Raw genomic sequence first — 115,343 nt, 5'->3', positions numbered from 1 at the left:
AGCCGAACAGGGTGGGTCGCAATCAACTCCCAAGCCATCAAACAACAGTGGCTTTGGAAATGTGTTTGCCCCCAACTCTCTGGGCGGAGACGAAAGCGAAAGCAACGATGGTTCGTCCGAGGCCGACCCGACCCCATCGAACAACAGTGGGTTCGGAAACGTTTTCGATCCCAACAGCCTGCAAAGCGACGACTAGCGTCGCAGGTTGATAGCCAAGGCATCCGCCCGGATCAGGATTAACCCTGTCCGGGCTAAGTGCGTTTCAGGATGGCGACATCGCAGCCTTGAACAGTTTGCCCCTTCCAGATCACCGGGCTTGCGTTGTAGTTGATCAGGAACACATGATCAGCTGTCTCGCGCATCCGCAGGCCTTGTGGCATGGCCTGCACGCTCAATCCTGTTTGCTTTGCCGCCATCGCAATGACCCGATCCCAAAGCGTTTCGTCAGGAAATCCCGCCAGATACCAAACTCCGTTTTCCCCTTTGAGCGCGGCTGCCCCATCTTCGAAATTCAGCAAGTCGGTGGCGGAGCCTGACAATCGATCAACCCAATGATGGGCTGCGCCACCGCCATTAACGGGTCTCTCAACCGTCGGAGGTAGCGTTTCGACCAGATCGACGACACAGTCCAATGCACTCAATCCGGGGCGGCCATTCTCGGGAATTTGGAAATTGCGCGTTATGGCACCACTTCGGGGGCCAAGGATGGCGAGTTTACATGCCGATTGCAGACGGCTTTCCAAATCCTGGTCAAGCGTCGCCAGACCCGGCGCAAGGATCAGATCGTATTTTCCTGAGAGGTCATGAGTAGATACGAAATCCACCGACATCCCCGCGCGGCGCAGCGCGCGATAGGCCGAAAAGACCAATCGAAAGTAATCAAACCCGGCCCCCTGCGGCTGAGTGGCCCATGCCCAGTCCGATGCATAGTCGAACACGATAGCCACCTTGGCTTGCTCTTGCCGCACTTCACCCAATTCTGACAGTGTATCTGCGGTTTGGCGGGCTTCGGTCAAAGCAGGCGCGGGGCGGTTATTCGGCGTCAACAAGCCTGCATGCATTTGTTCTTGTGCGAAGGGGGCTTGTCGCCAACGGAAGTAGCTGACCACCTCAGCCCCGTGGGCCACAGCTTCCAGCGACCACAGACGCACCATTCCCGTCAGAGGGGCCGGATTGAACGGTGCCCAATTCACGGGACCGGGTTGCTGTTCCATCACCCACCAACGTCCGCGCCCGACGGCCCGGTACAGGTCGTGATGAAACGCCTGCATATCCGGGTCGCCTTGTTGCAGAAAGGCGATCTTTTGCGCATCGTCATCTTCCAGCCGATCCGACAAAAATCCAATTGGATAACTGTCCCAGGTGGCAATATCCAAATCTGCGCCGACCTCGAAGTGATCGAAATCCAGAACCCGGCCCATGTAATTGTGCAGCAGTGGCGCGTCGGTCAGCTGCCGCAAAACCTCAACCTGAGCTTTGTTGAAAGCCACAACCTGATCTGAGCTGAACCGTCGGAACGCCAACACATGAGCCGGGTTCGGTTCGGTTACGGTTTGATTGGGTAGGTCAATCTCGTCAAAACTGGCATATTCCATTGACCAGAACACATTGCCCCATGCTGTATTCAGCGCTTCGACGGTGCCATATTGAACTGCCAACCACTGTTGGAAGGCGCGGAGGGCAGGGGCACTGTAGCTGACCGTTGTGTCATGACACCCGTATTCGTTGTCGATCTGCCATGCTGCCACCTGCGGATTACGACCATACCGTTCGCCCATGATGCGGGCGATGCGTGAACATTCGTCGATATAGCCTTGGTGACTAAAGCAATAATGTCGCCGCGACCCAAACTTGCGCGGGGCCCCGAGTTCATCCACTGCAAGCATATCCGGGTGTTTGTCGATCATCCAGCGGGGCGGTGTCGCCGTTGGCGTACCCAGCACAACCTTCAACCCGGCGGACCCAAGTGTTTCGATCGCACGGTCCAGCCAATCGAGTTGCAGATTACCCGGCTGAGGTTCCATACGGCTCCAGGCAAACTCACCGATCCGAACCCAGGTCAGACCGGTGGTGATCATGCGCGCTGCGTCCTCCGCCCACATCGCCTCGGGCCAGTGTTCGGGATAGTAGCAAACGCCAAGTTCCGGCTTCATAAAATGACCCTGTGTTCTGCCTGACCCCGCCCGACATTTAGCGCGGCAAAGGTCTTTCCGTTGTTTGGTTGCGCTTCGATTTCGTCGGCACTTAACCCCTGACGCGCTGTTGTGCAGAAAAGGGTGCTCAGATCACTGCCGCCAAAGGCCGGGCAGGATGTATGCGCCGCGTCGTAAGAAACGGCACGCAGGAATTGTCCCTCAGATGTATAACAGGCAACCCGGCTCGCACCCCATTGGGCAATCCAGATGTTTCCAGCTGCATCAACCACAGCGCCGTCGGGGTTCAACCCTTCCGCCCGAAGATCCAGAAAGACCGAATGATCCCCTTCAGGCCACCCGGTTTCCGCGTCCAGCTTCCAACGCCGAACCTGCCCTGTCACGGTATCGCAAAAATAGGCAACCGACCGATCCGGAGCAAAACAGATCGCGTTTGAGATTGTCACATCCGCAACCAGACGCCTCAACGCGCCTTTCCAGAACCGATAGATCGATCCGGCTGCTGGTTCCGCATGCTTTCCCATCGTTCCGATCCAGAAGCCACCCCAAGGGTCGGCCCGACCGTCGTTAGAGCGGGTGACTGAGTTATCTGCCTCCAACGGTGTGATCAGGCTGCAGTCCGCAGTGGTCAAGTCAAAACGCCAAAGCCCGGTTTCCGACGCCAGCAGCAGCGTATCGTGGTCCACCCATCCTGCAGCAGAGACATATTCTTCAAATGCCCAGCTCTGCGGCCCTTGTGCGCTACGGGTCATCAGGCGTTTGCCGATGATGTCGAACCAATACAACTGTTGCCGTTCGGGATGCCACAAAGGCCCTTCACCCAATTCACAGGGGCGATCATCGAAAACAGTGCTCATCCCACCGCCTTGTCATAGGCGGCAACGATCTGGCGGGCGCGGTCTGATATCTCGGTCACGTCCATGCCAGGTTTATATAGCGCCGATCCGATCCCGAACCCATCTGCCCCGGCCTTGATCCACTGATCAAAATTCTCAGGGCCCGCACCACCCACGGCAAACACCAGCGCACCGTCAGGCAAAACCGGGCGCAAAGCTGCCAGTCCGGCAGGTCCTGCCATCACACCGGGAAACAGCTTTAGCCCTGTGGCGCCGGCCTTTAGTGCCCCGAACGCTTCGGTTGGGGTATAAACACCCGGCCAGCTTTGCATCCCCAAAGCGACCGTGCGCCCAATGACCTCGGCATCATAGTTTGGCGATACGATCAGTTTACCCCCGGCATCCGAAACAGCATTGACCTGATCGATGGTTAAAACCGTGCCTGCTCCGATCAGTGCCTGATGCCCGAATACCCTGGCAAGAATAGCGATACTATTTAACGGGTCGGGTGAGTTGAGCGGCACTTCGATACGGTCGATTCCCGCGTCAAGTATCACGCGCCCAACGGCTTCGGCGTCGGACGGATTAAGCCCACGAAGAATGGCGATGATGGGACGGCTCATGAATTCACCTTGTCTTTTGCCAGAGCAAGCCCTGCCAGTGTCGCCGCAGTGGCATTTTCAGTTTCGACAAACGCACCTTGTTGCTTCAGCGCAGTTGCATAAATCTGCGAAACACCGTCGGCACCAATCACGGCCAACTGTTGTCCCAACCAATAGGGTCGGGTGGCGGCCAGCTCGGCACCGATCAGCAACCCCGAAAGCTGCGCCCGAGCGGTGCCTTTGTCCTGACCGTGTAGCAGATCTGCTGCGCGCAGACCGAATAGGCGTGCAGCCAGTTGTTCGGGCTTGGACAGGGTATCTGCAACGGCGTCCACAAATGCGTTATCATCCCAACCTTCGCAAACCGAGTGTCGCAGCACCGATTGCCCAGACAACAGATCGAACATCTCTCCCGTCATGAATGTCCGAAAGCTGACAACTTCGCCCGCGCTGACCTGAACCCACTTTGTATGCGTTCCGGGCAAACAGATCACCCCATCCCAATTCTGCCGCGCGGCAAGAAATCCTGCGATCTGCGTTTCTTCGCCCCGCATAACGTCCGGCGGTGCCATCTGTTTCAGACCGGGCACGACAAAGGCACAGATGCGTGGATCGGTGTCGGGAACGCGGATCGGCGCGTCGGACAGTGGTTGGCTTGGAACTGCACCATAAGGTGCCTCGACCCAGCCCTGCCGCGCACCAACCATACCGCACGCGATTACGTCCACCGGGGTATCCGCCAGCCATGTTTCAACAAGCGCAAGCAACGCCGCCTGAAACCCATCCTTGCCAACTCGGGCCATTCCTGCGTCACACCGTGCCTGATCCAGCACGGTGCGCCCCTGCATGGCCCACGCGCGCAGATGGGATGTACCCCAATCAACAGCGATCCATTCAGTATTCATCACGTCACCCCGTAACCACAACGCCACCGTCAACAACCATGCATTGGCCGGTCATCGCGCGGCTGGCCTTAGACGCCAGAAACAGGGTGGGCGCAATCATGTCTTCAGGTGTCAGATGCTCTTTCAGGCACTGCCGGTCCAGATGTGCAGCCAAATCCTCGGGCGTGGCCCACATGTCCAGCTGTTTCTGCGTCAGAACCCAGCCGGGCGCCAGGGCGTTGACCCGGATGTTCTGTGGCCCAAGCTCTCGCGCCAAAGAGCGTGTCATGCCCGTGATCCCGGCATTTGACGTCGTGTAGATCGGATAGCCCGCGTTGCCCATCATATAGCTGATTGAACTGAAATTGATGATCGCACCCCCGTCTTTCATCTGCCGGGCGGCTTCCTGACAGGCGAAGTAATAGGCTTTCAAGTTGACTTCGATCATCCAGTCCCAGAACTCTGGCGTTGTTTCGTCCAAGGCGTGCCGCTGATCGTTGGCCGCGTTATTGACCAGTACATGCAAAGGCCCATGTACGCCGGCGGCCTTGCGCATGGTTGCGTGCAGCAATTCGGTATCGGTCATGTCACCCTGCATGAAAAGCGGCGCGCGGCCATGCTTGTCGCGCATCTCGTCAACAAACCCGCTGGCGTCCGAGCGACCGATGAACGCAACGTTGGCCCCCTGAGCCATAAAACCATCGGTCAGCGCCGCGCCGACGCCCGAGCCTCCGCCCGTGATATAGACAGACGCCCCTTTCAGGTCATGAAATGTTGCTAGTTGGGGCATCAGTGGCTCTCTCTGGTTACAAGGCGGGTGTCTTTGCCCACAAGGAAATCAAGATCAGCGCCCTGATCTGCCTGAAGCACGTGGTCGATGTAAAGTTTCGCGTAACCACGGGAGTAATACGGCTCATCCGGCTGCCACGCGGCGCGACGGGCGTCCAGTTCCGCTTCATCAACCAGTAATTCCATCTCACCCTTGCTGGCCGAGATACGAATGCGGTCACCGGTTTTCACCAGTGCCAGTGTACCACCGGCTTGCGCTTCGGGGCTGACATGCAGAATGACAGTGCCATAAGCGGTACCGGACATGCGCGCGTCTGAGATGCGGATCATGTCACGCACACCTTCTTTCACCAGCTTGGCCGGGATCGGCATGTTGCCCACCTCGGGCATGCCGGGATATCCCTTGGGGCCGCAGCCTTTCAGGACCAGAATAGTATCAGGTGTGACCGGCAGATCATCTCGGTCGATATTGGCTTTCAGGTCTTCGATGTTTTCAAAAACGTAAGCCTCGGACTCGGTTTCCAGAAATTCATCCGTCGCCGCCGATGGTTTCACGATCGCCCCGTTCGGCGCAAGATTGCCGCGCAGCACGCGCAGTCCAGCGGCAGGTTTCACCGGATCGTCGAAGGAACGGATGACGTCCGTGTTGAAGCATTCAGCACCTTCATAATAAGTTGAAATGTCCTTGTTCAACACCGTCTTGGCCGGGCGAAGGAATGATTTAAGCTCATTCAGCACGACCGGCACGCCGCCAGCGTAGCAGAAATCCTCCATCAGGTATTTGCCCGAGGGCATACAGTTCACCAGTAGAGGAATCTCAGACCCAATCTCAAAGTCCTTGAGCGTTAGATCAACTCCTACACGGCCTGCCAGAGCCAACAGGTGGACCACAGCATTGGTTGACCCACCAACAGCAGCATTCGCCAAAATGGCGTTCTCGAACGCTTCCTTGGTCAGAATGTCCGAGGGCTTCAGGTCTTCGTCCACCATCTCGACGATCCGTTTGCCGGTCAGATGTGCCAGCGCCATACGGCGGGCATCCACTGCGGGCAGGGCAGCATTGGTAGGCAGGGACATACCCGTCGCTTCAACCAGCGAGGCCATGGTGCTGGCAGTCCCCATGGTCATACAAACCCCCGCGCTGCGAGACATGCCGGATTCGGCGTTCATGAAATCCTGCAGCGTCATTTCCCCAGCGCGGACAGCCTCGGAGAATTTCCAAACGTCGGTGCCCGAACCGATATCCTGCCCGCGATATTTGCCGTTCAGCATCGGGCCGGAGCTGACCACGATTGACGGCAAATCGACCGAGGCTGCGCCCATCAGCTGCCCAGGCGTTGTCTTGTCACACCCGCCCAGCAGGACAACGCCATCAATTCCGTATGCACGGATGCTTTCTTCGACATCCATCGCCAGCAGATTGCGGAACAGCATGGCTGTCGGCTTCATCTGCGTCTCGCCCAGCGACATGACAGGGAATTCGACCGGAAAGCCACCTGCCTCCCACACACCGCGTTTGACGCCTTCGGCCAGATCGCGCAGGCCCGAGTTACAAGGCGTCAGTTCGGACCATGTGTTGCAGATGCCGATGATAGGGCGCCCATCAAAAGCGTGGTCAGGAAACCCTTGGTTCTTCATCCACGAACGATGGATGAACCCGTCCTTGTCGAGTTTTCCATACCAATGTGATGAGCGGCGCTTTTTTGTCATTTTTGTTAGCCTTCTAGTCTCGCGGTCAGGCGGCTTTGGCGGGTTTGCACCAATCCGGCAACCAGTCTGCATGTGCGTCCAGTAGATCGCTCACCAGGCTGCGGATTTGACGAAGGTCCAATTCGGCAGCGGTGTGTGGATCCATCATCGCGGCGTGATAAATGTATTCGGGGTTCTGATCGACCAATGCGCGGACCGTCAGTTCCTGCACATTGATTTGGCTGCGCATCAACGCGATCAATTGGGGCGGGATGTCCGTGACAACCGAAGGCTGGACACCATTACTGTCAACCAGGCAAGGCGTTTCGACAGCGGCACCCAGTGGAAGTTGGGGAATTTGACCGGTGTTGGGCAAGTTGCCGTAGGCTGTATAGGGCGTATCCGTGACGATGGCGTTCATCAGGTCGGCCGCGAATTCGTGGCTTCGAATGACTTCAATGTCGCGGCCGTCGGTCAACGTCTTGGCCTGTTCTTTCCAATTAGCGACCTGTTCGACACAACGGGTTGGGTACTCGTCCAGCGGGATCGAAAACTGTTCGATCAGATCCTGGCGTCCTTCCTTGATGAACCACGGGACGTATTCCGCCAGATGTTCCGAGCTTTCAGTGCAGAAATAGCCCAGGTGGTCCATTACTTCGTAACGCACTTTGTTGGGGCAGCGCGGCATCAGCAGGGGTGGTTTTGGGATTTGGCCATTGGCATACCCCTGCCTCAAAGCGGGGTAGAGATCGCTGTTTTGATGTTCAAGTTTCAGGAAGAAGGCAACATGATTGACGCCCGCAACCTTGTAGCGGATGTCCTCTTTGCGCAGGTCCAGATCATGAGCTAGTTCCTCGACCGTGTTCTGAACCGAATGGCACAAACCAACATGTTTTAGGCTGGGGAATTGCTCGGCCAAGGCCCAGGTGTTGATCGCCATCGGGTTTACGTATTGTAGCAGTGTTGCGTTGGGACAGAGCTGCATCATGTCCCGGGCTACGTCCCATAACACAGGAACCGTGCGCAGCCCGCGCATGATGCCACCGACGCCCAGCGTGTCGGCAATGGTCTGGCGCAGGCCATATTGCTTGGGGATTTCGAAATCGGTGACAGTGCAGGGCTCATACCCCCCGACCTGAAAGGCGGTAATGACAAAATCTGCGCCATCCAACGCAGCGCGGCGGTCAGTATGGGTTGTAACCGTCGCCCCTGTACCGACCGACTGGATCATAGCGCGAGCTACAGCTTCGCTTTCGGCAAGCCGCTCGGGGTCTATGTCCATCAGTGCAAATTGGCTGTTGGCCAATGCAGGGGTCAGCAGGGCGTCACCTACGATGTTCTGCATGAAGATCGTGGAACCAGCCCCGATAAAGGTGATCTTTGTCATCTTACAAACTCTTGGTTTGACGTTATTTTACGGCACCGAGGGTCAGGCCCGCGATAAAGTGTTTCTGCATCAGGAAGAACATGGCAACCGGCGGTAAAGCTGCGACGATCGAGCCTGCACTCATTAACTGATAGGCTGCCCTGAACTGCGCGTTAAAGCTGGTGATGCCTGCGGTGACAGGCTGGCTTTCAGCGCCTTGGGTCAGCACGACGGCCCAAAAATAGTCGTTCCAGATAAAGGTAAAAATCAGCACGCTAAGCGCTGCAATTGCCGGTTTCATCAATGGCAGCACGACGTACCAGAAAATACGCCATTCGCTAATGCCTTCCACCCGAGCAGCCTCGATCAGCTCGAAGGGCAGGGCGCGAATGAAGTTCCGCATGAAGAGGGTGCAGAACCCGGTCTGAAAAGCAATGTGGAACAGGACAAGACCGGTTTTGGTATTGTATAGACCGAGTTCAAGGGTGAGGTCGCGTACGGGTACCATCAGAATCTGGAAGGGTACGAAGTTGCCCGCGACAAACATGAAAAAGATCCATAGGTTCGATTTGAACTTGTAGATCCCCAACGCGAAGCCGGTCATGCAGCTAAGAGCGACGGCTCCGATTACAGTTGGGATGGTGATCATGAACGAGTTCAACAGATAGCGCGGCATGTCCGAGTTGAAGAACACCTGCCCATAGTTAAACGCGCCTTCAAAGCTTGATGGCAATCCCCAGTAATTGGCGTTTGTGAAATCCGCGGCGGGCTTGACCGAAAACAGGGCAACCGCCAGCAGTGGACCCAGCCATAGCAACAAGGCCAGCGGCAGCATGGCCTGATAGGTGATCTGCGCCGCCCGGGGTTGTTTTTCGATGGGTTTGGGAAACATCTCAGTGCCCCTTTTCTTCGCGGTACATCGACCACAGGAAGTAGGCGATGAAGCAGAGCATGATGAGGAAGAGGATCACTGCGATTGCAGCGCCATATCCCATGCGGAAGCCGTATTCGGACAGGGCAACCTCGAACATGTAGTAAGCCAGCACCCGAGATGATCCGAAGGGTCCGCCTTGGGTCATGATCGAGATCAGGTCGAAGCTGCGCAAAGCGCCGATGATTGTAACAACAAATGCGATGAAGGTGGCGGGGCGCAGTTGTGGCAGGATGATGTGCCACAGCATTTTCCAGCCTTTTGCCCCGTCCAGACGTCCGGCCTCGATCTGTTCCGGATCCACAGCGTTTAGGCCGGTGAGGTACAGGATCATGCAATATGCGGTTTGCGGCCAAAGACCGGCGAAGATGATGCCATAGGTGACGAACCGTTCGTCGCCCAGCACATTCAGCGGGCCAAGGCCGAAGAAACCAAGGAATTCGTTCAAGAGCCCGAAGGTCGGGTCATAAAACCACGTAAATACAAGGCCCACGACCACCTGAGAGATTACGAACGGGAAGAAGAACAGGGATTTGTACAGGCGGATGCCCCAAACCGTCTGGTTCAGGAATAATGCGATGAACAGGCCCGCCGGAATCGCCAGAAGATAAAGGATCAGCCAGATCAGGTTGTTTTTCAACGAGATGAAAAAAGCATCCCGATCCACCCATTCCCAATACAGGTCTTCGTAATTCCGGAACCCGACATATTCGGCTGCGCCCAAACCGTCCCATTCGTAAAGGGACAGGTTGAAGGATTGGAATACCGGGATGATCACATAGACCATGAAGAACAGCAGACCCGGCGCAAGGAACAACCACGGCGCAATTCGCTGCTGGTTGCGGTGAAACCAGCTTTCTTGTTCTGGGATGTCGGCGGCAACGGTCATGACGGTGTTCCGGGTGATAAAGGGTGGCGGGCTGAAGTCCGTCCTACATTTCAGGGGATAGGTAGGCCGGGCAATTAGCCCGGCCCGATCCGCTTAGTTGTCGTAGATGCGCTGACGGGCGCGTTCCAGTTTCGCCAGAATACGATCAGCATTGTCCGGCTTGACCATAAATTCCTGGAAACCTTCCATCGAAACTTTGGCCATTTCAGCCGGAGCATCGCGGTCCCAGAATTGAGCGACACCGCCGGGGCTGTTTGATGACAGCATTTGGAAGCCCTGCTGCAGGAACTTGTCGTCATCCACCGAAGACTGCGCGTTCACAGGCAGCTGACCTAGGTTTGCACCATTGTTGATCTCGGTCTGCTCGTCTGCCGAAACCACAAAGCGCAGGAACTCACGCGCGGCTTCTTTGTTAGACGCATTGGCCGGGATGTGGAAAGTATCTGTCGGTGCGTCTTCGGCCAATTCGACGTCGGGATTGATCGAAACGAACTGGTAGAAGTCCAGCTGATCATCCGTCAGACCGGCATCACGCAACGGCGCAACGGCGAAGTTGCCCATCAGGTACGCAGCGGCTTCACCGTTGACCATAAAGGGCAGGGCCTCTTGCCAGCTATAGGTCTGATGGTTGTCGATGAACGCACCCATGTCGATCAGCTGTTTCCAGTTGGCGAAGGTCTGTTTGACTCGATCATCTTCCCAGCTGATTTCGCCATTGGCGAGCTGGTTGTGGAAGTCAAATCCGTTGGTGCGCATGTTCAGGTAGTCGAACCAGCCACCGGCGGTCCACAGGAACTTGGTGCCGATGGTATAGCAGGCGCGACCTGAATCGACGATCTTCTGGCAGTTGGACAGTTCTTCTTCCCAAGTCGTCGGTTCGCTCAGACCCAGCTCATCAAAGATGTCTTTGCGATAGTAAACGCCCCACTGATAGTAGGTGTACGGCACACCCCACTGCTTGCCATCGATTGTCATCGCGCCTTTGGTCGAAGCCAGGTTCTCGGCAATTTCAGGCTCGGCCCACAGGTCTGATACGTCTTCGAACAGGCCAGCCTCAACATACGGCTTCATGCGATTGGCCGCGTACCATGTGGCAACGTCCGGGGTGTCGGCCGTCAGGAAGTTTCGGATCTGAGTCTTGTAGGCTTCTCGGTCGATCACGGTGGTTTCGATCTCCAGTCCTGGGTGCTGTTCCCCAAACCGTTCGATCATCGCCTCCATTGTTGCGCGTGGCGCCGGGTTTGACGTGTCCAGAAAAATGCGCAGCTCTCCGGTCAGTTCCGCAGCTGCTGGTGCCGCCATTGCGACGCCAAGCGCCAGCGCAGCCGTTGTGCGCTTGAAAGTGGAATACATGGTCTCCTCCCTGTTGCTCCCATGTGAGGTTCCAAATATTGAAACCTAGTTTTATATATTGAAAACTACACATCGACTCGGTTAGTCTTGTCAAGACCCATCGAGAGGAAGCGATGGAAAACGGAGGAGAACGCAAGCCCGTGTCAGGTGATGGAACCATAGGCAAAGCATGTGACGTGCTGGATCACGTCGCAGCATTTCAACGCCCTGTGCGGTTTTCTGAATTGCTGGACAGCAGTGCCTTTCCCAAGGCAACGCTCTACCGGTTCCTTCAATCCCTGACGAATCAGGGAATGTTGTCTTACGACCCGGACAGACAAACCTATGCGCCTGGAATGAGGTTGGTTCGCCTTGCCCATGCCGCGTGGACTCAAAGCTCTCTGGCCCCAATAGCACGCCCATTCCTTGACGCGTTGAGCCGGGAAACAGGTGAAACTGTACATTTGGCGCAGCTCGACTCAGGCCAGGTTCTGTACGTCGACAAACGCAACGCAGCGCAGCCCATTGAGATGTATTCGCAAGCCGGCAAAGTCGGGCCCGCCTACTGCACCGGGGTTGGCAAGGCGATGATGGCGTTTTTGGGGGAAGAGGCGCTGAACAGGGTCCTTTCCCAACAAAGCTATCATCGCTTTACTGACAAGACCCTCACCTCGGAACAGGCGCTGCGCGACGACCTCAAACAGATACGCAACCGCGGGTTCGCTGTTGATGATGAAGAACACGAACCCGGTATCATCTGTATCGCCTGCCCGGTTCTGACGTCCAACAGTCGAATGCTGGGCGCGATTTCCGTGACAGGCTCGACGGAACGGATGGATTTCAAACAACTCGAAGCCTGGGTGCCGCGCGTACGCCGCGTGGCCGAACAGGTCGGGGCCGAGGCGCAGGCATGGCGCTTTCCCGAAACGGGCCGAAACCACAGCAATGACAGGATGCAAGTGACATGACAGGAGTAACACTGAACCAGGCGATCAAGCGATATGGTCAGACACAGGTCATTCACGGGATCGACCTGCAGATCGACGACGGTGAATTCTGCGTCTTTGTTGGCCCTTCTGGATGCGGCAAGTCCACCTTGCTGCGCATGATCGCCGGGCTTGAAGAAACGTCAGAAGGTCAGATTCACATAGGTGCGCGAGACGTCACGCATATGGACCCTGCAAAACGTGGGGTCGCGATGGTGTTTCAAACCTACGCGCTTTATCCGCACATGACGGTCGCCGAAAACATGGGGTTCGGCCTGCGCATGAACGGTGTTGCAAAACCCGAGATTGAAAAGAAGGTTCAGGAAGCATCGAACATTCTGAAGCTGGATCAATACCTCAAGCGCAAACCCAAGGCTCTGTCAGGGGGCCAACGGCAGAGGGTTGCAATCGGTCGGGCCATTGTTCGCGGGCCCGAGGTTTTTCTGTTCGATGAACCTTTGTCGAATCTCGACGCCGAATTGCGGGTCGAGATGCGGGTCGAAATCGCGCGTCTGCATCAGGAAATCGGCGCGACCATGATCTATGTGACCCACGATCAGGTCGAAGCAATGACCATGGCCGACAAGATCGTTGTTCTGCGCGATGGTCGAATCGAACAGGTGGGCGCCCCGATGGATCTGTACCGCGATCCCGACAACCGATTTGTGGCCGGTTTCATTGGCTCACCCGCGATGAACTTTTTAGACTGCGACTATGCCGATGGGCACGTCACACATCCCGCACTGGCGCAACCGCTGCCGATTTCGGCAAAGATTCCGGCCGGACAGGTAAAAGTTACTTTGGGGATGCGCCCGGAACATATTCAGATTGATCGCGCGGCAGACACTTGCACCGTGGACCTGACCGAAGCGCTTGGGGGCGTTTCATACTCCTATCTCCTCACCCCAAATGGCGACAAGCTGATTGTCGAGGAACGGGATGATCAACGCAGCAAAACAGGCGAACGGATTGGTATCTCGATTCAACCTGACCGCGCTATGGTGTTCGACCCCAAAACAGGGCAGAGGTTTCGGTAATCCGCTGGACCTGGACCGAGAGTTTGGTTGCGCCTGCGCAAAGTACCACTGAATGGTGTTGCGTGCTTCACAGCAGAGCAACTAATGGCGAACGTTGGAAACGTTTTGCCGTGCGAAACTCACGACACTCAAATCTGACCCGTGGCAAAACGCGCGCCTGTAGGCGATTGATTCCAAGCCAAACCTGATTTATGGGAAGCCTTGTCAAAACAGAGTCACCCAGGGGCGGTATCGTGATCGCGCCCCTCCCGCGCCGCGCTTTTGCGGCCCTTAACTCTTAGATCGCACGCCCCGAAAGGCTTAAAAAGGTAAAAGAATATGGCAGATAAATCGAACTTCGACATATTGTATACCATTGTAGACGAAGCGCCCGAGCTGGCCAGCGCCTCGTTCCTGCCCATCATCCGCAAGTTCGCATCTGCTGCGGGCGTCAGCGTTGGCACCAAGGACATTTCACTGGCTGGGCGCATTCTGGCAACTTTCCCTGAGAAGCTGACAGATGCGCAGCGCATTACCGATGATCTCGCCGCGTTGGGTGATCTGGTGAAAACACCGGATGCCAATGTCATCAAGCTGCCGAATATCTCGGCCTCGGTTCCGCAGCTGGTTGCCGCCATCGAAGAGCTTCAGTCGCAAGGCTATGACATTCCTGCCTATCCTGAAGAACCGGCCACAGAAGAAGAAAAAGCAATCCGCGCGCGGTATGACGCGATCAAGGGCTCGGCCGTGAACCCGGTTCTGCGAGAGGGCAACAGCGACCGTCGAGCGGCGCGTGCGGTTAAGAACTATGCCCAGAAGAACCCCCATTCGATGGGTGAATGGGCTTCGGACAGCAAAACCAAAGTGTCGTCCATGACCGGCAACGACTTTTATGCCAACGAAAAGTCTGCGACCATTTCCGCTGCTCAGGCCGGCAACGCAAATATCGAGTTTGTCGGCAAAGACGACAGCATCACCGTTCTGAAAGACGCCTGGCCGCTGGAAGAAGGCACTGTGGCCGACGCGACCTTCATGTCGGTCAAGGCTTTGTCTTCTTTCCTTGCCGACGCTATCGAGGACACCAAGAAAGACGGCACCATGTTCTCGCTGCACATGAAGGCGACGATGATGAAGGTCAGCGACCCGATCATCTTCGGATATGCCGTCAAAGCGTGGCTGGCCCCTGTATTTGAGAAATTTGGTGCCGAGTTGGACGCATTGGGTGTGAACCCGAATTCGGGCCTGGGCGACCTGTTGGATCGTGCGAAAGACAACGCCGATATCATGGCCGCCATCGATGCAATCAAAGGTGATCGTCCGTCGATGTACATGGTCGACTCGGATCGTGGTATCACCAACCTGCACGTGCCCTCAGACGTGATCATCGACGCCTCTATGCCTGCCGTGATCCGTGCAGGCGGCAAGGGTTGGGATGAAACAGGCGCCAAGGGTGACACCAATTGTGTAATTCCTGACCGCTGCTACGCGCCGGTGTATGACGAAACCATAAAGTTCTTCAAAGCCAACGGCGCCTTGAACCCAGCCACCGCAGGTGCAGTTGCCAATGTGGGTCTGATGGCACAGAAGGCCGAAGAGTACGGCTCGCACCCGACCACCTTCCAAGCCCCTGCCGATGGTACGATCCGCATCGTTCTTGCGAATGGTGAAACGTTGCATAGCCACGAAGTCGAGGCCGGTGATATCTGGCGGTCTTGCACCGTCAAGAAAGCACCTATCGAAAACTGGATCCAACTGGCGATGGACCGTCAGCGCTTGACCGGGTCCGAGGCGATTTTCTGGCTGGACGCAAACCGCGCCCATGATGCGGAACTGATCAAATACGTGAAACCCGCGCTCGAGGCTGCAGGTGTTGCCGACAAGTTCCTGATCATGGCCCCGCGCGAAGCGACCCGCCAATCCTTGGAAACTATCACAGCGGGCAACGACTCGATTGCGATCACTGGCAATGTGTTGCGCGACTATCTGACCGACCTGTTCCCGATCCTCGAACTGGGCACCTCGGCCAAGATGCTGTCGATTGTCAAACTGATGAATGGTGGCGGTCTGTTTGAAACCGGGGCGGGGGGTTCGGCCCCGAAACACGTGCAGCAGTTGGTTGAGGAAAGCCACCTACGTTGGGACTCGATGGGTGAGTTCTGTGCACTTGGTGAATCTCTGAACTTCCTGGCGGACAGCAAAGGCAACGCCAAAGCAGGTGTTCTGGGCGCTGCAGCCGAAGCAGCAACACAGGGCATTCTGGACAACAACCGCTCGCCCAGCCGCAAAGTAGGCCAGCCGGACAACCGTGACAGCCACTATTGGTTCGCGCGCTACTGGGCAGAAGCTCTGGCAGCGCAATCCGATGATGCTGATCTGGCGGCGGAGTTTGTGCCCCTGGCCAAAGACCTAGCCGATAAGGAAGAACAAATCTTGTCGGAACTGGCTGCGGCTCAGGGTGTTGCTGCGGATCTGGGCGGATACTACCACACCGATCCCGCCAAAACGGCTGCTGTAATGCGTCCAAGTGCGACACTGAACGAGATCATCGGGTAATCGGTACCGACAGAGCAGATGCACGTGCATCTACTCTGTAAGCTAAGAAAAGGGGCCAGCACAGAGTGCGGCCCCTTAATTTTTGTGACGACAGGCCATCGCTAAACGTGCCGATTTAAGCAGAGGATCAACGAATTCACCTACGGTGCTGGACCGAATACGAAACTGCATTACAGAACTCCTGTATTAGATTTTAAGTACATTATTACAGATAGTTACAAGAATACCTCATCTACCTACGGGATTCCCCCAATAGAAACTGAAATGAGCCTAAGTTACACGTGTGACAACAAAGAATTTCACTGGTGAGGCCCCTTGGGCTCTATCACTCACTCAGAAGATGACCAGCATTTGGGGTGCTGGTCATTTTGCTTTTCAAAGCCCAAAATCTCGAGATTAACCCTGACCAAGCCAATCCTGGCAGATTCGCGTCAGCTGCGGCTGTGCGCGGTCGGTTGAGCAAGGGAATGTTTTGGAGTGCGCTGTAATTCAGCCGAAACGGCGTGCCTGAGGCTGTACAAGGTAAGACTGCATCCTGTTCGCACCTGATGCGGCCACACCTTCATATTGCAAGTAGGACATACGCCGCGCCTCTCGCCGTGCAAGAGCAAGAGACTGCAGGATCAGGGCGCAAACAATGAACAACATCGATGCGACAAATCCGGACACGGCAACAACCAGCGACGGTATCCGGTCAACAAGACCGGTATCCAGAAACTCGCGGAAAACCGAAATAAAGACAAACAGCGAGGGTAAAAATGCCAACAAGGCCAAAGACAGGAAAAACGAGATTGGTTTTTCGTCTTTGATCAGCAGGCCAATCATTTTGAGTATGCGCCACCCGTCCGAAAAAGTTGCCAGTTTGGAATTCGAGTCCGGCAACCGTGAGAAATACTGTGTTTCAACTTCACCAATCGGCATCCGCATCTGCATCGCATGCACGGTGAGTTCGGTTTCAATCTCGAAGCCATTCGAAACTGCAGGAAAACTTTTCACAAACCGTCTGCTGAATACCCGGTAGCCGGACAGCAGATCGTTAATTTTGCTTTTGAAGAAAAACTTCACGAGCCCACTGAACACGGCGTTTCCAAATTTGTGGCCCGGGCGGTATGCGTCCGTCTCGTCGTTCACCCGCGCGCCGTTAACCATGTCCAGGTTCTTTGACACCAAAAGGTTGATCAGTTCTGGTGCAGCCGAGCTGTCGTAAGTCGCATCGCCATCCGCCATGACATAGACGTCGGCGTCAACATCAGCAAACATTCTGCGCACAACGTTGCCTTTGCCCTGATACGGTTCTGAAAAGACCAGTGCACCAGCTTCTTCTGCAATCCTGACAGAGTCGTCCGTAGAATTGTTGTCAAAGACATAGATAACTGCATCCGGTAGGGCTGCGCGAAACTGCTTGACGGTTTCGCCGATGGCAATCGCCTCGTTATAGCATGGCAAGATCACGGCAATTTCCAAGTCCGGTCTGTTCACCGGTGTCACCGATCTTTTCCTGAGATCCAAGGCACCTTGTATCATGCGTGACCCATGCTCTTGCTATCCCATCAAGGGATTGATGATTGCGCTTCAGCTTTAGACTGAAGTGCTGATGAGGCGATTATGCAGCAGATAAACGGCCAAAATTTGTCCTCCTACAAAATCATGTACGCTCAGGCAAGAAAAAAGGGCCGGTGCGTAGACCGGCCCATAGTTTCAGCTGAACCGAGGGATCAGTTCGAAGCTGCGTTCAGTTTTGCATTTTGTTCACGCAGCGAGTCCGAAATAATCGCGTACCATTCACCGGACTCACGCATTTCGTTTAGGCCTTTGTTCATCATCGCAATATACTCGCGCGCGAACGGGTTTGTACGATGCGCCAGGAAACTCATCGACGACAGTGTCGAAACATATGGGTTTTCAATGATATCAGACGAGGTCAAGCCCATATCGTTCATTGTGGATGCGAATAGATCAACCTCGAACGCGGCCACATCAGCCGTGCCGGTCAAAACCGCATCCAGGCATTCACGCGCGGAATTCGGCTGGACGACAGTTGTATTCTCACGGTTCAAACCGACTTCTTCCAGAACAACCATGCTCCAACCTGCCATCCGGCAGATGGTGGAACCTTCAAGATCGCTGAAATCCGTAGCGCTTGCATACTGGCTTTCCGGCAGAGTGAAGAAGCCGCCGACAACGTCGTAGACTGGCACCGACGCAACAAACTGGGTACAACGCGCGGTTGTTTCGGCTGACCATTCGTATGTGCGGTTTGTGCAATCCGGGACAGTCCAAGCGATAGAGATGTCAAACGCACCAAGTGGCAACAGGGTATCAAGGTGCGAGCTCCAGTCATCAACAAAACTGACCGAATAATCGCGTTGGTTACCCGCGCGTTGGAGGCTAGTGGTAGCCAGACGAGTCATGATGCCGCCACCGCTAAGATTCTCTGTCGTAAACGGTTCCCAGCCGTTACCGGCAACCATCTTTATCGGCGGAGCGTAGACGTTCGAACGCTTGACGCTGGCCGCCCGCTGTTCTTCTGCTGCGATGATTTCCTGCGCGGATTGGCCGTTTGGCAGGCTGCCATCTTCACAAGGCAATGCCAAAACCAAACCGGGCTCAAGTGCGTTCGGGTTGTTGATGATGTTGCGGTTCGCGTTGAAGATCGGCTGATAGTTCGAGGTGCCATAGGCTGCAATTGCAATGGTCGCCATCGTGTCACCATCTGCAACGGTGTAATTTGTACAGGCTTCTTGCGCCGCTGCTGCACCCGCACTCAGAGCCGTGACGGCACTCGCCGACATCGCCACTTTCTTAAGGTTGAATTCAAACATGTCCACGTCCTCCAGACTTAGTTTTGCCAGGCCAGTTGGGGCCTTATCCGTTTTCCATTTGATGCCGCAGAGCGGTCGACACGATGTCGCGCCATTCTCCGGATTGCTGCATGATTGCCAGACCCTGATTCAGCGTCTCAAGGATCGCTTCCCCGTCAGGATTATCTTTGTGGGTCATGACGTTAAGTGACTTGATTGCCGCCAGGTTCGGGTTTTCGATTATCCGGTGTTCGTATCCCAGCCGCGAGATCGCCTCGACCGCCAGATGCGCTTCGATTGCAACGATGTCCGCGCGACCTTCTATTACTGCGTGAAAGCAATCATCGGGCGAAACAGGGCGCAAAAGCTTGATGATCGGTTCATATAGGCTGACAGAATCCATGTGGGATGTTGACCAGCCTTCCGGGCGGCAAATCGTTGTACCTGCAAAGTCCGCATAGCTGAACGCTTGTTCATAGCCCGATCCGTCAAGCGCAAAGAATGTGTCCACAACTTCATAAAACGGGTTCGAGAAATTGTAGGTTTCACACCGTGTGCGATCGCTTTCGGACAAGGCTTCTGCCTCTTCGCAGTTTGGGCGCGACCAGGGGAAAGTGCCGTCGAAAGCCAGCGTGGGCATCAACAGGTCCAAATGTGATGACCAGTCGTTCACAAACTGGATCTTGTAGGATTGTTCCGGTGCGGCACGCAGCATGGCTGTTTCCACCAGGCTGGTGTAAAGACCCCGGTTGGGCAGCGCTTCATCGGTGAACGGTGCATAGTTCCCGCCCGTGATCAGCAAAAGCTGCCGGTCTCGGATTTCCGGACGCTCGCCGGTGTCGGCATTCCGGATCAAAGCGGCTGCCTCAGAACGGGCGGCCTCAATCTCTTCTTTGGCCGCGGCCCGTGCTGCAACAACTGCTTCTTCACTGGTTTTCTTTGCTTCCGCTTCAGCTGCTGCCACGCGGGCTTCTGCTTCGGCCACGGCTTTTTCGGCGCGCTCTTCGGCGGCCTTTACCAGTTCTGCAGCCATTTCCGCGGCTAGGCGTTCTGCCTCGGTATCGGCAAGGACAGGTGCACGACCTATATCCTCAAGACACGGTAGCTCAAGTACGTCGCCCACCCGGATGATGTTTGGGTTCGAGCCAATGACATCCCGGTTCGCATCGAAAATGATCCGAAAATCTTCGGTCGAATAAACTTCAATGGCTAACTCGCGCAGGCTGTCCCCGCGTTGGATTTCATAGCTGGTACAAGCCTCTTGCGCCGACGCTGCGCCGGTGGCGGCAGCAAGAGCAAGGCTGGATATGATGAGGTGTTTTTTCATGAGTCCTGTTGCTTTGCCTGTTTATGTTCTTGTGAGTTTCGCGACTGCGATGGACAGATTGTCCTGATCCGGGTCACCCTTGGCCTGAACGGCCAACTGCAACGCCTCGGCGATTTCCTGCGCCAGCGATTGTTTGTGCTTGCTCAGAACCGATTGAATTTCGGCATCGCTTAGATATTGCAAACCGTCACTGCCAAGGATCAGGATATCGTCCGGTGTCACGAGAATGGGTTGCTCGGGGCAATCCACTTTGGGAATGGCGCCCCCCATTATGACCGAGGTCAGCTGGTTGCGATCCATATCCTGTGCCTCTGATTCAGTGATCTCTCCCGCAGCGAGTTTCGCGTCGATCACGGGCGCCATAGAGTGGTCTTCATTTACCTGAGACAAAGCGCCTTCGCGGAACAGATAAAGAGGGCTGTCCCCGATGGAGATCCAGAACACGCGACGCCCCAAAAGAAGAACACCCAACATGGTCGAACCCATGTTGAAACCCTGTTCTTGCGCTTCGTTATGATTAGCAATAGCAGCGTTTGCTTGCATGGCTGCCAAAGGAAGGGCATCAACTATGGATCCCTCATTCAGGGTTTCCGCTTCAAGTTCGGGGTCCAGGGCTTCACGCCAAGCCGAAATCACCAGCTCAGAAGCGACTTCGCCTGCATCGTGACCACCCATACCGTCTGCAATCACGACATAGCCCGCATCCGACGCGTCGAACATGCGCGCAGCAATGGCGTCTTCCTGCGTCTCTCGCTGACCCTGGTGCAGGATCAGCGCCACATCATATGCCGGAGTCGCCAGCATCTATCAGGAATCCCGCCAATCAAAACCTTCGTCGCAGAAGGCCGTAAACCGGATGGTTGTTTCACTAATTCGGATCAGATCCCCGCTGGACAATGCCACGGTGCTGAGTACGGGCTTGCCGTTCAAGCGCACAAGGTTGGCCTTGCCGCCGTGACCCAAGTAGCACTTACGATCTTCCGGATCATAGGCAATAACCGCATGGTTTGAACGCGAGATGCCCGTGTCGCCGAAATCCAGCTGAATAGCCTGATCATCGTTACGACCGATCTGCATCAGGCCTTCTGTCAAAGTGATGCTGGCACCCCGACCTGGCCCCGCGGTGACAACCAGCCAGCCGACTGGGAATGTCTCTTGCGCTGCCTCAGTTTTGGCGACGGGTTCTGCGGTTTCGATCAACTCTTGCACATGGGTGTCTGCACGTTCGAAACCCAGGAAAGTTGTTTTGACACGCGAGCGGCGATCTTCCGCTGGTGCAGGGGCAGGTGCGGGCTCGGCAACCGGTTCAATCGCTGGTTCAACCTTTTCCGCTTCCTGAACCGGAGCCTCTGCAACCTCAACCAAAGCCTCTGAAACTTCGGCCGGGGCCTCCTCGACTTCGGCTGGATCATCTTGCGCAGCTTCGGCAACTGGCGATTCAACCGCTTCGGGTGCGACGTTTTCCGAAACCTCTTCCACCGGTGTCGGTGCTGGGTCCTCGGCAACATGCAAAGTGATGATGTGTTCGTCTTCGAGGGCTGCCTCTTCTTCCAAACGCTCAGCCGTCAGCAACTCTTCCGGCGCGTCGTGTTCGATTGCGGTATCTTCGACGAAAATGGAGTCCTCGACAGTCTCTTCGGTCGCGACCTCGTCGAATTCAGGCATCTTCTCTTCGGGGATCAGCTCATCCGTTTCCTCGTAAGACTCGGATGTCATGTTGCCGCCAGCCAGCGCCGCACGCAGAGCATCAAAGTCTGCAATCGGCTCTTGCTTTTCTTCTTCGACCGCAGGGGTTTCAACCGCGTCCGAGTTTTCTGCAACGTCTTCTTCTTTGGATTTGCCGGCACCTTCTAGAAGCCGGCTCAGAGGGCTTTTGTATTTGAACATGGTGTCGACACCTTCGATTTGGCGGCACGAATATCTTGTGCCGTAAGCTGCTACTTATCCCGCGCGCAAAAGCGCAGAGACACTCATTGGATACTCAAGGAAACTGGTACATTCTGCGGCGGGCCGGTTCCCGCCGGGGTGACAAACTGGATGCCACCCTCAGCAAACACACGCTGGCAGATCACAAACGAACCGGTCAGATTACTCCTGTGCAAGCTGCATGGTTGCAGCGGCTTCAGCACCGTTACGCAGGACGGTCAATTTCGCTTCGGGTCGGCCCTCAGAGACGAGTTCTGCAAGCATGGCATCCAGGCTTTCCGACCCGCCCAAGGCAATCCCCGACTGGCTTTCGCTCAGAAGCACATCGCCACGCTGCAGACCGCCTGCGTCACTGAATGGGGTCGCGTCCACCTTGGTTTGCCAGCCCTCACTGCCAGAACTGCTGACAGTAAAGGTAAATCCGTTCTTAAGTCCGACAGAACGCTCAACAGGCAAGGCAAGCAGACCGTTTTGCGCCCGGGTCTGACCAATCGGACGATAGCGGGCCGCGACGCGGGTATAACCGTCGGGATCAACGCTCAGCTTGTCCAGAACCTGTGCTGCAAAAGAAGCATCCTCGCGTATCGGCTTTCCGTTCAAAGTAAAGATCACGGCACCGCGTTGCACCCATTCGCCGATCACACTCATGTCCTGATTGGGTTCGAGACCAGTTATAGCGATGGTCGCACCGGTTGAGGCGCGGCGACGAGATGTCTGGAAGGGGATTTCCACATCCCAATGCGCAAAGGACACCTGTTGCTCTGCCGGAACGGCACTTGACGTGGCGACCTCGGGTTCAAATTCTGTAACCGCAGGGTCCTGCGCCTGAGCTTTGGCCACTTCAGGGGCTGTGGGCTCTGGGGTTGCAGTCGCAGTTTCTGCCACAGCAGTCTCTGCAGGCTCAGTTTGTACCTGCTCGATAGGCTCTTCTGCGACTGGTGTTGGATCAGGCGACGGCGCGGAGGCGACTTCGGTTTCCTGTTCTTCCGAAACAGAGCTTGGTGCTTCTACCGCTGTTGCCGGGACATCTGCCGTTTCCACCTCTGCCGCGGTTTGCGTAGCTGGTGCTTCAACCTGTTCTTCGGTTTTGTTGCCAGACATTGCAAAGTAACCGCCAGCCGCCAATGCGACTGCAACCACAGCGGCGCCGGCAATCAGCTTACCACTGCCGCCAGAACCGCTTTGAACCACAGTATCGACGGCGACAGGAGCTTCTTCCTTCGCGACGATCTTGGCCAGGTCTTCGTTCCTTTTGTCATCGTTTCCAACAACAATATCCGGGTTGCCCGCCAAAAGTGCGGTCACAACGGCCTCGGCGTTTTCGCTTTCGGCCTTGATCCGTGCCTTTTCTTCTTCTTTGTCCTTGCGGTCCATGCCCACAATCACCGAGACAGGGCGATAGGCAAATGTATCAAACATCACGCCCGGACCGCGGAACATGCGCAACCAATCCAGCGCAGTCTGCAAACGATCTGTGGTGTGAACTTCCATGGCCTTGTCAATCGCCTCGAGGAACCCTTCAGGATATCCTTCGAAGCGGCCCGCAAGCGGGGTGTACGGATCATCCTGCCCGTTGTTGAAGGCATTCAACCGGCTTTGGCCGTCGACCGGGCGTTCGCCACTAATGGCGTGGTACAACGTTGCCGCCAGAACATAGAGATCACTGCTTGGCCCCTGTTCCGCACCCCGGACATAAAACTCGTGTGGGGAATACCCGTCTTTGATGACACGCAGGGTCAGCAGAGCCGCAGATTTGTTGGCCGCCTGCTCACGCGCCGCACCAAAGTCGATCAGGACAGGGTCGTCGTTCTCGTCGATCAGGATGTTGTCCGGCGAAATGTCACGATGCAACATCCCGCTTTGGTGGATGAACGAAACCGCCGACAACATCTTTTCCGTGACTTGCACGATAAAGTCAGGGCCTGCATCGTTTTCAGGATTCTCAACATAATCCAGAAGATCGCAACCGCGGATCAAGTCCATCGCGATATAGGCGGTGTCGTTGTCTTCAAACACCTGATGAACATCGACGATATTCGGGTGCACCAGCCGCGCATGATTGCGGGCTTCCTGAATAAACAGATCAATGATGGCGCGCAGGTCTTCCTTGTAGGACGGATCGTTGGGTTCAACGAGATCGCCATTGCGACGACACAAGGCACCGGGGAAGCATTCCTTGATCACCACGTCGCGCTCCAGGCTGTCGCGCGCAAGATAGGTGATGCCGAATCCTCCGTTGCTCAGAAAGCGGAGGATCTCATACTGACCGCGCAGTAGTTTTGCGCCCGGTTGCAATCCTTCGATTTTTGGTTCGTCGTGCGTTGCACCGACAGCCTGGTTGTGGCTCATTTTAATCCGCCCGTTCTACTCGTTTTTTGCGGCTAAATTTAACAGGGCCAACAGCCCACGAACTCACAACCAAAAACAACCGCAGGACACTTAAGAACGGTTAGACGTTTCAAATTTGACTTTATTGGGGCCGCCTGATGGCTTCACTATGGATCGTTCTCTTGATCATAGCACATGTAGTTTCCCACGTGCCCTTAACACTACATATTGATAAATTGGGTAGAGGTAATGAAAACGCACACCCCTAAAAACGCAGGTTGGTCTACGAATTCGAAACAATAAAGGGCCGATTCCTTGGCCCTTCGAATCGCTAAACTGCACTCAATCTTAACGAGAGATTATCAGGTCCCGGTTTTGGATTGAGCTGCGGCGACCGTGCTACCAGCCCATGCAAGGTTGTCACCCAGTTGCACCAATATGCTGATTGCGTCCTTCAGGGGCGCATCGCCACTTTCGAACTGCAACAGCAAAAGCAGGTCGGTGGCCTTTTCAAACTCTGCTGGAATCCAGTCTGCATCCGGGTCAATCTCGCCACCTTGCTCCAGTCTTTCTGCAAAGTCTTCGACGATTTCCTGGCAACTTTGCAGGAACGAAACTGGCTCTATATCCGAGGACTCGCGCAGATCCTCATAGATGCTTGCAATTGCGGCCAGCCAGTCTTCGAGAATGGGGTTGTTCAAAGGCGGTAGGGCAGAGCCCAGCGTGGATTGCATCGCTGCTGCATCGGGCGGTGTCGGTTCTGAGTCCGGTCCCTGGAGCGCTTCGAGGAATGGCAGAAATTCCTGCTGCAACTCTTTTCGAGCCGCGTCCAGATCGCTGCGACGTCGGCTGGACGCTACGTTCAGAACTTGTTCGGCAAGGTTCTGACCACCGCACGTCTCCCACAAGGTAAAATCAGGCTCCGGCTCCTGAGCCATGGCCTTCACTGCCAAAGGAGTGCCGATCGGAACTACTTCGCAGAACATCCCGTCCTTTTCTTTGTTAAGCCGAGACAAAACGCGGTCCAATGATCCTTGCACGTGCGGCAGATCAGCGTGAGTTACAGCCAGCAGACTGCTGGCGCGCAATTCAGGTGGCACTTTGGACCACAAGTGGCGCTCTGTCTCACGCCATGCGTTTGTCCCGTTTGAACACCAGATTGCGCAGTCGACGAACTTCAGCAAGTCCAGGGTCTTTTTATAGGTATCGTCCAAAGCACCTGAGCCGGGAAGGTCAAACAGTGAGATTTCCTTCAGTGCAGGCGTGTTGATCCCCACCGAAATAAAATCCGGCTCATCCGCCGCGGCTTTTTCCAGTGCTATTCCAGAGTAGGTCTTGGGTTCTTTGTCCCACCAACCCACGGTCGTCTCGGGCGTTTCCGCGAAGGCCACAATGACTAGTGGCAGTTTCAGATGCTGAGGACCGGTAGGAAGAATATCTGCACCGGCCAGCATGTTAGCAAGGCTCGATTTACCTGCACCAAACTCCCCGGCAAACCCGATATTGACCGCATTGGACAACCGCTCGGCGTGGGCCAAAGCCCGCGCGCGCATGTCCTCCAACTTGTCATCAGACGACAGTTTTTCAGTCGCGGTCAGAAAACGCTCCAGTTGGCGCACTTCCTGTTCGGTTCCGGGAAATTCTATCATTCCGCTGCCTCTGCTTGTCGTTCGTCCGCATGGCCGGTTCCAAAGACACTTTCAAGGTCCGAAGCAATGCGGCGCGCTCGGTCGAATGCAACTTGTGCTTCGGCCTGAGCATTCAATTCACCCGCGCCCGAGCGGTGTTCGAAATGACCCGCCAACAGGGCCACATAATGATCCAAAACTGTATTTAACCGTTCCAGCAAGTTGTCACGCGTGGTGTCGATCAAATCGTCACCAATCAACTCGAACTCTTGCACAATCATCCGTTCCGCTCGTGTTACAACGCTGTTGCGCGAGATCAGACGCGACAACCAGTTTACACGCAATTCAACCGTAATTCCACGGGTGAGCGCAGTGGTGTCAGGTCGGAACCACCGAACAGCGCTGGTGTTCATGCGATTGTCGACCGGTTCTTGCCAGCCCGGCAAAGCGCGCAAAGCTGCGTTGCATTGCATGTCGACCGCATAAAGCTCACTCAGCATGCGCTGGCGCACTACTTGAGAAGCGCCTTGTACCAGTTCCCGCATGTGTTCGCGCAAAGGGGTAAAGTTCAACTCGGTCGCACCACCTTTGGCCAGCAGGGGTGATTGACCGTTGGGCCCACGCACTACGCCCGAGACGGATTCAGCAACTGTATCATCCATCACGCCACGTAGATTGGAAAGGACATCATCCATGTCCCGAGTGATTTCCTGTGTCTTATCTGCTATCAGTTTGCGCAGCTCACCAAAGGATTTGTCACTGTCACCTGCGCTGCGCGCATCGGAACTATTTTCATCTTGCAGCGCCCGCAGATGAACCTGAGACCGCTCAAGCTCACCGCGTGCGAAACTGTCAAGATGCTGCCAGGCCATCCGAAGCTGTTCGTCAATGGGCCCGTTTGTCAAAGCCTTGGTAACATGCCTGCGTAGATCTGGCAGACCTGAAGCAATCATTGCGGCAAAACGCAAAACAGCCTCGCGACTGATGGGGCCAGGGCCTTGTTTGATCTCGGCCACGCCGTTCAGGTATTGCTTCATCTGTTCCGGATGCGCGCGCAGCCACGCCAAAACATCGTCATGGTTCACACCGGTTTCATCACCGGTCAGCGCATAATGCGCCCATTGAGCGCTGCCCATCAGAACGTCGATGTCCGCATTGCCGAGGGCCTTTTCCAACCCGTCCAGAACATCCAAACGCACTTTGGCCGCGTCCTCGGGGCCGCCGCCCAACTCATCAACGCGGTTGATGAAAACAACGATCTGACCAAGCTCAAGCGCTTGCATCAGCCGGAACAGTTTTAGATCCGCGCGCGACAATGCCTGATGTGCGGACAGAACCACCACGAAGAAATCTGATTCCTTCAGGTATTGGCGCGAAATCTCTTCGCGGATCAGCAGGGGGTCATTGACCCCAGGAGTGTCCGTAACGGTTAGAGGAAACGGGAAATGCCCGATGTCGAAATAAACTTCGGCCTTGCGGGTAATATCGCTGTACAGTCCACGATCACTGCCTGGATCTACGTTGCCATCTTCGCCAGGATCATCCCCTGCGCACACATAGCGCGCAAGATCGTCCGAGTTCAGTTCTTCAAGATCGTGATGTTGCCCCAACAGCTGCTCATAGCTGTCGCCCAAACGCAGGCGCGCCCGGGTCTTCATAGCTTCGACCTGCTCTTCGATCATCTCGCGCTTATAGCTGTCCTCGTCATCGGGGAACATATTGCGCAGCTCTTCACCTTCGGCGATCAGAGATTGCCACTGGTGATTGTCAAAGAAATGGAACTCGGCCCCCTCAGTCCGACCAGAGGGATGCCCGAAATGCATGTCGGTGATTACCGTGGTCCATGGGTTGACGTCCGACGGCAGGTATTCAGCCTGCCCGGTAAACCCGTTGATCAAACGGGATTTCCCAGCCTTGATCTGCCCCACAAAAGCGATTGACGGCTTCAGGCTTGCCAGATCTCCGATGATACGCGAAATGAAATGGCGCGTTTCATCATTGCTGGTTTCATGCATATCTTCTGCGATGCGTATAAGCTCGCGGCGATTTGTTTCACTCATTACTCACTACCTTGGTCACACAAAAAAGGATTGAATTAATCGAAAATTTGAATCCTACAGGGACAATCATTCCTTAGTCCCCTGTAAAGAAGTCCACAGATTAACAACTGCCCCCAGCTTACGCGCGTCGTGGGCGGCAACAGCTATTTGACCACTATCGCTCAGCACTGCCAGTCCAGCGCCTTTCCCGCCAGACGGCCGTATGACGATAAGTTGGGAACCGTCGAACTCGTCCTGGGTATCGTTATCCCAACCCGCAAGATCGGTTGCAAAACGGGCCAAAACGTCCGGACCGGGATGCATGCCTTGCGACGGCTGGCAAGACCCTTCGTAGGCCAGGCCGGTCTTGTCCGCGCTGTCGATCAACACGCGGCCAGATGCAAAGCGGCCCGCACCGTCAAAAAAGCGCTGCGCAAGCTCTGTTGAAGGATCAACATTCATTGCAAGTGCAGGGTCGTCGTCTGTCGACGGTTCTAAATCCGGCACAACGGACACAATCGGTTCTGTGGACAAGTCAATGGCAGCGCAAGCGCTCTCGATTTCACTATAAGTCAAACCCACTTCATCCGCCTCGAGATCCGAGTCCGGTTTACCTGACTTCAGCTCAAGCGGGGCAGGGGCGGTTGCAATCTCTGACACCAACTGAGCCAGCTTTTCGACCAGTTCGCCGCGACTTTCCGTTTCGAAATCCGGCGTTGGTCCGCTCGGCACCTGGAAGATATCCGTGACCCGCGAACTATTCACCTCGATCGCCAGACACATCCCATTGGCGGCCGTGAAGTCCAGCCGACGAGGCAGAATAGTGCCGCGAATGCTGCGCAAGACTGCCGCGCGCCGTGCCGCAGCCGAGTCCGCTGCAATTGTCACAGCAGGTGACAACCGCGCAACCGAGGACCGCCCGATATCCTCAAGCATGTCCAGAATGTCTGTGTCCATCATACCGTGACCCCCTCTGGTCCCGTTCAAACTGCGGCCGCAACCGACCCCAGGCTGAGATGTGATTTTGTCAATGCCAAACCGACATTTGCGCTATTGCGGCAAATGTAGCAGACCACATGGTCCGGATATTCTTTCGTCCGCAAGAAAATGTTCAGACGATCTTTTGAAAACACGGCGATTTCCCCAAATCCTGTGTTCTGCGCCTCATCATCGCCACCAGCGTCACGCAACAACGCCTCAAACGCGGCAACCCCGCGTCCTTGAAAGAGATTAGCAACCGCAATCGACAAATTGTCCAAAGATTCCGTGCATTCCGGTTCCGAAACGCTGCTCCCCAGCAGCATCCCGGTTTCCATATCGATATACCCGGCTGCAATGCAGTCGGGTATTGTTTCGATCGCTGTGCTTAAGGCGTTTTGGATGGACATCTAAGTTATTGTTTTCAATTGAAGGTTGCCGGTCATATCGATTCTGGTGACACTACAACACATGCCATTCTGCAGCGCTGTTTTCCTTTGCTTTCGGAATGGATTGCAATGTCTCCTTTGAGTGCTTTTCACTTTTTTCGATGGCGATTTGGTCAAACTCTGCCAAAAACGCCTTGAACACGTTCTTCAGGCCATCCGCATCGTCAGGCAGATCTTCGCTGTCCGCAATTTCACGCCACATATCCGATGCACTCAAGGGCGAGCCATCCGCATCCTCAGGCCGTTCTCCGAGTACTGAGATGTTAGCCTCGATGGCATCCACCTGATCGGTCAGAGCAGCTTCGATCAGCCCGCTGGTCTCGGGTTCTGGTTCATAATCGTCGGCACTACCGTTGGGCTGCGCTGCCATCAACGCCGCAATGGAAGAAACCGAAACCTCAATTCCACGATCTTCGGAGTTATCAGCCTCGTCGACCGCGTCTTCCGCAGGTTGCGTGTTAGACGGTGCGTCCCGCAGAGTCGTGTTAAGAGATGCAAGGACATCCTCGGAGGCCTCAATCTCAAGGGCTGCACCACCGGTCTCTTCAACTTCGATGCTGTTGTCGGCCAAATCCTCAAGCTCGTCATCAAGGTCGGTACCATCTGACAAGTCAAATTCATCAACGCTGCCGTCAAGTCCGGCGACATTGGTCAGCTCCAACGGATCGTTAGACGTGTCCTTGAAGAAAGCGCGCAGATCATCACTTGTGTCGGATTCCGCTGATGTCGGTTCTGGGTCCGAGACCATTTCAGCGCGCAGACGCTCGGCCTCTTCCGCATTGATCCGCACCCGTTCAGCTTCATCCGAGCGCCGCTCTACACGGGCGGGGCGGACGGGAAAGCTGGTGACGACCGCGGCGCCATCGTGCTCGGGCCGCGCTTCTTCTTCCACAGGGTTGACCAACCTTAAAGGTGCGGCTTCGGCCTGAGTCTCGCTGTCGGATTTCCGAGCCGGGCGCACCGGCTGCACCTTGGATGCGTCCGAGGGGCTTTTGTCGATCTGATACCGGGCCAGCTGATCGGCACGTTTGTCCATAATCTGCTCAGTGATCTCCAGGAAGCTGTCGATCATCTTTCCGCCACCGCTGCGAGACCACATCTCAGCATCACCGGTTTTGTCGCGGGCAACAATCGCATCCCGAGCGGAAAACAGAATAGAACGATTGAACAGGTGACCTGCCTCACGATTCACGCGACGCAAAACCTTTTGACGGTCCTTGAGGTTCAGCGCGTCCGCGCGAGTGATCAAAAGCAGCGAGTTGTTTTGCAAACGTTCAGGCAGTGATACCCATGTCGCACGCTCAGTCTCGCGCCAGGCTTGGGTCGCGTGTGTACACCACAATACCCCATTGGCCTGACCGACGGCCCGTTGCCAGACATCCGTCGAGATTTTAGGATCCGAGATACCGGGCGTGTCAATCAGATCGACGGCCTCAAGAATATCGGCTTTCAGAAATACCCGAATGAATTGCGCGTCGTTGACGCCCACGGATTCCAGATCGTCCAGTTCGATAACCTCGACCGAGCCGTCATGGCGCTTGATATAGGGTGAGCGATCACCCCAGCTGAACCAGACTGGCGGCAGTTGGGTTGCGGTAACCTGCGTGGGCAAGGTCTGCGTTCGTAGCAGAAAATTCATCAACGTAGACTTACCGGCACTGAATTCGCCCATCAGGGCGAAAACAGGCTTACGGCGGGACCACTGCTCGATACGTTCCCATGTCTTCGGTGAAACAAAGCGTGATTGTGTATCTTTTGCCATTTTTCTACTTATGCCGCTTCGTTGCTTAGATCTTTTAGGATGTCACCCAGAATCTCATCTTTGGATTTCTGGGGCTGCAAACCCGCCATGGCCGCTGCAGTTTGACCTGCGTTTTTATCGGCCGTCGACGAAATGCTCAGCAGAGTTTCCTTCTGCTCGCGCATAAAGTCTGTCAGGGTTGCGCGGACGTTTTCCAGCACCGCGGCAATCTGGTTTTCCTCGATATCTTTAGTGATCGAGTTGGCCTCGGATGCAATCAGACGTGTGTAGTCCGCAGCGTAGGCTTCAAAGCCTTTGCGCCTTTGCCACCATCGCCGCCACCAGGTGCTTTGCAGATCCAGAGCAATGGTCCGACCGATGCCAAGAGGCGGCGGGACGCGGGGCACAATGGGTGCTTCAATGCTGAACTCGCCCAGATGGTTGCCCAATATCTTTTGGTACAACGCCTCGACATCTGCCGCAGCGGTTCCATACAACGCTCCAGCATCCTTACGCATTGCTCGAGCAAAGCTGAAATAAGCTGCCTTTTGCAGTGTGCGTAACCCAGCCGGGTCGTATTGCCATGTACCTTGTTCGCCGTTCTTCTCAAGATGGGCGATCAAAGAATCCGTTGCCCGTTTGACAAAGTTGGCTTCGGCTGCGCTTAGACGTTCCAACACCTTGTCACGCAGGGCATTTGTCAGCTCGGCCGCTTTCTTTTCATATTCCGCTGCCACGGTGTTGATTGCATCTTCAGGCGATACACCTTCCAAATCCCTCGAAATGCCTTCACCGTCGGACAAGTTCTTTGCAACTGCTGTGGCACGGATTTGGCTGGCGATGTTGCGCGCCCGATGACGCACACGATCCATCAGCCGCGCTCCGGCCCCTTCAGCAATGCGCTCATTGATGGCCAAAAGCAGATCGGGCAGGCCGGACAAGGCCCAAATCTTATCCAGTGAAGGTGCCTGATCCCCGAACCCAGCGGCCAGGTAGAACGTGTTCAGTGCCTCACGCGACTCTTCGGTCAGAATGTCCGGGTTTCCGGTCAAGGCTGCTTCGGCCCACAAAGCACTGCCAAACACGACGCTGGTATTGGTGTCGATGTTGTTCTGCTTCAGCGTATCCTGAATGCGGTCGCGGATTTCAGGCACTTGATTGACTGGATCTGAAAGTTCATCGATGCGGTTGACGAACAGGACAATCTGGCGGTTCTCAAACTGCGCAATAATGCGCATCAAAGCCATGTCCATGGTGGTTAGCGCCTGACTTGCGGCCAGAACGACGACACAAACCTCAGACCCTCGCAGACTGCGCAGAGTGATTTGTTCGCGCACCATGAATGTGTCGTTCACACCGGGTGTGTCGCAGAGCTTGAGCGCGATCGGATATTGCGGGATGTCCATGTACAGCTCAGCTGACTTCGTGACATCAGCAAACCGTCCGGTTTTTGGATCGATATCCGGATCGTCTTCGTCGCCCAAGCAAACATAGCGTTGGATCAATTCCTCGTCGAAATGATCATACTGATGGCTCTGACCAAGAATCAGGTCGAAATGCTTGCCCAAACGCTCTTCGGATTTGGCTTTCATGTCACCGATCTGGCGGCGGATGTCGTCCATCTCGTCATCCGCACCCGCTCGGTTCGCCAATTCGCCCAAACGACCGCCGCCGACCATCAGGTTGTCCCATTCTTCCTGCTCAAAGAATGTGAACTTGGCTTTGGTGTCGCCTGGCGGACGCGTGTTGATGTTCAAGGTCGTGACAACCGACGTCCACGGGTTGACGTCTGAGGGTAACAGGGCAGGGCGCCCGGCCAGAATATTAACAATCGACGACTTGCCTGCCTTGACCTGGCCCACCATCGTGATGCTGGCGGTGAAATTTTCCATTCGCGTCTTGAGGGTGGCCAGCCGCGCCGAGGAGCGCGCATCTGCCACCTCAGTCAATTGATCGATCTGCGCCGTCAGCGACGACATAGCAGAGGTCATCGGAGCCAATGCCTCGTTGCCGACAGACAAAAGGTGATCGTTGCGCGCCATGCTTAACCTCCGGTTCCCGTAGCAGCAATCTGGGGTTCGTGCGACACGCGCCCCGAAGGTAGGCCTGTCAATGTGTCAATACGTGCGATCAAATCCAGGGCGTTGCCCAGAATCTCGGCTTCGGCACGTGGGGTAATTGTTTCGTAGGCTTTGGAATCCGCCAGCACTTCGATAGAGCTGAAGCGATCACCGTTCTCAAGTCGCGCCACGCGGCGTCCTGTCGGGAAACCCTGAGATTTCGCCGCCGGCAAAGGCATCCGGGCGTTTGCCAGCAGATAATGCTCACCCGAATGGGTGCGCAACGAAATACCAAAGCCCGTATTTGGATAGTCCCGGTTCAGAGTTTTGAGTTCGCCAAGAAAACTCTCGCGAGCGAAAAAGACAGCGTCTTGCTCGGCGGCAACGGAGGAATTCAGATCGGTCACAGCAGAAAACCTTGTACTGGAGTTGAGCAGAAAACTCGTACCGGTGCCAAATTGGCGAAAAAGACTCATTAACTCCTTGCAACCAAGAAGAACCTTCAAGGCGGTCTTAATTTGACGCGAATAAGATTTTTTGGCGGTTGAAATGTGGCGGCAACATGGCAGGGCCAACCTAAGAATGCCTCAACCTTTGCGAGTATAGTGCTTTCAACCAGTTGGTGCAGTCGCTTCTGCCGACCATTTTGCAGGGTTGGCTTGTCGACTGTGAACTCCCGTTCAGTAATTAATTGAAAATACTAATTTATTGGATGAGCATGTGGCCGATCGCTCGATTTTTACGATGCCAGATACGCTAGTCATGGGTGTGTTTTATCCTACTTCGACATCCGAAAACTACAACGTACTTGCGGAAGACTGAACGTCTTCTCAACGTAAGCGCGTTCGCCTTGCGAATTGATTGGAGTGCCTCATTCACCGCAAACTTGTGGAAGCTTTGCTTTGAAAAATGCCGATGTCTGGTCGAGTCAACCGCACGCGATCAACCTTCATCAAGGTATATGTCTTCCGAACCAACGACACGTTTCACGCAGGCCAGAACCGATAATCCCTATCAGTTCCATTCAAGTGAACAAACTTGCTGTTTCGTAAATTTTACCTCTCGCACTCGGCATCAAGCTTTGTTAAGAGCGCAGCAGTACGGCGCTGAAGCGCATGGTTGCGGGTGTGGCGAAATTGGTAGACGCACCAGATTTAGGTTCTGGCGCCGCAAGGCGTGGGGGTTCAAGTCCCTCCACCCGCACCAAATTTAACATAATTATGATTATACCACGCATATACATTCAAGGGTGGGTTCACACCCAAAGTGCAATCTTTCTATTAAAACAGCATGTTGCACGGAAGATGATAAGACAGGCACCGCGACCCTCGCCTGAGTTCAGAATAAAACTGTAGAACGGAAGGCTCACCACACCCAAGAGTTTTAGATTCGCGAGAGGATACTGCTTACACGCTTGCAACCCGTTTCCTCTGTGCATCCCGAACTAGGGCCGCAAGGCGATAGAACCCATGTGCCATCTTGGTAAAAGGCATAAGCAGAAAAAACGTCAGCACCGATCCGAGATGAACCGCCAGAAGTGCCGGCATCATCTGGGTTGACCCCATTGCGTACAGGACAAGCCCACTCAGACCGACAAAACCCAGCAACAGGATAAAGCCGATATCGCCTCCCCATGCCGAAGGATCACCAAGATCGCGGTCTGACTTTTGTTTGAGAAGCGCCATAGCACCGCAACCTATTGTCAGCAGAACGCCACCAGTGACCCCAAATAGTTTAGGTAAGGACCAAAAGCCGTATGGCGCGTGCATTCCGAAACCATAGCGCATAACCGTCGCTACTGAAGTCGAGGCGAAGCACAGCAGAAATCCGTACATGATCGTGTGATGCACGTGACGACGAGCTTGGCTAAACCGGTCTTCGTCCTCAAAGTTGCAGCCTTCTCCGTGCCCAGCAGCCAGATCCTGCATTTTGCCGGTACGTTTTAAGGCAACTTTTAGGTCTGCCCACTTTATCGGTTTACCCCAACCGTACGCCAATAGCGATTCAGACCGACGACGACACCTATAAGAGGCAGTAGGAACGCCGGCGCAAAGATTGCGACCATCGCATTGTGTGACAATACGGCGTAGAACCCCTGCCCCCCGTCAGACCTGATCGCGCGAATAGCCAAGAACATGAAAGCAAACCCTATCACCAGTGCCAAAGCTATGGCCCCTCCTTGGGTGTGAAACCGCTGGGCCAGAGGTTGCGGCCAAGCGAAGCTTTCCCAGCTGTCCCGACGCACCTCTGCCAGAGCCTTGGGCAGGTTCAGGTCGAACTCGTGCGGCGCCGTATACTGACAGGCATAATAACAGCCCCGACAGTTATGGCACAGGTTGGCCAGTTGCGTGATATCGCCATCCGAGAATGCGCGTTGAGCGTGAAGCGATGGAAAGACCGAGCAGTAGCCTTCGCAATACCGGCAGGCGTTGCAAACCTCGGCCTGACGGCGGGCTTCTTGTATCAGATCAATTTGCATAAGCAGCGGCCTCACGTCCTGCGATACGTCCAAAGACGGTTCCGATGGTCATGCCAAACCCAGCCAGGTACCCCTGCCCCAAAATCGATCCGGCCATGGTCTCGCCTACTGCCCAGAGGTTTTTGATCTTGCCGTCCGGTGTCGAACACTGGGCCGTATCGTCAACCTTCAGCCCAAGATATGTGAAGGTCACACCGGTGCGCAGCGAGTAGCCATAAAAAGGCGGTTCGGTAATCGGGCGCGCCCAGTTGGTTTTAGGTGGTTTCAATCCCGAGGTCGCCACGCCATCCAATTCGGTTGGATGAAAGCCACTGGTGTCGCCACAGGCCGCGTTGAACGCGGCGACCGTTTCTGACAGCTTGTCTGCCGGAAGACCCATCATACCGGCCAGTTCTTCCAATGTATCCGCCTTCAGAGGCGGGAAAACCGACGGCATGAACAGGTTCAGCTATTTTGCATCAATGATGACGTAACCAACCTGATCCGGCTGCGCCGCCACCAATCGGCCCCAGATTGCATAGCGCTTGGGCCATACGTCTTCGCCCTCGTCATAAAACCGCTCGGCTTTCTTGTTCACGACGATGGAAAAAGGCACACAGTCCAGCCGCGTGACAATGCCCCCATCGAATTTCGGCGCACGCCCGTCAATGGCCACGGCGTAGCACTGCGTAGGATCGCCGACGTTCTCGACGCCTTGATCCAGAAGGTCAGCCAGAACTACGCCCCGGTTATACGGAGTGCCACGGATCAGAAAATTTTTCGCGGGCTCCCCCCATGCGCGGGTTAGCCAATCCGTGTCAGCCTGAAACCCGCCCGAGGCGACTATGACTGCTTTCGGTGCGATGCGGTGAGACTGGCCTTCGCAGGTGTAATCCACCCATTCGATCCGATCACCATTCAGCTCCAAATGCGTCACAGCGGCCTCATACAGCACATCGACGCCCAGACCCGCCGCTGTCCTGTAGTACGCGTTCACCAGAGACTTTCCTCCGCCCATAAAGAATGCGTTTGTTCGCGCCAATGAAAGTGTCCCGGACAGAGACGGTTGAAAGCGAACCCCGCGCTGTTCCATCCATGGCAGACATTCCTCGGACGTGCGTATGGCCAAGCGGGCAAGATGCTCATCTGTTTTCCAGTCGGTGACCTTCATCAGGTCGGACAGGTATTCATTCTCGGTGTACGCATCGACCAAAGGGCCTAACGGCCCCGCATGCATACACCGAAAGTTCCGGGTATGGCGCGAGTTCCCTCCGCGATAGGGTTTTGGAGCGGTCTCAAGGATCAATACGCGGGCACCCGCCTCGGCGGCCGTCATCGCGGCACACAAGGCGGCGTTTCCACCGCCAATGACAGCAATATCGTAAGCTTTCTTTTGGGTAGCCATATTCTGACTGCCTATTGAATTTCATCGGTTGTGCGGTCGCGTTCCTGTAACGCACGGATTCGCATCCGTTGCGCGGCCTGAATGTGTGCGCGCATTTCCGTTTCAGCCGCCGCGCCATCGCGGGCCTTCAGAGCGGCCATGATAAGCCGATGCTCCGCCACTGCCGCGTCGGCCCGGTCGCTGTCCAACAATTGCGAAGGGCCAAGGATCAGCAAAGCCTTTTGCAGTGACAGCATGGATTTGGCCAGAAACCGGTTTTTGGCGGCATCCAGAAGCGTGGCATGGAAAACCCTGTTGATCTGACCCGCGTCAGGACCTGTGCCCGCCTCGGCAAGCCGGTCATTCAATATGCCTAATTCATCCAGTTCGATGTCCGACGCCGCGCGGGCCGCCAGCCGGGCGGTAGTACCCTCCAGCACTGCGCGCATTTCGTAAAGCTCCATGACTTCGGCGTAGTCCAGACTGCGCACTGTCGCGCCCTGCCGCGGAACATGTATGACCAGCCCGTCAGCCTCCAATTGCCGGATCGCCTCGCGCACCGGGGTGCGGCTGACACCAAGCCGTTCAGACAATTCAATCTCGCGCAGTCGATCGCCGGGCAAAAGAGTGCCCCCGCGAATCTCGTCCAGCAGGCGCTGGTACGCAGAATTGCCTTGTGGACCAGGCTGGAAGGAGGCGTCTTGAATCGTCATCACAGGTTCACTTGCTTACTTGCGTCCATTTGAATACATTTGGATACACACCGAGTCAACGACGCCGGAACCTCCATTGTGCCCACCCTCTTGAATTCACCCTCTTTGATGACCAAACGGGCACTGACGTTCGGCCTGGCGGTTCTGGGCACCAGTGTATTTTGGGCATTGAACTTGCCGCTGCCCTTCTTGTTTGGCCCGATGAGCGCTTGTCTGATTGCTGCTCTGGCTCATGCCCCCATGGAAGGGTTTGGGCAGGTCTCGGTTGCAGCGCGTACCATACTAGGCGTTGCGGTCGGGGCATCGATTACACCTGACTTGTTTGTGCAACTGCCCAAAATGGCCTCTTCGATTCTGTTGGTTCCATTCTTCATCCTGTTAATCGCGATGGTCGGTGTGCCGTTTTTCCGCAAAGTCTGGGGTTTTGACCCAAAAACCGCGTTTTACGCGGCAATGCCGGGTGGGCTTCAAGACATGATCATTTTCGGCACTGAAGCAGGGGCCAACCCGCGCACTTTGTCGCTGATACATGGAACGCGCGTTTTGATCATCGTCACCCTAGCCCCAATATTCCTGACAGTTTTCTACGACGCGGACTTAACCAATCCCATAGGCCAGCCTGCTCGGGACCTCCCAATACACGAATTGGCACTTATGGTGGTGGCCGCTGTTATCGGTTGGAAGGGCGGCGAGCGCATCGGCCTGTTCGGGGCATCGATCTTGGGGCCAATGATCCTGACGGCAGCGCTGTCCCTTGGAGACTTTATCCACACCAGGCCGCCGCGTGAAGCCATTTTAGCTGCGCAATTTTTCATTGGCTGTGCGATCGGTGTAAAATTTGTGGGGGTAACATGGACCGAACTTCGCCGTGTCGTGGCGGCGGGTTTCACGTATGTCATCGTGCTTGCCGTCCTTGCAGCAGTGTTCACCGCCTTAGTCACAACTTTAGGTCTTGGGCACCCTGTCGAAGCGTTTCTGGCATTCGCCCCCGGCGGGCAGGCCGAGATGACGGTTCTGGCTATTGTATCGGGCGCCGATCTGGGCTTTGTGATCACTCACCATCTGACAAGGATCGTTTTGGTCATCATCGGCGCACCAATCGCCGCCAATCTCATTTTGAAAGGGACACAGAACCGAGATTGATCGCGCGGAACAGCTTTGACCCGGGATTTGCGAGATAGGAGTCAATTCGTTCTGGACTCAAATCCCATCGCAGTGCTGGTCTACCTGGCGTAAATTTGAACCCATGGCTAAATGACGCTGTTCTTAACGTGTTGTTTGCGGTTTCTTGCTCAAAAAAACATGTGCAAACTTGGCAAGGCTGAACTATTTTTTTAATGCGGCGATGCTTCCTGGAATGATTAGGATCAAAAACAGTGAAATCTGAACACCGCCTATCTGCGCCTCAGCGCCACGAACTGCGCAATGTGCGGAACCAAGGCATCGCTTTTTTAGCGCTGGCGTTCCTGTTCAGCATCTTCGTTAATTTGCTGATGCTAACGGGTCCCCTGTTCATGTTGCAGGTATATGACCGGGTTTTGGGCTCGCGCGCGGTCGAGACTTTGACCGCTCTGTTTTTGCTCGTCGCCATGCTTTACGCGCTTATGGCGATGCTCGACTTTGCTCGTGGCCGTATCGTTGCGCGGTTTGGCGCACGGTTCCAATCCCAACTGGACGAGCGTGTATTCGAAGCCACTATGCGCCGGTCGCTTGTTCCTCAGGTGCGCTCTGCCCCTGCAACCGCTTTGCGCGATCTGGAATCCATTCGAAACCTATGCTCGTCCCCGGTTCTTCTGGCAGTCATGGACCTTCCGTGGACGCCGGTCTTTTTAGGCGCGATTTTCCTGTTTCACCCACTGCTTGGATGGCTGGCCGTGGGCAGCGGTGTGGTGCTTGTTGTAATCGCGCTGCTCAATCAGGCGATGACCAGCCGAAAAGTGGCCGAGGCCCAGTCTGCAACTGCGCGGGCCAACGCTTTTTCTGAACATGCCAGGCAAGCAGCCGAGGTTGTGCGTTCGCAAGGAATGCAAGCAGACGTCACTAAGCGATGGTTGAGCCAGCGTTCAGATGCCCTGCGTCAGTCAATTGCTGCCAGCGATTGGACTGGAAGTTTTACGTCTCTTACCAAATCACTACGGCTGTTTCTTCAATCAGCAATGCTGGCCTTGGGCGCATGGTTGGTGCTACAAAACGAAATGACTCCCGGCGCGATGATTGCGGGATCGATCCTGCTTGGCCGCGCCCTGGCGCCTGTCGAACAAGCTGTAGGCCAGTGGAATGTTGTGGAACGCGCCCGAACGGCTTGGGTCTCATTGAACAGGTTTCTGGATCATACTCCGCCAGAAGAAAAGCGCATTCGTCTTCCCGTGCCGAAGGCGCAACTCGAAGCAAAATCCCTGACGGTGATACCTCCGGGGGCTTCAACTCCGACATTACGAAACGTAAACCTGAAGCTGGAACCCGGCAAAGCCTTGGGCGTCATCGGGAAAAGCGGATCAGGAAAGACAACACTGGCAAAGGCATTGCTGGGGCTTTGGCGACCTGCCGCCGGTGAAATCAGGTTGGGCGGTGCAACACTGGATCAATACGACCCAAACGATCTGGGCAGCCATATCGGTTACTTGCCGCAGCAGGTGACCCTGTTTAACGGAACGGTTGCTGAAAACATTGCCAGAATGTCCGAAAATCCGGATTCCGAGGCGGTTGTAGCAGCAGCCAAGAAAGCCAACGCGCATGAGTTGATTCTGTCTCTGGAAAAAGGTTATGGCACCTTTCTGGAAGGCAATGACAGCCAATTGTCCGGAGGTCAGAAACAGCGGATCGCTCTGGCCAGAGCGCTATATGGAAATCCCGTCCTTCTGATTTTGGATGAGCCGAACTCGGCACTGGACGCAGATGGAACCGATGCATTGAACACGGCGGTCCGCGGCCTGAAAGCCGCAGGCAAGTCAACAATCATCATGACGCACAGACCTCAGGCCATTTCAGAATGCGATGATCTGGCCGTTGTTGAAAAGGGCCAGGTAGTAAAGTTCGGCAGCCGAGATGAAGTCCTGAACGCGATGGTGCAGAACGCAGGTGCAATCAAGCGTAAGCTCAGCCCTGTAGGTGAATGATGGCGAAGAAACCAACGAAAAAACCAGAACAGGTCTGGAGCATGAAAATTCCTGCGCTGGTCGGGTTTCTTGCGCTGTTCCTATTGGTGGGCGGATTAGGCTATTGGGCGGTCAAGACGCGCCTGGCCGGTGCTATTGTGTCCTCGGGGGTGATCGAAGTGCAAAGCAATCGGCAGGTCGTCGAACACCCTGACGGCGGCGTGGTCGGAGAAATTTTCGTACGCGACGGGGATGTGGTGTCTTCAGGCGACATGCTGCTGCGTCTGGACGATACCTTCCTTTCGTCCGAACAAACTATTGTCGAGGCGCAACTGTTCGAACTTTTGGTCCGGCGCGCCAGGTTAGAGGCAGAGCGGGATGGCCTGACACCTGCGGAACTGACAACCCAGCTCACCGATGTTCAGAAAGAATACGGCATTGGCGCCGACCTGATTGCCGGGCAGCAGAACCTTTTCGAGGCCAGACTGGAAACGCTGTCCCGTCAGGATGAACAACTGCGCAAACAAGTTGTTCAAATCGAAAGCGAAATCGAAGGCACGCAGGCCCAACTGGTCTCTTTGCGGCGCCAGGTCGAATTGATCGAAGATGAACTGGAAGATCAGCAAAGCCTGTTGAATCGCGGACTGACACAAACCAGCCGTGTACTTGCGCTCCAACGGGAAGAAGCCAGCCTGAACGGTGAGATTGGCCGCCTGGAGGCCGCTGTCGCACGACTTCGAGGGCAGATCGCCTCGACCGAAATACAGATTGTCGAACTGACCGCAACCCGGCGGGAAGAGGCGATCACCACCTTGCGGGATGTCCAGGCACAAGTTGCCGAGCTGTCTGAACGCAGGCTGTCCTTGTCCGAGCGCCTGACCCGTCTGGACATTCGCGCCCCAGTTACCGGAAGAGTGTACGGAAGTCAGGTGTTTGCGTTGCAGTCAGTCGTGCAGCCGGGTGAACCGATGATGTATATTGTGCCTCAGGACACACCTTTGTTGGTGGCAGCCCGTGTGGATGCAATCCATGTGGATCAGTTGCATGTTGGTCAGCCAGTGGCTTTGCGGTTCCCCGCATTTAACCAGCGAGAAACACCTGAACTGGACGGACAAGTATACAACGTCTCTGCTGATACGTTCACCGACGAACAATCAGGGTTTACGTTCTATCGCGCCGAAGTTGAGTTGAATAACGGGCAGATTGACCGGTTGAACGGGCAAGAGCTTTTGCCCGGCATGCCGGTAGAAGCGCTGATTAAAACCGACGAGCGTACACCGCTGTCTTATCTGGTCAAACCAATGGCAGACTATTTCAATCGCGCCTTCCGCGAATAAGACAGGCGTCGCTAATTCTGGATCACTGCGCTTTCCCATTCCGCCAAAAATCTGCGGCGCTTCAACCTGTCCAAAAAAGTAAGCAGAGCGGGGTCCAAGCCAATCGTTTCACGCTCGGTCTCTGTGTCATACGGTGCCAGAGGCGGCAGTGAAAAAGCGCCACGGCCTCTGTCTGACTGGCTTTCCACGAGGTGCCGAACAAAAGACGAAGCCGCCTCGACCTCAGGCGTGCCTTTTAGGATCAACGCAGTTCGCATCATGGTGGTTTGGAAATCTGACGGTCGGATGATTTCCAGAACATCCTTGCTGCCCGCCCGTGCTGAGGCGTAACTGCCGAGTACGTTGTACGCTACAGCAATCTCTCCGCTGACAAGATCGTCAATCATATCAGCCGAACAACAATACAAGCGAACATCCAGCCCGCCCATAACCTCCATCAGGCGCCAATAGGTCTCGGACGCGCGCGCATCCTGAGTTGCAAACAAATAACCCAGACCGGATTGCCGGATATCATAGGTCCCTACCCTTCCCAGAAAATCGTCGGGATGCGCACGAAGTATTTCGATAAGCTGTTGGCGAGTTTCCGGAATGGGACCACCTGCAAAAGCCGCGCTATTTATCACAATCGTTGCCGGTTCGAACGTAAAGGCAAACAGACTTTGATGCCATTGCGCCCAAGCCGGTAGTTGGATGTTGTTAATCGCCTGCCCATATCCGTCATTTGCCAGTTTCAGTTGCAGGTCCATTGCACTGGAAATGACGATATCAAAATCGTCAGGGGCCGCGCGGACGACACGGTCGATATCTGCCGTGCCCGTCACCATGTAATCAACCGAGACGCCTGGGTTTTCCTTGAGAAACGCAGCGATTAGCGGCTCGAAAAGAAAAGTGTCGGTGCTAGAAATCACACGCAGCGGTGTATGGCCGGCCTCTGCATTGAAAACCTGCCTGTCTTCCCAGACTTGCGCCAACCCAACCACAGGAAAGATAGCCAGAATCAGAGCGATAATGTAACGCACGCGCCGCCCCCTTGCCGATTTGCCAATTCCAGCTCACCGCCGTGGGCTGTTGCAACATCCTGCACGATGGTCAGACCCAAGCCGGAGCCGATGGTTCCGCTTGCGTTTTTGCCGCGTTCGAACCGGCGCGTCAGCGTGTCAGTTTCGTTGGGCGGAAAACCGGGCCCGCGGTCTTTGACACGGATCTGAGCCGTGGGTGCCGACGTCACTTCAATGCGAACAGAACTGTCAGGCGGTGCATATTTCAAAGCATTGTCGATCATGTTTCGCACCGCATTCTGAATGAGGATTGGATCCCCCGAATAATGAACCGTAGGGTCGCCATCCAGAGACAGCGAAAGGTCTTTCATTTCAGCAATGGGTGTCAAACGCTGAACCAAATCCCGGATCAATGTGACCAGATCGATCTCTTCCCGTTCAAGGTGATCCGCGCGGAACGTAATCATCGCGTGATCCAACAACTGTCCTGCCGCCCGCGAGCTTTCGTCAATGGCGCGCACCATCGAACGCAATGCTTCACGGTTTTCTTCCTTTTCTACCCTTTGCAACGTCGCATCGGCATAGGACCTGACTGTTGCCAATGGGGTTCGTACGCGGTGCGCCGCCTCGGCAATAAAGTCTTCGGATTGGCTCAGGGACTGATCGAGGCGCCCCATCAATGAGTTAAGCGAAGCCACCAATGGTGCCATTTCACGGGGCACGGGTTTCCTGAATGGGCTCAGATCCTGCGGACCTCGTCGGGTGACAGAGGTTGTCAGCCGGTTCAACTGCCCAATGGTCGACGATGTCGCCCAAAAGGACAAAGCGGCGGCAAGGCCAAAGAACCCTATCCCCAAGATTGCCGCATTGCGTGAGATTTGATCCAGGGTTTCCGCCAGCGCATCCTGTGTTTGCCCCAACACAATTTCTATGACGGTTTGTTTGTCCAACCCCACCAAAGATCGGCTGGCACTGACCTGACGGATGGTCTCGCCTCGAACCTGGCTTGATTCAAAGCGCCACCGGCCGTCATACTGCTCTGAGGACGGTAAAAGGTCTTCGTATCCAGACAGAAATTCTCCGTCTTGATAAATCGCATAAAAGACCCGGTCGTCGGACGGGGTACTCAGCATTGCGAAGGCGGCGTATGGAATATCAACCTCAAGCTCACCTTCGCGCAGGGCTACTGCATCAAGTATGGAGGTCACGGAGGCGCTCAGAATATTATCCTGTCCCTGTTGTGCAACCTGCGCGGCATAGTTTCGGACCGCGACAAAAAGCAGAAACGCAAGAAGTGCAGCACCCCCGATGAGTGTCAAAACCAATCGGTTCCGCAGCGACCCTGATACATTCGGGTCAAGAGGCATGGTCCAGCCTGTATCCCAGACCACGAAGTGTTGTGATCTTCAATTCAGACGGTTCCAAATGCTTGCGCAAGCGACCCACATAGACCTCAATCGCGTTGTCCGAGACAGTGTCGTCATAAGAAAACAACCGATCCGTAAGTTTTTGCTTGGAAAACACCTGTCCGGGCGCGTTGATGAACAACTCCAGCAAGCGCAGTTCGCGGTTTCGCAGGGAAACGGTCTGTTCCCCGACAGTCAGGTGGCCAGCCAGTGGATCGAATACGATTCCGCCCACTTCGATCCGTGTCTTCGCGTTCCCGGATTTGCGACGCAGAACGGCACGACAACGGGCCTCGAGCTCGGCATGATCGAAGGGTTTGGTAACATAATCGTCTGCCCCCAGATCCAGCGAACCGATTCGATCCGACACCTGACTGCGGGCCGTCAGCACAATGACGGGCGTGTCCCGATTGCCTGCGCGATGCTGTTTTAAGAAGTCGCGTCCATCCCCGTCAGGCAGCATGATGTCCAGCAGGATCAGGTCATAATCCTGGGTTTCTACAAAACCCGTCGCATCATCCAAATTTGCCGCATGATCAACAACATGTCCGTCCAACCTCATCCGTGAACAGATCGCGTTGGCAAGGTCTGGGTTGTCTTCAACAAGCAAGAATTTCATGAGGCCTTGGTACTATTTTCAGGCGTGACAGGTTGATGTCAGGTTGATGTGTTTTTGTTCCAACCAATCTGAGCCGCGACGCGGCCGGTTGTCAAATGGGAGGACATCATGACGACATTCACACTGGGCCGCCGCGCCCTGATCGCAGCTGTGGCCGCAATTGGCCTGACAGGGCCGGCTCTAGCTGATGGCCATCAGGTTGTGGACAGCATCCACTTTCTGATCCCTGGGGGCGCTGGTGGCGGCTGGGACGGTACCGCACGTGGCACCGGCGAGGCGCTGACTAATGCAGGTTTGGTGGGTACGGCATCTTACGAAAACATGTCGGGTGGCGGCGGCGGCAAAGCCATCGGCTATCTGATTGAGAACGCCGACAGCAACCATGGAACGCTGATGGTGAACTCAACACCGATCGTGATCCGTTCACTGACCGGCGTGTTCCCGCATAACTTCCGCGACCTGACTCTGGTCTCGGGCACCATCGGTGACTATGCCGCAATCGTTGTGGGCAAAGACAGCCCCATCAACTCGATGGATGACCTTCTTGCCGCCTTTGACGCCGATCCGGGCGGAACAGCGATCGGTGGCGGTTCGGTTCCCGGCGGTATGGACCATCTGGTGGCCGCGATGGTGATGGAAGCCGCAGGCAAGGATGCACTCGGGGTGAAATACATCCCGTATGACGCGGGCGGCAAAGCCATGGCAGCCCTGCTGTCGGGTGAGATCGCAGCGCTGTCCACCGGTTTCTCAGAAGCAGTTGATCTGGCGAACGCAGGCGAAGTCAAAATCATCGGCGTGACGTCGGAAGAGCGCGTTGATGCCGCTCCGGATGCGATGACCATGAAGGAACAAGGCATCGACACCACCTTTGTGAACTGGCGTGGCTTCTTTGCAGCCCCCGGACTGCCCGAAGATAAGCTGGCCGCCTATCAGGCCGCGATTGCCAAGATGTATGACACCCCGGAATGGGAAGAAGTTCGCGCACGTAACGGTTGGGTGAATATCCACAACTCGGGCGACGACTTCCAGTCGTTCCTGGAGCAGCAAGAACAGCAGATCGGCGATCTGATGAAAAAGCTGGGCTTCCTCTGATACCACAATTGGCAGAGCGGGCCGCCGCTCTGCCATTCCCAAAGACAAAAAAGGGAGGCGGCCTTATGGCGCTGGACCGCTGGATCGCGCTCATTCTTCTGGGTGTGTGTTTAACATATGGCTACGCTGCCTGGTTCACGATGGATAGCAGCCTGCCCCCTTTCATGCAGAGAAACCCCATCTGGCCCAGCACCTTCCCAAAAGTGCTGTCGGTTCTGGGTATCATCACCACCACGATCATTCTGCTGGGTTTTGAAAAGGCCGAGCCCAAAGAGGCTGATATCGACTACAGAAGGTTGGGTGAGTACCACCTTGATCAAGCGCTCATGCTCCTTGCTCTGATGGTGATCTACGCGCTTTGCCTGCGCCCTGTTGGGTTTCTGATCTCGACCTCGGCTTTCCTGATCCTAGGATCATTCATTCTGGGCGAACGTAAGTGGCACATCATGCTTCCTGTCGCTTTCATCGCGACAGGTGCCGTCTGGTATCTGGTGCAGGAAGTTCTTGGCATCTACATGCGCCCCCTGCCGGGCATTTTCGGAGGCTGACATGCTTGAAGGACTTCTGATCGGCCTGCAAACGGCATTCTCAATTCAGAACCTGCTGATGGTCATCGCAGGATGTCTGATCGGTACATTCATCGGCATGCTTCCGGGCCTAGGCCCGATGTCGATTATCGCGATCATGATCCCGGTTGCGATTTCCATGGGTGACCCTTCAGCCGCGCTGATCCTGTTGGCCGGTGTCTACTATGGCGCCATCTTCGGCGGCTCAACTTCCTCGATCCTGCTCAACGCGCCGGGGGTCGCGGGTACGGTGGCCTCCAGCTTTGACGGCTATCCAATGGCCCGAAAGGGCAAAGCGGGCAAAGCCCTGACCATCGCGGCCATCGCAAGTTTCGCGGGCGGCACTTTGGGCGCGGTCCTTTTGATGGTCTTCGCCCCTGCCCTGTCATCCGTGGCCTTGCTGTTCCACTCGGCAGAGTATTTTGCCCTGATGGTGGTTGGTTTGTCAGCCATTGCAGCCTTTGCAGGTACAGGTCAGGTGGCGAAAGCTGTCATCATGACGGTTTTGGGCCTGATCATGGCCACTGTCGGCGAAGGTGCGTTGTTCAACCTACCGCGTTTCACCATGGGCATTATGGATTTGCAATCAGGCTTTGGCTTCATCACGCTTGCTATGGCCATGTTCGCTTTGCCCGAAGCACTTTTCCTAGTCTTAAAACCAAAGGACCTGAAAGGCGACGATGGTGAAATCAAGGACCTGCGGATCACCAAGGCCGAAGCCAAAGCCATCGCGCCAGTGGTCGGTCGTCAATCGGTTCAAGGGTTCTTCATCGGCGTTCTGCCCGGCGCAGGCGCAACCATTGCCAGCTTTCTGGGCTATGCGGTCGAGCGCAACATCGCGCCGAAAGAGGAGCAGGAAGAATTCGGCAAAGGGTCAATCAAGGGGCTGGCCGCACCCGAAACAGCGAACAACGCCGCGTGTACCGGTTCATTCGTGCCCCTACTGACGCTGGGTATTCCCGGATCGGGAACAACGGCGATCCTGCTTGGCGCTTTGATCGCCTTGAACGTCACGCCCGGCCCGCGTCTGATGCTGGATGAGCCGCAGATTTTCTGGGCCGTGATCATGTCGATGTTCATCGGCAACCTCGTTCTGCTGGTGCTGAACCTGCCGCTGATCCCTTACATCGCCAAGGTTCTCTCGGTTCCGCGCAACTATCTGATCCCTTTCATTTTGTTCTTCACGCTGATGGGGGCCTATATCGGCCAGAACAATGCGACTGAGCTTTTGATACTTGTTGGTTTCGGTGTCTGCGCTACAGCGTTGAAATTCGCTGATTACCCGCTGGCTCCATTGCTGATCGGTTTCATCCTTGGTGGGATGATGGAGGACAATTTCGCGCGCTCGATGCAGCTCTATGATGGCATCGCCTTTATCTGGGAACGCCCGATGACTCTGGGTTTGCTGGTCATCGCAGCACTGCTTGTGCTTCTGCCCAGCTATCGCGCACGCCGTGCACGGGCGCGGGCGGCTGGGGTTGCTGAAGGTGACTGAACCGCTAGCAGGAATACGGGTTCTCGATCTGACAAATGTCCTTGCGGGTCCGTATTGCTGCTATCAACTGGCGCTGATGGGTGCCGAAGTGATCAAGGTCGAACGTCCGGGCGGCGGCGATCTTGCCCGCGTTCTGGGCGCTGATCCTGACAGAAACAAGGCGGGGATGGGGATCAGTTTTCTGGCGCAAAACGCCGATAAGAAATCGGTAACGCTCGACATGAAATCGTCAAAAGGCAAGGCGTTGCTGAAACGGCTTGTAAAAACTGGTGATGTGCTGGTCGAAAACTTCCGGCCCGGTGTGATGGATCGGCTTGGTCTAGGCTACGACGTCTTGCGTAAGGTCAATCCAAACCTGATCTACTGCGCCATCAGCGGGTTCGGTCAGGACGGCCCGCGACGGGACGATCCGGCCTATGATCAGATCGTTCAGGGCATCAGTGGCGTGATGTCCATCACCGGGGCACCGGACACTGCACCCTACCGCGTTGGCTACCCTTTGGCAGATACGGTCGGCGGGATGACGGCCGCCTTTGCCGTGTCTGCGGCGTTGAACGCGAAACCGCGTGGAACCTTTCTGGATGTTGCGATGTCCGAAGCCGTTGTTTCCACAATGGGTTGGGTCGTGTCGAATTTTTTGGTCGGCGGCGTCACACCCGCAGCGCATGGAAATGAAAACACAACGTCTGCCCCATCGGGGACGTTTGCGACGCTCGACAGCCCAATAAACATCGCTGCAAACCGAGATGAACAGTGGCAGGCCCTTACAAGACATCTGGGGCGGGACGATCTGCTAAACAACCCCGGCTACGCAACCCGCGAAGACCGCAAACAAAACCGTCACGCCTTGCGCGATGCGCTGGAACAAACTCTGCGGACCAGAGCCGCAACCGACTGGGTTCGAGAACTTAATGCCATCGGCGTACCAACCGGGCAGGTTCTGACCGTGCCCGAAGCTCTTGCCGACGAACAGCTTTCTGGTCGCGGCCTGATCGGGTCTGTGCGGGTTCAACGCGAAGATATGAAGCTTGCGGGAAGTCCCGTTGTCATGGACGGCGCGCGGCGCATGCCACAAAACGCACCACCTGAACTTGGAGCTGACAACAATGCGATCTGGTCTGAAATCGGATTGTCCGACGCAGAAATTGATGCGTTGAACAAGGAGGGGGTCATATGAGCGATGTTTCCGATTGGTGGACGACATCCATCATCGACATGGAGCCCGGCCGGATCGATATGCGCGGTGAGCCGATCCAGGACCTGATCGGAAATGTCAGTTTCTCGGAGATGATCTTGTTCATGGTGCGCGGGGATCGTCCCTCGGACGCGCAGGCCCGATTGTTCGAAGCAGCTTTGGTCGCGGCAGTAGACCATGGGCCTCAGGCACCATCGATTGCAACTGCACGCATGGCAGTGACTTGTGGCTTACCTCTCAACAACGCGATGGCAAGCGCCGTAAATATGTTGGGCGACATTCACGGCGGGGCTGGTGAGCAAGCCGTAGCGCTCTACCATTTCGTTGCAGAACATACCGGTGGCTTGGAACAGGCTTTGGACGACTGGATTGAAAGCGAAGGAAAGATACTGCCTGGTTTTGGCCACAGGTTTCACACCCCAACGGATCCGCGCGCGCCGCGTTTGATGACTATGGTATCAGACGCGGTACACGACCAAGCGTGTGATGGACGGTTCATGCAGATTGGCCAAGCGATCGAGGTAGAATTGGCTCGGCGCAAAGGCAAGCCCGTTCCGATGAACATAGATGGCGCAACCGCGGTTATCTACGCCGAACTTGGTTTTGCTCCCCCGCTTGCGCGCGGTCTGTTCTGCCTATCCCGATCCGTCGGTATATTGGCCCATGCATGGGAACAGATGCAGCAAGGAGGCAGGAACAAGGGACCGACACCACCCGCCTATCGCTGGACCTATAAGCCGAAATGAACCGCCGCTACGCGGTTTTCAGATGTGGGCGACCGGCCAACAGATCCGCTGCGGCGCGGGCAATCATCAGCTCTTCGTTCGTCGGGATCGCCATCACCACAACGCGGGACAGATAGGTTGAGATGATCCGATCATTGTCCGCATTCGCATCCGGGTTCAGCTCGATCCCCAGCCATCCCATTCCGGAACACACCCGGTCGCGCACCAGTCGCGAGTTTTCTCCGATCCCGCCGGTGAATACCAAGGCGTCCATACCGCCCAGAATGGCCGCCATCGCCCCGAGCTCCCGCCGAATACGGAATGTGAAGTAACTGATCGCCTGACGGCTTTCGGGCGTGTCCGCCTTTTCCAAGGTACGCATGTCGTTCGATAACCCCGAAAGGCCCAGCAAGCCTGACTTGCGGAACAGAAGGTCCGAGATTTCGTCGGCGCTTAACCCCTCCTGATCCATCAAGTACAGCACCACACCGGGATCAAGCTGTCCGCAACGCGACCCCATTGGCAGCCCATCCAAAGCCGAAAAACCCATGGTCGAGCCAACAGATCGGCCTCCGATCATTGCACACATTGATGCACCGTTGCCCAAATGTGCAACAACCACGCGACCTTCGTGCAACAACGGGGCCGTCTTTGCCATGTGGTCCGAGATGTATTCATAGCTAAGGCCATGAAAACCGTATCGACGAACGCCCTTCTCATAATACTCGCGTGGCAGGGCAAAAACGTCGTTCTCCCACGGGTGATTACGGTGAAAGGCCGTGTCGAAACAGGCGATCTGGGCAGCGTTCGGAAACCGTTTCATCGCCGCCTTTGCCCCGGCCAGATTGTGCGGTTGGTGCAATGGCGCGAAGGGCGAAAGCTTGTCCAGCGCTTCAATGGAGGCTTCGGTCAGCGGCAGCGGTGCATCGATATTCGGACCACCGTGGACAACACGATGTCCAAATGCGGTCACCTCGCTGTTTGGAAATGAACGCGCCAGCAGATTCAACACCCAATCCAGGGCCGCGGCGTGGTCATGGATTTCGCCCGCCGTGCCACTGGCCAGAACACTGCCGTCAGATGACTTGGCTTTGACCAAAGGCTCCCCCTCGCCAATCCGCTCAACCGCCCCGGTGCAAACCATTATCGGATCGTCATTGGTCAACTCGAACAGACCAAATTTCATCGAAGACGATCCAGCGTTCAATGTCACGACATGTGTCATGCGTGTGCTCCGGTTTGCGACATAGTAAATGCATCGTGCAACGCGGCTACAGCGCAGGACGCCAGCCGCGCCTTGTCGTCATCAGCTCGGCTGGTCAGAATGATGGGCGCTTTGGCCCCCATCACCACCCCTGCCCCTTCTGCATTCGCGATATAGGTCAGTTGCTTGGCCATCATGTTTCCGGCATCCAGATTGGGCACCACCAGAATATCTGTTTTGCCCGCAACGTCCGAGACTATTCCTTTAGATCGCGCAGCAGCGAGGCTGACGGCATTGTCCATGGCAAGGGGGCCATCAACCAACCCTCCTGTGATCTGACCGCGTTCTGCCATTTTCGACAGCAAGGCCGCATCCACCGAAGATCGAATAGCCGGATTGACAGTCTCGATAGCGGAAAGGATGCCCGCCCTGGGTTGTTCGATCCCCAGAGACAAGGCCAGATCGATAGCGTTTTGGACAATATCAATTTTGGTTTCCAGATCCGGTTCGATATTTATCGCCGCGTCTGTCACCAGTAGCGGTCTGGGTTGCCCTGGCACGTCCATAACAAACACATGGGTAAACCGGCGTCCCGCGCGCAGGCCATTCTCGCGTCGCAGCGCGGCCTTTAACAGTTCATCCGAGTGCAGATGCCCTTTCATCAACGCCTTGACCCGACCTGCAGCAACAAGATCAACCGCCGTATTGGCTGCGCTGAAATGGTCGCTCTGCGGTATGATCTCAAACTTATCGAGCGTAGCGCCTATTTCGGCGGCGGCGCAGGCGATTTTCTTGGGATCACCGATCAAAATGGGGGCAATGATCGTCTCGTGCGCGGCCAGCAGGGCACCACCCAAAGAATTCGGGTCCTCAGGGGCCACGACCGCCGTCGGCATGGGCGGCAGAGGGCGCACCTTATCCAACATGGCGTCAAAGTGCCGATGCCGTTTGACCACAAGCCCGGGCAATTCCAGTTCGGCAAACGCCAGCTCTTTGTCCGGTGCAACGACAACAGCTTGCCCAGTAACGATCACTGCGCTGTCGGATGGGCGTGTCACAGCTGTATCGAAAACAACTTCTCGGTTCGGTCGCTTTTCTGCAACCGTGACCCTGGACACAAGCTCATCACCCGCATGCGCCCGTTCAATAAAGTTAAAGTTCTGCGACTTGTAGAGCGTCCCTGCGCCCGGCAGAACGTTTCCCAGGACGGCAGAGATCAGAGCCCCCACAAACATGGCAGGCGCAACCGCTTCGTTGGTATGATCACCGTCGCCATCTTCACTTGCCAGATGGAGCGGATTGTGGTTGCCGGAATTGTTCGCGAATACATAGAAGTCGTCGACAGAGCAGGTACGAACCAGCTCGGCAGTATCGCCGACCTGAAGCTTGTCATAAGGCTTGTTGTGATACTGCATGAACTTTCGATTCCGTTTCGGTCCGTGTCGCGGCGCTGTGAACTCTCTTGCTGATACTCAGTTTGGCGTTCAATGAAAACGATGCAACAACGCCGCCCGGTTTGGACGCCACTCTACCTTCAGAATGCAACGACTTGATGTCTGTGCGTCCTGAAACTAGGCACATCGAAGACTAAGAGCGCCTCATTCCACCGCCGCCCTGTTTTCGCATCGTCAGGCCGATCCGTTTTCGGGGCACATCCACCTCGACAACGCGGACTTTCACAACCTGCCCGGTTTTGACAACCTCATGCGGGTCTTTGACGAAACGATCTGCCAACTGGCTGACATGGACCAGCCCATCTTGATGAACACCAACATCCACAAATGCCCCGAAGGCGGCCACGTTTGTCACGGTGCCTTCCAGAACCATCCCGGGCTTCAGGTCAGTGATCTCTTCGATGCCATCCGCAAAGGAGGCCGTGACGAAACTTGGGCGAGGATCGCGTCCAGGCTTTTCCAACTCGGCAAAGATGTCCCGAACCGTCGGCAGACCGAAATCTTCTGTCACGAACTGTTCGGCCCTCATTCCTTTCAAAGCTCCGTCATGGCCCATGATGCGTCGAATATCGCGTCCGCAAGCGGCCACAACACGTCGGGCGATGTCATATGCTTCGGGGTGAACCGAAGAGGCGTCCAGCGGCTCTGCGCCATCCCGGATGCGCAGGAAGCCGGCGCATTGTTCAAATGCACGCGGGCCCAGCCGAGCAACGGACAACAGATCTTTACGCGATTGAAACGGCCCATTCAGATCACGATGGGTAACGATGGCCTCTGCCTGTGCCGGACCCAGACCCGACACACGCGACAGCAACGGGGCAGAAGCGGTATTCAGATCGACGCCAACTGCATTCACCACATCTTCAATCGCGGAATCCAGTGACTGGGAAAGCCGGTGTTGATCCACGTCATGCTGATACTGACCGACGCCAATGGATTTGGGTTCGATTTTAACCAGCTCCGCCAACGGGTCCTGCAACCGCCGGGCAATGGACACTGCCCCGCGCAGCGAAACATCCAGATCAGGAAACTCGCGCGCAGCCAGTTCAGAGGCGGAGTAGACCGAAGCCCCCGCCTCGGACACCACCACCTTTGTCGGCGCTTTCACCGTTTTCGGCAGCAGGGAAAGTGTGTCTGCAACCAACCGTTCAGTTTCGCGGCTGGCGGTCCCGTTACCGATGGCGATCAGTTCGATCTGGTGGGCCGAGATCAGATCGAGGATGGTCGCCTGCGCCCCGCGCACGTCCTTCTTAGGCTGAAATGGATAAAGCGTGTCGGTCGCCACCACCTTGCCGGTTGCATCAACAACGGCCGCCTTCACACCGGTGCGGATGCCCGGGTCAAGACCCAAAGTGGCCTTGGCCCCTGCTGGCGCTGCAAAGAGCAAATCCTTCAAATTGCGCGAAAAGACCTGAATGGCTTCGTCCTGCGCTCGGCTGCGCAGATCCGCCATGAGATCAACCATCATCGATAACGACAGTTTTACACGCCACGTCCAGCCCGCAACCTTGCGCAGCCATGCATCTCCTGGCCCCTTCCCGCGCGTTTGTAGATGTGCGGCGACAATCGTCTCGGCCCGCGCCGCGCCAAATTCGGGTTCGGGCGCGATATCCAACGTAACAATGCCTTCTTTCGAGGCGCGCAGCATCGCCAGCGCACGATGCGACGGCACATCGGCCCAAAGCTCGGAATGGTCAAAGTAATCACTAAATTTCGCGCCTTCCTTTTCCTTTCCATCGATGACCTTTGCAGTCAGTATTGCCTCGCGCTGCATGAAGGTCCGCAGTTCGCCCAAAAGTTCAGCGTTTTCCGTCAACCGTTCGGTCAAAATATCCCGCGCCCCGTTTAGCGCGTCGCGCTGGGTCGGTACCGCCTCGGAAAGATAAGCCTTGGCCAGTGTTTCCGGTTCCGCATCACGGTCGGCCAAAATGGCATCGGCCAACGACTCAAGCCCATTTTCCCGCGCAATCATCGCCTTGGTGCGCCGTTTGGGCTTGTACGGCAGGTAAATATCTTCCAGTTGCGCCTTGGTCTCGGCCCGGGCAATTGATTTGCTCAGGTCTTCGGTTAGCTTCCCCTGGTCCCGGATCGAGTTCAGGATGGTTTCACGTCGCGCTTCAAGCTCTCGTAGATAGGTCAGCCGCTCGGACAACAGACGCAACTGGCCATCGTCCAAACCGCCTGTTGCTTCTTTCCGGTAGCGGGCGACAAATGGCACGGTTGCCCCATCATCCAGCAATTTGATCGCGGCTCCGACCTGATTGGAGCCTGCATTGATCTCGGTGGCAATGGTGCGGGCGATACGGTCCAAAGGAGCCTCCTGAAACAACTGTGGAAGGGTGTCTTACCCAGCCGTTTCAACAAGTAAAAGACCCCAGCCCTGAAGCGGTCGCAAAAAATCGGGGCGGTTAATCACGCCCAGCGACAGATGTTTCCAAAGTTGCCCGCAACACTTGGGCGTCAATAGGTTTATAGAGCAACGGAAGATCAGCACGCGCACAGTAGTCAGCAAGGTCAGCGGACCGATTGGCCGAAATAATACACCCAGGCAAAGGGCCAAACGCGTGGAACAGTGCGTTTATTGCATCAATCCCGGTTTCATCGTTATTTAGCTGGTAATCGGCAACAATGACATCTGGCAGTATACCTATTTCTCGTAGTAGACGGGTTGCGTCTTCTCCGCCTTCCGCTTCCAGAACCTCAACACCCCAAGACTCGATGGTCATGCGCAACGCATTGCGCAGGTTCTCATCGTTTTCGATCAGCAAAGTGACAGTGTTGCACGGCAATACAGAGTTTGATTTTTGACGCGCCGAGGGATCGCACACCACCGGCAGTCTTGTCTTTGCCAGAGGAATTTCAACCGAGAACCCCGAACCTTTGCCAACCTCGGACCGCAAATGGATCGGGTGCCTCAACAACCCGCAGGCCCGTTCAACAATCGCAAGCCCCAACCCCATACCTTCTGCGGCGCTAGCGTCTGAGTGCAAACGCTGAAACTCCTGAAAAACAGTATCTCTGTGATGTGGTGCGATGCCGATGCCAGTATCCCAAACCTCTAGCGACACGGTTTTCTTGCGCCGCCTGACGCCCACCAGCACCTTGCCTGCCTCGGTATATCGGATCGCATTCGACAACAGGTTTTGTAGAATGCGCCGCAGATAACTTGCATCACTGGTGACAACCGAGCTCGTGCCCACAAAGCGCAAATCCAATCCCTTAGCCTGTGCAACCGGGCGAAATGCGTCCTCAATCTGAGAAAACAGCTGTCCAAGAGGAACTGGGGACAAGTGTACACGAGCGCGCCCTGAATCCAGTTTAGATATGTCCAGCAAAGCCTCGAGAATGTGTTCAACACTGTTCAACGCACTTTCCGCTTTTGCAGCAACAGCCTGGGCATCTTCGCCTTGTAACCCGCTGCCCAGCGACGCCACATACAGTTTTGCGGCCGACAATGGCTGAAGAAGATCGTGACTGGCGGCGGCCACAAAACGCGACTTCGACGCGTTGGCACGCTCGGCCTCATTCAGCGCGTCGGCAAGTTCCACCGTGCGTGACGCCACGCGCTGCTCCAGCAGTTCTTTTGCTTCATATAAGGCCTCGGCTGATTTGCGTTCCGCCGTCACATCCGTGAAAGAGATCACAAAACCCCGATCCGGCATTTCCTGAGCAAAAACAGACAGAATCTTTGAGCGCCCGCGATGCATTTGAAATTGCAGCGGTCGTCGCGAGGTCCTGCGACGCACCCAATTTAGCAAGTCCTGTTCGGTGATCCCCTTTTGGAAAGAAATGTTTGCGCTGAGGCGGTTGGACAGAGTGTCGAAACGTGTACCCATCTGAAATTGGGTGATTGGCACAGCCAGCAATTCGCTGGCACGATTGTTCCAGCCAATCAGGCGGTGTTTGTTGTCAAATATGCAGACACCCTGTTCGATATGTTCCAAAGTTGCGCGGATCAAGCGGGCTTTGTCATCGAGAATGCGGTCTCTCTCCTGCCGCTCGATACGCATAATGTCGGTTACATCCGTCTGTAGGATCACAGTGCCGCCATCTGGTGTGCGGTGCTCGGACACCTGCATCCAACGATTTCCAACAAGCCGGACATTAAAGACCACGCGATCTTCGCTGTGCCGGTCCAGGCGAGTTTGGCCCCAATCATGCGGGGTCATCCCTTCGGGTAGTGACAGGAACTTGGACTGGCTAAGTAATTCGACATAATCCGAAAACCCGAGCCCGGGGTTCATCCGGTCTTGAATGTCGGGCATATGTGAACCGAAACGGCTGTTGCACAGCACAAGTTGATCATCCCGATTGAACAGAGCAAAGCCTTCCTGAACCGTTTCGATTGCGTTGGCGAGGTCGGCCCGCGCCGCCTCGGTTTCCTGATTGGCCTGCGCCAGCCTTGCGTTTGACTCGTTCAGCAGCTCAAGTGCGCGTTCCAAATCGTCTGTTCTGGCTCGAACCTCTTGCTCCAAAACAGCTGCACGCTGGAACTGCGCATATGCAGCTCCTGAAGCATCTGTCGACTCTTCGACCCGCCGCATAAGAGCTTCGACAATTTTGCGTAGCTTCTCGTTTTGACGCTCTATCGTGTCGGAGGGGTCCGTCAGGTGCTCGATCATGAGTTACTCATCCTCCGGCTGATAAATCGCAACACCGGTGAGCGTCTGGTTCACATGGATTGAATTGTATTGTTCGCCATAGGTCGAAAACCCATACACATGATTGCGCGCCAGAATATCCGAGATGTCGCGCGTTTTCTGCTTTTCCTGCGCCTCTAACCGGCGCAGGATGCAGTCACAGCCCAAAATGGTATCCGGTTGGTGCTTTTCGTTCAGCGCACTAATTTCTGTTTGCAGATGTTCGACCATGTCACGAGGTTCAGCCAGCGTCAGAACCAAACCTTCATCAATGGCCGAGAAAAAAACCAGATCCCCATTGCCAGCCACCTGTTGGATCGCGCGGACGTGATGCTGCCCGCCAATTTGCACGACCACTGGATGGGCGGCAAAGGTGAATGTTGTCAGTTGCTCGGGGTCTTTTCCAAGAATGCGCGCATATTCGCGCGCGGCTGGTTCTGCGTTGATCTCCTGTACAATCCGCTTTGCCGGATCAGCCTTGGTGACAACCATGCGCCGTTGGGCCGGCACTAGGTGATCGGTTTTGAACACTTTGATCGGACAGCGGGTACGAACCTGAGCCAGAATGGCCGCATTGCTGAGCGCACGACCTTCATGCAACACAAAAGTTTGCCCAAATCGCGTTCCATCCCCGGCCGAGCCGCCAAACAAAGGCACCGGCCCCAAGCCAACTGCAAGTTCAGAGGTCAGTGCATCTTCTTTGGTCGACAACCCGTCGATCATCAGGAATGTGAATTCATGCGCCCAGTCAGGCGATGACTCCATCATGGCATGACGATTATTAATCATCTCGTTAATAATGCTCTGCGCATCAATGTTGTTCAGATCGGAAATAAGGACAGTGCGGGCTTCAAAGTGGCTTTGCGGCATGGCAATCGCGACGATTTTGCCTTCACAATAGCCATCATTCGCCAACTCTCCGGCGGTGGTGCAGCCGACAACAGGTGTTGGCGCAAAAATACGCTGAGCTTCGGAAATGACGGCAGACGCATTTGACTTGGAGCTTACGAAAAGAATGACAAGCGCAAAAGGCCCATCACCCAAATCGCGTTCAAGTGATTTGACCGCCTGGGTGCTGTCATAATGTACAAATGCCGTTTTAACGATGCCTGGCGCACGGGCCTGAGCTGTCGCACACCCGACTGCTTGGTCCATCGTGCGTCCTCCCTCAAAGCGCGACGGTTGAATGAGACTATGCCGCTTAGCCCTGCTCTTGCAAGACGCTGGCAAACGACGCTTTCTTGGCGATCAAAACCGCCTGCGTGCGGCTTTGCACACCCAATTTCCGCATGATTGCAGTAACATGCGCCTTTACCGTGGTCTCGGCAATTGAAAGGTCATAGGCGATTTGCTTATTCAATTTGCCTTCGCAGATCAGTTGCAGTATTCGCGATTGCTGATTTGTCAGCGTCGCCAGCCGGTTTACTGCATCGCTGTGTTCGTCGTCTTCTTCCGCCTCGATCAACACGCAGCCTTCGGGCACAAAAATGTCACCTGCTTGCACCGCTTCTATTGCTGTTCGAAACACATCCCGCTGACTGTGCTTGGGCACATAACCAGACGCTCCGGCTTGAATAACTTGATTGACAACACGGCTGTCCGTCAGGGAAGACACCACAATGACCGGCACATTGGCAGCAGCTTTAAGACGCACAAGCCCGTCCAACCCGTCCACATCCGGCAGGTTCAGATCCAGCATGACCGCATCCGGTTTTAATCCTTGCGCCAGTAGATCCATGGCACCTTCCAGCCTGTCCACGGTGTGGATGTCGCCAATCTTCGCCACCGTCTGTAAGGTCATCGACAGAGCGTCGCAAAACAAAGGATGGTCATCAACAATCAGCACATTCTTGAAATCTGTCCGTCGGGCGGAATCGGCAAGCATTTGGTATCGCCTTTTGTAATCCATTTGGTCCCACCCTAACCAATCCTAACACTCAATGAAAACCGTCCCTACTGGCCGATGGTCGTAGACGACAAATGGTTTGCTTACAGGGAAATGCAGCGTCACAGTGGTCTATATTGGCTGCGCGCAGGGCGGCGACTACACCCAAGGTCTTATAGGCAGGGCAGCCAACACCGCGTAGCGTAACAAAAAATGGTTGGAGACATTGAATGGAACTGAGTGACAGCCGCGTCATAGCTGCGCCACGATCCAAGGTCTGGGATGCGCTCTTGTCGGCGGAGGTTCTGAAAGACTGCGTTCCGGGGTGTCAGGAAATGACAGGCTCGGTTGAAGACGGGTTCGAAGCAACGGTTGTGCAAAAAGTTGGGCCTGTCAAAGCGACCTTCAAAGGGGCCGTCACTCTTTCCGATCTCGTGGCGCTTGAAAGCGTGAAGCTCTCGGGTGAAGGTAAGGGCGGAGCAGCAGGGTTCGCCAAAGGGTCTGCAGATGTGAGTCTGGCAGACGCCCCCGAAGGTACTTTGCTGACATACAGCGTCGACGCTCGTGTTGGCGGCAAGCTGGCCCAGTTGGGAGGACGGGTCATCGACGGCGTTGCCAGAAAACTGGCTGATCAGTTCTTTGAGAATTTTCAGAACGCGGTCGAACCGCAACCAGCGCCCGAGGCGGAAACTTCGGATGACGGTGAGGAAAAGGAAGAAAAGAAAGGCTGGTTCAAACGCGTATTGGGCGATTGAACCAAGGGAATTCAGGGAGGAGAAATTCATGAAGATTTCAATGACCGTGAACGGCAAGGCCGTAAGCGGAGACGTTGAGGGCCGGACATTGCTGTCCGGTTTTCTGCGTGAGCATCTGTCTTTGACGGGCACCCATGTCGGTTGTGACACTGCGCAGTGTGGCGCCTGCGTCGTGCATGTGAACGGTGAGGCGGTGAAGTCGTGCAACATGCTGGCGGCTGAGGCTGACGGGGCCGACGTTGGTACAATCGAAGGCCAGGCCAATGCGGATGGATCGCTGAACGTGATCCAACAGGCGTTTCAGGACCACCATGGCCTTCAGTGCGGCTTTTGCACGCCAGGCATGGTGATGAGTGCGGCAGCACTGCTGAAAGAGAACCCGCGCCCAACCGAGGCTGAAATCCGGAAATATCTGGAAGGCAACCTGTGCCGATGCACCGGGTATCACAACATCGTCAAAGCGATCATGGCCGCATCTGGCCAAGACGTTTCCAGCATCGCCGCCGAGTGAGGCGCACAAGAATTTTCGCCGAAAATTCTTTTCCAGGGAGGAGAACAAGCAATGCCCAAAGACAGTGGCATCGGAGCCAGTTCCAAGCGGCGCGAGGACGTGCGCTTTCTGACCGGAGCAGGTAATTACACCGACGACATAAACGTACATGGCCAAGCTTATGTGCATTTTCTGAGATCTGACATTGCGCATGGTCGGATCAAATCAATAGACACCTCTACCGCCGAAGCCATGCCCGGCGTGGTCAAGGTGTTCACCGGCAAGGATTTTGAAGGCGTCGGCGGGATGCCTTGCGGATGGGAAGTGACCGACAAGCATGGTGCGCCGATGCAGGAACCTCCGCATCCTATTCTGGCGCAGGGCAAAGTGCGCCATGTGGGCGATCCGATTGCCGCAGTTGTGGCCGACAGCCTTGAGCAGGCGCGTGACGCTGCCGAAGCTATCGATCTGGACATCGAAGAACTGCCCGCTGTAATCGACATGAAGGCTGCAGCGCAGGATGGCGCAACGCTGGTTCATGACGATCTAAAGAACAACATCTGTTACGATTGGCAGTTGGGTGAAACTGACGACGCCAAGGTCGATGAAGTCTTTGCCAATGCCGCGCATGTGACGACGCTTGATCTGGTCAACAACCGTCTGGTCGCGAACCCGATGGAACCGCGTGTCGCCGTTGGCGAATACAAGCGTGGAACGGACGAGTATACGCTTTATACCACGTCGCAAAACCCGCACGTGATCCGCCTGCTGATGTGCGCTTTTGTTCTGGGCTTACCCGAACACAAGGTGCGCGTTGTGGCCCCGGACGTTGGCGGTGGCTTCGGCACCAAAATCTTCCACTATGCGGAAGAGGCGTTCTGTACCTTCGCTGCCAAAGCTTGTGGCCGTCCGGTCAAGTGGACTTCAAGCCGGTCCGAGGCGTTCATGTCAGATGCCCATGGCCGTGACCATGTCAGCAAGATCGAACTGGCGCTGGATGCAGATAACAATTTCATCGGTCTGCGTACCAACACCTTTGCCAATCTGGGTGCGTATCTGTCGACCTTCTCAAGCTCGGTTCCAACCTGGCTGCATGGGACTCTGATGGCAGGCAACTACAAGACGCCGGTCATTCAGGTGAATGTGAAAGCGATGTTCACCAACACGGTTCCGGTGGATGCCTATCGCGGTGCGGGTCGTCCCGAAGCGACGTTCCAGTTGGAGCGCGTAGTGGATAAGGCAGCGCGCGAGTTGGGCGTCGACCCGATAGCGCTGCGCCGTCAGAACTTTGTCACTCAGTTCCCCTACGACACTCCGGTGGCGCTGACCTATGACACCGGGGATTACAACGGAACGATGGACAAGCTTGAGGCCGCTGCTGATCTGGCGGGCTTTGCCGCGCGTCGCTCGCAGAGCGAAGCCAACGGCAAGCTGCGGGGCTTGGGCATCAACTGCTACATCGAAGCGTGTGGCATTGCGCCATCCAACATTGTTGGGATGCTCGGGGCCCGCGCGGGTCTTTATGATGCAGCCACTGTTCGCGTGAACGCCACCGGTTCAATCAGCGTCATGGTCGGCGCACACAGCCATGGGCAAGGGCACGAGACCGCCTTCCCGCAGGTTGTGGCCGACATGATCGGCATTGATGAGTCGATGATTGAGATCGTACATGGCGACACATCAAAGATTCCGTTCGGCATGGGCACCTACGGTTCGCGTTCGCTGGCAGTCTGTGGCTCGGCCATGGTCAAGGCGACCGAGAAAGTTATCGAAAAAGCCAAAAAGATCGCCGCGCACCTGTTGGAAGCGTCCGAGGCCGATATCGAATTGAAAGACGGTCAATTCAGTGTGGCAGGCACCGACAAGTCAGTGGCCTGGGGTGACGTAACCCTGACAGCGTACGTCCCGCACAACTTCCCGCTAGAAGTTGAGCCAGGGCTGGAAGAGACTGCGTTCTATGACCCGGCCAATTTTACCTTCCCGGCTGGTGCCTACGCCTGTGAGGTTGAGGTCGATCCGGATACCGGCCAGGTCAGCATCGAAAAGTTCACGGCAGCGGACGACTTTGGCAACATCATCAACCCGATGATCGTCGACGGTCAGGTGCATGGCGGTATTGGCCAGGGCATCGGCCAGGCTCTGCTTGAGAACTGTGCCTATGATGAGAACGGCCAACTGCTCAGCGCCTCGTACATGGACTACGCGATGCCACGCGCAGATGACGTACCGTTTTATGGTGTCGACCATTCCAGCCAGACGCCTTGTACGCACAATCCGTTGGGCGTGAAAGGCTGTGGCGAGGCCGGAGCGATCGGCTCGCCGCCTGCAGTGGTCAACGCGGTTCTGGACGCGCTGAATTCGGGTGGCAAGGCGGTGGATCACATCGACATGCCAATGAGCCCGTCTCGCGTTTGGTCTGCGATGAACAGTTGAGGTGTTGGGGTGCGAGGGGCCAGCCCCTCGCGCTCCCCGAGATATTTATAGCCAGATGAAGGGCGGATCCGCGCCTTTCGGAAAGGAAGACGAAATGTACAGTTTCGATTTTGAAAAACCCTCGACCATCGCCGATGCGGTTGCCGCGTTGGGGGCTGAGGATGCGCAGGCTTTGGGAGGCGGGCAGACACTGATCCCGACACTGAAGCAGCGACTTGCCGCACCATCCAAGCTGGTGTCGATGAGTGGGATAGCCGAGATGCAGGGCGTTTGCGCTGAGGATGACGGGTCCGTCTCGATCGGTGGCGCGACAACGCACGCCACTGTGGCGCGTGACACTGCAGCAACGTATCCAGCCCTGGCGGCGCTTGCCGGTCAGATCGGTGACCCTGCAGTGCGCAATCGGGGCACCATAGGTGGTTCTGTGGCCAACAATGATCCGGCAGCTTGCTATCCAGCGGGGGTTCTGGGGTCCGGGGCAACCATCGTGACAAATGCGCGTCAGATCGCTGCGGATGCGTTCTTTGAGGGCATGTTTACAACTGCGCTTGACGAAGGTGAAATCATCACCTCGATCCGTTTCCCCGTACCGCAGGCAGCGAGCTATCAAAAGTTCCTGCAGCCCGCGTCACGGTTTGCGTTGGTCGGCGTCTGCCTGGCCCGTTTTGCGGATGGCGTGCGCGTTGCTGTGACGGGTGCAAGCGAAGATGGTGTCTTCCGTTGGTCCGAGGCCGAAGAAGCCCTGGACAAGGAATTCCGCCCAGATGCTTTGATGGGCCTTCGGATCAATCCGGCGAACATGATCGCCGATTTGCATGGCAGCAAAGAATACCGCGCGCACCTTGTATCGGTCATGACAAAGCGCGCAATTGAAGCCTGCATGTAAGCATTGTTGAAACGAGAGTCCGCTAAGCCCCGGTTCGCACCGGGGCTTTTTTGTGGAAACTCAAAGCTGGGCGGGAACTTACGTAAAAAGTCAGGCCGCCCGTGAAAGAGCGGCCTGACCAAACGATCTACAAATCGTGGGCTTACTCAGCAGCCTGTGTGCTTACAGTGCCGTGTTTGTCACGCTGGCCGTCGCGGAACAATGCCTTGCCCAGCGAAACGCACATCAGACCCATCACCATTGTGAATGGCAGCGCGCCAATGATCATGGCATTGCGCAATGCATCCATCGGGTTGTTTTCACCCGCTGCCAGGATCAACGCACCGATCACTGCCGTCAGGATCACGCCCCAGATAATGCGGTGCTTGACACCCGTTTCCTGGCTGCCACCGGACATAATGGTGTTCATCACCAAAATACCCGAGTCGGCAGACGTTACCAGAAAGGTCATGATCAGGATCACGCACATGACGTTCAGCATAGACAACAAACCACCGTCGATCATGTAGGACAGCGTCACGAACAGCTTGTTGGTGTTCGATGCCCCGATGATCGCACCTTCAGCCGCGCCTGCCAGTTCCAGATCAATCGCAGTACCGCCCAATACGGTCATCCATGCAAAGCAGACCAGTGCCGGTGCGAACACGCAACCCAGGATGAACTCACGCACAGTGCGACCTTTGGAGATACGCGCCAGGAACAGGCCGACGAAGGGCGAGAACGCGATCCACCAGGCCCAGTAGAAGGTAGTCCAACCAGCCTGCCAACCGAACTGACGGCCTTGCTCACCGGCTGCATAAGCTGCGGCCAAGGTCGCTTCGTCCAACTCGGCTGCTGCGCCTTCCAGCCCGCCCTTGAAGCCGTCAAAGCTACCCCATGCGTTGGTTGCACCACCCATCAGGTCTGCTGCGTGAGCTTGCGCCTCGGCGGGCAGAGCCGCAGCAAATGCTTCGGCCGACAGGGGGCCGTAGGCATTAAAGCTAAGCGACAGGAAGTGAAGGATGTAGTCAATCATCGCTGAGCCATATGTGGTCATGGCAAAGACAAACGAACCAAATACGATAAATGTGCCCAGCAGGATTATCGACAGGACGAGGTTCAGGTTCGACAGGTATTTCACACCCCGGCCAACACCCGATACAGCCGAGATGATCGACAACGTCATGATGACGATCAGACCGGTGATCAGGCCAACTTTGCTGGGAGTCGGAACTTCTCCGCCCAAATCCATGACCCAGCCCATGCCGGTGATGGCGTAGACGCCGTCAATAAACTGGCTGACGCCGTAACCGATAGTAACGGACACACCTAGGATCGTTGCAACAACGCCCAGAACATCGACCACATGGCCGAAAAAGCCGTTGACGAAACGACCAAACAGCGGTGTCAACGCCGAGCGGATCGTGAGCGGCATGTCGCGCGTGTATGCGTAGTAGGCCAGCGACAGACCAGTCACGACGTAGATCGCCCACGCATGGAAGCCATAGTGCAAGTAGGTGAAGCGGTAAGCCGATTGCAGGGCTTCAGGCGTGTTGCCTTCAACCGCTCCAGACACGACCACGGGGTTTGATCCCCAAAGGCCCAGCGGTTCTGCTGTGGCGAACACCATCAGGCCTACACCCAGACCGGCTCCAAACATCATGGAAAACCATGAGAAATTCGAGAATTCAGGTTTTTCTCCAGGAGTACCCATGACCCGGCGACCCGTTGCCGGAATGATGGCCACGATGGCAAGAAAAAAGAAAAACAGGCCTACAATTACGACATAGAAACTGTTGAAAACTTCGAGCAACTGTCCGTTCAGGCTGCCCAGCGTGCTATTCGCATTTGCGGGGAAAACCAGAGCCCACAAAACCAAGCCAACCATGATCGCCTTACTGATAAGGGCAATCGGGACGCTGTAGTTTTCATAGAAACCGGCATCCGCCGTTTCTATTTCAACGTCCGTAAAGGGTTCAGGTATCGACATGTTGGGTGCTCCTCCTTGCGTATGCCGTTTTGGATTATGTAACTGAGCAGGTTGATTTCCCGGGTCACTAAGCGAAACGCTCTGCTCCACAGGCCAGATCAACTGAGAACCTTGCACAGTTCAGATTTGAGCTACGGTCAATTGACCACGCTTGGCTGCATGGCTTACCGTTTATCTTCTCCCGGTTTTTTAACCACTTGCATATGCCTCTGGATTTTCCGGCATACGTTGAAGCCGCTTGACCAAAGCGCGCAAGCACAAATATTTTTGCGTTTTTCAACTTGGAATAAATATATGCTAGGTGAGGGTAGCTCAGTCAAAAAGACGACACTTACACCTCAGTATACGACTAACACATTCGCTCATTTTAGTGTTAGCGACACCATCAAGCGCTGCAACGCGTCAAGCTTGTAGTTCCCTTACTTCAAAACCAAAAGTGAGTCTGATACTTCCTGATCGATTGAATTTTGAAACACGGTTCGGCTGATCGATTCAAGACGAGATCAAAGAATGGCAGTTGTGCTAAGCTCAGATTTAACAGAGTAAAAATGATCTGAACCGTCTAATCACCTTTTGATTTCAAGTCACAAGCCCCAATACCCTTCCTCCACTCACGACATTATCCGTGTTTGAAGCTGCGGCCCGGCACCTGAGGCTTTAGACAGTTGTTGTTGGGCTCTCAGTGACGCCTGGTATTCCTTGAAGAGCATGAGAACACTTGGACACCGGACCTTCTTGCTTTCGCGACATAGGTTTTCAGGGTGAAATTCCTGTTCAACCCCGCATGCACAGTTATGAATTGGTATTACAGGCCGCGCGTAATGAGGTGGGTACAGCGCTGGCATGGAAACGCCTGGTTCAGTCTGATCGGGCGCAGGCGCGTTTAGGCGCGACCCAAATCCGTTTCACGCCCTTGCGAGCAAGCATCCCAGCACGCCGCCTACAAAGCCTTGGATACTTCAACCAACGCGTGGTGAACTGAGATCGCATAGCTGCGTGGCGCGTAAACCGAAAAAGCCATCCCAGCCTCATTGCAACGCAGCAAGCATCCCACGTGGTGAATGGCGGTACGACTGAAAGCCCCGGCGAGCATCTGTTCAACATCCAGGACGGTCAGGCGTTGTAACAGATCGACTACGCCTTGACCCGATACGTCCATCCGCACAAAGGCATCCGTCTGATCAGTGACCGAGGCGACACCTGCCAATTCATCCACGAGCCGACGGGCCAAGACCAACGGGCCGGAAAGCGCTTCTTCACACAGGTATTGATCAGCACCCAACCAATGGAAGCTTCTGTTTTCGCCTTGTTCGCTGCGCCCCGGCTTTGGAGCGACAACGGAACACACGGTCTCTAGCCTGGCTTTTAGCGCTTCTTCCTGACCCAAACGGGCAGAGATTGAAGCCAGGGCGATATCATCTCGTTCCTGAAGGGTAAGCGATCCAATCACATCTTTGCGGGGCTCAATGCCGCCTAAGGCAGTCTTGGCAACAAAATCACGCACGGAGCCTGTCTCCTTCAGGGTCAACGAAATGGGCACTGACAAGGGTTGCTTTGATGTTCGAATTGTCTACCGGGCTCACAACCTGAACAACTTCACCCAGACGTTGCGATCCGCGTTCCACAAAGGCAAGACCGATACTGCTGGACAAGTGTGGAGAGTATCCTGCTGAAGTGACATAGCCCTGATCGTTCTGCCGCAAATGCGGTGCACCCTCGGTAAAGACATGCGCCCCTGCCAACACAGTGTCAGAGTTCTCAACGGGTTGAATGCCAACCAGCGCCAGACCCTCGGGAGCAACCAAAGCCGCGCGCGCGCTGAGCGGCGCGCCGATACTGTCTTTTTTGGTCGAAACCATGCGCCCCATACCTAGATTATGGGCGCTGATGGTTCCGTTCAGTTCATTCCCCGTGACATGGCCTTTTTCGATCCGCAATACGCCCAAGGCTTCCATCCCGTATGGGGTTACACCCAAGGGTTTGCCAAGTTCCATCAGATGCCGGATCAATGCGTCGCCGTACCGGGTGGGAACCGCCAACTCAAACGCCAACTCGCCGGAAAACGAGATGCGGAACAGTCGGGCGGGGACACCGCCTGCAATGGTGATTTCTGCACAACCCATAAATGGGAAGGCCTCATTGCTGATGTCAAATGTGTCATCAACAACCTGCTGCAGCAGCTCTCGAGATTTCGGGCCGGCCACAGCAAACTGAGCCCAGGCGTCTGTGGTCGAGATCAGCTGCACGTCCATGTCCGGGAACAGGCATTGATGCACAAATTCCATATGGCGATAAACACCCACGGCATTGGCCGTCGTCGTAGTCACCACAAAATGGTCATCGGCCAAACGCGCGGCGGTACCGTCATCCATAACAAGACCATCTTCGCGTAACATCAGCCCATATCGGGTCTTGCCCACGGGCAGCTTGGCAAACCCGTTGCAATAGACCTTGTTCAGAAACGCCGCTGCATCGGTGCCCTGTACGTCGATTTTACCCAGCGTGGTCACGTCACAAACACCGACGCCGCTGCGCACGGCCAGAACCTCGCGGTCTACCGATTGACGCCAATGGGTTTCACCGGACTGCGGGAACCATTGTGCGCGCAGCCAGGGGCCAACTTCGACAAACACCGCGCCCTGTTCTTCAGCCCATTGGTGGCTGGGCGTCACACGGGTGGGCCTGAATTCCTTGCCGACCGAGCGCCCGGCCCAGGCTCCCAGCGACACCGGAGAATACGGCGGGCGGAATATGGTAGTACCGGTTTCTGGAATACTCTTGCCAGTGATCTCGGCCATCACGGCCAAAGCACCCACATTAGCCGTCTTGCCCTGATCGGTCGCCATTCCAAGCGTGGTGTACCGTTTCAGGTGTTCAACGCTGCGAAACCCTTCCTGTTCGGCGAGTTTAACGTCCTTAACAGTCACGTCGTTCTGGAAATCCAGCCAGGCGCGGCCTTTGCCAGGCACATGCCATAGCGGCGTGATCCGAACCGCCTCGTCATTGCTCTTTGGCAGATCGATTGCGCTGGCTTTAAGCCCCAGCCCCTCCAGCGCCGTAAGCGCTGCGTTGCAGCCCGAAACTAACGCGCCAGCTGTGGTAAGATCACCGGCTGCTGCCCCTGCCACGTTCATGCCCTGTGGCAGATCAGCAGAAGGCACGAAAGCCGCAAGTTCCTCGGACCATTGGGGACGACCGCGCTGGTGGCATGTCAGCTGTACATTTGGGTTCCACCCGCCCGAGACGCCCAATCCACTTACTTCAATCGGCCGGGTTTTACCATCAGACAGCTGCACGGTGATCATTTTCAGGCCCAGTCGGCCCTGCGTATCCGTGACCTGTGCACCCGCCAGCAACTCGCATTCTGCAATGCGCGTGACATCGCGACGGGGATCAATCACGGCGACAACCTTAACACCGGCGCGGATCAGGTCTTGCGCAACAAAGTGGCCTTCGTCGTTATTTGTGAAGATTGCAACGCGCTGACCCGGCGTCACTGCCCAGCGGTTTGCGTATTCACGCATCGCGCCTGCCAGCATAATGCCCGGACGATCGTTATTCGCAAACGCGATGGGCCGCTCGGTCGCACCGGCGCACAGCACCGACCTTTTTGAGTAGATCCGCCACAGGATCTGACGCGGCTTGCCCACCTCGGGCGTAGCAAGGTGATCCGACACGCGCTCGAGCGCGCCAAAGATGCCATGGTCATACACACCAAACACGGTGGTACGCGTCAGCAGGCGGACATTGTCCATCGACGCCAGCTCGCCCAGAACCTGCGCGACCCAATCGGAATTCGAAACATCCTCGAACCTGTCGCTATCGGCTAGCAAGCGACCGCCCATCTGACTGTCTTCATCAGCCAGAATGACCCTTGCTCCAGCACGAGCCGCCGTCAAAGCGGCGATCAAGCCCGAAGGTCCCGCCCCGATCACCAGCACGTCACAATGCAGATACCCTTTATCGTAAATATCCGGGTCATCCTTTTGCGACAGGCTGCCCAGACCAGCGGCCCGGCGGATCATCGGTTCGTAGAGCTTTTCCCAGAACGCTTTGGGCCACATGAACGTTTTGTAGTAGAACCCCGCCGTCAGAAAAGGAGACAACCGGTCATTGATAGAGAGTACGTCAAACGCCAAAGAGGGCCAACGGTTTTGCGAGCGCGCCTCAAGCCCGTCAAACAACTCAACGGTCGTTGCCCGCGTATTGGGTTCCTGTCGGTCGCCCGTGCGCAATTCGACCAGCGCGTTGGGTTCTTCAGAACCCGACGCCAGAACACCCCGCGGTCGGTGATATTTGAAAGATCGGCCAACCAACCGCACATCATTGGCCAAAAGGGCCGAGGCAAGCGTGTCGCCCTGATACCCTTCGTATGACTTCCCATCGAAGGTAAAACACAGCTTTTTCGAGCGGTCGACCAAGCCCCCTTGCAAGCGATTTTTCTGAGTCATTTCCCGCGCCCCATCTTGCGGGCAACATCCCGCGCCAGTTCCGTTGCCAGAATTTCATGCGTCATTGTATTGCGGGTAACCACCAGCCAGGACCGGTCCCCCTGCTCATGAAACCAAAGCTCGCGATGCGTCCCCGCAGGGTTGTCTCGCAAGTAGACATAGTCGTGAAATTCGTCTTGCGCCGTTTCTGACTGCCAATCTGGCCGTTCGATCAACGCGGCATCGCCCAGATAGGTGAACTCGGATGCATCACGCGGGCCAAGCAGTGGGTGATTAATGATCATGTCCTGGCTTCCTCAGTGCAGATTCGGTTGCGCGCCCGCGCCTCTTTCGTCGATCATTCGACCCGTTCTGAAGCGGTCGAGACGATACGCGGTGGCGACTTCATGCGGGCGATCTGTGGCCATCAAATGCGCAAAGCAAAAGCCCGAGGCCGGCGTTGCCTTGAAGCCGCCATAGCACCAACCGCCGTTGAAATAGAGACCGTCTACACCGGTGTGGTCAATAAACGGCGACCCGTCCATCGACATGTCCATCACTCCGCCCCACATGCGCAGCAGGCGTGTTCGGCCGATCATCGGCATAAGGGACATACCCCCTTCAACGACATCTTCGACCACCGGCAGGTTGCCGCGTTGTGCATAGGTGTTGTAGCCATCGATATCGCCACCAAACACCAACCCCCCTTTGTCAGACTGGCTGATATAGAAATGCCCGGCCCCATAGGTGATCACACCGTCCAAAACTGGTTTCAGCCCCTCGGACACAAAGGCCTGCAGCACATGGCTTTCGATCGGCAGACGCAGTCCCGCATGGGCCATCACCCGGCCGGACGAACCCGCAACTGCAACGCCCACTTTCTTGGCGCCGATGTAACCCCGCGTGGTTTCAACACCCAGAACCTTGCCGTTCTCGATGCGAAATCCAGTGACCTCGCAGTTCTGAATAATATCGACACCGCGTTGGTCCGCTGCACGGGCATAGCCCCAGGCCACTCCGTCATGCCGCGCTGTACCACCGCGGCGGTGCAGCAGTCCGCCGAGGATCGGGAAACGTGCATCATCAAAATTCAGGAACGGATACATCGCACGCACACCGTCGGTGTCCAGCAATTCGGCCCCCGAGTCGGTGAACATCATCGCATTGCCCCGACGGCGATACGCATCGCGCTGTGAATCCGTGTGGCACAGGTTCAGAATGCCACGCTGACTGACCATCGCGTTGTAGTTAAGGTCCTGCTCAAGGTTCTCCCAGAGTTTCAGCGACAACTCATAGAACGGCTGATTGCCGTCCAGCAAGTAATTGGCTCGAATGATCGTGGTATTCCGGCCCACATTGCCACCACCGATCCAGCCCTTCTCCAACACTGCAACGCGGGCTGCATTATGTTCCTTCGCCAAATAGTAAGCCGTTGCCAGACCGTGACCGCCGCCACCGATGACGATAAAATCATAGTCCGATTGCGGCTCGGGATCCCGCCACGCGGGGCCCCAGCCCCTGTGTCCGTTCAGAACCTGTCGCAAAATAGCGAGCGCCGAATACCGCATGTGGAAGTGTTCCTAACTTTCTGTGCACCAACGCATCGTGACGCACTCCAATCGCCTCTGTCAGTGCATATTCCGTCATGCACTTTAACAACAGCGACAAATTTAGGATGTTCAGGGAACGTTCGCCGCAGAAATTAAAACGCAAGTCCTTCTTTTCGCCAAATAGTTCATTAGCTCAAAGAAAGAAGCAGAAGAGCTGGTGTCTTAGCACCACCTGACGCCCGGAAAGCCCTGCGCTTCACGCCCCGGACTTTTGCACATTCGCCGCAAAGCAATATCCGATACCGTGAACCGTCTTGATATATGTGGGGTCGGTCGGGTCGGGCTCGATCTTCTTGCGAAGACGCAAAACATGAACGTCTATTGTTCGGTCGCCTACGACAGTGTCCCGGCCCCGCGCCTTGTCCAGCAACTGATCACGGGAAAACACAATATGCGGGCTTAGGACAAACGCCTGCAAAACATCAAATTCCGTTGTGGTCAAAGGCGTTTGCTGACCACTGTCTTTGGATGTCAACGTCCGTTCATAAGGGTTCAGAACCCAGTCGCCGAACATGATCAGTGGAGACCCAGACCCATTTGCAGAGCTCACGTCCTCGTCCCCGCGGCTTCGACGCAACACAGTCCGGATGCGTGCCAGCACTTCACGCGCTTCGAAGGGCTTGGTGATATAATCGTCAGCACCAAATTCCAATCCTACAACGCGGTCAAAAATGTCGTCGCGGCCCGACAAAACGATGATCGGAATATTCGATTCGACCCGTAACTGGCGGGTAATGTCAAAACCACTGCGTCCCGGCAGGCCAATGTCCAACAGGATCAAATCCACGCCACCTTGCGCCAGGATCGCATCCATCGCATCGCCGTCCGCCGCACAGGTGACCTGACAACCCTGCTTCTCCAGATACCTCTGCAAGAACGAGGTGATCTGGGGATCATCATCAACTACAAGAATATGTTCTTTGACCATAATGGCTTTCTAGCGTTTTTTACAGGCTGGCGCTGATCCGTTGTACCGGCGGCCACCTGGGTCGTGCAAGCCGCGAACGGTAACAGAATTCCTCGCAACAAACGGCATCAGAACCGCAAAAAATGCAGCCCCTGCCCCTCGGGCATGGCTTCGATCTCTGCCGGAATTATGGCTAAACCGTCGGCTTGCGCCAACAGTGCGACGCGCCCGCTGTAGGATGGGGCCATTAACCGAAGGCGGGGCGCACCTTCTACGGACACGCCTTCGATCTGGACCGGGCGATACTCCTGACGACCCGCGCGGCGCTGAAGCGGCTCGGCCAGAACCGCCTGCTCTGGCATTTGAGGCGTGCGATGCAGCCCGGCCCGCCGCGCCATCATCTGCGATCCAATGATCTGCCAGGTCACATAGGCAGACACCGGGTTACCCGGCAGCCCGATATATAAAGCACCCTCTCGCCGTCCGAACATGATCGGTTTTCCGGGTTTCATCGCAACCTTCATCACATCAGTCTGGCCGCCTATTTCCGCGAATAGGCGTGGCATATGATCTTCATCCCCGACAGATACACCACCCGTGGTAATAATCAGATCAGAGGTTTCACAGGCTTCACGCAAGACCTGTTCCAGCAAGACCGGGTTGTCTTCAACCGGGCCCTTGTCGGTCAGCTCGATCCACGGCTTGTCCAACAATGCCAACAGCATATAGCGGTTCGAATTGTAAATCTGGCCGGGGCCCAATTCTTCGCCCGGCTGCTTCAACTCGCTTCCTGTCGAGAAGATTGTAACTTTCAGTTTGCGGACCACTTTCACCGCTCCGTACCCGGCCGAGGCCAAAGCGGCTGCTTCACGCGCCGTGATCTCGCATCCCCGGCGCAAGATCGGGGCACCTGCTTTCAGGTCCTCGCCCACGCGGCGGATATGCTGCCCTGGTTTCGGGCGGCGGGTGAACCGGATGCCGGTTTCGGTCGTCTCGCAGTCCTCCTGCATCAGCACCGCGTCGAAATCATCAGGAACCGGAGCACCAGTGAAGATGCGCAGTGCACTGCCTGCCGGGGCCGAATGCGCGCCGCTGTCGCCAGCTGCAATACGTCCAGCGACGGGCAAATCGAACAATGGGCCATCAACCAGATCTTGAGTCCGAACCGCATAGCCGTCCATCGCCGAATTATTAAAGGCTGGCATGTCGACCTTGCTGACACAGTCCTCTGCCAGAACCCGTCCAATCGCTTGAATCAACGGCAATGTTTCCGTGTCGGCCAACGGATCAGAGACGGCCAAACCGCGGTTCTGTGCCTGATCGACAGACAGGTACATGTGAGCGTGGCGGTCACAGGCGCATCCATCAGCCATTTTTGTTCTCCAATTGTTCGAACAGCGCTTCAAACCCAGCCTGCTCAGCCTCGCCGAGTTTGGGCAGATGGGCGCGCGCTTCTTCCAGGTTCGAGTTGGGATCGCCGACAACCAGCAGCATGACCATGCCATGGCGGCCATGCACGCGGCAGCGGATGCCATAGACACCCTCTTTCTCGAAGTTCAAGTCCATCTCGGGCTTGCCTCTGATCTCGAAACTACGGGCTCCGACGGGGATCATTCGGATAATCGACGTAACCGTGTGACGCCCAGTAGAACCTTTGAAACGCACGGTTGCCCCGGCGGGGACACGCAACAGGTTCGGTTCAAACCGAAAGGTATGCGCTGGGGTATCGGCGTTCAAATCGATGATTTGATGCACAACGACAACCTCGGGAACATCCGCGGCCTGCGCGGCAGGAGCAAATGCCAATGCCCCTGCCAAAATCGCTGCACATGGTTTCAGCGAAAATACCATCTGTCCCTCCGGGTTCAGGCCGCCCGTGAAGGTTCCCCCAACAAATCGGCCAGCGCGCTTATCATTACCGGCCATTCGGCGCGGTGGTCTTCGTCGCGCAACTCGGTCAGCAATTGGCGACCAATGGACATCACTGCAGGGGCGTCGTCTTTGACATAGGTCAGGATTCGTTGCTCGGGGTTGGCCAGAAGAAACGGTACAATAGCAGCACCTGCCTGATCCGGAGCAGTCACCGACAAAAGACGCATCGCTGCTTGCCGCACCGGGGCCGAAATGTCATCCAGCAGGCTACGCGCCACGTTGGGGGTGCCGTCCCATTGGGTCAGGACGTGCATGGCATCGATGCGAAAGGCGGTGTCTCCGGTTTTTACCATCGCCCGCAACTTACCTCTCAGCGCGTCTTGCAGTGGCAGATCGGCCTTTTGAAGCAATTTCAATGCTTGCAGCGAAAGTGTTGAATCTGTGTGCGAAAGCCCCTGAGTGATCAGATCGACCAGTTGCGCTTCGCCCAGCTCTAGCCCGTTGCGCACAATTGAAACGCCAAGCGCTGCAAAGGCTTGTTGTGCTGTGTCGCTTTCGGGGTCCTTGGTGATCTGAGCAAGCATGATCTGCATCCCGCGAATTTCGCCCAACAGGCGGATGGCGGACATGCGGGTCTCTCTGTCCAGCGCTTCGGCGTCGTCATCCAGCGCGACGCGACGGCGCTTGGGATGACGGGTTGCCTTGGCCAACAGCGCCTGCTCGCGCGGTGTCAGGGGTTGAACCGTGTCTTCCTCGGCCTCTTGTGTCATCTCAGCGGCGATAGCGTCATGGCCGAGGATTGCACCGAGGCTTGATGTTGGACCATTCTCGCCCCCTTCTGAGACGTCCAGCCCAGCATCTTCCAGCGCGGCGATATCGTTCTGCGTGGCGTCTTCCTCGGTCTCCTCCTTGTCCGCGGCCACTGGCATCGGGGCCAACGCAAAGGACAGCAGCAACTCTCGGCCCTGTTGTTGGTTCACATGCGGGCGATCCATGTCAGTAACGATCAAGGCAAGAGACGCCACAGCCTTAAGCCGAACTGATCGGAATGGCGAGCGACATGCACGCTGTAACCATTCTACCGCTTCGCGAAGGGGCGAAGTTGCAAGAGCATCCACGATAGCCCATTGAAGGCGCTCAGCCTTGAGGTCATCGCTTTCAACAGAAAAAAGCGCATTCAGGCGATCCGCCACCAAAGTTGGCGCCAAAGCTGACAACAGGCCCAATGCCTGCGCCGAGACCTCGGGCTGTTGACCGGTGGCAAGGAAGTCCAGCACTTGCCAGCGCAAATCTTCCTGATCCGCGATAGGCTGGCTACGATCCAGTCGATCGATCAGCGCCATTTGAACCTTGGCTCCGGGGTCACGCATCATACGGTCCAGCAGTTCGGGTTCTGAAAAACCGGACTGATTGAGCGCGGCAATCCGAATTTCTTCCACTGAGTCCGTCAATGCTTGCTCGACCAAAACCGGATCGTTGGGCATCAGTGCCTCATAGGCAATCAAACGAACAGCTCCATCCTTATCATTCAAAGCCTTGCGCAGAAGACCTTCGGCTTCGGCACCACCAATCGTTGCCAGGGTACGTAGGGCGCGGTGGCGCAGGCGGCGGTTTGAAGACTGTGTGAAAACGCCCAGAGTTGGCACGGCTGGTACGCCAATCCGTCCCAAAGCCTCGCAGGCAACATCGCCCAACTCCTGCCCGTCTTCGTCCATCAAAGCCATGACAATGGGCTCAATCGCAGTCGCATCCGCCATCTGCCCCAGCGCCCTGATCGCAGCGATCTGGGTGTCGAGCCAGTCATCCCATTCGTCCTGGTGCAACTCGTCTTCATCCCATGTAATCTCATCCCCGCGTCCGGTGACGAGGGTGCGCAGGTAAGGCGCGGCATCTTCGGCCTTAAGCTCGGCCAGGGCCGTCACGCAGGCCAGTTTGACCTCGCCACAGGGATCGTGAATCAGGTTCTCAAGTAGCTGCGGGGCTGCTTCTTTCACACCCAATGCCCCCAGAGCTTGGGCGGCATCCTGCCGGACGTCCTCATCGTCGTCCAGCAGCGCTTCGATCAGGGCCGGGCTGTTGCTGGCGCCTATGGTGGTCAGGGCCTGAATCGCGCGCAGACGAATGACGTCATATTCGGATTTTGCATATTCGGAAAACAGGCCGCTGGCCTCATCTCGCAGGGCGGTATTGGTCTGAATGTTCATATCAAGCTGCCATGTTTGTGTCGGGAGGGTTGGGAAGTGGAAGGCAGGTTTCCCAACCGATACCTGCCTTCCAGGTGGTCCCTTCTGCAGTGGGACCGAACCAGAGGGGCGGCATGGCGTCCGCCCCCCGGCATGCTTTCATCAGGCGATGTCGCGCGGTGCAAAGGACATCGTGCGGAACGAGGTCTTGTAGGGGCTTGGCCCCAGTTTGCGCAGCTTGGCAACGCCCATCTTGTAGTTGTAGTTGCCGCTGATCCAGTCGACGATCCGGCCCTCAAGCGCGTTCGCAGGCTGCTGCATGTGCAGGAAGTCCATGTAGACCACGCTTTTCTTGATGGCGGGCGTGACCATGGCCACGGCGGTGATCGCCGCTTTGGTCAACTCGATATGCCCGTTCTCCATGAGTTTCGAGAACTGAAAGTCATCGCCCTCCACACCCAGCAGCGTGTGTTTGTTGCCCGGAACGCGTTCTGAATACACCATCACATAGTCACCGCTTTCGATGCCGCGTTCAGCCGCATCGTCGGGATGGATTTCGACCCAGTTTTCCGGCCAACGCTGCACGATATAGGGGCGGCGACGGTCGTCGAAGCCAGACTGCCAGCGTTCGTTGATACGACCCGAAGTGGCCCAAAGCTCGCCTTCGTCCTTGTTGGGTTTCAGCCATTCCCAATAATCCGAGAACAGGCCCCACGGCGATTTCTGAATGTTGCACTTGCCGGTTTGGCTGTTGAAATGCGTCAGCTTCTTGTTGAACACATCCGCGCCGGCTGCACCGGTATCGGGCAGCGTGCGGGTTGTGTCGTGCAGACGCTTGGTTTCAATCAGCGTTACGCCATCGGCATCCAGCATGACCGGGCATTGCACACCATCGGTGCCAAACTCACGGACCTTCTGGTGCAGGCCTTTTCCCTCTTTCTTGGCCAAACGATAGACAGCGTGGAAGTCCTTGCGCGACCCGCGGGTAAAGCGCACGGCCTCTTCGGCGACTTCGTTCGAGCTCTGCCAGTCGAACCCGTCAAAACCCATCCGCTGCGCCAGTTGCGCGATGATCCACCAGTCGGGTTTTGCCGCACCGGGGGCATCATAGAACTTCTGATAGAGACGCAGACGGCGTTCACCATTGGCGCGCAAAAAGTCCTCTTCACCCCAGGTCGCTGCGGGGAACACGATGTCGGCGTAGCGGTTGCCGATCGGGTCCTGCAGATAAATGTCCTGGTTGATCACCACCATGCCACCGCTGTCGGCGCGGTCCTTCAACGTGTCGATCATCTCTTGCTTGTCAAAAGAGGCGATCTGGTGCGGGTTGCGAACAGTGAGTTCCTCGAACTTGTCGGCCAGCTGCTGGCTGCCGCACATGGATTGGATCCATGTGGTGCCGATCACGTGGGCCATACGGGTATGACCTGCGATCAGGTACCGATCAGTATCCATGGCGCGGCGACGGCGACCCGGCAGCTTCTCGGGCGATTTGTTGCGCGGATATTTCCCGCCCTTCACGCCGCCACGCTGGTGTCCACCGGCCCGGCCAATGACCTGACCCGGACGACCGCCACACCCGCAAATGATCCCCAACGCGGAAATCGCCTGTGTGTTGCCGGTGTTGTTGGACCAGTAGAACCCTTTCTCGATCATGATCGAGGTTTTCGGGCGCGAGCCGTCATCCTTGGGTTTGGCGAGCCATTCGGCGGCCGTGTAAATCTTCTGCACGTCGATCTCGGCCATGGCCGCAGCGGTCTCAGGCGCGAACTCGTCCTGCGACAGAAGCCATTCCTTCCAGTCTTCAAAGCCCTTGGTCTGGAATTTGTCCCAGGTTGTCCGCCACTGCCATGGCGTGTTCCGGGTGCCCTGACCAAAGCCGGAGGAGCTTTCCCATTTGTTGTTGACCCATTTCTTGATCCAGTCGCTGTCTTCCCAACCATTTTCCACGATGACGCGGGCGATGGCGTTGACGACCAGCAAGTCGGTACCGGGCAGAACGTCGATATGCAGACCACCCATCTTGACTGCATGGGCCACACCGGCCGAGCTGCGCGGGATCAGATAGATCTCTTTCTGGCCGTTCTGCATCCCCTTCATCATCCATTGGGTATAGAGGATAGTCTTGGTCTCATATGGATCAGTGCCGCAGACCAGCAGGGTTTCCGCGTCACGCCAGTCCTCATAGGAGGGGCCAAAGTTGTCAAAGCCCGCATCCCTGAAACCGGGGGTCGAGGTCACATCGGACGGCGTGTCGTGGAAAGTGAAGTTGGCGGTGTTGATATGGCGCAGCGCGTATTTCGAGATCGCATAGGTGTTCTCGATATACTGATAGCTGAAGGTTTTCACGCCATAAGCGTTGGTGCCGTGCTTGGCGATGACGTGGTTGCCCACCTCGGCCGCCACATCCAGCGCCAGATCCCACGGAACTGGCATCAATGTGCCATAGATCCGCATCAGTGGTGTCTTCAGACGGTCGCGTGTCGGTGTCTGCGGGTTATAGCATTTCTGCGCGATACACCCGCCCCGCAAGGAACTGTCGCCGTCAGTGTTGACGTATTGCGTGTCCTTGTCAGGAATGATCACCACATGGTGCGGCTGGCCTTTGTGCAGCACGATATTGTGCTGGTTCGGCGCAACCCAGGCACCCAGAGGTGCAACAGGGAAATCCTCGCCAAACGCGTTTTCGTCCGCAGTTGGGCCACCGGGTTTGGCCGTCACGGGCCAGCGGTAGACTTTGTAACCACAGGCCACGATGCAGTAATCGCAGGCGGTCGAGATGACCTCGGCGCCTTTGGGCGGCAGCGGGACGTTTGTTTCGGGTACGTAATACGGGGTTGCCATGATACCGTCTCCCCTTATGCAATCAGGTTGTCGTAACGGCCGTAGATCAGGCCGAACATGCCAACGGCGTAGATGTCATCACCGTCCAGTTCCAAAAGAACCTGCGGTAAAGACTGGTAGGCTTGCCCCGAAACGAGGATGCCGTGCCGTGTCACGTCATAGGTGGACAGGTGCAGCGGGCACGGGCCCAGCACCTTATGTTCGGGCTTGTAGCTGTCATACATCGACCCGCCCTGGTGGGTGCAGGTGAGGTTGAAGGCCACAACGTCCTTTTGCGGACCGATGCCACCGCCGCTTTCCACGCCGGTCTTGACCAGGATCGAGTCCGAATAATCGCCCTCATCCGGGTAGTAAAACTCGACCGGCTCATCCTGTTTCAGTTCGGACAGTTTGCCGATCAGCTTGCGCGGATAGGTGGATACAAGGGCGGGAACCTGTTCGGCCTGGCCGTGACGGGTGGGCATGGCCACCATCACGGCAAAGGTCGTGGCACCCGAGGCGAACAGGAACTGGCGGCGGTTCACGGTGCAGGCCTTCTTGGCCTCACCCGTACAACTGCATCTGGTTGCGTTATGATCTTTCATGACGCTTACTCCTCTGCTGCAACCGCAGGAAGCGGCTGATAATCCGGCAGATCGGGTTCTTCGACCAAGATCTCGTCACCGGACAGGGATTTCAGGAAGGCCACCAGATCCGCCTTTTCCTGCTCATTCAGGCCAAGGGGTTGGATCAGCTGGGTTTTGTTGGCTGAGAACTCATTCTCGCCGCCGCCCTGGTTGTAGAATTCGACCACATCCTCAAGCGTCTCCAACATGCCATTGTGCATGTAGGGTTCGGTATAGAGTGTGTAGCGCAGGGACGGCGTGCGGAACTTGCCTTTGTCGGCCTTTTCCTTGGTGCGGAAATAGAACCCGGGATCATCCTTGGTGTGGCGATACATCTCTTCGGTCGAACCTTTGGCATAAAGCTCATACCGGAAGGTGACTTGGGCCAAACCATCATCCTGCCAACCGTCATAGGCGGGCACGCCGGTGTTGTAGTATTTCTCATCCGACAGCAGCGCACCGTTATGGCATTCGGAACATTGTGCCTTGCCGGTAAACAGCTCCAGCCCGCGTTTCTGTTCGTCGGTCAACGCCGCATCATCCCCGCGCAGATAGTTGTCGAAGGGGGTATCGGTCTGAACAATGGTCCGTTCAAACGCGGCAATCGCGCGCCATGCGTTGCTGATGCGCGGCCATTGATCACCGAAGACATCGTTGAACCGTTCGACATATTCGGGAACGAAGGCCAAACGCGCCTCCATCATGTCGGCTTCACCGTTGCCTGCAACCGCACCGCCTGCCGCGGATTTGGCCTGGCTTTCAAGGCTTTTGCTTGAACCCGCCCAGAACAGTTTCCCATAGTAAGCCGAGTTCACAACGGTCTGACTATTGCGCCAGTGGGTTGTGCCGGGATAGCCAAACGAGATAGGCGCTTCGACGTCCCAGCCAACATCGGGCATATGACAGGCCGAACACGGCGTCGACGGGTTACCGCCCAGACGCGGATCGAAGAACAGCATTTTGCCCAGTTCGATCTTGGCGTCGGTTTGCGGGTTGTCCAGCGGGATGGGTGGTTCACCCAGCGCCACCAACGGCGCATCCGGGTCGGGGTCTGCCCCGCCGATGCCGGCCTCAATCTTCATGCTGGTTTCCGCGATAGCCTGCGAACCAAGGACCGCAAACAGGGCAGCGGTGGCGATTGTGCCTGAAAGGTAAGACTTAAGGTCTTTCATGGGTCCACTCCTCAGTTTGTTGCGTCTTGCCAGTTTTCGATCGGCGCATAGTCCGTATCGATCTCTTCGGCGACGAAGTCGGGGCCGGTCAGCGGATCGCCGGACAGTGCCTTGAGGAAGGCCACCAGCTGGGCTTGCTCGGTCTCGTTCAGGTTCAGCGGTTTGATGCGCGGATCCTTGTTTTCGTCGTCACCACCACCTGCGTTGTAGAAGGCCACCACATCTTCAAGCGTCGCGATCGAGCCGTTATGCATATACGGAGCTGTATAGGTCAGCTCGCGGAGCGTGGGTGTCATGAAGGTGCTGAACGTGTCGGCGGTGTGGGTACGGATATACGCACCAGGATCGGCGCGCAGGTTCATGTAGTTCTCGACGCCGAGGAACTTCATCATGGTCACGAAAGTGATGTGACGTTCCGGAGTTGCCCAGATATCGGGATTGTCGCCAACGCCGATATTGTGCGGCAGGTCATCGGTGAAACGCTCGCCCGAGTGGCACGAATTACAGCCGCTCGCGTTGAACAACTCGTACCCCGCTTTGGCCTCATCCGACATCTCACCGGTGTCGAAGGGTGCCCCGCGCGAGATCAGCGTTTTTAAGTATTCCGGAATCGCATTGCGGACACCGCCGTTCGAAGGCTCGCCAAAGCCGGCGGCTTCGAACATCTCGACATAGACGGGGTCCTGCTTGATGCGTTCTTGCATCAGACGCATGTCCATATTCATCGAGTATGTCTCGGTGATGCTTTCGCGGGTCACGTCGTTGAGGTTGGTGCCTATGCGCCCGTCATGGAACCACGCTGCCCGCTTGGCGCTGTTGATCAGCGTGGGAACATTGCGGAAATGCAAGCTGCCGGAATAGGCATCCGACAGGGCCTGCCCGTCGGTAAACCCGTTTTCCGGCTGGTGGCAGCTGGCGCAAGACAGCTCGGTGTCGCCGGACAGGCGCGGATCAAAAAACAAACGTTTGCCAAGGGCCGCCTTGGCGGGGTCGAACTCTATGGCTTCTACCGGTCCCGGCTCATCCGCCAGGGCCTGGTGAACCGGGAACGCGACGCTCATCGTCAGCAGCGAAGCTGTCGAAAGCACCGAGAACCATGTTCTGGCTTTGGTCATCATCTAAAAGCCCCTTTATCGCTAATCCGATCTCTCCGGGTGATTGGGGATCGGTATGGCGAACACTAAGGGTCAGTTGTTTCGTGAGAATTTGACCTTTGTTAAGTTTTAAGAAGAGATGTTAAATTATGTTACAAACTCAGGTCATCTGAGACCGGATAATTCGGGCAAGTGACTGAATTTCCATCGGCTTTTGAACCATGATTGGGGAAGCCCCGGCAACGGACACCTCGGCATCATCGAAATAGCTGCTGATCAGAATAGCAGGCAAGTCTGACCGGATTGCGCGCACGGATTCGATCAGGTCCGTACCCCGCAGGCCGGGCATCATCAGGTCGCTGATCAGGATGTCATAGCTTTCCGGAGCTTCACGAAACGCCTCGCGCGCTTTCAACGGATCGGAATAAGCTTCGACACGATATCCGTATCGCGTCAGCAGCCGCCGCGTCACGTAAAGGATGTTCTTGTCATCGTCGACCAACAGGACATGTTCGTCCCCTGCCACTGCTTCGACCTCGGCCTGATCTTCGGGGCTGAGCGCGGGCATCAACGGATAGAACAAGCTGAAACATGTGCCCTTGCCCGGTTCTGAATGCAGTTCGACACGACCACGACATTCCTCGACGCTGTTATGCACGATGGTCAGACCCAGACCTGTGCCTTTGCCGACGGGTTTTGTGGAAAAGAAAGGTTGGAACACTTGTTGCTGCAAATCCTCAGCAATGCCAGGGCCGGTATCGCTGACGTCTAAGCGGATCACCCCAATAGCGCCGTCCGGCAAGTCGTCCAACGCACCCTTGTCGGCCAGGCCGATACGCAACGCAACTTCACCTGGCTGATCGTCCATAGCCTCAAACGCATTGTGACACAGGTTCAGAAGGGTCTGAAAGAACAGTGTGCCGTCAAAATCGGAAAAGGCGGTTTCGACCTCGAGATCAAAGCGCGTCTGAACGCTGGGCGGGGCAGATACCCGGATCAGATCCAGCGCTTCCTGCGTGGCTTTGACCATATCACCGCGACGGGGGTTGCGCGGTCTTTGTCGGGCGAAGGTCAGCATCTTGCGAACCAATGCCTGAGCCCGGCGCGCAGCGATGCGAATATGGTTGACCGAGGTCTGGATGTCGTCATTCCCTTCCGCATCCAGTTCGATCAAATCGGCGTTTCCGGTGATACTCATCAACACGTTGTTGAAATCATGCGCGACCGAGCCTGCCAGAATACCCACAGCTTCCATCTTCTGCACTTGGGCAAATTGCTCATGCGTGCGCCGGGTTTCGGTAATGTCTTCGCCAATCCCGATATAGTGCGTGACTTTGCCGTTCTGATCGACCAGCGGGAAAATCGCAGTTGAAACCCAATAATGGCTGCCATCCTTTCTGAGATTCCGAAACACGCCATACCAGCTTTTACCACGTTGCAATTTCTGCCTTAGATCGGCGTAAACCCCCTGTCCCGAATGTCCCGATTGCAGCATTCTGGGCGTGTGCCCATAGACCTCATCCGCCTCATATCCGCTGAGGTCAAAGAACTTGCGATTGGCATATTCTATCTTCAGCTCGGTGTCTGTGATGATGATCGAAGCCGGACTTTGTTCGACAGCCCGCGCAAGCTTGCGCTCGGCCAGTTCCACTTGCTCGCGCAGTTCCAACTCAGCCTTCAAACGACGATTGGTCCGCAGGATGTTTGAGATCAGCAACGTGGTCAGGATGGCAATAACCCCAACCACCGCTATTAAACCGACCAGCAGAACCGAGAAGCGGCGCACCAGCTGTTCCCCTTCAGAGAACGCCTGAACCATGTCCGACAAGCTTTGATCGCGCTCGGTGATCCACAGTGCCTCCAGCGTAGAAAGCGCCGCAAGCGCGTCACTGTCGTCGACCCGCACCAAAGCATCTATCTCTTCGGCGCGCAGGCCGGCTGCTATGCCCGCCTCAATCTTGGGAATATTCCCGATATATTCCAGCGCCACCCGTTCGATGCGTTGCAATGCATCCAATTCAGTCTGCGACGGCGCGGCGTTGCGGTAGGTTTCGATGGTTGTCAGAAGGTTCTGCGACTGGGATTTTAAGGTCGGCGAGTATTCTGCGTCGTGCCGCAGGACGTAGTTTTTGAAGTTGTGAATCAACCCCCCATAGCCGAAATATCCCCGGATTTCCGATATCCAATAGCCGCGAGGGGTGGTCTCGACTGAATAGCCATGCCAGACCTTTCGCATTTCACCGATCCGGTCTGTCGTTTCGCGCGACATGTACAGGAACACCGACAGGATGAAGACCAACGCGACCCCCATGGCGATGGCCACTCCAAGCGGTGCGGCCATAGATCTTTCGGATGTTTCACCTGTGGCCGTCGCGGGAAGGCTGTGCCTGAAGACCATGATTCCTCCGACCTGATCCTTGCAGTGTGCGTTTACCCTTGGTACCCGCTTCAAGCGAGTATTGCGAAGAGCCTATAGCGCGGCAAATCGCGCAGAAGTCGGGTTGCGGATTCTCTCAGACGATGCCAGCCGAATGCCAGACGTGTTTGACCGTCATGTAATTCTCAAGCCCCTCTGTTCCGCCTTCACGGCCAGACCCGCTGGACTTCACACCCCCGAAAGGAGTTTCGGGCATCGACGCTTCAAGCGTGTTGATCGACAGATTCCCTACTTCAACCTCATCGATCAATCGGTCGATGTAATCCGCCCTGTTGGTAAAGGCATATCCGGCCAGACCGAAAGGGACAGAATTTGCCTGATCGATTGCCTCATCCAATGAGGCCACGGGGTTTATGACTGCCACGGGACCAAAAGGCTCTTCCTGCATGATCCGCGCGGTATCAGGAACGTTCAACAAGACTGTAGGTTGAAAGAAATAGCCCTGATTGCCTATCTGCGCGCCTCCCGTGGCGACAGTTGCCCCTTTGGCCCGTGCATCCTCGACCAATTCGGTCAGGGCAGGCACGCGGCGTTCATTGGCCAGCGGGCCCATCTCGACCCCTGACTCCAAGCCGTTGCCGACAACTGTGGCCGCTGCCCGTTTCACAAAGTCATTGGCGTAGAGATCAAAGATGCTTTGGTGCACGAAAAAGCGGGTCGGCGACGTGCATACTTGCCCGGCATTGCGCATTTTGCGCACCGCACCAGAGGTCGCCGCCGCCTGAACATGCGTGTCTTCACAGACAATGACCGGTGCGTGGCCACCCAACTCCATCAGCACACGCGTATCATGCTGGGCCGCAAGGGTGGTCAAATGCCGCCCAACACCTGTTGAACCGGTAAAAGCCACCAGACGCACGGGGTCTTGCGGTATCAGATATCCGGAAACTTCTGCTGGCTCCCCAAATACCAGGTTCAGAACGCCCGGAGGCAATCCCGCATCTTCAAACGCTTTGGCAATATGTAACGCCCCAGCAGGGGTTTCTTCCGCAGCCTTAAGGATCACCGAACAGCCCGAAGCCAACGCACCAGCGATTTTCCTTGCCGGTTGGCTCATGGGGAAGTTCCACGGGGAAAATGCTGCGATAACTCCGATTGGCAGGTGATGCACCGCGAATTTGTGACCCGGAGCCGCCGGAATGATCCGCCCATAAGTCCGCATGGCCTCGCCAGCGTCCCATTCAAAAAACTCGGCCCCGCGGATCACTTCCAGCCGGGCTTGCTTCAGGGGTTTGCCGTGCTCCAACGTCATTGAGTGCGCAATCGTGTCGATACGGTCCCGCATCAGGGCTGCGGCGCGCAGGATTGTATCCGCGCGTTCACGCGGAGACGTGCGGCTCCAAACGCGGAAACCTTTGACAGCCGCCTCCAACGCATCATCCAGGTCCTTTACCGATGCGCAGGGCAACCGCCCAAGCTCTTCTTCGGTTGCCGGGTTGATCACCGGGATATCGCGGTCGGTTTTTCGCCACGTGCCATCAATGAACAGTTTAAGCTCTGGATACATGAAGCTAACACCTCTTTTAGCCTTTTTTTCAGATCGCTCGATGCTTCGCATTACTTCAAGTGAATTGAACAAATACGGGTATCACTTTGGCGAATAGCTGGCTTGTTTACCCTGCGCTGCCTTGTGCAGTGCCGTTTTAAACGCCCGCCCGGCAGGTGACAGATCATCGTCAGCACGAAAAGAAACACCGATCGGCCCCTGACCGAAGGGCACGCTCCAATCAACTTTGGCAAGGTGACCATGTTCGATATCCTGCGCAACAACCTCGGCTGGCATAAGACCAATCAGGTCGCGCGACTGCAGCAAGGCGCGGTTCGTCAGATAAGACACCGACTCGATCATGACCGGTGGCACATATTGCTGCTGCCCAACAAAGAAATGATCGACCTGACGCCGCAACGTAGTCTCTTGCGGGGGAAGTATCCAACCAAAGGGTTTGGTTTGAGCAAACGTCACGTCTTTGCGACAGACAAGCGGATGCTGAGGGCCAACAACCGCTAAGATTCGATCCTCGAACAATTTTTCCTGCCGAATCTTGTCGCGATGCCGGTGTGAGGGCAGACGGCCAACAACCATATCGATCTCACCCGACAGAAGTCGAGGCATCAGAACTTCGTTCGTGCCCTCGTTGACCTTGACCGCAACATTCGGACGGTCTTCCAGCAACAGTTCAATGGCTGCAGGCAAGAGACTGGTTGATGCAGCAAGCAATGTACCCACAACGACACGACCCGAGTTACCCTCGTTCAGATCATCCAATTCCTGCGCCGCATTGGACACCTGCGCAAAGATCAGTTTACCGTGGCGTATCAGGGTCTCTCCGAAAACGGTTGGCACCACCCCACGATTGGTTCGCGTGAACAGTTTCACCTCGAAATCCAGTTCAAGATCCTGGATCATCTTGGTGGCCGCAGGTTGAGAAATGCCCAATTCTCGGGCCGCGTTTTGAATATTGCCATGCGCACCCACGGCAACAAGCAGACGCAGTTGGCGCAGTTTCAGGCGTGTCAAAGCACGATCAACGATGCGAGAGTGACGCCCAACCATGGTTAAAGCACAATTGGATTATTAAGCTGGTTCAGTTTGGACAGCACGCTCATCGCTGCAAGCGCCGAGCTTCTTGGATTGTCAGGCAGTGCTGCGCCACTGATCCGAAACTGAAAGGTGCCAAAATCGCCTTCAGCCTCGATCTCGTGAATGTTCTTCTGGATCGTTGGGTCTGCGATCAGACGAACTTGTGTGGCATCAAATCCCACTCCTGCCAATGCCACGGCTGCCGCAACATTTGCATTCTTTGGGTAAGACAGCGCCGCCTCGCGGGCAGAACCCTGGAAATGGGTTTTTGCGTCACTCAACTTTTCGAGATCCAGGCTGTGTTCGGCAAGCGATCCTTTCCACCCCGCTGGCGGCTTACGCCCAACATAGGTAACAGATGTGAGCGAACCGACCGCCGCTGCGCTCAGGCAATCCAAAGCTCCGATGGCACCACTGGCCAGATGCAAGCGCCCCCCACCCTGCCGTGCCGCGCTTTCCAACCGATCTGCGGTCTTCCGGTCCGCCAATGCACCGACAGAAACACTGATGATGTCGATACCTTTAGCCAGTATGAGCGGCCCCAAACCGGCCAAGGCCTCATGCCCTGCGCAATCCAAAACCATATCGGTGCCGTCTGGCAAGTCATCAACCGAGCCAACAAATAAAGGCGTTTTTGACTCAACACGATGTGGTCTGACGAGAAACGCCACCACTTCGTGCTCATGCTTTGGTAAGGCGCGCTGAACATATTGCGCAATTGCGCCGGTTCCAATGATTGCTATTTTCATACCTGAATCCTAGACCAGCACAGAAGAAATCTGAATTGGTAAGTTTGTGGTATAATTTTTTCAGATAGCCATTTCTCTGAAATCGGGCTGGATCGACTGTCGCAGTGTGCTTTTCATAGGGCCAAGGACACGGGGACTGCATACTATGAAATACATCAAACACGACGCAAAAGCTTATGCCCGTGAGAACATGACGGGGATCTGGGCTGCGGCGTTGAATCCGTTCAACGAAGACCTGACGCTGGATGAGGCCGGACTGCGCGCTAACATCCGCCATTGGATCGACGATCTGGACATTCAGGGCCTGTTCATTGCCGGAAAACAGGGCGAGTTCTTTTCGATGAGCCTTGAGGAACGCAAGCGGAACTTCGAAATTGCCGTCGAAGAATGCGCGGGCAAGGCTGGCGTGATTGTCTCGGTCTCAGATCAGAACATGAATACGGCGTTGGAATTGGCCCACCATGCCCAGAACTGCGGCGCGGATTACATCGTGCTGCACGCGCCGGTTCTGAGCTTTGTGCAGGATCGCGGTGAGGTTCTTTACCAATATTACAAGCGGTTCTGTGACGAACTGGACATCGGCATCGCCATGTGGAGCCATCCGGACAGCGGTTATCTGATGCAACCCGAAGAATGCGCACGCATAGCGGACTTGCCGAATATCGTGGCCATCAAATACTCAGTCCCTCGTGAGATGTATGTGAAGCTGACACATATGGTCGGAGACAAGATCCATGTCTCAACCTCAGCCGAACATGAATGGCTGGACAATATCCTGGAACTCGACTGGAAGCTCTATCTCTGTTCCTCCCCGCCTTATCAGCTGCAAAGCAAGGTCGATCAGCGGATGAACGAATACACACATTTGGCTTTTGCCGGAAAGGCGGATGAAGCGCGACGTGTGTTTGACAGCCTCAACCCTGTCCGGGATGCCATGAAACGCACGCGCCCGGCGGGTAAACCCACGGCCTTTGGAAAATACTGGCAGGAATTATTGGGTCAGGTCGGTGGCCGCGTGCGTCCGCCGATGCTGGAACTGACCGAGGCCGAAAAAACGATCATTCACAAAGCATTCGACGAATGCGGTCTTCGCGTCTGAAACGGTTACGCGCCAAGCTGTATAAAGAAATCTGATAGCTAGATGCTGAAAATTTCTTTGCCGTTGTGGAAAAACACATCAAACTTTCGACGATAGGGAGTGGGACATGTCGAAACTGCAAGCATTTAACTTCAAGGCCTGGATCGACGAACACCGCCATCTGCTCAAGCCGCCTGTGGGCAATCGTCAGGTTTGGGAAGATGCCGATCTTATGGTCACGGTTGTTGGCGGCCCGAACAAGCGAACGGATTATCACGACGACCCGGTCGAAGAGTTCTTTTATCAGCTGGAAGGCGACATGGTGCTGAAAATCTTTGATGGAGAGGAGTTCTATGACGTTCCGATCCGCGAAGGTGAAGTGTTCCTGCTGCCACCGCATGTGCGCCATTCTCCGCAACGCCCACAAGAAGGCTCTATCGGGCTTGTTATCGAACCAAAACGCCAGACGGGTGAGCTGGACGCCATCGAATGGTACTGCTTCGAATGCGGATCACTGGTGCATCGCGCAGAAATGCAGCTAAAGTCCATCGTTGATGACCTGCCTCCGGTTTATCAGAAGTTCTATGCCTCGGAAAAAGATCGCACTTGCCCAAATTGTCAGGCGGTGCATCCGGGCAAGGAACCACCCGAGGGCTGGGTTACATTGTGAAATAAGATCAAAACAGGGGAAGTCATGAAACATATTGTAAAAATTGCCGCCTCTGCGGCTGTGCTGGCAATGTCATCCGTTGCCGCTCAGGCCGAAGAGTTCCGGTTGGGCCTGATCACGCCGCCACCGCATATCTGGACCAAAGCCGCAGAGGCCTTTGGGGCTGAGTTGAATGAGGCCAGTGGCGGCACGCATTCAGTGTCGGTTTTCCCGGCGCGCCAGCTGGGGAACGAAGCTGAAATGCTGCAGCAATTGCAAACCGGCGCGTTGGACATGGCCTTCATGACAGTCGCGGAAGTGTCGAACCGCGCGCCCGAGTTGGGGGCTTTCTACGCTCCTTATTTGGCAGATGACATTGGGCACGCAGGGCGCATTCTTCGGTCTGACACAGCCAAATCCATGCTTGAGCCGCTACCGGGTCAAGTTGGCGTCGTGGGCTTGGGATATGGTATGGCCGGGCTGCGTCAGATCGTCAGCCGAGGCGAAGTTTCATCCGCCGACGATCTGTCTGGCCTGAAGCTGCGGATCACGCCGTTTACACCTATCCTCGACTTCTACAACGCGGTAGGGGCAGCGCCTACGCCGATGCCATTGCCTGCGGTCTATGATGCTTTGGCCAACGGCCAGGTCGATGCCATCGATATGGATGCCGAGTTGATTTGGGTTCTGAAGTATTATGAGCACGCTGACACCATCGTGCAGTCGGATCATATGATGTTCCCGATGGTTGGTCTGGTATCGGCCAAGGTCTGGGCGGGTTTGTCGGAAGAAGACCGGGCGATGATTTCTGAGCTGATGGCCAAACACGTCGACAGCACCATCGACGCCTATGTCGAAAACGATTCTAAATGGCTGGAGCAGATCGAAGGCACGGGCAAAGCCTACAAAAAGGTCGATGCCTCGTTCTTTGGCGATGCGATTGAAGAGTGGAACGGGATCTGGTCCGAGAAGACCTCTTCCCTTGACGCTTTGCGGCAGACTGCGGCAGAAACAAAATAACGAAAACGGCATGACGGAAAGGGCGCAGGTCGATCCTGCGCCCTTTTTCTCGGGAGAACAGCGATGTTGTATCGGCTGTCGGCTGGCTTGGCGCGGGTCGAATTGTGGTGCGCTGCCTTTCTGGCGGTCTGCATAACCGTTTTGATTTTGCTGAATGTCGTCACCCGCACGGCGGGTAACGCCCTGTTCTGGGTCGATGAACTGGCGATTTACGCGATGGTCTGGATGACCTTTCTGGGCGCGTCCGCCGCGTTGCATCATCGCAGTTCGGTGTCGATTTCCATTCTCTCCGACAATGTGCCGGATCACGCAAAACGGGTAATCCGCAAGACGGTCGATGTCGTTGTGTTCGCCTTCTCCGTCACGATGCTGTGGTTCTGTTGGCTCTGGTTTCTGCCGCTGGACATCGCGCTCAGCGGCTTTGACACCTTGGCTTTTCAAGGACAGACGTTCAATTTCATCTATGCCGAGCCGACACTGACCCTGGGCCTGCCAAAATACCTGTTCTGGCTTGTCATGTGGCTGTTTGCGCTTGGTGCAACTTTGCATTCCACCATGCACTTGCTGAGCGCCCCTACGAAGGGAACGCTAACATGAGTCCCATCGTCTTTCTGGCGACCCTGCTTCTGTCTGTCCCAGTGGCAATCGTGCTGGCCATCACCGCCATCTGGTACATCTGGGAAAGCGGCAACACTGTTCTTTATGACAGCTTCGCGCAGAAAATGTTCGGGGGTCTTGAGAACTATGGCCTTTTAGCCATTCCGCTGTTCATGCTGACCGGCGAGCTTATGAATGAGGGCGGAATGACCCGACGCCTTGTCGCGCTAGCGCGGGTGTTTGTCGGCGGGTTTCGTGGCGGGTTGGCTTATATCAACCTGCTGGCCAATATGTTCATGGCGGCGATCATCGGCTCTGCCACAGCACAGATCGCGGTGATGTCGCGCGCCATGGTCCCTGCGATGGATGAAGAAGGCTATGACAAAGGCTTTGCCGCCGCGACCACAGCCGCTGGTGGCTTATTGGCCCCGGTCATTCCGCCATCGATGATGTTCGTGATCTTTGGTGTGCTGGCCCAGATCCCCATAGGTGATATGTTCATTGCCGGTATTTTGCCGGGCTTAATTCTAGCTGGTGCTTTCGCGCTGGTCATCACTTTGATTGGTTGGCAGCAACAGTTTCCCAAAGGTCGCTGGATGACGCGGGCCGAGGCTTTCCGGTCCCTTATCAGCGCCGCTCCGGCCTTGCTGATCCCGCTGTCGATCATCGGCGGCATCCTGTTCGGGATCGCCACCCCGACCGAGTCCGCCGCGATTGCGTCCCTGATCGCCTTTCTAGTGGGCTGGTTGGTGTATGGCGATCTGAAACCGAAAAACCTAGCCGAGATGTTCAAACGCACCGCTGCCAATGCCTCGATGATCCTGTTCATGATTGCGGCCGCCAGTGTGTTTGGTTGGGTCATTATCTACGAAGAGATACCGCAGCATCTGGCCGGTTTGATCACATCCGTCACCTCGAATCCCTTTGTATTTCTGCTGATTGTAAATCTGGCTCTGTTGCTGGTTGGAATGGTGATCGACGGCATTGCAGCGATTATCCTGATCACACCTATCCTTCTGCCCATTGCAACCGGGTCCTATGACATCAGCCCCTATCAATTCGGCATAGTTGCCTGTTTGAACCTTGTGCTTGGCCTGCTGACACCGCCTGTCGGGATCGGATTGTACATCGCCTCATCCATGAGCGGTACCACACCGGGCTCAATTCTCAAATCGCTCTGGCCCTTCCTGATCGCGGTGACATTGGTGCTGCTTTTGCTCAGCTATTTCCCCAGCCTGTCGACACTGCTGATCTGAGGGGGAACCAAACGCTCATCTTCGCGACAGGAAAAACTTGCGCTAAACTTCACAAAAGTTGTTCGCTAGATTGATCCTAACGCCGTTCTTAGCACTCGCAGGGAAGAACATGCTGCTAGACACCCCAATCTGCAATTTTGGCTGGAAGGCCCCGGACTTCACGCTGAAGGATCCCAACGGCCAACTTTTCACTATGTCCGATCATCTGCGAAACGGACTGTTGATCGCCTTTATTTGCAATCATTGCCCCTATGTCAAAACGCTGGCAGATCGGCTGGCACAGGACACGGACCTGTTGATGTCAAAGGGGATTGGAGTCTTGTCGGTGATGTCGAACGACTATCGCGACTATCCTGAAGATGCACCGGATAGAATGTTGGAATTCGCGCGCGAAAACGGGTTTAACTTCCCGTATCTTGTCGACGAAGAACAAACCGTTGGCCGAGCATATGGCGCAGTCTGTACACCCGATTTCTTTGGTCTGAACGCAAATGGCTTGCTGCAATACCGTGGACGTCTGGACAATCTGCGCCGCGGCGAAACCGGAGCGCGCGTGCCGGAACTTGTCGATGCGATGCTTCGAATCGCCGAAACCGGCCAAGGCCCTCAGGATCAGACACCATCGATGGGTTGTTCAATCAAATGGACCCACGGATGCGTTTAGGAGCAACGCGATGAACGTGCAGTACCTTGTTGCCACAACACACTCTTGACCCGCGCGGCCCTGTCGTTCTTGATAAGATCAATCGTCCCGCGCGGCCCACACGCCGATCTCAGGGATCATACGAAAACGCGAAGAGCTTGGCATCGTCGCGTCTGAGTCATTCGCGGGGTCACATGGCAGATATCTCAGACTGGCTGAGCAAGCACGGCTTATCCAAATACGCCGACGCCTTTTCCCGGCATGAGATCGAGTTGAGCGATCTCTCGGAACTCAACGATGACGACCTGATCACAATTGGATTGCCGTTGGGTCCAAGACGGCGCTTTTTGAAGGCCATCCGCGAAGGCGCGCAGGGACGTTCAGTTCCCGAACGCAATATTGTCGCCGAACGCAGGCAGCTGACGGTGATGTTCATAGATCTTGTGGGCTCGACGCCGTTGTCGCAACAGCTCGACCCCGAAGATCTGGCCGAAGTTTTAAGGCTGTTCAAGGAAACCTGCGCCGCAGCCGTCGCCGCATATGACGGACATATCGCCAGCTATTATGGCGACGGCATCATGGTGTTCTTTGGGTTTCCTCACGCGCATGAGGATGATCCCGAACGCGCGATACACGCGGGCTTGCGGATCATTCGCGAAATCCCCAACTTGCAGACCCACGCACAGCTTCAGGTGCGTATCGGTATCGCCACCGGCCTGGTCGTTGTTGGCGATCTGCGTGGTGAAAAGATGTTCGAGGATGGCACAGCGATGGGCGAAACCCCAAACCTCGCCGCGCGATTGCAATCCATGGCCGACCCAGGCGCCCTAATCATTGCGCCAACGACACACGAGCTTGCGGGCGATACGTTTGAATACGAACGTCGCGGTACATTTCAGTTGAAAGGTTTCGCCAAAGAGGTTGAAGCTTGGCAGGTCACCGGTACGCGCCAAACTCTCAGCCGGTTCATGGCCTCGGATGACACAGCGATGAGCTCGCTTGTCGGTCGAACGCTTGAATACAAAACCCTACACAGCAAATGGGATTTGGCCCGGCAAGGGCATGGTCAAGTGGCGCTAGTGTCAGGCGAAGCAGGGATCGGAAAATCCCACCTGATCGAAGAGCTGAGCCGATCGATTCCCGAAACCAAGTTCCAGCACATCCGGTTTCAATGCTCACCTTATCACGATGCCAGCGCACTGTACCCCGTCATTCGCCAGCTTGAGGCCGCGGCAGAATTGCGAGTGGACGACAGCGCGGCGGAGAAACTGGACAAGTTAAAGCGCTTGTTTGGCGCACCGTCTGACTTCACGCTGAAACTGGCTGCATTACTTCTGTCGGTTCCATTCGAGGATCAGTTGGGTCCGCTGGATCTGACGCCTGATCAGGTGATGAAACAGACGCTGGACATGCTGGTGGATCATCTGCTTGAAACAGCCGGGAAGACTCCGCTGCTTGTGCTGTTCGAAGATGCGCATTGGATCGACCCAACAACAAAATTGATGCTCGACCTTGTTGTTGAACGCCTCGCTGATGCACCTGTGCTGATGGTGATGAGTTATCGCACGGGCTTTGATCCGGGTTGGACCTTCACCTCAAATCTAACTCATGTCGACTTGAAGCAGTTGGGCTTTGAACAAATCAAAGAAATCGTGGACGGCGTCGCCAATGGCAGACCTGTTCCAAAAGCGGCTTATGATGTAATCGCGGCCCGTTCCAACGGCGTTCCACTTTATGTCGAAGAAGTCACCAAGGACCTTATTGAGACCAACTTTCTGATTGATGGCACCGACACATTAGCGGCTGGCGGCGCGTCGGCCTCATCTTCCGTTCCCAAGACACTGCATGATGCCTTGATGGCCCGGCTAGATCGACTGAGTTCGGCCAAAGAAGTGGCCCAGATAGGGGCGGTGATCGGACCAAATTTCTCGTTTCCTCTGATCGCCCAGGTTGCGCGGTTGGACGAAAGGGCGTTGCGGGCAGGTCTGGATTTGCTGGTGGAGGCAGACATCGTGAACAGCTCGGGCACGGTTCCAGAGCAGACCTTTACCTACCGTCACGCCCTCATTCGCGACACGGCATATAACAGCCTACTGAAACGCGAACGGCGAGGGCTGCACGCCCGCGTGGTCGAAGCTTTGAAACAGACCAAACGTCAAGACGCAGCAGTCGGCCCCGAGATACTTGCCCATCACTACACGATGGCAGACATGCCGAAGGAGGCGATCGATCATTGGTATCTGGCTGGGCAACGCTCTGTCGAACGGTCGGCTGCGGTCGAAGCGGTGACACAATTGGGCCGGGCCGTCGCCTTGCTTGAAAAGATGGACGACTCTGTCGACCGGGATCGAAACGAGACCCGCATTCAGGTTCTGCGAGCAGGCGTTCTCCGTTCGACTGCAGGCATTGCGGCCGATAAAACAGGCGCCGCTTACGCGCGAATACGCGACCTGTGCAACCGGCTGGGCGAAACCGAACAGCTTTTCCCGGTTCTCAATGGCCTTTACGCTTATCATTTGGTGCGGGGTGAATACAATCTGGCCAAGGACACTGCAGCTCAATTGCTGGATCTGGCAAAACTTGACGAGGAATCGCATCACACCATGATCGCGCATCGGGCCATGGGCGCCGTGTTGCTGCATATCGGGCATCTGGAATCTGCTTCTGATCACCTGAAACAGGCGCTGAGTTTGTATGATCGGGAACAGCACAGCCGACTGGCCTATGTCTATGGCACTGATCATGCCGCCATTACGTCCTGTTTTCTGAGCATAGCGGTCTGGCTTCGCGGCGAGCCAGACCGTGCCCTTGACATTCAGCTTCAGGCTGTGTCGGCGGCACAGGATTTGAAACATGCACACAGCATGGCGCAGACATTGACCTATCTTTGCATGCTTCATTTGCTGAGGCGCGACCCCCAACAGGTCTATCCTGTTGTGGCACAGCTGGAAGCGTTGGCTGTCAAACATGCGTTCCCGTTTATGACTTTAACAGCCAATGTCTGGCGCAGTTGGGCAGACGCACAGACAAATCCCAACCCAGACTACCTCAGCGTGATGCGCCACGCAGCCGAAGCCTGGTGGGCCAGCGGGGCCGGAAACTACAAACCCTTGTTTCTGACCGCGATGGCCGAGGTTGCTTTGAACGCGCAAGATTCAAGGTCCGCGCTGGACCTGCTGAACGAAGCACGTGCGCAACAAGATTTAACCAATGAAGGGTGGGCGCAGGCTGAAACAAATCGGATCGAAGCGCTGTTACAGTCCTCGGACAAGCCAGCCGACCACCTGTTTTCGCACGCCCTGCAATCTGCGCGCGATCAGCAAGCCAGAATGTTCGAGCTGCGCGTGGCCGTAGATTATCTGCGGACCTGTCAGCGCTGCGGGCGTGCGCCCAAGGTTCCCCCTGACATCGCGGGCATACTAGACGCGATTACCGGCAGCACGCAAAACAGAGATGTCGCAGACGCCTTGGTTCTGCTCGAAAATACGCGACCTTCATAAGATCTGGCACCTGCTTTTTGCGTGAAGATGCTTGCGAAGGAGTTGCCCCGACCGAGAATAATCAGTCACTACTGTCACCAAAAGACAGACCTGCCGCCACACAGCTGGATCACTGATCCATGCGTCCTGCATTGTTGTGAAGAGAGCCGATCAATCAATCCTATCCGGGTTGGGGCTACCGTTCGCTCGGATCGCTTTCAGCATAATCACGCAGAACGTCGATGTCCGCGATATCGGCGTGGTTCCTGTTGATCTTTACGCCAACTGTTTTCAAACGCGAAAACGCGCGGCTCAGACTTTCGGGTTTCATACCCAGACGCCCGGCAATCAACATCTTGTCATAGGGCAATTCAACTTCGCAGGTGCCACTTTCGGCTTCACACAAATTCAGCAGGAACTCAGCCACACGCTGCGCGCCTGTCTGCGCCTTGAGTTGCTCAAGCTGAGCGACCAGTGAATGCAGGTGCGTAAAGGTAGCCGCCAGAATTGAGACACCTATTTCCGCGTCCTCTCGCATCAACGACAGCAACACGGGGCTTGGGATGTGCATAACTTCACAGGGGGACACGGCCTCGGCAGATACAGGGTATGGCACATCACGCAGGGCCACGGCCTCACCAAAGCTGTCGCCTCTGGTGAACACGCTCACCACCGCTTCGGCACCTGTCGGAGTAACCCGGAACAGTTTGACCCAACCGGCCAGAACAACATGGACTGCCTTTGCTTCTTCTTCCTGAAGGAAAATTGTCTCACCCCGGTCGTATTGTCGCCAAACGGCCTGACGCAGCAAAGTGTCGACATGCTGCTCAGGCAGGCTGCGCAAAAGCAGTGACTGGCGCGCAATTGCCTTTTGAGCCTCATGTGGCATGCAGGCGTCCCCCTGTTTGTCCGTTCCGGGCAGCGCCCGAATGATCAACCTTAACCAATGCTATGCCAAAGCCCGCTGCGGCGTACCACCCCTATTCTTGTGCCCAAACTTGACAATTGTCATGTCACGACCAAATCCACTGACTTAAGCTCTGCTCAAAGCCAGTTTTCCCGGGAGATGTCAGATGGACTTCGAGCGATTTTTCAGCCAGAGCCTCGATACTTTGAAGAACGAAGGCAATTACCGGGTTTTTATCGATTTGCAACGGCGTTGCGGGGCTTTTCCGAACGCCCGGCAGACCGACGGGCCAGTCCAGCGGGATGTGCGGATCTGGTGTTCAAACGACTATCTGGGCATGGGCCAGCATCCGTCGGTAATCACGGCTATGCACGATGCGCTGGACCGCTGCGGTGCTGGCGCGGGCGGAACGCGCAATATCTCGGGGACCACGCATGACCACGTGCTTCTGGAAGCTGAATTGGCTGAACTGCATGGCAAAGAAGCTGCGCTGCTGTTTACCTCGGGTTATGTTTCCAATTGGGCCGCGTTGGGCACGTTGGCTGCGAAAATTCCGGATCTGATTGTTTTCTCCGACGCGTTGAACCATGCCTCGATGATTGAAGGCATTCGCCACTCACGGGCGCAGAAGGTGATCTGGAACCACAATGACCTTGAGGATCTGGAGGCTAAATTGGCCGCCGCCGACCCCAACGCGCCCAAGATGATCGCATTCGAGTCTGTCTATTCTATGGATGGCGACATTGCCCCGATCAAAGAGATTTGCGATCTGGCCGACAAATACGGCGCAATGACCTATCTCGACGAAGTCCACGCCGTCGGTCTTTATGGCCCACGTGGAGGCGGCATTGCCGAACGCGAAGGCCTGATGGATCGCCTGACCGTTATTGAAGGCACATTGGGCAAGGCCTTTGGTGTGGTGGGCGGCTATATCGCGGCCTCTGCCGCGCTGTGCGATTTCGTCCGCAGCTTTGCCAGCGGGTTCATCTTCACCACCGCATTGCCACCGTCGATCGCGGCTGGGGCTGCGGCCTCGATCCAGCATCTGAAACAATCGAGCGCGGAACGAGACTTGCAAAAACAGCGGGTGGCGCAGGTTCGGGCGCGTCTGGATGCCGAAGGCATTCCTCATTTGCCCAACCCCAGCCACATCATCCCGGTGATGGTGGGCGATCCGGTGAAATGCAAGTTCATCTCGGACACGCTGCTGGAAGAATTCGGCATCTACATTCAACCCATCAACTATCCCACGGTTCCCAAAGGCACCGAACGCCTTCGGATTACGCCGTCTCCGGTTCATACGGACGAGGATATCGACCATCTGGTCGGTGCGCTTTCAGCCCTGTGGCAGCGCTGTCAGATCGCGCGCATGCCAATGGCCGCACAATAGTTCAAAGCACCCCTTTGCTTGAAAAACTGCCGCCCTTCGGGGCGGCTCATTTTTGTTCAGAGCAGATAGAGGACGAAGACGATCAACGCAAAGCCCGTCAGAACCCCGGAAAACCCACGCAGCAAGGCCGGGCTGGTCGCGAGATCCAGATACTGCGCCAGAATGATGCGGCACTTGAGCAGCGCAAGACCCAGAATACCAGCGCCGACGATTTTAGGTCCAAGCGGAAACAGCGTCAGCAGCGCCGATGTTAGGCTGAGCGCCAACAGGGTGAACCACGCGCGTGTGAGCGCGTTTGGGAGCCTCCGGCGGGAGTATTTGTGAAAAGATGAACACGCAGGCATTTTAATTACCCAAGCAGGTAGATCACGGGGAACAGCATGATCCAGACCAGATCGACCATGTGCCAGAACTGCGCGCCTGCTTCGATATTGCGTGGATCGTCGCGCCAGGCCACCACGAGAAGGATTCCGACCCCGGCCAGAACATGGGCGGCGTGGAAGCCCGTCAAAAGGTAATAGAACAGAAAGAAGGGGTGGGTTTCATAGGTGATGCCCTGTGCGGCCTTTCCTGCGTATTCCACACCTTTGATACCCAGGAATACGATCCCCAACGCAACTGCAGCCACTAGAGCAAACCGTGCCTTGAACCGTTCCGCGGCGCGACGCCAGTGCAGAGCTTGCGCGGCCAGGTAACCCGACGTGACCAGCACCGCAGTGTTGAAGGCAGCTCCGGTGCGATAGAGATGCGATTGCGCCTCGGCAAAGCCCACAGGATCGGTCAGTCGCACGCCCATAAAGGCAATGAGGCCAGCACCGAAGACCAGCAGTTCCGATATGATCAGAACCCACATCAGCAACTCGCCAGGTAATTCGTCGATCAAGGAAGCGTTGCTCATGCCCCGACCAGCTGGCGGTAGATTTGAGGCAGGGCCATGGTCAGGCGGTGCGGGTCGGGGATGACAGCGAAACCGCCCTGCCCGAACATGCGTGGGAACCAGCTTTTGCCAGTTTTGTCGATGGTGACGCCAAAAACCGATTGCCCGGCACGGCGCGCCTCACGTACCGCCATGCAGGTGTCTTCAATACCGTGGCGGCCTTCGTAATGGTCGAGGTCGTTGGGCTTGCCGTCTGTAATAACCAACAACAACCGACGCTTGCGGGATTGGCTGGCCAGATCGGCAGAGCAATGGCGGATCGCCGCGCCGAGCCGGGTGTAGTGACCCGGTCGCAGTGAGGCAATACGTTGCTCGACCTTAGCCCCCATTGGTTCATCGAACCGCTTGCAGCGCTGCACATAGACACGTTGACGTTTCAAAGAACTGAACGCGTGGATGGAAAAGTCGTCGCCACAGGCGTTTAGACCCCAGGCAAGCGCGGCCAAAGCCTCGCGTTCGATGTCGATCACGGCGCGACCTGTGACCGCGCTTTCGGTCGAGCGGCTGACATCCAACAGAATCGACACCGCCAGATCACGGGCTTCCGGGCGCGATTGCATCCAGATGCGTTCGTTTGCTTCGCCGCTCGCCATTCGCTCAGTTTCGGCCCGTACCGCAGCTTCGATGTCCAGCTGGTCTCCGTCCAGATGGCCTCGCGTCATCACCCTACCAGGGCGCAGAGCCTCGAACTGGCGTTTCACAGCACGGATACGGCGGGCAGTTGCGGGGTCCTTGCCAAACTCGGCCGCGTCTTCGCGGATATCGGCATCTGAAAGCAGAACATTGACGTGATCCGGCAGATATTGCCCGGTCCGCACGTCCCATTCAGGATAGAGGATCCGACCTGACAAGCGCTCGCGATTCACATCCTCTGGCGCAAGGTCCAGATGCAGTTTCAATTTGGTTGGCGGCGCTTTTGAGATCTGACCCAAGCCGATCTCTTCCTGATCGTCAGCGGCTTTCTTGGCATTGTCAGGATCGTCGTCATCGATGCGGCGGTTGATATTCAGGAACTCGGCCCAACTGAGGATCGCTTCGAATTTGTGTAGTATGAAACTGTCACTGCGCTCGGCCTGATCGGATTTTCGGCGGCGGGCCCGGTGAGTTTTCTCACCAGACTCTTCAGGTTCGCCCTCAGTCTCGGGGTTTTCCACCTCGTTATGTTCGGAAAACCCAACCGCCCGCAATTCGGGCCACAGGGGAACCGGGCGGAAATGTTGATAGCCCCGCGGCGCAGACAGGTCGTTATCTACTGCAGTCAAAAGCTGTTCGGCTCTTGAAGACAGAGGGGCAGGGTCGCCCAGCATATGACGGACAAGCTCTTCTACTGCTGCCTCATCGGGCGGCAGGTCGGGAACGTTACGGTGATGCAGAACGCCCTTGCACAGCTCGGTATAAAGCGGACGGAGCCCGGGGGCGTTATCTAATGTTGCATCGACCATGTTTTGAGCAGCGATCAAGGCGCGCAGGTCAGCGCGTAATGGGTCATCTTCGTCGATGCGGGTTCCGGCATGAGCCGCAGCGGCGGCCAGCCAGACATAAAGCGCGCCATTTGCTTCACGCGCAGGGAACACAGCCAGGCGATCCGGTAGCCGAAGCACTTCACCGTCAAACGATGCGCGGGGCATCAGTTCGACCTCAGTCGCCAATCGGCGCCGCCAGCTTAGGCGGTGGCGCGAAACCTCGGGTGAGACCGGGCGCAATTCAACGCCCGGACTACCCCCAAGTCCTCGAAAAAGGACAGCCAGCCGCCCCGCGACCTGAGACAGGTCAACCGCGGCTCCTTCATGCACCTGGGGTGCATCGAGGCGACTGGCTAGGGTGTGCCACAGTTTCCCGATCGTTTCTTCGGGTTCCCATGGCTCAAAGTCGATCTTGACCATCGGCCGGCCTCACCCAAAGACAGCCGTGACAAGATCGAGGAGCCCGCGTTTGATGTCCTCGTCATCTGTCAGAGGTTCAACCATAGCGGCGAGGATGGCGCGGTCGGTGGACATGCCTTGCGCAATCAGCGTCGCGGCATAAACGACCAGACGGGTGGAAACGCCTTCCTCAAGGTCCTGACCCTTGAGCCCGCGCAGCTTGTTCGCCAGTCGCACCAGCGGTTTGCACCGCTCCAGCGGCAACCCACTTTCCTGAGCGACGACCTGCGCCTCCATTTCAGGCGACGGGAAGTCGAACTCGAGCGAGATAAACCTCTGACGGGTCGAGGGTTTCAGGGTTTTCAGGATATTCTGGTATCCAGGGTTATATGAAGCCACCAGCATGAAGCCGGGCGCAGCCTCAAGCTCTTCACCTGTGCGGTCAATCGGCAGGATACGCCGGTCGTCGGTTAGCGGGTGTAGGACGACGGTGACGTCCTTACGGGCCTCGACCACCTCATCAAGATAGCAGATCGCGCCTTCGCGCACCGCCCGGGTCAGGGGGCCATCGACCCAGACGGTTTCGCCACCTTTCAGCAAATAGCGCCCGATCAGGTCGGCTGCGGCCAAATCATCGTGACAGGCCACGGTGTAAAGCGGGCGGCCGAGTTTGGCCGCCATATGAGCGACAAAGCGGGTCTTTCCGCAGCCTGTCGGACCTTTCAGCAGAACCGGCAGGTCGTTGTTATACGCGGCGCAGAACACATCGCATTCATCGCCTTGGGGCAGGTAGAAGGGGGCGTTTGCCGCCCCCTCATTCAGTTTCATGGAGCCGTCCATATCCATCACTCCGCAGGGGTTTCGGCTGCGCCGGGTTCAATGACCTCTTTCCGGGGCACCCAGATCGAGTAGATGAACAGCAGCGCACCAAGAACCACAACCACACCGGAACCAAGACGCATCCAGTAGAAGACCGCGATCTGGTCCTGCACGTCCATGAAGTAGTCACCAACCACGCGCTGCATGTGCGTTTGCACGGTTCCGCCAAAAGTCAGGACGAAGGTCATAAAGACCATACCGCTGGTCATCAGCCAGAACGAGCCCATGTTCAGCACCTGGTTATACGGATCGCGGTTTTTCAGGATCGGCATAGCATAGGTGAAGATCGCCAAGTTGAGGCAGACATAAGCACCGTAGAAGGCCAGATGGCCGTGTGCGGCAGTGATCTGCGTGCCGTGGGTATAGTAGTTCACCCCATGCAGCGTATGCAGGAAACCCCAGACACCGGCGCCGAAGAAGGCAAGCGTGGCACATCCCAACGACCACAGCAGCGCGGCTTTGTTGGGGTGGTCACGGCGGCCCTTCCAGACCATGACAAAGGCAAAGGCCATCATTGCAAAGAACGGGATCACCTCGAGGCTCGAGAAGATCGACCCGATCCACTGCCAATAGGCTGGCGTACCGATCCAGTAGTAGTGGTGCCCGGTCCCCAGAATGCCCGAGAACAGCGCGGCGGCGACGATGACATACAGCCATTTCTCGACCACCTCACGGTCCACACCGGTCAGCTTCAGCATCAGGTAGGCCAGGATCGAAGCCATAATTAGCTCCCAGACGCCTTCCACCCACAGGTGGACAACATACCACCAGTACTGCTTGTCGAGGGACAGGTTGCCGGGGTTGTAGAAGGCAAACAGGAACAGCAAGGCCAGACCCCACAGGCCCAACAGAAGAATGTTGGAGATGGCGGTCTTTTTGCCCTTCAGGACGGTCATGGACACATTGTAAAGGAACATAAGCGCGGCCACGACGATGCCCGCCTTCACCCATTTGGGTTGTTCAAGGAACTCGCGCCCCTCTTTGCCCAGCAACCAGTTACCTTCGAACAGGTTGAAGACATAGGTGACGACGACACCCAAGGTGCCGACCACAAGAATGATCAGCTGAAGGTAGGCCAGCGTTGGCGAATGGATTTCGCGTTCAGTCTCTTCCGGGATCAGGAAGTACGCTGCGCCGAAGAAACCGAGCAGCAGCCAGACGATCAGAGAGTTGGTGTGCAGCATCCGCACGATGTTGAATGGCAGAAGCTCACTCAGGAAGTTTGGGAATACATAGATGAAACCGGCCAGTAGGCCGCCGATCACCTGTATTGCGAACAAGGCCATGGCTACAGCGAAGTAGGCATAGGCGATTTTTTGGGATTCGTATTTCATTGCTCCGTTCCCTTTCTCAGCCTGCCTCGTTGGGCGGCCAGTCCTGAGCGTCGATATTGTCCGTCCAGATCAGGAAGTTGGTCAGATCACGGATTTCTTCGTCGCTGAGGTTGAAATTGGGCATTTGTCGGCGGCCGGGAATGCCGGTCGGTTGTGCTTCCATCCAGCCCTTGAGGGATTCAAAGGCCGATTCCGGGTCATCCAGAACGCCCCAGCGGGTCATCACATTGCCCACTTCGGGAGCATAGTAAGCCCCTTCCCCAAGGATCGTGTGGCAGTTGATACAGGCGTGTTTTTCCCAGACATGCTTGCCGCGGATCACGCTTTCATCAAGTTTGGCGGCGTTTTCCGAGTTAACGATATACAGGTGCGAATGGGCCGACAGGGCCAGAAAGATGAGGATGAAGAACAGTGACCCGCCATAGAATATATTGCGAGCCATGCTCTTTGTCATGACTTCTCGCATCGCGCTCTCCTTTGCGCAGATTAGCTAGTATTTGCACAATGGCGGGAGGCGCGCAGCGGTGCCTTAACGAAAGTCAAGACCACGAAACTGATCACGCGCAGGTGGCTGAAATTGCTAACAGGAAACCAAAATACGCCCTGAAATTGACTTAAATTCATACAATGGTAACAGGTACGGCGCGAAATGGCGGAAGTGTTAATCAACGCTTCTGATCAGCAGTAATATGTGACGGGTTTATCAATGGCGAACTATTCATATATCGGCTACGATCCGGGGGTCATTTTGGTCAATTTTACCGGTTTCAGCACTGGCACTATTACGCTTTCCGGGACCTATGATGCTGCTACGGACCGTCGGGTCATTGACGTAACTGACACGGCCGGTGGCACACTGGTCAATGGCGACCCAGACAACGGAACCGACTTTAACGGCGATCGATTCAACAACGAATTCGGCGACGACCTGACCCAATTCGGGGTCGTGACCAGCCTTGATGGGTCAGTTACGATAGATTCGGGCGCTATCTATCTTGAGGAATCTTATAGCCTCGCCAAACCCGGCGGCGGCACCATCGATGTATTTCGGGTCGAAGTTGAAGGTAATCTGGTTGGATACATCACCTCAGAACCGCTGGTCCCCGGAACGAACTATTCCTTTGTCAGATCGAACGTCACCCCGACAAACGCACCGGATACGTCTGACCCTACGGCGATTGTCGATGTTCCCTGCTTCGCAGCAGGAACACAGATCACGACACAGGACGGACCTGTCTCAATCGAAAATCTAAGGGTCGGCGATCTGGTCGTAACTGCGGATAACGGATCGCAAAAAGTTCGCTGGATTGGTGCGCGTAAATTGAATGTTGCGGATCTGGTCGCGCGTCCCAAGCTGAAGCCCATTCGGATTGCGGCAGGAAGCCTTGGCAGTGGCTTGCCCAAACGAGATCTCGTGGTGTCACCACAACACCGCATGATGCTGCGTTCACCAATTGCAGTGCGTATGTTTGACAGCGCAGAGCTTCTGCTTCCGGCGCACAAACTTGTTGGCATTCCCGGCATCACGGTTGAGACAGATGCGCGAGACGTTGTCTACTACCACATTCTTTTCGACCGGCACGAGATCGTCTTTGCCGAAGGTGCACCTTCCGAAAGCCTGTTTACCGGCACGCAAGCTTTGGCCAGCATCCATCTAGATGGTCGCGCCGAGATCCTTGAACTGTTTCCGGAGCTTGCGCAACCGGGTTACGTCCCTCAACCAGCCCGTCAAATTCCAGAACAAGGCAGACGCGCACGCGCGCTCGTTTTCCGCCATATCAAGAATGAACGCCCACTGATCTCTGACAATTAGGTCGGGCCGGATCGGGTTTTTCAGCTTGGCCTGGATACCCGAGGTCCTGTCAATGCAGGCCACATGGCAAAGACATACAGCCCAACAGCTGCAATCCAAAGGCCATCAGCCGCCAGCATGGCGGCCATGTAGCCCCCTGTAAGCTCTGACCCCAGCCAGCGCACCAGAGCCGCCGCTGCCATAAGACCGTATGCGACCACCATCGGAGAAGGCGCAACCAGAGGACGCCCGCTGTGACCCAGGGCGGCGCGACTCATAACGGCCAAAGTCATACCGCCAACACACCCAATTCCCAGAATGTGAAGCGCGCCGATCTCGTTGCCAAACCTGACCGTTGCCAGGCCCCAGAGAATCAGCCCCAATGCCAGCATACCTAGCCCCAGATGTAACGCGATAAGGATAGGCCTACGCAGAGCCCAGCCAACCCTCCAGCGCGCCATACGCACCAGTTGAACACAGCCCAGCAGAAGGGAAACACCACCCGCCACCGGGCTTATGTTAAATGTCAGCACGAGCAGAGGCAAAAGCAAGGCCAAGATCATCACCGCTTTGTCCACTTGCGGCACGGAAACGGGCCAGGACGCCTCGGGCTGACCTTCCCGCTTCATTGCGTTGCGAGTAAAAGCAGGCGTAATCCGACCCCCTAAAATCGCAATCATCGAACATATGCCAAGCAAGCCCGCCCGAACGCCTGTGATCAAGGTGTCCGAAGTGACCCCGATCCAATCCAGGTGGATCAAAAGATTGGCGGTCCAGATCAAACCGAGAAGATACAAAAAGACAATGTTCTGCGGCTTGGGACGTCGGATCAACTGGCTTGCAACCTTCAGCGCCAGAATAGGCACGAAACTCAGATCCACCAAAGCGACGGTCACGGGGGACAACGAACCGGAAAACCAAACTGCAATCCGGCCAGCAATCCAGAGTAACGCCACCACAGTGATAAAGCGTGCCCGCGCCTCCGGCGCTCCGGTCCAATTTGGGACAGCTGTCAAGAAAAACCCGCCCAATGCTGCCGTTGCATATCCAAAGATCATCTCGTGCGCGTGCCACATAACAGGTGGCATGGCATAGCTTTGGTTTACAAACGGCAACAACCCATCCAGTGAAGCCAACCACACGCCCCAGGCAACGCCCGCGAATACACCGTAAAGGCCTGCTAATAGGAAAAAGACACGAAAACCCTCACTGAAAACGCGTGTAATTACGGAAGACATCCCTTCTCTCCATAGCCTCGCTTGTCGTTGATCAAGCTCTATCGCAGCAGCAGGTGCACGGACTTAACAGAAATCAAGACGCCCATAAAACATGTGTGAAAATGTCGAGTTTTATTGGCGTTTCGACACTTGAATTTTACCTCGAAGTCTCAGTTTGCGCTCTTGCCGTTGACTTTGGTCAAGGATGACATCTCCGTGATGGCTCAGTCTCTCTCCTGCCTCACCACGCAAATGGAGAGTGATCATGTCACTTGGAATCAGCTACAACAAAACTGGCCGCGCATTGGGGGTCGGATTGGCAATGTTGTTGGGCAGCGTCGCTGCTCCAACCTTCGCCGAAGAGCCAACTCTCAGCAAGGAAGCCTTTGAATCATCCAAACAACTGTACTTTGAACGCTGCGCCGGGTGTCACGGTGTGCTGCGCAAAGGGGCGACAGGTAAAAGCCTTGAGCCATTGGTGGAAACCAAAAACGCCGACGGTACTGTGACCGAATCCGGCACTCTGAAACTGGGTCAGGAACGGCTTGAAAAGATCATCGCCTGGGGCACCGAAGGCGGGATGAACAACTTCTCGGACGTTATGTCCGAAGAAGAAATTCGCGATATGGCGACCTACATCCAGATGGAGCCGCCCCAACCGCCGGAAATGTCGCTTGAACAGATGATGGCGACCCGCAAAGTCTATGTCGAACCCGAAGACTACCCGACAGAGCCGCTGCACGGCCGCAACTGGGAAAACTTCTTCGTGGTCATCGAACGTGACGTGGGCAAGGTGGCCGTGATCGACGGTGACACCAAGGAAGTTCTGGCGCACATCCCGACGGGTTACGCGGTGCACGTTCTGAAAGCCTCCGAACACCATAAACTGGAAGAGCCGGAAAACCCGGGCCGCTTCTGGTACACGATGGGTCGCGACGGCAAAATGACCAAGATCGACCTTTGGCAGAACCCCGAAAACATGCTGGTGGCCGAAGTGACCATTGGCTATGACGCTCGCGACGTGGCAGTTTCGGGCGACGGTAAATACGTGATCGGTGGGGCCTACTGGCCTCCGCACTTCGCCATTGTCGACGCCGAAACCATGGAGCCAAAGAAGGTTGTCTCGACCCGCGGCTACAACGTCGATGGGGACTATGTGGAAGAGGCCCGCGTGGCTGCGATCTACACCACTCCAAACGAACCCACCTGGATCGTTGCCGTGAAAGAACTGGGTCAGTTGTGGCAGGTCGATTACACTGATCTGGAAAACCTGCGGATCGACAAGATCGACAGCGCCAAGTTCCTGCATGACGGGTTCTTTGACCCAACTGGCCGTTACTTCCAGATCGCTGCAAACGCTTCCAACAAGATGGTTGTGGTCGATACCGAAACCCACAAGCTGGAAGCTCTGATCGACACCGCGCCGCTGCCGCACCCCGGCCCGGGCGCCAACTGGGATGATCCGAATTGCGGCCCTGTTGCCGGTACAACCCACCTGGGTGAAGGCACCGTGACCGTTTGGAGCAACGACCCCGAAGGTCGCCCGGATGATGCCTGGAAGGTCTGCTACGAAGTCGAAACCGACGGACCCGGTCTGTTCATTCGGACACACCCGGAATCAGACTACATCTGGGCTGACCAGACCAAGCACCCCGAGCCTGAGATCCAGCAATCGGTGCAGGTCATCGACAAGGCAACCGGTGAGATCGTGAAAACGATCCAGATCACTGAAGAGGAAGGCAACGTCGCCGTCCACTTTGAGTTCAACCAGGATGGGTCTGAGGTCTGGGTTTCCAAGTGGAACCGCTCGACCTCGAAAGAACCAAACGGTGAGATCGTGATCTTTGACGCCAAGACGCTGGAAGAAATCGGCCGCGTGAAGGGTCTGTTTGCGCCCACCGGCAAGTTCAACGTCTACAACCGGTCAAACCACGTCACCTGACGGATTTACACATGAAACAGAAAGGGCGGGCCCCTCGCCCGCCCTTTCTTCGTTTTCCCCATCAGCTAAACGCGTCGGCCTAACACGCCGCGCCAGTCAAGACAGCCAAGACGGAGCCCGGATATGACCTCCGAACCTGATAAAAAACCACCGATCTGGCGCCGGTATTTCCTATGGGGGATGCCCGTGGCCGGCATTGCCGCAGCCTTTGCTGCCGGTATCATCTTCTGGGGTGGGTTCAACACCGCCATGGAAGCCACGAACACCAAGGAATTCTGCGTCTCGTGCCACGAGATGCGCGATTTCGTCTACGAGGAATACACCGGTACGATCCACGATGTGAACCGATCCGGCGTAGGGGCTGTCTGTTCAGACTGCCACGTGCCCAAGGACTGGACCCACAAGATCATCCGCAAGATAAAGGCCTCGAAAGAGCTCTATGGCAAAATGGTCGGCACCATCAACACCCGAGAAAAGTTCGAAGCCAAGCGCGTGCATTTGGCGATGAATGAATGGGAGCGGATGAAAGCCACCGACTCTCGCGAGTGCCGAAACTGTCACGATTTTGAATCGATGATGCCAGAATTTCAAAAACCCCGCGCCCGGCAGCAGCACCTAAACGCGATGTCCGCTGGTCAAACCTGCATCGACTGCCACAAGGGCATCGCGCATTCCGACGCACGTGACCGGGCCGACGAAGAGTATCTCGAAAAACTTGAAGCTCCGAATCCTGATTTCATTCGCGAAATCCCCGCCGAATACCTGGCCAGCCTTGAGCGGGTCGAAGCCAAGGAGGCAGCCGAAGCCGAAGCTGAAAAAGCCGCACGTGTGGCGCAGCAAGAGGCCGTTCAGGCCCAGATCGCCGCGGCTGTCGATGCCGCCGTGGCCGAAGAACGCGCCAAAGCAGCAGGTGAAGAGGCCACAGCCCCCGCAGGTGGAGGCAGTGATGTCGGAACAGGCATCGATTGGGCGGCTGTTCCAGGTGCGGACATGAAACTGTTCTATCCTGGTCAGGCTTCGTTTGAATGGGTTCAGAACGGCAGGTCCCACGGTGGCGCGCGGCCGTTGACCAAGGGTGGCGATCAGTGCACCACATGTCACGCCAAGGAACTGGATGCGATCGGCAACAAGATCGTTGCGGGAGGCGAACTGGAGCCTACCCCGATCCCCGGCAAGCGCGGTGTGATCGACGCAACCGTCCAGGCAGCGCATGACGACGAGAACCTTAATATCCGCTTGCAGTGGCCGGAAGCTGGTCACAACCCTGCCCCGTTTGTCGATGGTGGCAAGATGGACCCCGACAACCAGATCAAAGTCGCCATGATGATCACCGGTACAGGAATCGAGCTGGGCGATCAGGTGGGCTGTTGGGCGTCGTGCCACGCGGATAACTCTTACATGCCGTTTGATCCCGGTGCCGATGCAATTGCCGCCAATGCGGATGCGGCAGGCCGACTTAACACTCAGGACACCGTGACCAAGTACATCAGCGAAAGCCGCACGGATGTCGAAATCAAAGGGCGCCGTGGCAAGGCACTGGGCGGTTGGGACAAGCTGCAGGCTGCGGATCAGATCGAGCAGTACTTGGCCGACGGCACCTATCTTGACCTGATGCGCGTCTATGCAGACGGCAGTGCCACCAATGGCTACTTGCTGGAGCAACGCGTGGTCAATGACGGTGAAATCACGGCCTCAGCCAGCTTGGAGGCTGGTATATGGACCGTGGTTTTCACCCGCCCTCTGAATTCGGGCGCGCCAGGAGATGTGCCGCTGGAGGCAGGCCAGACCTACACTGTTGGGTTTGCCATCCACGATGACTTTGCAGCCGCAAGGTTCCACCACGTGACGCTGGATACCAGCTTGGCACTGGACGACGACAGCGCGTTCATCAACGTGGTCAAACAGTAAAGGAAAAGGGCCGGGCGATCCGGCCCCTTCCACCAAGAAGAGGAGACTTGGACGATGAAACCCCCACGCCTTCTTCCCGCGTTGCTGCTCCTGGCCGCTCCAGCTTGGGCGGGTGAGACCGCCGAGCTGTGTGCCGAGGCAGAAGAGCGTTATATCGAGCTGTTTGGTCAGCCTTCATCTGCCGTTGAGGACGCCGAAGTGGTTCTAATGTATAAGTACAATTTCTGCCCGTTCGAGCTGACCGTAAAGGCAGGTACAACTGTCCGCTGGGTGAATGTCGACACACGAACCAGCCACTCAGTTCTTTTGAAAGATGGCAGCGAACCCGAAAGCGACCGTTTGTTCCCTGAGGAATCGGTTGATCTGACGTTTCTCACACCTGGCCCGCAGGAATATCTGTGCGGCCCGCATTGGGAGACTCAGAACATGATCGGAATGATTACCGTCGAACCCTAAAGCAATAAAATACAGGCAAAAAAGACAGGAGCGTGGGCGCAAATCCCGCGCTCCTTAACTTTTGTCAAGGAGGTTGGTTTGCGATTGCGCCACCTTGCTCTCATGACACGCCCGGCAGGCCCAACGACGTCCCTATTGCGCAAGGCAGATCCGGGTTTCGATGACACTCAGACCAAGCGAGTTTGCACATGAGCGGTAAGGTTTTTCTGATTGGCGCAGGCCCTGGCGATCCCGAGTTGATGACCCTACGTGCACTACGGATGCTGCAAGAAGCAGATGTGGTGGTCTATGATCGGCTGGTGTCTGCCGACATCCTGAACCTTCACGCGGAAGGCGCACGGCTGATCCCGGTTGGCAAAGCCCCCAAGTGCCATACGGTTCCACAAGACCGTATCAACGAAATTCTGCTCGAAGAAGCCAGTGCAGGACATAAGGTTGCTCGTCTTAAGGGCGGCGACCCTATGATCTTTGGCCGCGGCTCAGAGGAGGCTGCGTATCTGATGGCCCACGGTGTCGCTGTCGAATATGCGCCGGGCATTACGGCGGCACAGGGTGCGTCCGCTTCAACCGGTGTTCCGCTGACCCATCGCGGGCTGGCGACCTCGGTGCAGTATGTCACTGGGCACCGTCAAGCTGACAAGGTGCTGGACCTCGACTGGAAACGTCTGGCCGATCCGGACTCGACGCTGGTGGTTTACATGGGTGTTGCCAATATCGGCCAGATCGCCATGGGCCTGATGACTGAAAACCTTCCCGGGTCCACACCGGTTCTGGCTGTGGGCAAAGCGACCACACCGGATGAAAGCCGCATGGTATCTCGGCTGGACCAATTGGCTACCGACGTGCGCGAGGCCGGGTTGAAAGCACCCACGCTCTTCATAATTGGCAAGGTTGTGTCGCTTTACGCAGAACGGCCTGTGGCCGAGCTTTTGGAGCAAGCCAATGGCTAAGCTGGGGCGCAGAGCAAGTGCGATAAGCTGTGGCGTACAGCGCCCTGTCGCGCGTCGGCACTCGGTGCCTTCGGTGTTGCTGACAACGGCTGTTCTCATTGCGACATCCGCCTTCGCCGCTGACACCCTCGACCCCAACGCCCTGAAACGCCTTGTCCACCAGGACTGCGGCTCTTGCCACGGTTTGTCGCTTAAAGGCGGTCTCGGCCCCGATCTGCGCAGCGAGACGTTGGAACATTATGATGCGGACGTCCTGACCGGCGTCATCCTTGACGGCATCCCCGACACTGCGATGCCCCCATGGCGGCCCCTGATCAGCGAGGAAGAGGCCGAATGGATTGCCCGCTACCTGCTGGAACAGGAGGCACAATGAAACACCTCATACTCGGCCTTGCAGCCTCATTGATGTTGACCACCGCACACGCCGAACCCACAGCGACCGGCGATCTTGGTCTTGTGATCGAACGCGCCAAGGGATCGGTCCTATTGATCGATCAATCCGACCGTGCAGCTCTGGCCCGTATCGAAGGCTTGGGCGATTTGTCCCATGCCTCGCTGGTCTATTCGCCTGATGAACGCTTTGCTTATGTCTTTGGCCGTGACGGCGGGCTGACCAAGGTTGACATCGTCACCCGCCAGATCGTGAACCGCGTTGTTCAAGCGGGCAACGCCATTGGCGGTGCCATCTCGGACGATGGCACACTTGTTGCCGTGTCGAACTACGAACCCGGTGGTGTGCGTGTGTTTGATGCTGACACGTTGGAAATGGTTGCGGACATCCCCACCGACAGCAAAACCATCGGTCTTGTGGACGCGCCAGGACGTCGGTTTGTCTTCACCATGTGGGACACGGGCGAGACATGGATTGCCGATTTCGCCAAAGGCGAGCCTGCGATCACCAAGATACCTGACATGGGCAAGAACCCCTATGACGCGCTGATCACCGCCAATGGCCGCACCTATATCACCGGCCTGTTTGGCGAAGACGGTCTGACCGCGCTTGATCTATGGGCCGACACTCCGGAGCCCATCCGTGTGCTGCCTGATTATGGGCGCGGGCAAGAGGAAATGCCGGTCTACAAGATGCCCCATCTGGAAGGCTGGGCGCTGACGGGGCGCGAATTCGTGCTGCCCGCGGTGGGCCATCACGAGGTGCTCTGGGTTGATGCCGACACTTTGTCCGAAACCGGGCGCACCAAGACACACGGCCAGCCGGTCTTTGCGATGGCGCGCCCGGACGGGCGACAGGTTTGGGTTAATTTCGCCCACCCGTTGAACGACACCATTCAAGTGATCGATAGCGTCAGCAAAGAGATCATTCACGAATTCAAACCCGGCCCCGCCGTGCTGCATATGGAATTCACGCCGCGCGGGCATGAAGTCTGGATCAGCGTGCGCGATGCCAACAAGGTGATAGTCTATGACACGCAAAACTTTGAAAAACTGCGCGAAGTCGATGCCGATAGCCCTTCGGGCATCTTCTTCACGGCCCGCGCGCACAAGACGGGGCTTTGACGGATGCAGCATATCACCGACCCAATCGATTGCCGCCTGTTGGACGACTTTCAGCGCGATTTCCCGATCACAGAGCGCCCTTTTCAAGTGCTGGGAGACGCGCTGGGATTGGACGAAACCGAAGTACTTGATCGCCTGACCCGGATGCGTGCCACCGGTCGCATCACGCGAGTTGGTGCAACAATCACGCCCGGCGCGGTGACGGCCAGCACTCTGGCAGCTGTGTCCGCCCCGGAAAATCGGTTGGAAGAAGTTGCCGCCCTGATCGATGCCGAACCTGGGGTGAACCACAATTACCAGCGAGAGGATGCCTGGAACCTTTGGTTTGTCGCAACAGGCCCGGACCGGGAACATGTCAACGAGACACTGGCCCGGATCAGCCGGACCTCGGGGTTGCAAGTGCTGGATCTGCGTCTTGTCCGGCCGTTCAACGTGGATCTTGGGTTTCGCATGACTGCTGGCGCCAGGAACGTTCCTAGTGCGCGCAAAGTCGACGCATCGGCCATGCGCGACGGAGATCGTTGCTTGCTGCAGACACTAAGCTCGGGCCTTTCACTGGTCGCGGAGCCCTATAAGGCTCTGGCCCGTTCATTGAACCGGAACGTGGATGATGTGATGGCGCGGATCGTTGCCTTGCACACCGCCGGTATCATTTCTCGGCTCGGCGTTATCGTGCGCCACCGGGCACTGGGGTGGTCCGCCAACGCGATGGTCGTTTGGGATTTGCCAGCGGAACAAATTGACACGGCCGGTCCGGCGCTGGCCGCCTATCCCGGTGTCACGCTGTGCTATGAGCGCAATCCGGTTGAAGATGTCTGGCCCTATCGCCTCTATTCGATGATCCACGCCCGGAACCGGAACGAGGCTCTGGGTGTGCTGGCTGGCGCGATAAAGTTGCCCGAGTTGGCCGGCGCGCGGAACAAGGTTCTGTTTTCGACCCGCTGTT

At 56.2% G+C, this 115,343-nt stretch carries 92 protein-coding genes, 1 tRNA gene and 1 pseudogene (2 of these 94 running past the window's edge); 33 read left to right on the top strand and 61 right to left on the bottom strand.

The features are described from left to right. On the top strand, positions 1 to 196 hold the 3' portion of the coding sequence (locus tag GOV91_RS08385) for an ABC transporter permease (RefSeq protein WP_171235152.1). Its footprint begins 1,076 nt before the window's first position; 196 of the gene's 1,272 nt are visible here — the last part of the coding sequence; its start codon lies off the left edge, out of view; it ends in the stop codon at positions 194 to 196. Between the two features lie 55 nt (positions 197 to 251). Here the strand turns inward: GOV91_RS08385 and GOV91_RS08380 are convergent, their stop codons facing one another. The 10 genes from GOV91_RS08380 to GOV91_RS08335 form a co-directional block, all read right to left on the bottom strand. Then, positions 252 to 2,153 carry a beta-galactosidase gene (locus GOV91_RS08380; protein ID WP_171235151.1) on the bottom strand — a complete coding sequence of 634 codons (1,902 nt, stop codon included), beginning with the start codon at positions 2,151 to 2,153 and terminating at the stop codon, positions 252 to 254. Beyond that, on the bottom strand, positions 2,150 to 3,010 hold the full coding sequence (locus tag GOV91_RS08375; protein ID WP_171176980.1) for an SMP-30/gluconolactonase/LRE family protein: 861 nt from the start codon (positions 3,008 to 3,010) through the stop codon (positions 2,150 to 2,152). Before GOV91_RS08375 ends, GOV91_RS08380 begins: the two co-directional genes overlap by 4 nt. Continuing rightward, positions 3,007 to 3,612 (bottom strand): 2-dehydro-3-deoxy-6-phosphogalactonate aldolase, encoded by a 606-nt coding sequence (locus GOV91_RS08370; protein ID WP_171176982.1) that lies wholly within the window; start codon positions 3,610 to 3,612, stop codon positions 3,007 to 3,009. The genes GOV91_RS08375 and GOV91_RS08370 overlap by 4 nt, the downstream gene beginning before the upstream one ends. Next, entirely contained in the window at positions 3,609 to 4,496 is an 888-nt protein-coding gene (locus GOV91_RS08365; protein ID WP_171235150.1) for a 2-dehydro-3-deoxygalactonokinase, read from the bottom strand. The genes GOV91_RS08370 and GOV91_RS08365 overlap by 4 nt, the downstream gene beginning before the upstream one ends. Positions 4,497 to 4,500: 4 nt before the next feature. Next, complete coding sequence (locus GOV91_RS08360; RefSeq protein WP_171235149.1) at positions 4,501 to 5,265, bottom strand: SDR family NAD(P)-dependent oxidoreductase; 765 nt, start codon at positions 5,263 to 5,265, stop codon at positions 4,501 to 4,503. Continuing rightward, a complete protein-coding gene (locus GOV91_RS08355) occupies positions 5,265 to 6,974 on the bottom strand; it encodes an IlvD/Edd family dehydratase (RefSeq protein WP_171235148.1) in 1,710 nt (569 codons plus the stop codon). Before GOV91_RS08355 ends, GOV91_RS08360 begins: the two co-directional genes overlap by 1 nt. 25 nt (positions 6,975 to 6,999) lie before the next feature. After that, positions 7,000 to 8,340, bottom strand: coding sequence for an alpha-glucosidase/alpha-galactosidase (locus GOV91_RS08350; protein ID WP_171235147.1), 1,341 nt, complete (start codon positions 8,338 to 8,340; stop codon positions 7,000 to 7,002). A gap of 22 nt (positions 8,341 to 8,362) precedes the next feature. Continuing rightward, entirely contained in the window at positions 8,363 to 9,211 is an 849-nt protein-coding gene (locus tag GOV91_RS08345) for a carbohydrate ABC transporter permease (protein WP_171176992.1), read from the bottom strand. 1 nt (position 9,212) lies between these two features. Further along, on the bottom strand, positions 9,213 to 10,139 hold the full coding sequence (locus GOV91_RS08340) for a carbohydrate ABC transporter permease (protein WP_171235146.1): 927 nt from the start codon (positions 10,137 to 10,139) through the stop codon (positions 9,213 to 9,215). 93 nt (positions 10,140 to 10,232) lie between these two features. Further along, entirely contained in the window at positions 10,233 to 11,492 is a 1,260-nt protein-coding gene (locus tag GOV91_RS08335) for an ABC transporter substrate-binding protein (RefSeq protein WP_171235145.1), read from the bottom strand. Between the two features lie 140 nt (positions 11,493 to 11,632). Here GOV91_RS08335 and GOV91_RS08330 point away from each other — a divergent pair, with 140 nt between their 5' ends. From GOV91_RS08330 to GOV91_RS08320, 3 genes are all read left to right on the top strand, one after another. Then, positions 11,633 to 12,439, top strand: a complete 807-nt coding sequence (locus GOV91_RS08330; protein WP_171235219.1) for an IclR family transcriptional regulator — start codon at positions 11,633 to 11,635, stop codon at positions 12,437 to 12,439. Next, positions 12,436 to 13,494 (top strand): ABC transporter ATP-binding protein, encoded by a 1,059-nt coding sequence (locus tag GOV91_RS08325; RefSeq protein ID WP_171235144.1) that lies wholly within the window; start codon positions 12,436 to 12,438, stop codon positions 13,492 to 13,494. Before GOV91_RS08330 ends, GOV91_RS08325 begins: the two co-directional genes overlap by 4 nt. Positions 13,495 to 13,812: 318 nt before the next feature. After that, positions 13,813 to 16,026: an NADP-dependent isocitrate dehydrogenase gene (locus GOV91_RS08320; RefSeq protein ID WP_171235143.1), complete on the top strand. Its 2,214-nt coding sequence runs from the start codon at positions 13,813 to 13,815 to the stop codon at positions 16,024 to 16,026. A gap of 489 nt (positions 16,027 to 16,515) precedes the next feature. Here GOV91_RS08320 and GOV91_RS08315 read toward each other — a convergent pair whose 3' ends face one another. The 13 genes from GOV91_RS08315 to GOV91_RS08255 all read right to left on the bottom strand — a co-directional run bounded on the left by GOV91_RS08315 (position 16,516) and on the right by GOV91_RS08255 (position 33,710). Then, positions 16,516 to 17,505: a glycosyltransferase family 2 protein gene (locus GOV91_RS08315; RefSeq protein ID WP_371732286.1), complete on the bottom strand. Its 990-nt coding sequence runs from the start codon at positions 17,503 to 17,505 to the stop codon at positions 16,516 to 16,518. Between the two features lie 236 nt (positions 17,506 to 17,741). Then, positions 17,742 to 18,848, bottom strand: a complete 1,107-nt coding sequence (locus GOV91_RS08310; RefSeq protein ID WP_171177005.1) for a transporter substrate-binding domain-containing protein — start codon at positions 18,846 to 18,848, stop codon at positions 17,742 to 17,744. Between the two features lie 43 nt (positions 18,849 to 18,891). Next, positions 18,892 to 20,154: a transporter substrate-binding domain-containing protein gene (locus GOV91_RS08305; RefSeq protein WP_171235141.1), complete on the bottom strand. Its 1,263-nt coding sequence runs from the start codon at positions 20,152 to 20,154 to the stop codon at positions 18,892 to 18,894. A gap of 21 nt (positions 20,155 to 20,175) precedes the next feature. Next, positions 20,176 to 20,958: a PP2C family serine/threonine-protein phosphatase gene (locus GOV91_RS08300; RefSeq protein WP_171177009.1), complete on the bottom strand. Its 783-nt coding sequence runs from the start codon at positions 20,956 to 20,958 to the stop codon at positions 20,176 to 20,178. Positions 20,959 to 20,961: 3 nt separating this feature from the next. Beyond that, entirely contained in the window at positions 20,962 to 22,041 is a 1,080-nt protein-coding gene (locus tag GOV91_RS08295; protein WP_171235140.1) for an FHA domain-containing protein, read from the bottom strand. A gap of 201 nt (positions 22,042 to 22,242) precedes the next feature. Then, complete coding sequence (locus tag GOV91_RS08290; RefSeq protein WP_171235139.1) at positions 22,243 to 24,429, bottom strand: serine/threonine-protein kinase; 2,187 nt, start codon at positions 24,427 to 24,429, stop codon at positions 22,243 to 22,245. 341 nt (positions 24,430 to 24,770) lie between these two features. After that, a complete protein-coding gene (locus GOV91_RS08285; RefSeq protein WP_171235138.1) occupies positions 24,771 to 26,057 on the bottom strand; it encodes a dynamin family protein in 1,287 nt (428 codons plus the stop codon). Further along, a complete protein-coding gene (locus GOV91_RS08280; protein ID WP_171177017.1) occupies positions 26,054 to 28,096 on the bottom strand; it encodes a dynamin family protein in 2,043 nt (680 codons plus the stop codon). Before GOV91_RS08280 ends, GOV91_RS08285 begins: the two co-directional genes overlap by 4 nt. Before the next feature lie 66 nt (positions 28,097 to 28,162). Beyond that, positions 28,163 to 29,035: a hypothetical protein gene (locus GOV91_RS08275; RefSeq protein ID WP_171235137.1), complete on the bottom strand. Its 873-nt coding sequence runs from the start codon at positions 29,033 to 29,035 to the stop codon at positions 28,163 to 28,165. Between the two features lie 23 nt (positions 29,036 to 29,058). Next, positions 29,059 to 29,463, bottom strand: a complete 405-nt coding sequence (locus GOV91_RS08270; protein WP_171177021.1) for a hypothetical protein — start codon at positions 29,461 to 29,463, stop codon at positions 29,059 to 29,061. 52 nt (positions 29,464 to 29,515) lie between these two features. Continuing rightward, complete coding sequence (locus GOV91_RS08265) at positions 29,516 to 31,264, bottom strand: dynamin family protein (RefSeq protein WP_171235136.1); 1,749 nt, start codon at positions 31,262 to 31,264, stop codon at positions 29,516 to 29,518. A gap of 8 nt (positions 31,265 to 31,272) precedes the next feature. Further along, positions 31,273 to 33,285, bottom strand: coding sequence for a dynamin family protein (locus tag GOV91_RS08260; protein ID WP_171235135.1), 2,013 nt, complete (start codon positions 33,283 to 33,285; stop codon positions 31,273 to 31,275). A gap of 2 nt (positions 33,286 to 33,287) precedes the next feature. Then, a complete protein-coding gene (locus GOV91_RS08255) occupies positions 33,288 to 33,710 on the bottom strand; it encodes a hypothetical protein (protein WP_171235134.1) in 423 nt (140 codons plus the stop codon). A gap of 714 nt (positions 33,711 to 34,424) precedes the next feature. Between GOV91_RS08255 and GOV91_RS08250 the strand changes: the two genes are divergently transcribed. Next, positions 34,425 to 34,509 (top strand) — tRNA-Leu (locus GOV91_RS08250). 200 nt (positions 34,510 to 34,709) lie between these two features. Here the strand turns inward: GOV91_RS08250 and GOV91_RS22665 are convergent. The 4 genes and pseudogenes from GOV91_RS22665 to GOV91_RS08235 all read right to left on the bottom strand — a co-directional run bounded on the left by GOV91_RS22665 (position 34,710) and on the right by GOV91_RS08235 (position 37,858). After that, complete coding sequence (locus tag GOV91_RS22665) at positions 34,710 to 35,231, bottom strand: hypothetical protein (RefSeq protein ID WP_254440621.1); 522 nt, start codon at positions 35,229 to 35,231, stop codon at positions 34,710 to 34,712. A gap of 41 nt (positions 35,232 to 35,272) precedes the next feature. Further along, positions 35,273 to 35,782 (bottom strand): hypothetical protein, encoded by a 510-nt coding sequence (locus tag GOV91_RS22660; protein WP_254440620.1) that lies wholly within the window; start codon positions 35,780 to 35,782, stop codon positions 35,273 to 35,275. Continuing rightward, positions 35,772 to 37,166: pseudogene (tcuA, locus tag GOV91_RS08240) on the bottom strand (FAD-dependent tricarballylate dehydrogenase TcuA). Before tcuA ends, GOV91_RS22660 begins: the two are co-directional and overlap by 11 nt. A gap of 11 nt (positions 37,167 to 37,177) precedes the next feature. Continuing rightward, positions 37,178 to 37,858, bottom strand: a complete 681-nt coding sequence (locus GOV91_RS08235; RefSeq protein WP_171235133.1) for a GntR family transcriptional regulator — start codon at positions 37,856 to 37,858, stop codon at positions 37,178 to 37,180. 108 nt (positions 37,859 to 37,966) lie between these two features. Between GOV91_RS08235 and GOV91_RS08230 the strand changes: the two genes are divergently transcribed. The 3 genes from GOV91_RS08230 to GOV91_RS08220 all read left to right on the top strand — a co-directional run bounded on the left by GOV91_RS08230 (position 37,967) and on the right by GOV91_RS08220 (position 42,290). Next, positions 37,967 to 39,001 carry an AbrB family transcriptional regulator gene (locus tag GOV91_RS08230; protein WP_171235218.1) on the top strand — a complete coding sequence of 345 codons (1,035 nt, stop codon included), beginning with the start codon at positions 37,967 to 37,969 and terminating at the stop codon, positions 38,999 to 39,001. A gap of 233 nt (positions 39,002 to 39,234) precedes the next feature. Next, positions 39,235 to 40,974, top strand: coding sequence for a type I secretion system permease/ATPase (locus tag GOV91_RS08225; protein WP_171235132.1), 1,740 nt, complete (start codon positions 39,235 to 39,237; stop codon positions 40,972 to 40,974). 41 nt (positions 40,975 to 41,015) lie between these two features. Continuing rightward, positions 41,016 to 42,290 carry an HlyD family type I secretion periplasmic adaptor subunit gene (locus tag GOV91_RS08220; RefSeq protein WP_254440619.1) on the top strand — a complete coding sequence of 425 codons (1,275 nt, stop codon included), beginning with the start codon at positions 41,016 to 41,018 and terminating at the stop codon, positions 42,288 to 42,290. An 11-nt stretch (positions 42,291 to 42,301) separates the two neighbouring features. Here GOV91_RS08220 and GOV91_RS08215 read toward each other — a convergent pair whose 3' ends face one another. The 3 genes from GOV91_RS08215 to GOV91_RS08205 are packed head-to-tail and all read right to left on the bottom strand — an operon-like array spanning position 42,302 to position 45,313. Next, positions 42,302 to 43,309, bottom strand: coding sequence for an ABC transporter substrate-binding protein (locus tag GOV91_RS08215; protein WP_171235130.1), 1,008 nt, complete (start codon positions 43,307 to 43,309; stop codon positions 42,302 to 42,304). Then, on the bottom strand, positions 43,288 to 44,655 hold the full coding sequence (locus GOV91_RS08210; protein WP_171235129.1) for a sensor histidine kinase: 1,368 nt from the start codon (positions 44,653 to 44,655) through the stop codon (positions 43,288 to 43,290). The genes GOV91_RS08215 and GOV91_RS08210 overlap by 22 nt, the downstream gene beginning before the upstream one ends. Further along, on the bottom strand, positions 44,645 to 45,313 hold the full coding sequence (locus tag GOV91_RS08205; protein ID WP_171235128.1) for a response regulator transcription factor: 669 nt from the start codon (positions 45,311 to 45,313) through the stop codon (positions 44,645 to 44,647). Before GOV91_RS08205 ends, GOV91_RS08210 begins: the two co-directional genes overlap by 11 nt. A 108-nt stretch (positions 45,314 to 45,421) precedes the next feature. Here GOV91_RS08205 and GOV91_RS08200 point away from each other — a divergent pair, with 108 nt between their 5' ends. The 5 genes from GOV91_RS08200 to GOV91_RS08180 all read left to right on the top strand — a co-directional run bounded on the left by GOV91_RS08200 (position 45,422) and on the right by GOV91_RS08180 (position 50,407). Then, positions 45,422 to 46,405 (top strand): tripartite tricarboxylate transporter substrate binding protein, encoded by a 984-nt coding sequence (locus GOV91_RS08200; RefSeq protein ID WP_171177060.1) that lies wholly within the window; start codon positions 45,422 to 45,424, stop codon positions 46,403 to 46,405. Between the two features lie 65 nt (positions 46,406 to 46,470). Further along, positions 46,471 to 46,953, top strand: coding sequence for a tripartite tricarboxylate transporter TctB family protein (locus GOV91_RS08195; RefSeq protein WP_171185536.1), 483 nt, complete (start codon positions 46,471 to 46,473; stop codon positions 46,951 to 46,953). Between the two features lies 1 nt (position 46,954). Further along, positions 46,955 to 48,466 carry a tripartite tricarboxylate transporter permease gene (locus GOV91_RS08190; RefSeq protein WP_171235127.1) on the top strand — a complete coding sequence of 504 codons (1,512 nt, stop codon included), beginning with the start codon at positions 46,955 to 46,957 and terminating at the stop codon, positions 48,464 to 48,466. Then, on the top strand, positions 48,459 to 49,643 hold the full coding sequence (locus tag GOV91_RS08185; protein WP_171235126.1) for a CoA transferase: 1,185 nt from the start codon (positions 48,459 to 48,461) through the stop codon (positions 49,641 to 49,643). The genes GOV91_RS08190 and GOV91_RS08185 overlap by 8 nt, the downstream gene beginning before the upstream one ends. Further along, complete coding sequence (locus tag GOV91_RS08180) at positions 49,640 to 50,407, top strand: citryl-CoA lyase (RefSeq protein WP_171235125.1); 768 nt, start codon at positions 49,640 to 49,642, stop codon at positions 50,405 to 50,407. Before GOV91_RS08185 ends, GOV91_RS08180 begins: the two co-directional genes overlap by 4 nt. 7 nt (positions 50,408 to 50,414) lie before the next feature. On the opposite strand, the gene GOV91_RS08175 is transcribed toward GOV91_RS08180, so the two are convergent. From GOV91_RS08175 to GOV91_RS08150, 6 genes are all read right to left on the bottom strand, one after another. Then, on the bottom strand, positions 50,415 to 51,611 hold the full coding sequence (locus GOV91_RS08175; RefSeq protein ID WP_171235124.1) for an acetate/propionate family kinase: 1,197 nt from the start codon (positions 51,609 to 51,611) through the stop codon (positions 50,415 to 50,417). Continuing rightward, positions 51,608 to 53,005 (bottom strand): bifunctional enoyl-CoA hydratase/phosphate acetyltransferase, encoded by a 1,398-nt coding sequence (locus GOV91_RS08170; RefSeq protein WP_171235123.1) that lies wholly within the window; start codon positions 53,003 to 53,005, stop codon positions 51,608 to 51,610. Before GOV91_RS08170 ends, GOV91_RS08175 begins: the two co-directional genes overlap by 4 nt. 172 nt (positions 53,006 to 53,177) lie before the next feature. Beyond that, complete coding sequence (locus GOV91_RS08165; RefSeq protein ID WP_171235122.1) at positions 53,178 to 55,355, bottom strand: Tex family protein; 2,178 nt, start codon at positions 55,353 to 55,355, stop codon at positions 53,178 to 53,180. A 97-nt stretch (positions 55,356 to 55,452) separates the two neighbouring features. Beyond that, on the bottom strand, positions 55,453 to 57,666 hold the full coding sequence (locus GOV91_RS08160; protein WP_171235121.1) for a PAS-domain containing protein: 2,214 nt from the start codon (positions 57,664 to 57,666) through the stop codon (positions 55,453 to 55,455). A 3-nt stretch (positions 57,667 to 57,669) separates the two neighbouring features. Then, positions 57,670 to 58,839: an FIST N-terminal domain-containing protein gene (locus GOV91_RS08155; RefSeq protein WP_171177079.1), complete on the bottom strand. Its 1,170-nt coding sequence runs from the start codon at positions 58,837 to 58,839 to the stop codon at positions 57,670 to 57,672. A 46-nt stretch (positions 58,840 to 58,885) separates the two neighbouring features. Next, a complete protein-coding gene (locus tag GOV91_RS08150) occupies positions 58,886 to 59,569 on the bottom strand; it encodes a response regulator transcription factor (RefSeq protein WP_171177081.1) in 684 nt (227 codons plus the stop codon). Positions 59,570 to 59,799: 230 nt separating this feature from the next. Here GOV91_RS08150 and GOV91_RS08145 point away from each other — a divergent pair, with 230 nt between their 5' ends. The 4 genes from GOV91_RS08145 (at position 59,800) to GOV91_RS08130 (ending at position 64,133) form a co-directional block, all read left to right on the top strand. Beyond that, positions 59,800 to 60,324, top strand: coding sequence for a CoxG family protein (locus GOV91_RS08145; RefSeq protein WP_171235120.1), 525 nt, complete (start codon positions 59,800 to 59,802; stop codon positions 60,322 to 60,324). Between the two features lie 28 nt (positions 60,325 to 60,352). Then, the gene (locus GOV91_RS08140; protein ID WP_171177085.1) at positions 60,353 to 60,835 is read left to right on the top strand and encodes a (2Fe-2S)-binding protein; all 483 of its coding nucleotides are present in this window, start codon (positions 60,353 to 60,355) and stop codon (positions 60,833 to 60,835) included. A 51-nt stretch (positions 60,836 to 60,886) separates the two neighbouring features. After that, complete coding sequence (locus GOV91_RS08135) at positions 60,887 to 63,247, top strand: xanthine dehydrogenase family protein molybdopterin-binding subunit (protein WP_171235119.1); 2,361 nt, start codon at positions 60,887 to 60,889, stop codon at positions 63,245 to 63,247. A gap of 94 nt (positions 63,248 to 63,341) precedes the next feature. Next, on the top strand, positions 63,342 to 64,133 hold the full coding sequence (locus GOV91_RS08130; protein WP_171235118.1) for a xanthine dehydrogenase family protein subunit M: 792 nt from the start codon (positions 63,342 to 63,344) through the stop codon (positions 64,131 to 64,133). 142 nt (positions 64,134 to 64,275) lie between these two features. On the opposite strand, the gene GOV91_RS08125 is transcribed toward GOV91_RS08130, so the two are convergent. The 17 genes from GOV91_RS08125 to GOV91_RS08045 form a co-directional block, all read right to left on the bottom strand. Continuing rightward, on the bottom strand, positions 64,276 to 66,102 hold the full coding sequence (locus GOV91_RS08125) for a BCCT family transporter (RefSeq protein ID WP_171235117.1): 1,827 nt from the start codon (positions 66,100 to 66,102) through the stop codon (positions 64,276 to 64,278). Between the two features lie 940 nt (positions 66,103 to 67,042). Further along, positions 67,043 to 67,606 (bottom strand): sarcosine oxidase subunit gamma, encoded by a 564-nt coding sequence (locus tag GOV91_RS08120; protein WP_171235116.1) that lies wholly within the window; start codon positions 67,604 to 67,606, stop codon positions 67,043 to 67,045. Next, positions 67,599 to 70,553, bottom strand: a complete 2,955-nt coding sequence (locus GOV91_RS08115; RefSeq protein WP_171235115.1) for a sarcosine oxidase subunit alpha family protein — start codon at positions 70,551 to 70,553, stop codon at positions 67,599 to 67,601. Before GOV91_RS08115 ends, GOV91_RS08120 begins: the two co-directional genes overlap by 8 nt. Then, positions 70,550 to 70,837: a sarcosine oxidase subunit delta gene (locus tag GOV91_RS08110; protein WP_171177097.1), complete on the bottom strand. Its 288-nt coding sequence runs from the start codon at positions 70,835 to 70,837 to the stop codon at positions 70,550 to 70,552. Before GOV91_RS08110 ends, GOV91_RS08115 begins: the two co-directional genes overlap by 4 nt. A 12-nt stretch (positions 70,838 to 70,849) precedes the next feature. Next, positions 70,850 to 72,100 carry a sarcosine oxidase subunit beta family protein gene (locus tag GOV91_RS08105; protein ID WP_171177099.1) on the bottom strand — a complete coding sequence of 417 codons (1,251 nt, stop codon included), beginning with the start codon at positions 72,098 to 72,100 and terminating at the stop codon, positions 70,850 to 70,852. A 238-nt stretch (positions 72,101 to 72,338) separates the two neighbouring features. Further along, positions 72,339 to 73,070: a response regulator gene (locus tag GOV91_RS08100; RefSeq protein WP_171235114.1), complete on the bottom strand. Its 732-nt coding sequence runs from the start codon at positions 73,068 to 73,070 to the stop codon at positions 72,339 to 72,341. A 107-nt stretch (positions 73,071 to 73,177) separates the two neighbouring features. After that, on the bottom strand, positions 73,178 to 74,422 hold the full coding sequence (gene glp, locus GOV91_RS08095) for a gephyrin-like molybdotransferase Glp (protein ID WP_171235113.1): 1,245 nt from the start codon (positions 74,420 to 74,422) through the stop codon (positions 73,178 to 73,180). Next, positions 74,415 to 74,900, bottom strand: coding sequence for a hypothetical protein (locus tag GOV91_RS08090; RefSeq protein ID WP_171235112.1), 486 nt, complete (start codon positions 74,898 to 74,900; stop codon positions 74,415 to 74,417). The genes glp and GOV91_RS08090 overlap by 8 nt, the downstream gene beginning before the upstream one ends. Before the next feature lie 14 nt (positions 74,901 to 74,914). Beyond that, on the bottom strand, positions 74,915 to 77,125 hold the full coding sequence (locus GOV91_RS08085; protein WP_171235111.1) for a HEAT repeat domain-containing protein: 2,211 nt from the start codon (positions 77,123 to 77,125) through the stop codon (positions 74,915 to 74,917). 141 nt (positions 77,126 to 77,266) lie between these two features. Beyond that, complete coding sequence (locus tag GOV91_RS08080; RefSeq protein WP_171235110.1) at positions 77,267 to 79,948, bottom strand: arsenate reductase (azurin) large subunit; 2,682 nt, start codon at positions 79,946 to 79,948, stop codon at positions 77,267 to 77,269. A 14-nt stretch (positions 79,949 to 79,962) separates the two neighbouring features. Then, the gene (locus tag GOV91_RS08075; protein ID WP_171235109.1) at positions 79,963 to 80,532 is read right to left on the bottom strand and encodes an arsenate reductase (azurin) small subunit; all 570 of its coding nucleotides are present in this window, start codon (positions 80,530 to 80,532) and stop codon (positions 79,963 to 79,965) included. Positions 80,533 to 80,537: 5 nt separating this feature from the next. After that, positions 80,538 to 81,725 (bottom strand): cytochrome-c peroxidase, encoded by a 1,188-nt coding sequence (locus tag GOV91_RS08070; protein WP_254440618.1) that lies wholly within the window; start codon positions 81,723 to 81,725, stop codon positions 80,538 to 80,540. A gap of 11 nt (positions 81,726 to 81,736) precedes the next feature. Then, positions 81,737 to 82,843, bottom strand: a complete 1,107-nt coding sequence (locus GOV91_RS08065; RefSeq protein WP_254440617.1) for a cytochrome-c peroxidase — start codon at positions 82,841 to 82,843, stop codon at positions 81,737 to 81,739. Positions 82,844 to 82,979: 136 nt separating this feature from the next. Next, complete coding sequence (locus GOV91_RS08060) at positions 82,980 to 85,217, bottom strand: PAS domain S-box protein (protein ID WP_171235108.1); 2,238 nt, start codon at positions 85,215 to 85,217, stop codon at positions 82,980 to 82,982. 115 nt (positions 85,218 to 85,332) lie between these two features. After that, entirely contained in the window at positions 85,333 to 86,763 is a 1,431-nt protein-coding gene (locus GOV91_RS08055; protein WP_171235107.1) for an NAD-dependent succinate-semialdehyde dehydrogenase, read from the bottom strand. Positions 86,764 to 86,844: 81 nt separating this feature from the next. Then, on the bottom strand, positions 86,845 to 87,810 hold the full coding sequence (locus tag GOV91_RS08050; protein WP_171235106.1) for a LysR substrate-binding domain-containing protein: 966 nt from the start codon (positions 87,808 to 87,810) through the stop codon (positions 86,845 to 86,847). 2 nt (positions 87,811 to 87,812) lie between these two features. Continuing rightward, a complete protein-coding gene (locus GOV91_RS08045; protein WP_171235105.1) occupies positions 87,813 to 88,586 on the bottom strand; it encodes an aspartate dehydrogenase in 774 nt (257 codons plus the stop codon). A 145-nt stretch (positions 88,587 to 88,731) separates the two neighbouring features. Between GOV91_RS08045 and GOV91_RS08040 the strand changes: the two genes are divergently transcribed. The 7 genes from GOV91_RS08040 to GOV91_RS08010 all read left to right on the top strand — a co-directional run bounded on the left by GOV91_RS08040 (position 88,732) and on the right by GOV91_RS08010 (position 97,329). Next, positions 88,732 to 89,685: a dihydrodipicolinate synthase family protein gene (locus tag GOV91_RS08040; RefSeq protein ID WP_171235104.1), complete on the top strand. Its 954-nt coding sequence runs from the start codon at positions 88,732 to 88,734 to the stop codon at positions 89,683 to 89,685. A 106-nt stretch (positions 89,686 to 89,791) separates the two neighbouring features. Then, positions 89,792 to 90,334 carry a 3-hydroxyanthranilate 3,4-dioxygenase gene (locus GOV91_RS08035; protein ID WP_171177126.1) on the top strand — a complete coding sequence of 181 codons (543 nt, stop codon included), beginning with the start codon at positions 89,792 to 89,794 and terminating at the stop codon, positions 90,332 to 90,334. Between the two features lie 24 nt (positions 90,335 to 90,358). Then, on the top strand, positions 90,359 to 91,333 hold the full coding sequence (locus tag GOV91_RS08030; RefSeq protein ID WP_171177128.1) for a TRAP transporter substrate-binding protein: 975 nt from the start codon (positions 90,359 to 90,361) through the stop codon (positions 91,331 to 91,333). A 63-nt stretch (positions 91,334 to 91,396) separates the two neighbouring features. After that, positions 91,397 to 91,930, top strand: a complete 534-nt coding sequence (locus GOV91_RS08025) for a TRAP transporter small permease (RefSeq protein ID WP_171177131.1) — start codon at positions 91,397 to 91,399, stop codon at positions 91,928 to 91,930. Continuing rightward, positions 91,927 to 93,186 carry a TRAP transporter large permease gene (locus GOV91_RS08020; RefSeq protein ID WP_171177133.1) on the top strand — a complete coding sequence of 420 codons (1,260 nt, stop codon included), beginning with the start codon at positions 91,927 to 91,929 and terminating at the stop codon, positions 93,184 to 93,186. Before GOV91_RS08025 ends, GOV91_RS08020 begins: the two co-directional genes overlap by 4 nt. 109 nt (positions 93,187 to 93,295) lie before the next feature. Next, positions 93,296 to 93,850, top strand: a complete 555-nt coding sequence (locus GOV91_RS08015; protein ID WP_171235103.1) for a thioredoxin family protein — start codon at positions 93,296 to 93,298, stop codon at positions 93,848 to 93,850. Positions 93,851 to 94,023: 173 nt separating this feature from the next. Continuing rightward, entirely contained in the window at positions 94,024 to 97,329 is a 3,306-nt protein-coding gene (locus tag GOV91_RS08010) for an adenylate/guanylate cyclase domain-containing protein (protein ID WP_171235102.1), read from the top strand. 175 nt (positions 97,330 to 97,504) lie between these two features. Here GOV91_RS08010 and GOV91_RS08005 read toward each other — a convergent pair whose 3' ends face one another. Beyond that, positions 97,505 to 98,197, bottom strand: a complete 693-nt coding sequence (locus GOV91_RS08005) for a Crp/Fnr family transcriptional regulator (RefSeq protein ID WP_171235101.1) — start codon at positions 98,195 to 98,197, stop codon at positions 97,505 to 97,507. Between the two features lie 184 nt (positions 98,198 to 98,381). On the opposite strand from GOV91_RS08005, the gene hemA reads away from it, so the two are divergent. Continuing rightward, on the top strand, positions 98,382 to 99,605 hold the full coding sequence (hemA, locus tag GOV91_RS08000; protein WP_171235100.1) for a 5-aminolevulinate synthase: 1,224 nt from the start codon (positions 98,382 to 98,384) through the stop codon (positions 99,603 to 99,605). A gap of 56 nt (positions 99,606 to 99,661) precedes the next feature. Here the strand turns inward: hemA and GOV91_RS07995 are convergent, their stop codons facing one another. The 6 genes from GOV91_RS07995 to GOV91_RS07970 form a co-directional block, all read right to left on the bottom strand. Continuing rightward, positions 99,662 to 99,871, bottom strand: coding sequence for a nitric oxide reductase F protein (locus tag GOV91_RS07995; protein WP_245223281.1), 210 nt, complete (start codon positions 99,869 to 99,871; stop codon positions 99,662 to 99,664). Positions 99,872 to 99,954: 83 nt separating this feature from the next. Further along, positions 99,955 to 100,503, bottom strand: coding sequence for a cytochrome c oxidase subunit 3 (locus GOV91_RS07990; protein ID WP_171177146.1), 549 nt, complete (start codon positions 100,501 to 100,503; stop codon positions 99,955 to 99,957). Further along, positions 100,500 to 102,425, bottom strand: coding sequence for a nitric oxide reductase activation protein NorD (locus GOV91_RS07985; RefSeq protein WP_171235099.1), 1,926 nt, complete (start codon positions 102,423 to 102,425; stop codon positions 100,500 to 100,502). Before GOV91_RS07985 ends, GOV91_RS07990 begins: the two co-directional genes overlap by 4 nt. Positions 102,426 to 102,434: 9 nt before the next feature. Continuing rightward, positions 102,435 to 103,250 (bottom strand): CbbQ/NirQ/NorQ/GpvN family protein, encoded by an 816-nt coding sequence (locus GOV91_RS07980; RefSeq protein ID WP_171094613.1) that lies wholly within the window; start codon positions 103,248 to 103,250, stop codon positions 102,435 to 102,437. Then, on the bottom strand, positions 103,250 to 104,617 hold the full coding sequence (locus tag GOV91_RS07975) for a cbb3-type cytochrome c oxidase subunit I (RefSeq protein WP_171177150.1): 1,368 nt from the start codon (positions 104,615 to 104,617) through the stop codon (positions 103,250 to 103,252). Before GOV91_RS07975 ends, GOV91_RS07980 begins: the two co-directional genes overlap by 1 nt. A 16-nt stretch (positions 104,618 to 104,633) precedes the next feature. Further along, a complete protein-coding gene (locus GOV91_RS07970) occupies positions 104,634 to 105,083 on the bottom strand; it encodes a cytochrome c (protein WP_171094608.1) in 450 nt (149 codons plus the stop codon). A 240-nt stretch (positions 105,084 to 105,323) separates the two neighbouring features. On the opposite strand from GOV91_RS07970, the gene GOV91_RS07965 reads away from it, so the two are divergent. Further along, the gene (locus tag GOV91_RS07965) at positions 105,324 to 106,430 is read left to right on the top strand and encodes a Hint domain-containing protein (protein WP_171235098.1); all 1,107 of its coding nucleotides are present in this window, start codon (positions 105,324 to 105,326) and stop codon (positions 106,428 to 106,430) included. A 20-nt stretch (positions 106,431 to 106,450) separates the two neighbouring features. On the opposite strand, the gene GOV91_RS07960 is transcribed toward GOV91_RS07965, so the two are convergent. Further along, positions 106,451 to 107,647 carry an NnrS family protein gene (locus GOV91_RS07960; RefSeq protein WP_171235097.1) on the bottom strand — a complete coding sequence of 399 codons (1,197 nt, stop codon included), beginning with the start codon at positions 107,645 to 107,647 and terminating at the stop codon, positions 106,451 to 106,453. A 244-nt stretch (positions 107,648 to 107,891) separates the two neighbouring features. Here GOV91_RS07960 and GOV91_RS07955 point away from each other — a divergent pair, with 244 nt between their 5' ends. The 7 genes from GOV91_RS07955 to GOV91_RS07925 all read left to right on the top strand — a co-directional run. Next, positions 107,892 to 109,568, top strand: coding sequence for a cytochrome D1 domain-containing protein (locus GOV91_RS07955; RefSeq protein ID WP_171094602.1), 1,677 nt, complete (start codon positions 107,892 to 107,894; stop codon positions 109,566 to 109,568). Between the two features lie 123 nt (positions 109,569 to 109,691). Continuing rightward, positions 109,692 to 111,476 carry a NapC/NirT family cytochrome c gene (locus GOV91_RS07950; RefSeq protein ID WP_171235096.1) on the top strand — a complete coding sequence of 595 codons (1,785 nt, stop codon included), beginning with the start codon at positions 109,692 to 109,694 and terminating at the stop codon, positions 111,474 to 111,476. 54 nt (positions 111,477 to 111,530) lie between these two features. Then, positions 111,531 to 111,932, top strand: coding sequence for a plastocyanin/azurin family copper-binding protein (locus tag GOV91_RS07945; protein ID WP_171235095.1), 402 nt, complete (start codon positions 111,531 to 111,533; stop codon positions 111,930 to 111,932). Positions 111,933 to 112,120: 188 nt separating this feature from the next. After that, entirely contained in the window at positions 112,121 to 112,882 is a 762-nt protein-coding gene (gene cobA, locus GOV91_RS07940; protein WP_171235094.1) for a uroporphyrinogen-III C-methyltransferase, read from the top strand. Beyond that, positions 112,875 to 113,255: a cytochrome c gene (locus GOV91_RS07935; protein ID WP_254440616.1), complete on the top strand. Its 381-nt coding sequence runs from the start codon at positions 112,875 to 112,877 to the stop codon at positions 113,253 to 113,255. Before cobA ends, GOV91_RS07935 begins: the two co-directional genes overlap by 8 nt. Further along, the gene (locus GOV91_RS07930) at positions 113,252 to 114,397 is read left to right on the top strand and encodes a cytochrome D1 domain-containing protein (RefSeq protein WP_171235093.1); all 1,146 of its coding nucleotides are present in this window, start codon (positions 113,252 to 113,254) and stop codon (positions 114,395 to 114,397) included. Before GOV91_RS07935 ends, GOV91_RS07930 begins: the two co-directional genes overlap by 4 nt. 3 nt (positions 114,398 to 114,400) lie before the next feature. Continuing rightward, on the top strand, positions 114,401 to 115,343 hold the 5' portion of the coding sequence (locus GOV91_RS07925) for an AsnC family transcriptional regulator (protein ID WP_171235092.1). The gene runs 47 nt beyond the window's last position; 943 of the gene's 990 nt are visible here — the first part of the coding sequence; it begins with the start codon at positions 114,401 to 114,403; its stop codon lies off the right edge, out of view.

The organism is Ruegeria sp. HKCCA6837, assembly GCF_013034475.1.
Lineage (GTDB): Bacteria > Pseudomonadota > Alphaproteobacteria > Rhodobacterales > Rhodobacteraceae > Ruegeria.
This window is presented reverse-complemented; position numbering and strand designations above follow the sequence as displayed.

Coding starts and splice junctions, on each gene's coding strand:
- GOV91_RS07930 (WP_171235093.1), top strand. CDS start 113,252: ATGAAACACCTCATACTCGGCCTTGCAGCCTCATTGATGTTGACCACC.
- GOV91_RS08135 (WP_171235119.1), top strand. CDS start 60,887: ATGCCCAAAGACAGTGGCATCGGAGCCAGTTCCAAGCGGCGCGAGGAC.
- GOV91_RS08230 (WP_171235218.1), top strand. CDS start 37,967: ATGACCAAACGGGCACTGACGTTCGGCCTGGCGGTTCTGGGCACCAGT.
- GOV91_RS07950 (WP_171235096.1), top strand. CDS start 109,692: ATGACCTCCGAACCTGATAAAAAACCACCGATCTGGCGCCGGTATTTC.
- GOV91_RS08260 (WP_171235135.1), bottom strand. CDS start 33,285: ATGGCGCGCAACGATCACCTTTTGTCTGTCGGCAACGAGGCATTGGCT.
- GOV91_RS08285 (WP_171235138.1), bottom strand. CDS start 26,057: ATGATAGAATTTCCCGGAACCGAACAGGAAGTGCGCCAACTGGAGCGT.
- GOV91_RS08140 (WP_171177085.1), top strand. CDS start 60,353: ATGAAGATTTCAATGACCGTGAACGGCAAGGCCGTAAGCGGAGACGTT.
- GOV91_RS08280 (WP_171177017.1), bottom strand. CDS start 28,096: ATGAGTGAAACAAATCGCCGCGAGCTTATACGCATCGCAGAAGATATG.
- GOV91_RS08290 (WP_171235139.1), bottom strand. CDS start 24,429: ATGAGCCACAACCAGGCTGTCGGTGCAACGCACGACGAACCAAAAATC.
- GOV91_RS08235 (WP_171235133.1), bottom strand. CDS start 37,858: ATGACGATTCAAGACGCCTCCTTCCAGCCTGGTCCACAAGGCAATTCT.
- GOV91_RS08085 (WP_171235111.1), bottom strand. CDS start 77,125: ATGAACATTCAGACCAATACCGCCCTGCGAGATGAGGCCAGCGGCCTG.
- GOV91_RS07965 (WP_171235098.1), top strand. CDS start 105,324: ATGGCGAACTATTCATATATCGGCTACGATCCGGGGGTCATTTTGGTC.
- GOV91_RS08060 (WP_171235108.1), bottom strand. CDS start 85,217: ATGGTCTTCAGGCACAGCCTTCCCGCGACGGCCACAGGTGAAACATCC.
- GOV91_RS08010 (WP_171235102.1), top strand. CDS start 94,024: ATGGCAGATATCTCAGACTGGCTGAGCAAGCACGGCTTATCCAAATAC.
- GOV91_RS08055 (WP_171235107.1), bottom strand. CDS start 86,763: ATGTATCCAGAGCTTAAACTGTTCATTGATGGCACGTGGCGAAAAACC.
- GOV91_RS08015 (WP_171235103.1), top strand. CDS start 93,296: ATGCTGCTAGACACCCCAATCTGCAATTTTGGCTGGAAGGCCCCGGAC.
- GOV91_RS08320 (WP_171235143.1), top strand. CDS start 13,813: ATGGCAGATAAATCGAACTTCGACATATTGTATACCATTGTAGACGAA.
- GOV91_RS07945 (WP_171235095.1), top strand. CDS start 111,531: ATGAAACCCCCACGCCTTCTTCCCGCGTTGCTGCTCCTGGCCGCTCCA.
- GOV91_RS08375 (WP_171176980.1), bottom strand. CDS start 3,010: ATGAGCACTGTTTTCGATGATCGCCCCTGTGAATTGGGTGAAGGGCCT.
- GOV91_RS07990 (WP_171177146.1), bottom strand. CDS start 100,503: ATGAGCAACGCTTCCTTGATCGACGAATTACCTGGCGAGTTGCTGATG.
- GOV91_RS08310 (WP_171177005.1), bottom strand. CDS start 18,848: ATGTTTGAATTCAACCTTAAGAAAGTGGCGATGTCGGCGAGTGCCGTC.
- GOV91_RS22665 (WP_254440621.1), bottom strand. CDS start 35,231: ATGCAGGATCTGGCTGCTGGGCACGGAGAAGGCTGCAACTTTGAGGAC.
- GOV91_RS08345 (WP_171176992.1), bottom strand. CDS start 9,211: ATGTTTCCCAAACCCATCGAAAAACAACCCCGGGCGGCGCAGATCACC.
- GOV91_RS08145 (WP_171235120.1), top strand. CDS start 59,800: ATGGAACTGAGTGACAGCCGCGTCATAGCTGCGCCACGATCCAAGGTC.
- GOV91_RS08270 (WP_171177021.1), bottom strand. CDS start 29,463: ATGTCCATCCAAAACGCCTTAAGCACAGCGATCGAAACAATACCCGAC.
- GOV91_RS07960 (WP_171235097.1), bottom strand. CDS start 107,647: ATGTCTTCCGTAATTACACGCGTTTTCAGTGAGGGTTTTCGTGTCTTT.
- GOV91_RS08080 (WP_171235110.1), bottom strand. CDS start 79,948: ATGGCAACCCCGTATTACGTACCCGAAACAAACGTCCCGCTGCCGCCC.
- GOV91_RS08040 (WP_171235104.1), top strand. CDS start 88,732: ATGAAATACATCAAACACGACGCAAAAGCTTATGCCCGTGAGAACATG.
- GOV91_RS07955 (WP_171094602.1), top strand. CDS start 107,892: ATGTCACTTGGAATCAGCTACAACAAAACTGGCCGCGCATTGGGGGTC.
- GOV91_RS08205 (WP_171235128.1), bottom strand. CDS start 45,313: ATGAAATTCTTGCTTGTTGAAGACAACCCAGACCTTGCCAACGCGATC.
- GOV91_RS07970 (WP_171094608.1), bottom strand. CDS start 105,083: ATGCGAGAAGTCATGACAAAGAGCATGGCTCGCAATATATTCTATGGC.
- GOV91_RS08110 (WP_171177097.1), bottom strand. CDS start 70,837: ATGATCATTAATCACCCACTGCTTGGCCCGCGTGATGCATCCGAGTTC.
- GOV91_RS08005 (WP_171235101.1), bottom strand. CDS start 98,197: ATGCCACATGAGGCTCAAAAGGCAATTGCGCGCCAGTCACTGCTTTTG.
- GOV91_RS07975 (WP_171177150.1), bottom strand. CDS start 104,617: ATGAAATACGAATCCCAAAAAATCGCCTATGCCTACTTCGCTGTAGCC.
- cobA (WP_171235094.1), top strand. CDS start 112,121: ATGAGCGGTAAGGTTTTTCTGATTGGCGCAGGCCCTGGCGATCCCGAG.
- GOV91_RS08125 (WP_171235117.1), bottom strand. CDS start 66,102: ATGTCGATACCTGAACCCTTTACGGACGTTGAAATAGAAACGGCGGAT.
- GOV91_RS08030 (WP_171177128.1), top strand. CDS start 90,359: ATGAAACATATTGTAAAAATTGCCGCCTCTGCGGCTGTGCTGGCAATG.
- GOV91_RS08220 (WP_254440619.1), top strand. CDS start 41,016: ATGAAAATTCCTGCGCTGGTCGGGTTTCTTGCGCTGTTCCTATTGGTG.
- GOV91_RS08365 (WP_171235150.1), bottom strand. CDS start 4,496: ATGAATACTGAATGGATCGCTGTTGATTGGGGTACATCCCATCTGCGC.
- GOV91_RS08105 (WP_171177099.1), bottom strand. CDS start 72,100: ATGCGGTATTCGGCGCTCGCTATTTTGCGACAGGTTCTGAACGGACAC.
- GOV91_RS08155 (WP_171177079.1), bottom strand. CDS start 58,839: ATGGACCAAGCAGTCGGGTGTGCGACAGCTCAGGCCCGTGCGCCAGGC.
- GOV91_RS08045 (WP_171235105.1), bottom strand. CDS start 88,586: ATGAAAATAGCAATCATTGGAACCGGCGCAATTGCGCAATATGTTCAG.
- GOV91_RS08335 (WP_171235145.1), bottom strand. CDS start 11,492: ATGTATTCCACTTTCAAGCGCACAACGGCTGCGCTGGCGCTTGGCGTC.
- GOV91_RS08025 (WP_171177131.1), top strand. CDS start 91,397: ATGTTGTATCGGCTGTCGGCTGGCTTGGCGCGGGTCGAATTGTGGTGC.
- GOV91_RS08160 (WP_171235121.1), bottom strand. CDS start 57,666: ATGATCGAGCACCTGACGGACCCCTCCGACACGATAGAGCGTCAAAAC.
- GOV91_RS08170 (WP_171235123.1), bottom strand. CDS start 53,005: ATGCAGTATCACAACAAGCCTTATGACAAGCTTCAGGTCGGCGATACT.
- GOV91_RS08050 (WP_171235106.1), bottom strand. CDS start 87,810: ATGGTTGGGCGTCACTCTCGCATCGTTGATCGTGCTTTGACACGCCTG.
- GOV91_RS08100 (WP_171235114.1), bottom strand. CDS start 73,070: ATGGTCAAAGAACATATTCTTGTAGTTGATGATGATCCCCAGATCACC.
- GOV91_RS08360 (WP_171235149.1), bottom strand. CDS start 5,265: ATGCCCCAACTAGCAACATTTCATGACCTGAAAGGGGCGTCTGTCTAT.
- GOV91_RS08075 (WP_171235109.1), bottom strand. CDS start 80,532: ATGAAAGATCATAACGCAACCAGATGCAGTTGTACGGGTGAGGCCAAG.
- GOV91_RS08195 (WP_171185536.1), top strand. CDS start 46,471: ATGGCGCTGGACCGCTGGATCGCGCTCATTCTTCTGGGTGTGTGTTTA.
- GOV91_RS08130 (WP_171235118.1), top strand. CDS start 63,342: ATGTACAGTTTCGATTTTGAAAAACCCTCGACCATCGCCGATGCGGTT.
- GOV91_RS08115 (WP_171235115.1), bottom strand. CDS start 70,553: ATGACTCAGAAAAATCGCTTGCAAGGGGGCTTGGTCGACCGCTCGAAA.
- GOV91_RS07980 (WP_171094613.1), bottom strand. CDS start 103,250: ATGGATATGGACGGCTCCATGAAACTGAATGAGGGGGCGGCAAACGCC.
- GOV91_RS08370 (WP_171176982.1), bottom strand. CDS start 3,612: ATGAGCCGTCCCATCATCGCCATTCTTCGTGGGCTTAATCCGTCCGAC.
- GOV91_RS08325 (WP_171235144.1), top strand. CDS start 12,436: ATGACAGGAGTAACACTGAACCAGGCGATCAAGCGATATGGTCAGACA.
- GOV91_RS08295 (WP_171235140.1), bottom strand. CDS start 22,041: ATGTTCAAATACAAAAGCCCTCTGAGCCGGCTTCTAGAAGGTGCCGGC.
- GOV91_RS08340 (WP_171235146.1), bottom strand. CDS start 10,139: ATGACCGTTGCCGCCGACATCCCAGAACAAGAAAGCTGGTTTCACCGC.
- GOV91_RS08210 (WP_171235129.1), bottom strand. CDS start 44,655: ATGCCTCTTGACCCGAATGTATCAGGGTCGCTGCGGAACCGATTGGTT.
- GOV91_RS07935 (WP_254440616.1), top strand. CDS start 112,875: ATGGCTAAGCTGGGGCGCAGAGCAAGTGCGATAAGCTGTGGCGTACAG.
- glp (WP_171235113.1), bottom strand. CDS start 74,422: ATGGCTGATGGATGCGCCTGTGACCGCCACGCTCACATGTACCTGTCT.
- GOV91_RS08175 (WP_171235124.1), bottom strand. CDS start 51,611: ATGACACATGTCGTGACATTGAACGCTGGATCGTCTTCGATGAAATTT.
- GOV91_RS08090 (WP_171235112.1), bottom strand. CDS start 74,900: ATGGTATTTTCGCTGAAACCATGTGCAGCGATTTTGGCAGGGGCATTG.
- GOV91_RS08265 (WP_171235136.1), bottom strand. CDS start 31,264: ATGGCAAAAGATACACAATCACGCTTTGTTTCACCGAAGACATGGGAA.
- GOV91_RS08070 (WP_254440618.1), bottom strand. CDS start 81,725: ATGAAAGACCTTAAGTCTTACCTTTCAGGCACAATCGCCACCGCTGCC.
- hemA (WP_171235100.1), top strand. CDS start 98,382: ATGGACTTCGAGCGATTTTTCAGCCAGAGCCTCGATACTTTGAAGAAC.
- GOV91_RS08190 (WP_171235127.1), top strand. CDS start 46,955: ATGCTTGAAGGACTTCTGATCGGCCTGCAAACGGCATTCTCAATTCAG.
- GOV91_RS07985 (WP_171235099.1), bottom strand. CDS start 102,425: ATGGTCAAGATCGACTTTGAGCCATGGGAACCCGAAGAAACGATCGGG.
- GOV91_RS08355 (WP_171235148.1), bottom strand. CDS start 6,974: ATGACAAAAAAGCGCCGCTCATCACATTGGTATGGAAAACTCGACAAG.
- GOV91_RS08065 (WP_254440617.1), bottom strand. CDS start 82,843: ATGATGACCAAAGCCAGAACATGGTTCTCGGTGCTTTCGACAGCTTCG.
- GOV91_RS08380 (WP_171235151.1), bottom strand. CDS start 2,153: ATGAAGCCGGAACTTGGCGTTTGCTACTATCCCGAACACTGGCCCGAG.
- GOV91_RS08180 (WP_171235125.1), top strand. CDS start 49,640: ATGAGCGATGTTTCCGATTGGTGGACGACATCCATCATCGACATGGAG.
- GOV91_RS08305 (WP_171235141.1), bottom strand. CDS start 20,154: ATGAAAAAACACCTCATCATATCCAGCCTTGCTCTTGCTGCCGCCACC.
- GOV91_RS08275 (WP_171235137.1), bottom strand. CDS start 29,035: ATGATGGACACAGACATTCTGGACATGCTTGAGGATATCGGGCGGTCC.
- GOV91_RS08020 (WP_171177133.1), top strand. CDS start 91,927: ATGAGTCCCATCGTCTTTCTGGCGACCCTGCTTCTGTCTGTCCCAGTG.
- GOV91_RS22660 (WP_254440620.1), bottom strand. CDS start 35,782: ATGCAAATTGATCTGATACAAGAAGCCCGCCGTCAGGCCGAGGTTTGC.
- GOV91_RS08300 (WP_171177009.1), bottom strand. CDS start 20,958: ATGCTGGCGACTCCGGCATATGATGTGGCGCTGATCCTGCACCAGGGT.
- GOV91_RS08150 (WP_171177081.1), bottom strand. CDS start 59,569: ATGCTTGCCGATTCCGCCCGACGGACAGATTTCAAGAATGTGCTGATT.
- GOV91_RS08035 (WP_171177126.1), top strand. CDS start 89,792: ATGTCGAAACTGCAAGCATTTAACTTCAAGGCCTGGATCGACGAACAC.
- GOV91_RS08350 (WP_171235147.1), bottom strand. CDS start 8,340: ATGACAAAGATCACCTTTATCGGGGCTGGTTCCACGATCTTCATGCAG.
- GOV91_RS08200 (WP_171177060.1), top strand. CDS start 45,422: ATGACGACATTCACACTGGGCCGCCGCGCCCTGATCGCAGCTGTGGCC.